The organism is Pseudomonas paralactis (assembly GCF_001439735.1).
In the GTDB taxonomy this organism is placed as follows: domain Bacteria; phylum Pseudomonadota; class Gammaproteobacteria; order Pseudomonadales; family Pseudomonadaceae; genus Aquipseudomonas; species Aquipseudomonas paralactis.
On sequence record NZ_JYLN01000001.1, the window covers coordinates 627277 to 740219 of the forward strand.

A 112943-nucleotide genomic window follows, 5' to 3' on the forward strand; every position below is an offset into this window, starting at 1 on the left:
CGTGGTGATCAGTGCCGACGGGCGCCCGGAGATGGTGGCGCAGGTGCATGGGGCGGGGCTGGATTACCTGGCCAAGCCAGTGAAGCCGGCGGCGTTGCGGGCCCTATTGAGCAGGCATCTGCCTCTGTAGGAGCGAGCTTGCTCGCGAAAGACGTCAACGATAACGCGTGTTTCCTGAATAAACGCGGCGCCTATGGGTTTTTCGCGAGCAAGCTCGCTCCTACAAATCGGGAGCAAGCCCTCTCCCACATTTGGCCCCAAGTCTATTCGGGGAGATGCGCCACGCCATCCGAATCCGTCATTGCTCGCTCCAGCAAATCCGCTGGCAGGCTCTTGCTGGCTCGGGCGCCGAGCAATCTTAACTGCTCGGTACGGCTGACCAGATTCCCACGCCCATCCGTCAGTTTGTTGCGCGCCGCGCTGTAAGCCTTGTCCAACTGCTGCAGTCGGTTGCCCACTTCGTCCAGGTCCTGGATAAACAGCACGAACTTGTCGTACAGCCAACCTGCACGCTCGGCGATTTCCCGTGCATTCTGGCTCTGTCGCTCCTGCTTCCACAGGCTGTCGATCACCCGCAGGGTGGCGAGCAAGGTGGTAGGGCTGACAATCACGATATGCCGGTCGAAGGCTTCCTGGAACAAATTCGGTTCAGCCTGCAAGACCGCGGAAAAAGCGGCCTCGATCGGTACGAACAGCAGGACGAAATCCAGGCTGTGTAAACCTTCCAGGCGCTTGTAGTCCTTGCCGGCCAAGCCTTTGACGTGATTACGCAAGGACAGCACATGCTGCTTCAACGCCGCCTGGCCAATCACTTCGTCATCTGCCGCGACGTATTGTTGATAGGCGGTCAAGCTGACCTTGGAGTCGACCACCACCTGCTTGTCGCCCGGCAACATGATCAGCACGTCCGGCTGGAAGCGCTCGCCATCCGGGCCCTTGAGGCTGACCTGGGTCTGATATTCGCGGCCTTTTTCCAGGCCCGCGTGTTCCAGCACACGCTCAAGAATCAGTTCCCCCCAGTTACCTTGGGTTTTCTGGCCCTTGAGCGCACGGGTCAGGTTGGTGGCTTCGTCCGACAGGCGCAGGTTCAATTGCTGCAGGCGCTCAAGCTCCTTGGCCAGGGAGAACCGCTCACGGGCTTCGTTTTGATAGCTTTCTTCCACACGCTTCTCGAAGGACTGGATGCGCTCCTTGAGCGGATCGAGCAACTGGCCCAAGCGTTCCTGGCTGGTCTCGGCGAAGCGCTGTTCACGCTCGTCAAAAATTTTGCCGGCCAGCTCGGCGAACTGCGCACGCAGCTCATCCCGTGAGCCTTGCAGGTCGGTGAGGCGCTGCTGGTGGCTCTCCTGCTGCTCGCGCAGTTCCGCGCTCAGGGCTGCAGCCAAAGCGTCGAGACGGCGCAGTTCGGTTTCCTTGGCGCTGCGATCGAGGTTCCAGGCATGGGCGGCATCGCGGGCGTTATCGCGGTCGATCTGCAACAGTTCGACTTCGCGGCCCAGTGCCGCCAAGTCGGCTTGCTTGGCGGCATTGGCCTGGCTCAGGTCGCTGATTTCATCACGGCTGGCATCCAGTTGAGCGGCGAGCCCTTCCTGGGCCAGCTGCGCGTTTGCCAAGCGCTCTTCCAGCAGTTCCCAACCGGTGGTGCGCGCGTTCAAGCGTCGCTGAATCTGCCAGCACAGCGCCAATAAAGGTACGGCTGCGCCAACAAGCCCCAAGGCAATACTGGTCCAGTCAAAAACCATAGCCATTTCTGCCATCACCAAAAAAGATCAAGGGTAACCAAGCACAGGGCGCGAAGACAGCTCAGTCTTCGACCTGGCCCAGTTCACGCTGGGCGAGGCGATCGCCGGCGCGAGCGGCCGAGCGTAATAGATCATGGCCAATGCGCCGATCGCGGGCGTTCCCGCATTCACGACACATCAGCTGGCCAAGACGACTCTGCGCGGCTACCACCCCTTCCCGGGCAGGCTGTTTGAGCAAGCGTCCAGCGAAGTGCTTGACGTTGCTGCTCTGGCCCAGGCGCGGGCTGTCGAGCAGCCACAAGGCGACCTTCAAGGAAAAACGCTTGGGTGCGGTAACAGTTGGAGGAGTGTCGGTAACAGAAGGTGATACTGAGCGAAACTTCATAAAGCACTGTGGGACAGAACGGAAGGCGCGCCACTCTACTCTTTTTTTCGTACAGGTAAAGCTGAAAAAAACCTGCACGCCCGTTCTAGAGCAAGCGCTTGGGACAATCCACAGAAGCTGTGGATAACTCAGTGGACAACCCTCCTTGAACTCGCTCAAAGCCCCATGGAACGGGGCCCCCGCTCAAACTGACGATTTTTTCACCAATAAAAAAAAGCCAGATTTTTCATTGACTTAAATTTTGATTACAGGCAAATGGGCGTGCTTCGCGGTCAGCGACAGGAGGGTTACACCCGCCGCAACTAATGTGCACAAGTACCCATTCGAGAGTTATAACGTCAGCGTTTTTTGATTCAACACGCGTTAAACATGTTACTGCCACGACAAATCCAGGGGCTTTTCAAATCTGTCCCGGCTCGCCACACTGCGCCACCGACAACGCAACCCTGTAGGGCCGATGAAAGGAATTCTGCTGTTCGCCATGTTGCTGTTGGCCATCTGCGCGACATCGCTGGGAATCAATGCCGCACTCCCCTCCCCGGATGGCGCGCTGTTCGCCATCGCGATTTTGCTCTTTGCCGCTTTTACCGCTGCAAGCCTGTGCATCGAACTGGGTGACGGCAGGATCAATGATCTGCACGAGGTCATTAAACTGATCGAGACCGGCCAATCCTTGCGCCTTACCCTCGCCGCCTACGGACTGGGGTGCTCCCTGGCTGCCTCTGTGACCGTACTGGTCTATCGTGGATGGCTCGGCGGCTGATTAAATTTTTTATTACCCCCTTCCTTTCCCTGATTCAATCCGTTACTATCCGCGGCGTTAGTACCAAGCTGAAAGTCAATTCTGGTCGAAAAAGTCCCCTGAACCACACGGGATCGACCACCTCGATGGTTTCCAGGTATCGCTTGCGACGACACAGCCTTTGAACAAGCAAAGGGTGTCGCGAAGTTTAAATACTCTGACCGAACCAACCTGCAAATTGATCAGGATCTTCACCCCGGGCCCAGAACCTTTGCCCCTGTTGTGTTGCCTGCCCTCCTAAGTACCTACCTGCCAGCCCAAGCGCGCCTAATTTAATAGCGCTTCAAACTGGCTGCTTTGTTCCAGTCAGGTTCTTCGCTTGATCAATGGTGATCAGCGTTACTGGAACGTTTTAACGTTGCACGGTTCTTATCCGTGTCATTTGTAGGAACACCAATAATATGAACGCTCAAATCCACACTCAGGATGCCATTCGCACCCTCACTAACGCTTTTGCCCCAATGAACTGCCTGATCATGGCCGCTCGCAAAGGCTGCTTCAGCTTCACCCTGGTCAACGAACACGGCATCGCTCGTCACAGCGAACGCCTGTACCCCGATCAATACTCCAGCGCAGAACCGCTGCAGGCCGTGATCGAGCGTACCCGTCAGGCACTGACTGCCTGATCGACCACGTCGCTGAAATCAAAAACCCTGTCTAAAAAACAGGGTTTTTTATTGCCTTAAATTTGGCGCTGGCCTGCATTTACTAAGCACCGATAGATATAAACGTTATAACTGAATAAATAAGATGTTTTAAAAACAGTCCTTTACATCATGAATATGACACTACACTTCAACTCAAGCGGCATCGTCCGCTTGCGACGGGCCTGAGATCCGATTCACCGCTGCCAAGCCCTCCTTCTCAGGCTCGTCGACCTCATTTACGGACTGAGGCTTGTATGGGTATTGCCGCCAGCGAATTGTGTCGTTATGTGATCAGGCCGACCTTGACCTACCTCGGCTGCCATAACCCAACTGCCGAGTCCTTGTTATTGGGCATTGCCGCCAGCCAGTCAGAACTGGGCTCGGCGCTGCATGATCGGCGCGGCCATGGGCTCTATAGCATCACCGAGCCCCGTCACCGCGCCCTCTGGGACGAATACCTGGCGCTGGACCCGGACCGCGCAAGTCTGGTCCGCGGGCTGGCCAGTCAACATGCCTTTCTGAGTGCGCCCCAGTTGGAGCTGACGGTGAACCTGCGTTACGCCACGGCAATTGCCTGGTTGCTGGTAGAACAACATCGCTCGGCGCTGCCCGCCCCGGGTGACGTACTGGGCATGGCGCGTATCTGGAAAGAAATATTTCATCCTCAAGGTCGGCTGCGGGATTTTACCCAAGCCTGGCAAAGCTGCGCGCCCTCCATAAAACAGGCGATCTGCTGACCGGGCAAATTGCAAGATTCGGCAAAAATGCGGAAATCTGGTCGGATTGTCCTACAAAACCGCTCTATCTCCTGCATTACAGCCTATAGCGCAATCGCAAATTTATTGTTACTTTCCGCTGCGGTGATCACCTCGGAGTTCTAATAATGAAAAAAGTAATGCTCAAGACCACACTTAGCCTCGCCGTTGCCATGGCATCCTCCCAACTCTTCGCCAGCGGCTTTGCCCTGAACGAACAGAGCGTCAGCGGGATGGGTACTGGTTTTGCAGGTCGATCTTCTTCTGCCGATGATGCAAGCACTGTGTTCGGTAACCCTGCCGGTATGGCACGCCTGGAAGGTCAACAGATCACCGGCGGCGTTGCTGCCATTGATGCTTCTACCGATATCAGCAACACCGGGGGCAACTCTCGCGGCACCAACAAAGGTGACATGGTTCCTTTCACCGCCGTGCCATTTGGTTTTTATACCAACAAACTCAACGATCAGTGGGCCGTCGGCTTCGGTGTCTATGCTCCGTTCGGGCTGGTAACTGACTACGAAAAAGGCGCACAGGCCTCTGGCTTTGGCAGCAAGAGCGAAGTGAAGGTCATCACCTTCCAACCGACGGTCAGCTACGCGTTCAACGACCGCGTTTCCGTCGGTTTTGGCCCGACCTTCAACCGTATTGCCGGCGTACTGGAATCGGAGAAGACCCTGAACCCGGCGGTTTCCGATACCAATGTTAAAATCAAGGGCGACGATACCGCCTTGGGCTTCAATATCGGCGTATTGGTTCAGGCAACCGATACCACCCGCGTTGGCCTGACCTACCACTCCAAGGTCAAATACAAGCTGGAAGGACACACGACCGTCAGCGGCCCGGCCGCCACTCAGCCCTTCCTGCGTAACAACCGTTACGACGCTTCGCTGAAAATCGACACCCCAGAGTCCTACGATCTGTCGGTCACTCAGGATTTGACAGATGCCTGGAAACTCTACGGTGGTGCAACCTGGACGCGCTGGAGCCGTCTTAAAGAGATCACCGTCAACAACGACGGTGTAACAGCCGCAGGCGGCTTGCTCGCACCTAGTCAGCTCGGCACCATCACCGAAGAACAAAACTGGCATGACACCTGGGCCTACGCTGTAGGTACGTCGTATCAGTTGACCAAGCAGGTGGTGTTGCGCACCGGCCTGACCTTCGACCAGTCACCGACGAACAACACCAACCGTTCGCCACGCATTCCGACTGGTGACCGCACGATCTTCAGCGTGGGCCTGGGTTACAAAGTCATGGATAACATGACAATCGACTTGGCCTACTCGTACCTCAAAGAAGAAGATGTGAAGGTTAATCAAACCGCCGCTGCGCCTTCAACAGCCAGCTACCGGGCCAAATACGAAAACAGTGCCAACGGTTTCGGCCTGGGCATGACCTACACCTTCTAATTCAGACAGGTGTAAAAAAGCCCCGCTCTCCTGTAATGGAGGCGGGGCTTTTCATTGCTCGCGAATCAGGGTTTGGACGCTATGGCCTGCTCCACCGCCTCGATCAACTCCGGGCTATCCGGCTTGGTCAGGCTGGAAAAGCTGGCGACAACATTGCCCTGGCGGTCCACCACGTACTTGTAGAAGTTCCACTTCGGCGCCGCGTCGGCCTGCTCGGCCAGGACCTTAAACAGATGCACCGCATCCGGCCCCCTGACCTTCTGCGGCTCGGTCATGGTGAAAGTCACGCCATAATTAACGTAGCAGACCTTGGCGGTTTCTTCCCCGCTTTTGGCCTCCTGCTTGAAGTCATCGGAAGGCACACCAATCACTTCCAGGCCTTCGCCTTTATAGCGTTGGTATAAGCCTTCCAAACCTTTGAACTGCGGGGCAAAGCCGCAGAAGCTGGCCGTGTTGACGATCACCAAGGGCTTGCCGGCGAATTGCTGGCAAAGGTCAATGGATTCCTTGGCCCGCAGCTTGGGCAGTTGGCCCGCAAGCAGCGGCGGGCAACTGGCAGCCATCGCCATGCTGCCGATAGCCATCAGGACGGGTACAGCGAGCCAGCGCATCTGCATGTCAAAAGTCCTTGAGTCGGTTCAGACCCACAACTTAACAGATCGCCATGCCCAGTTGCATCAACGCCAGGCCGCCCCGCTGCCAGCCCCACCAGGCCAGCAGCAGCAACACCATCCCCACCGCCAACAGCATAAGACGCGCTGTCATGCTCATGCTGCCTCCATCTGCGCCTGAATACGTGCCACCGGCCGCTCACGCACCGGCCAATTCAGCGCGGCAGCGAGCAGGCTGAGCAAAATTGCCACTTGCCAGATCAAATCGTAGTTGCCGGTTCGATCATAAACCACCCCGCCCAGCCAACCACCGAGGAACGAGCCGAGCTGATGGAACAGGAACACAATCCCACCGAGCATTGAGAGGTTGCGTACACCAAACAACGTCGCGACGGTGCCGTTGGTCAGCGGCACGGTGGACAACCACAGAAACCCCATCGCCATGCCAAACAGATAGGCCGTAACTTCAGTGACTGGTGCCCACAGAAACAACACAATCACCACCGCCCGCAGCAGGTACAGGCCGGTCAGCAGGCGCGGCTTGGACATGCGCCCGCCCAGCCAGCCAGCGGTATAAGTGCCGAACACATTGAACAGACCGATCAAGGCCAGCACCGTAGTGCCCACAGTGGCCGGCAGGTGTTGGTCCACCAGGTATGCCGGTAAGTGCACACCGATAAACACCACTTGGAAACCGCACACAAAAAAACCGAAAGACAGTAGCCAGAACCCGGAGTGAGAGCAGGCTTCCTTGAGCGCTTCACGCAGGGTTTGCTGACCGACCGTGACCGGCAACGGTCGATCCTTGAGCATGGCAACCAGCGGCAGGATCAATGCCACCATCAAGCCTAACGCCAGCAGCGCTGCGGACCAGCCCAGCCAACCGATCAAGCCGAGGGTGCCGGGCACCATGGCGAACTGGCCGAAGGACCCGGCGGCGCTGGCAATGCCCATGGCCATGCTGCGTTTTTCCGGCGGTACCGCGCGACCGACCACACCGAGAATCACGGAAAACGAGGTGCCGGACAGGCCGATACCAATCAGCAAGCCTGCGCTCAGGGACAACGACCACGCAGAGTCGGACATGCCCATCAGCACCAGGCCCACGGCGTACAACACGCCGCCGATAAACACCGCTCTGGTTGCGCCGAAACGATCGGCCAAGGCGCCGGTAAACGGCTGCGCCAGGCCCCAGATCAAGTTCTGCAAGGCAATGGCGAAGGCGAAAGTCTCACGCCCCCAACCAAACTCACTGCTCATCGGCGCCAGGAACAGCCCAAAGCCATGCCGTACGCCCAAGGACAACGCCAGGATCAGCGCACTCCCCATAAGGATCCAGCCACTGGTGCGCCACATCGAGGTCATTTTTTATTCTCCGCTCGCGGGTATATACCCGCTTGTAGTCGAACAAACCGCCGTTCAGGCAAGTTCATCCAGCAAGGCCAACAAGGTTTCGCGCTTTTCGGCGCCGAGCTTATCAATCAGTTTCTGTTGCGCCGCCTCCCATGCCGGCAACGCAGCGGCCAATCGTTGCTGACCACTTTCAGTCAACAACACCAGGCGGTTACGCAGGTCATCCCCCTCGACCAATTGCACCAACCCCTCGCCTTCCAGAACACGCAGGTTGCGCCCCAGGGTGCTGCGATCCAGGCCCATGGCTTCGGCCAGACTGGAAATGCTCGGTTGGTCGAGGCGCTGCAGGTTACACAGCAAAGAATACTGGGCGACGTTGATCCCGAAGCCGTCGAGAGCGCCGTCGTAATGCCTGCTGACGCCACGGGCGGCACGTCGCAGGTTGGTGCATAAACATTGGGAGGCAAGCATAGAGCGTGTATATACCCGGAGTTAAGGAATTGCAAGAAATCGTTACAGCGCCAGCACGACCAGAACCGCGACTTCCAGCAGTTCCAACAGCGCGCCCGCCGTGTCGCCCGTGGTGCCGCCAAGGCGCTTGATCATCAAGTGACGCAGCCACACAAAACACAGCGCCGCCAGCAACACCGCGATGCCACCGTTAAAACCACCAATCAGGATGCAGGCCAATCCGCTGAGGATCAGCACCTGCTGACCGACAATCCGTGGCAAGTGGTCCGACAGTGCCTGGCCCAACCCGCCCGCCCGCACATAGCGCGTGGTCAGGAACAGCGCCAGCATCGAAGCCCGCCCGATCAAAGGCGCCAGGATCAGGGCAGCGCCATTGTGCTGTTCGATCAGGGCCACCAACGCGCTGAACTTGAGCAGTAGCACCAAGCCCAGGGTGACTACCGCAATCGGCCCGCTGCGCGGGTCTTTCATGATGCTGAGGGTGCGCTCGCGGTCACCAAAGCCACCTAACCAGGCGTCGGCGCTGTCCGCCAGGCCATCCAGGTGCAGACCACCGCTGAGCAGCACCCAGGCCGTCAACAACAGCGCGGCGTGCAGTAGCAAGGGCGCGCCCACCAAAACCTGGTTCAACCCCCACAGCAACAGGCCGAACAGCAGCCCCACCAGCGGATAAAACAGCAACGAGCGGCCCAGCTCCTGAGGCTGCGGCATACCCGGTAAGCGGATCGGCAGGCAGCTGAGAAATTGCAGGGCGATCCAGAACGGCAGCATCGTTACGCTCCTTCTTTCAGTACGCCATCGGCGCCAACCTGCAGGCTGAACAGCGCGCCGTGGCCGACCTCGACGTTCAGCAGTTGCTCGCGCGGCATCCCACGCGCCTGGGCCAACAGCAGGCGCATCACGCCGCCATGACTGATCAACAGCACACGCTGGCCAGCATAAGCCTGATGCAGGCGTGATACCGCGCCGAGCACCCGCCGGGAAAACTCAATGACGGGCTCGCCCTCTGGCGGCGTAAAGCCATAGGGATCAGCCCAGAACAGCCCCAGCCCTTCGGCATCGGTCTCCATCAGCGCAGCGGCGCTCTGGCCCTCCCAGGCGCCGAAGTGCAGTTCTTGCAACGCCGGCTCAAGGCTGACCGGCAGATCGAGCTGTGCGCCCAGCTCCCGGGCGAACAAGGCGCAGCGTTGCAGCGGTGAGCCGATCAGCCGATCCCACGGCCCTTGCCCCACCACCGCGGCACGCATCTGCGCCCAGCCCCTGGCGGTCAAGGCATCGTCCAGGCTGCCGCGCAGGCCGCCGCCCAGTTCGGTTTCGCCATGGCGCAGCAGGTCCAGGTGCAAGGTCATGCGGGGCGATCCGCCACAGCCGCTTCGGCGAAGGTTGCCATTTGCCCGTGCAACGCACAGGCTAACCGCAACAACGGCACCGCCAGCGCCGCGCCGCTGCCCTCGCCCAGGCGCAAGCCCAGTTCCAGCAGCGGTTCGGCATTGAGGCTCTGCAATACATGGCGATGGCCCGGCTCGGCGCCCCGATGCCCGAACACCAGCCATTCGCGGCACGCCGGGTTCAAGCGCACCGCCACCAGCGCGGCCACGCTGCAGATAAACCCGTCCACCAACACCACGATGCCTGCCTGGGCACAGGCCAGGTAAGCGCCAACCAACGCGGCAATTTCAAAACCACCGAGATTGAACAGCGTTTGCAACGCATCACCGCGTTGCCCGGTATGCAGCGCCAACGCGCGTTCGATGACCGCAACCTTGTGGCTCACGCCTGCAGCATTCAAACCTGTACCCGGGCCGGTCAGGTCGCTCACCTGGCAATCCAGCAAGGCACAGGCCAACGCGCTGGCCGCGGTGGTGTTGCCGATGCCCATCTCGCCGCCGATAAACACATGCGCACCACACTCCAGAGCGCGGTGCGCGCTGTCTCGGCCCGCGTGCAATGCCAGCAGCCCCTGAGCCTGGGTCATCGCCGGGCCATGGACGAAATTGGCGGTGCCCGCGCCGATGTTCAAATGACGCACACCGGGCAAGTCCAGCGAGGGCGTCACCGTGCCAAGATCAACCACTTCCAGTGGCGCATCCAGTTGCCGCGCCAACACGCTGATCGCCGCGCCGCCGCTGACGAAGTTTTGCAGCATCTGCCCGGTGACCGCCTGGGGAAACGCCGATACGCCCTCAGCCACCACACCGTGATCGCCGGCAAAAATCGCGATCCACAGTTGCTCCACCGACGGCTTGACCCGCCCCTGCAAACCCGCCAACTGCACCGCCAGCGCTTCCAGCCGGCCGAGGGAACCGGCAGGCTTGGTTAATTGCTGCTGACGCGCCAGCGCCTGTTCATGGGCCGCAGCATCAATGGCCTTGCAGGGGTTGAGCCACCAGGAGTCCGTCATAACGCAGTACCTTTCAAAGTCAGGGGCAGGCCGGCAACTGTCAACACGACACGCTGACACCGCTCGGCCAAGGCTTGATGCAACCAACCGGCTTCATCCACATAGCGGCGAGTCAATTCGCCCAGCGGCACGACACCCAGACCGGTCTCGTTGCTGACAAAAATGATTTCACCCGGCAGCGAGTCCAGGATTTGCAGCAGTTGATCACGCTCGAAGGCAAGACGCGCCGGGTCTTCGAGCATCAGAAGATTGGTGAGCCATAAGGTCAGGCAATCCACCAGCAGGCAGCGATCAGTGGCGGCGTTTTCGCGCAGCACGCGCGCCAGGTCAATGGGTTCTTCAACCAGCCCCCAGTGGTCGGGGCGACGCTGGCGATGCAAAGCGACGCGCTCGTTCATCTCACCGTCGAGGGGTTGGCTGGTGGCGATATAAGTAACCGGCAAACCGCTGTCGCAGGCGAGCTTTTCAGCCAGGCGACTCTTGCCCGAACGGGCACCACCCAAGATCAGTTGGAGCATGGAATTAGCCCTGTAAAAGTCAAAGGTGGAGCGCAAAACCAGACTGAACGCGGCGCTTTACGTAACCACGATGCGCAGCGAGCCGCTCTTGATTTTGCTTTTGATCTTAGGCGCCCCGTTAAACCACGCTGGCCGAACGCAGGCTTGAGGTGGGGCAAGAGCGTTTTGGTTACTTTTGCGCTTTTCAAAAGTGACCCGCTGTAAGAGCGGAACCATAAGTGGCCGTTACCGCAGCAATGGATATGTACACCCACAGGCCGCCATCGGGAGCAAGCCCCCTCCCACATTTGCATCGCGTACACACTGTTAAATCCCACATAGGTTGCGCAACAAATCGGTGTCCAAATGGTGTTCAACCAGATCCGCCAACCGCTCGATATCACGCTCGCGCAACCCGTGATAATCCACCTCTTGCACCTCCTGCAATCCGGCCCACCGCAGCAAGGCACTGCACGCCGCCGGTGTTTCGAACAGCCCGTGCAGGTAGGTGCCGAGAATCTGCCCGTCAGCACTCAGCGCGCCATCGCTGCGACCATCGTCCAGCAGCACGGCAGCGCTGAGCAGGGCATCGCCTGATGTCACACCCGCATGAATCTCATACCCACTCACTTCAGCATCTTCGAGCACCAGGCGTCCGCGCACATTGCGCAGCTGCTTCTCCTCCTCCAGCGTTGTAGTAAACGCCAGCAGCCCGAGGCCGACACTGGACCCGGCCACACCCTCCAGCCCAAGCGGGTCATGCACCTGCTCACCCAGCATCTGCAAGCCGCCGCAGATCCCCAGCACCTTGCCGCCATAACGCAGATGCCGCGCCACGGCGGTGTCCCAGCCATTGGCACGCAGATAGGCCAAGTCACTGCGCACGCTTTTCGAGCCCGGCAGGATGATCAGGTCAGCAGCCGGTATCGCCTGGCCCGGCCCGACAAACTGCAAATCCACCTGGGGGTGCAAGCGCAACGGGTCGAAATCGGTATGGTTGCTGATACGCGGCAACACCGGCACTACCACCTTGAGCACTTGGGCGGCCTTGTCGATCTGGCGCTGGTCGATGCCGTCTTCCGCCTCCAGGTGCAGGTCCATCACATAAGGCAACACGCCGACAACCGGCTTGCCGGTGCGCGCTTCCAGCCAATCCAGCCCAGGCTGCAACAGCGCGATATCACCGCGAAAACGGTTGATGATGAAGCCCTTGACCCGCGCCTGCTCGCTGGGCGACAGCAGTTCCAGAGTGCCGACCAGGTGGGCAAACACGCCGCCGCGATTGATATCGGCGATCAACAGCACCGGGCAATCCACCGCTTCGGCAAAGCCCATGTTGGCGATGTCATTGGCGCGCAGGTTGATCTCGGCCGGGGAGCCCGCGCCTTCGACCATCACCACTGGGTAGGCCTGGCTCAAACGTGCGTGGGAAGCCAACACCGCCTGCATCGCGATGGCTTTGTAGTCGTGATAGGCCACGGCGTTCATGCTGGTCACGGCACGGCCGTGGATGATCACTTGGGAACCGGTGTCGCTGTTGGGCTTGAGCAGCACCGGGTTCATATCGGTGTGGGGCGCGAGGTTGGCGGCCTGAGCCTGCACCGCCTGGGCGCGGCCGATCTCGCCGCCTTCGGCCGTCACCGCGCTGTTGAGCGCCATATTCTGCGGTTTGAACGGCACCACACCGACACCCTGGCGCACCAGCCAACGGCACAGCGCAGTCACCAGGGTACTTTTGCCGGCGTCGGACGTGGTGCCCTGCACCATCAGCGTACTCATGTGGCTTCCTTGTAAGCGACCAAGGCTTCGTCCAGCCGCAGCCAGTCGGCTTCGGCGTCGGGCAGGCCGAAACGCACGCTACTGTCGTGCACAAACAGGCGCAGCAGGATGCCGCGCTGAGCCATGAATTCGTGCAGGCGCCCGGCATGAGGGGTGATCAACCACTGGAACAATGCACAGCCGCCGTGGGGTTGAAAGCCTCTGCGTTCAAGCAGTTCGAACAAGCGCCGGCCCGCTTCGATGCACCGATCACGCTGGCGGGCGTGCCCATCCGTATCGCGCAGGCACACTTGGCCCAATACCCGCGTGGGCCCGCTGACTGCCCAGGGCCCGACCTGCTCGGCCAGCAACTTGAGCAACTTGCGTTCGGCCAGCACAAAGCCCAGGCGCACACCGGCCAGGCCGAAAAACTTGCCGAACGAGCGCAGTACGATCAAACCGACCTGATCGGTATGGCTCGCCAGGCTTGAATCAGGGGTCACGTCCATGAACGCTTCGTCCACCACCAGCCAGCCACCGCGCTGGACCAGCCGCGCGTGCCAGTCCAGCAAGCGTTGCGGGGGCAAACTAAGGCCCGTGGGGTTGTTGGGGTTGACCACCACCAGCACGTCGAGGCTGTCGAGATAGAAGTCGACCTCCTGCTCCTGCACTTCACGCACCACATAACCGGCGCGGCGCCAGGCTTCGGCGTGCTCGGCATAACAGGGCGAGAGCACGCCGACCTTGCCGGAACGGCGCAGGCGCGGCAGCAACTGGATCGCGGCCTGGGAGCCCGGCACCGGTAACAACTGGGCGGCGCCGTAATACTCACAGGCGGCCCTCTCCAGGCCGTCATCGGTTTCCGGCAGGCGGGCCCAGGCGCGCAGCGGGATCTCGGGAATCGGCCACGGCCAGGGCGCCAGGCCACTGGACAGATCCAGCCAATCCGCTTCGGCAATCCCGTATTCAATCGCGGCTTTTCGCAGCCGACCACCGTGCTCAAGCATAGATTTGCGCCCCCACGCACAAGATCAGCAGCCACAACCATACGCCGCGTTGCACCAGTTGCCAGCCACGGTCAATGGAATCGGCATCGGCCGGCGGGCCTTCACCCAACGGCGGGCGCTGATGCAGCTCGCCGTGATAAATCGCTGCACCGCCGAGTTCGACGCCCAACGCACCGGCACCGGCGGCCATCACCGGACCGGCGTTGGGACTGTCCCATGTCGGGCCCTGGGTACGCCAGCATTTGAGGGCCAGGCGGGTTTTGCCCAATAATGCGTAGGTCAAGGCCACCAAACGCGCAGGAATGTAGTTGAGCACATCGTCGATCTTTGCAGCCGCCCAGCCAAAACGCTCGAAGCGCTCGTTGCGATAGCCCCACATGGCGTCGAGGGTGTTGCTCAGGCGATAGAGCACCACGCCTGGCACGCCCGCCACCACAAACCAGAACAATGCGGCGAATACCGCATCGCTGCCGTTCTCCAGCACCGACTCGGTTGCGGCGCGGGCGACTTCAGTGCGGTCCAGTTCGCTGGTCTGGCGGCTGACCAGGTAACTCACACGTTGGCGTGCCTCATCCAGGTCATCGCTGCGCAGGGCCTGGGCCACCGGGGTCACATGTTCGCCCAGGCTGCGCATACCCAGGGCGCAGTACAACGCCAGGATCTCCAGGAGCCAGCCGATATAAGGCGCCCAGGATAAGGCGGTGGCGAGCAGGGTCAACGGCACCACGGCGATAAACCATGCCGTCACGCCATGGCTGCGCCAGCCGCGCCCACCGCTATTGAAACGCTGCTCGATGCGCCCGGCGAAGTTGCCGAACGCCACCAGCGGATGCCAGCGCCTGGGTTCACCCAGCAGCGCATCCAGCGCCACCGCAGCGACACACAGCAAGGCCACACTCATTGACTCACTCCCCACTTGTTTTCATACAGCATGTCACTTAGCGGCCGTGGCTCGGTCCAGCCTTCGATCTGCAACATCGGTGCCGGGTAGAACTCGGCCACAGGCCCCAGGCACAGTACGGCCAGGGGTTTCGCACCAGGGGGCAAACCCAGCAATTGGGCCAGCGCCCGGGGTTCAAACAGCGACACCCAGCCCATGCCCAAGCCTTCAACACGCGCCGCCAGCCACAGGTTCTGGATCGCGCAGGATAAGGACGCCATGTCCATTTCGGGCAAGGTGCGGCGCCCGAAGATGTGGCGCTCGCGATCATCCATCAGTGCGGCCACCAACACCTCGGCGCAGTCGTTGATGCCTTCGACCTTGAGCTTCATGAATTCATCGGAGCGCTCGCCCAGCGCCTCGGCGGTGCGCACGCGCTCTTCTTCCACCAACTCTTGAATCTGGCTGCGCAACGAGCGGTCGCTGATGCGCAGAAAACGCCACGGCTGCATCAGGCCGACGCTTGGCGCCTGGTGCGCGGCCTGGAGCAGGCGGTGCAGCAGCTCGGGGGCGACGTTGCCGCCGGTGAAGTGGCGCATATCGCGACGTTCGGCGATGGCGCGGTAGACAGCCTGGCGGTCGGCCTCGGGGAAGGCGTTGTCAGTCATGGCCGCATCGGGGGCAAGCCCCCTCTCACATTTGGAATGCATTCCCCTGTGGGAGCTGGCTTGCCTGCGATAGCGGTCTCAAGGTCTGGCGCGAACAACGCGGCCACCGCGCCAGGATTCGACGGAAAATAAAAGTGTACGTAGGAAGCGGTCAGCCGCCCTTGTCGGTAAACCGCTTCAGCCCCGCGCCCACCGTTAGGGCTCAGGCCACGGGCAATCGGCGCCAATGCGGTGCTGGTCAAGGAGTGGTGATAGGTGTGCCCGCGCAACGTGCCTTCCGGCAGTTCGACACTTTGCAAGGCCAGGGCCGCAAGTTTCTTTTGCATCACCGCTTCGCCTGGCAGCAAGCCAACCAGTTCGGCTCGGGCGCCCTCTACATCCATCAGCGAATCGAGCAGGTAGAGCATGCCGCCACATTCGGCGAGCAGAGGCTTGCCGGCGGCATGATGAGCACGGATGGCCTCCAGCATCGAGGTGTTTGCCGACAGGGCCTGATGGTGCAGCTCCGGATACCCGCCAGGCAGGTAAAGGCTGTCCGCCTGCGGCAGCTGGCGATCATGGATAGGCGAGAAGAATGTCAGCTCGGCGCCCATGGCCCGCAGCAAATCCAGGCTGGCGCCGTAGGTAAAGGCAAAGGCTTCGTCACGGGCGACAGCGATACGCACACCAGCCAGTAACGGTTCGGCCTTGATCACTTTGGGCGCGGCAAAGGTCACGGGCGGCGGCAGAGCCACTTCGCAACTGCTGCCCAGCGCCCGGGCGGCGGCATCCAGGCGCACATCCAGGTCATTGAGTTCACTGGCTTGCACCAGGCCCAGGTGGCGACTCGGAAGTTCGATGCCGGTCTCGCGGGATAACGCGCCGTACCAGCGCAAGCCTTCGGTGAGGCTGCCTTCGAGTAACTGCGCATGACGCAGGGTGCCGACCCGGTTGGCCAGCACCCCGGCAAACGGCAGGTCGGGCTGATAGCGCGCCAGGCCCAGGGCCAGGGCACCAAAGGTCTGAGCCATGGCAGTCCCGTCGATCACCCCCAGCACCGGTACGCCGAAGTGCCGCGCCAGGTCGGCGCTGGAGGGGGTGCCGTCGAACAGCCCCATCACGCCTTCGATCAGGATCAGGTCGGCCTCCCCCGCCGCTTCCCACAGCAGACGACGACTTTCCTGCTCGCCCACCATCCACATGTCCAATTGATACACCGGCGCACCGCTGGCGCGCTCGTGGATCATGGGGTCGAGAAAGTCCGGCCCGCATTTGAACACGCGCACCTTGCGCCCCAAATTGCGATGCAAACGGGCCAGCGCGGCGGTGACCGTGGTTTTGCCCTGGCCGGACGCCGGAGCGGCGATCAATACGGCCGGGCATTGGCGGGGCTGATTCAAAGTTCGACGCCCTTCTGTGCCTTGATACCGGCCTGGAACGCGTGCTTGAGCATGCCCATTTCGGTGACGGTGTCGCCCATTTCGATCAATTCAGGCTTGGCGCCCCGGCCAGTGACCACCACATGCTGCATCGGCGGGCGGGCTTGCAGGTCGCTGAGGACCTGATCCAGGTCGAGGTAGCCGTGCTTGAGGGCGATGTTCAGTTCGTCCAGCACCACCAGGCGAATGGACGCGTCATTGAGCATCGCCCGGGACACCGCCCAGGCCGCTTCGGCGGCGGCGATATCACGTTGGCGATCCTGGGTTTCCCAGGTGAAGCCTTCGCCCATGACGTGGAAGCGCACCTGCTCGGGGAAGCGCCGGAAGAACAGCTCTTCGCCCGTGCTGTTGCGGCCCTTGATGAACTGCACCACACCGCACTGCATGCCGTGGCCCATGGCGCGGGCCAACATGCCGAAAGCCGAGCTGCTCTTGCCTTTGCCGTTGCCGGTCAATACCAGCAATAAGCCGCACTCATTCGGCGAATTGGCGATGCGCTCGTCGATCACGGCTTTTTTGCGCAACATGCGCGCCAGGTGGCGTTCGTCGCGGTCGGGGGAATCGGTCATGGCAGCTCTCCGTTGGGGCTGGACAAAAACGGCGGGCAGGAAAAAGAAAAAACAGACAGCCAAGCATCGCCCACCGTGATGCTGTTGAATGTTCAAGGCCGGTCTCCGGACTCATGAGTGGCGCGTCTTATCGAAGCAGCCGAGGGCGCGCCTTCCCATATCGCGGGCGATACAGTGGCAAACAGCACCGTCTTGACTCATTTACCGTTGCGGGGGCAGCGCCGGAATCGCGGCAGCACTGTGTACAAGTGCGCTCACTCACCGGCTTCCCTGTTTCACTCTGTCGACGCACGCGCCACAGAGCACCTGGAACAAGCCGCGAAGGTTAGTGGGTTGGGGGTGGAGCGTCAATTAAAGCTGGCCTTGTACTTGAACCATCCGTACAGCGTGCTTCTCTACCCTTACAGGTATCAAGGAGAAAACCATGCCTAAAACCCGATTGGCCTTACTGATCATGCTCACCGGCAGCCTCGCCGCCTGCGGCGAAAGCTCCACCCTGCAAGTCGCGGATGGCACCGGGCCCTCGCCCAAACTGCCGGAGCCGAACAAGACGCTGATTCCCACCGTCAACATCGCCCCGGCGATCGGTTGGCCTGAAGGCGCCAAGCCAACGGCTGCCGCCGGCACCCAAGTGGCCGCCTTCGCCGAAGGCCTGGATCACCCACGCTGGCTCTACGTGCTGCCCAACGGCGACGTGCTGGTGGCCGAGACCAATGCGCCGCCCAAGCCAGACGACTCCAAAGGCGTGCGCGGCTGGGTGATGGAAAAAGTCATGGGCCGCGCCGGTGCCGGTGTGCCCAGCCCGAACCGCATCACGCTGCTGCGCGATGCCGATCATGACGGCGTGGCCGAAACGCGTACGGTATTTCTGCAAAATCTGAATTCGCCGTTTGGCATGACACTGGTGGGCAACGATCTGTACGTGGCGGACTCGGACAAGTTGCTGCGCTTTCCCTATCAGCCGGGTGAAACCGCAATCACGTCCCAAGGCACCACCGTCGTGGATTTGCCAGGCGGCCCCTTGAACCATCACTGGACCAAAAACGTGGTGGCCAGCAAGGACGGCAGCAAGCTGTATGTGAGCGTCGGCTCAAACAGCAACGTCGGCGAAAACGGCCTGGACGCCGAGCAAGGCCGCGCTGCTATCTGGGAAGTTGATCGCGCGACCGGCCAGCACCGCATTTTCGCCTCCGGCCTGCGCAACCCCAACGGCATGGCCTGGGAGCCACAGAGCGGCAAGCTGTGGACGGCGGTCAACGAGCGCGATGAAATCGGCAGCGACCTGGTGCCGGATTACATCACCTCGGTCAAGGATGGCGGCTTCTACGGCTGGCCTTTCAGTTATTACGGCCAGCATGTGGATGTGCGTGTCACCCCGCAGAACCTGGACATGGTCGCCAAGGCCATCGCTCCCGACTATGCGGTAGGCCCTCATACTGCGTCGCTGGGGCTGACCTTCGCCGAGGGCAGCAAACTCCCTGCCCCTTTCAGTAATGGCGCATTTATCGGCCAGCATGGTTCCTGGAACCGCAAGCCGCACAGTGGCTACAAGGTAATTTTCGTGCCCTTCGAAGGGGGCCAGCCGAAAGGGCAACCGGTGGATGTGCTGACCGGGTTTCTGGATAGCGATGAGAAGGCCATGGGCCGGCCAGTAGGCGTGGTGATAGATCAGCAGGGGGATTTGCTGGTGGCCGATGATGTGGGCAATAAGGTTTGGAGAGTGTCGGCTGTTAAGTAAATCGCCACACACCAATGTGGGGGCGGGCTTGCCCGCGATTACGGTAGCCCAGTCAACTAACGCGTTGACTGACACACTGCATTCGCGGGAAAGCCCGCTCCCACATTTTGGAGTTTTACTGATTCAGGGATTACGCGCCAGGTTCCCAGGCAGTACCCGCTTGGCACTCAGGTAGGCATTCTGCCAATACGCTTTGGAGAGCGTATCCAGCTTCACCGTACCGCCGGTTTGCGGCGCGTGTACGAAGCGGCCCTCCCCCACATAGATGCCCGCATGGCTGACCCGCGAACCGCCACCGGTGGCGAAGAACAACAGGTCGCCGGTTTGCAGGTTTTGTTCGCTGACGTCCTGGCCACGCATCACGATCAATTCACGGGTGGTGCGCGGCAATGAGATGCCGGCTGCGTCGCGGAACACAAAGCCGATCAGGCCACTGCAATCAAACCCCGAGTCCGGTGTGTTGCCGCCCCAGCGATAAGGCGTGCCGACCAGGCCCAGCGCACGGAAGAGCACATCTTCGGCAGCAGGCGAAAAATTCTGGGTGGCGTAGTTGAATACCGGCTTGGGCTTGACCGCTACAGGCGCGGGCGGCGGTGGACGGCTGGCGCAGGCGCTGAGCAGCGCGGCGCAAACAATGAGCATCAGGCGGGCCGAGGTCGACATGTGCAGAACAATCCTGGTCTGGATGCGGCTTTCGCTGCCGAACGTTGAAAACCAGAACGCGCAAGCAAAGCTCGCGCGAACGGATGACAACAATGTCCAGGGATTCTAGCGCTTACACGTCAAACTTCAAGTATCACTTTAACTTTACTTACTAGCGGTAACCGTAGTCGGGGCCATGGCGAGTGCGCGCTTGGCTTCGATGAAGGTTTTGCTCCAGTAGCTGTCACCCAGGTTATCGACCCGAACGCCACCGCTACGGCGGCTGCTGGAGTGGATAAACTGGTTATCGCCCAGGTAGATACCGGCGTGGCTGACACGACCGCGACCACTGGTACTAAAGAAAAGCAGATCGCCCGGCTTAAGGTTGTTGCGTGCGACCAACGGTGCGTCCACGTTGATCATTTCGCGCGTGGAGCGAGGCAGATTCATGCCCGCTTCTTCACGAAACAGATAACCGATAAAACCGCTGCAATCAAAACCGGCTTCAGAAGTGCCGCCAAAACGGTAACGGGTACCGATCAGGGACTTGCCGCGCTCAAGAATGCTGTCGGCCAGAAGGGGCAACTGGTAAGGCTTGCTACCTGAGAAGTCGGCGAGTTCTTTTTCGGTTGCCATCTCTTCTTCATAAACAGAAGCAGACTGTGCAGCAACGAACTTGGCCTGATTTTGAACCTGTGGTTTGGGCTGTTCTGCCACCTGTTGAGGGTGGGAGGCGCAACCAAACAATAGGGTAACGAGTGCGAGAGGCACGAGGGGTGCGAAGCGATTTAGCATGGGCACGACCGTGGCTGATGTGTAAAGAAGCCGAGACTATGCCCTCTATCACATCGATTTGCAAATTCAATCGTGATCTATGTGACTTATTGTTTGGACTATGCCATCTAAGCCGTAATTCCATGAATCGCTGTACTTGCGTGGCCTGCCGGGCTCAAACGCACATTTGCTGACGCCTGAAAATTGCCGAATGGTGGCAAATCAACGCTTTACCAGCCCAACGTTTCTTTGAGGAAAGGGATCGTCAATTTTCTTTGCGCCTGCAAGGACGCCTGGTCGAGTTGCTCAAGCAAATCGAACAGCGCGCTCATGCTGCGGGTGCCACGGGTCAGGATAAAGTGCCCCACTTCGTCGGTCAGGTGCAGGCCACGACGGGAAGCGCGCAGTTGCAGAGCACGCAGCTTGTCCTCATCGGACAACGGGCGCATCTGGAAGATCAGCGCCAGGGTCAGCCGCGACTTGAGGTCGGCCAGCTTAACCGGCAGCTCACGCGGCGAGGTGGAAGCGGCGATCAGCAAGCGCCGACCGCTGTCGCGCAGGCGGTTGAACAGGTGAAACAGCGCTTCTTCCCAATCCGCCTTGCCGGCCACTGCCTGCAAGTCGTCCAGGCACACCAGTTCGTACTGCTCAAGGTTGTCGAAGATACCGACGCCGCGGTCCATCAACTCGGCCAACGGCAGGTATACCGCCGGCTCGCCCATCTGCTCGAAACGCAGGCACGCAGCCTGTAACAGGTGGGTACGCCCCACGCCATGCTTGCCCCACAGATAGATCAGGCTTTCAGTCCACCCGGCGTCGGCTTCGCAAAGCCGCTCCACATAGCCGAGTGCAGCGGCATTGGCGCCTGGGTAGTAATTGATAAAGGTAGCGTCATCACGCAGACGCACACCTAGGGGCAGCTGAATCGGTTTCATGCTGACTGAACGGCTCCCATCGAACCGTTAGTGGCCTCTGTGTAAAGTTTGCAAAGTTTATACCCGTGACGCCGGGCGCACAATGCAGCAGACCACAAGCAAAATCAAAGGTTTGCGTTAACCTCGCGGTTTTACGCGGATTGTTTGACGCCCCCTGCCCCACAAACAACAAACCCGGCCTTGGCCGGGTTTGTGACATTGCGATTACAACTCGGGCTCATCAACGCCCGTATACACGTCCGAATCCTTGTACAAGTCATGAACGTGACGCACCAGCACCATGATCACCGCCGCTACCGGCAGCGCCAGCAGGATGCCGGTAAACCCGAACAGCTCGCCACCGGCCAGGATCGCAAAGATCACCGCCACCGGGTGCAGGCCAATCCGATCGCCCACCAGCAGCGGCGTCAGCACCATGCCTTCCAACGCCTGGCCGACCATGAACACCGCGACGATCCCCAGCATCGGGTAAAGGTCGCCGCCAAACTGGAACAGACCGGCCACCAGCGCCGCACCGATACCAATCACAAAGCCCATATATGGCACGATGGCTGCCAGGCCCGCGATCAAGCCGATCAACAGCCCCAGCTCCAGGCCGATGGCCATCAAGCCGGCGGCATAGATCACTCCCAGCGCCAGCATCACCAGTAGTTGGCCGCGAACAAACGCCCCCAGTACTTCATGGCATTCTGCGGCGAGGGAGACGATGCGCTCTTCGCGGTCACGGGGCAGCAGGCTGCGGATCTTGGCCACCATGATGTCCCAGTCACGCAGCAGGTAAAACGCCACCACCGGGATCAGCACCAGGTTGGTCAACCAGCCGATCAGCGCCAGGCTCGACGCGGTTGCCTGGCTGAGCACCACCGTGACGATATCGGTGGTCTTGTCCATATGCTCGCTGATAGCTGCCTTGACCTTGTCGAACTTCCAGAAGCCATCCGCCAGCCCGAACTTGGACTGGGCCCACGGCATTGCCGTGTGCTGCAACCAGTCGAGCATTTGCGGCGCCAGCTCGTAGAGGCGAAACAGTTGCTTGGCCAACATCGGCACCAATATCAACACCAGCGCCGTGATGATCAACGTGAACAGCGCAAACACCGTGATCACGCCCCAGGTGCGCGACATGCCGACTTTTTCCAGGCGATCCACCACGGGATCGAACAGATAGGCGAGCAGCAGCGCCACCAGGAACGGCGTCAGGATCGAATGCAGCAAGAACACAAAACCGCACAGCAGGACTATCCCGCCAAGCCACACCCAACGACGCGTATCCGCCATAAACCACTCCATCTGTTATTTACGCCCTTCTTCTATATAGAAGAAGGAACACTATTTACCAACGAAAACGCAGTTGCGCCTGGGGCTCCGGTGCAGCAGCCGGTTGCGTGCCATCGACCACGGGTTGCTGGGCCGGGGCTTCGCCTGCAGGGATTTCCTGCAACTTGGCCAGGCTCAATTGGGTACGCAACTGCTCGGCGCTGCCGTTGACGCGATACACAATACGGTTGCCATCCACTAACTGCGGCTGGCCGCCAAAGGGCTCCAGCAACCGGCCCAGGGTGGCGTAGCGCTCTAGGTTCATACCTTGCACTTCAAGCAGTTGCTCGCTGCTCACGCCGGGTTTGACCGCAAAGCGCGGTGCCAGCTTTTGGCTGACCGCCAGCAATACCGCGTCGGCAAGCGCGGCAGTGTCAGCGCCTTGGGCGGTACCCTGCTCGGCCGTATCGCCCAGCCACAGATGCCATTTGGCCTGCCACTGACTGCCTTCCTGGCGCGCATGCACAGCCAGCAACGCATCGGCACCGTAGCGCTCGGAGGCTGCACGCAACGGCGTAGCGTCCGCGCTTTCCAGATTCGGCGCAGTGGCAACCACTTGCTCATCGAGGTCGCCCAGCGGCAGGCGCAATGGCAAACCACGGTGTTGCGCGGCACGGCGCAGTGTCTGGGCAACCGCCTGGCCATCGCCGACCAGGCTGCTGCCTTCGGTAGAATCGTTCAGCCACCAACCGAGAATCGACGGTCGATTACTGCCCCAGATCGACAAGCCGGCATCATGCAAGGCCCGGTCGGTGCTCACCGGATCGAAGTCCACTTGCAGGCTCTCGGGCGGGCCGGCGTCGTAGCCGTATTGGGTGATGATTTGTTGCGGGTCCTTGCGGATTGCCGCCAGGCCCGGGCCATCGGCGGCCTTGGCGTCGCCGGTGAGGCGGATCACCAATGTCTGCACGGCGCGCTGGGTGGCTTGGTCGCGCTCCTGGGGGGACTGGCTGCTGACCGGTTCGAGCACTTGATAGAGGCCATTGAGGGTTTCGGCATGACTCGCCAGACTGACCAAGGACAAACAGCCCACAAAGAAGAATTTACACAGACGCATGGAAGATTCCCGAACGACAAATTTAGCGGCTGGAACAGACCGCGTGAATCGGTTTAGCCAGGCTGTGACCACAGCACCCGGCAAAACATTCACAGGGCCTCGACAAGTTTTTGTACTGTCATAACGATAGCGGGTTCAAGGCTATACCTTAATACGCCGCTTGGCAGAGCGAATCAGCATTTTTAACCGGCTTTTTTAATCTATATGGCCCTGCCCGTCGGCCCGAGGATGGCCGCTGCCCTTCAAGCCTGATAAAATCGCGCGCCTTCGCAGACCGTCAACGGCAGCGGCCTTTTCCAAAAGCGCCCGCCCGCTCGGTCGTTACCCCTGAATCCCCCCCTAAAGGCCTGGATCATGAGCAAGCAACCCTCCCTGAGCTACAAGGACGCCGGTGTAGACATCGACGCCGGTGAAGCATTGGTCGAACGCATCAAGAGCGTCGCCAAGCGCACTGCGCGCCCTGAAGTCATGGGTGGCCTGGGCGGTTTTGGCGCCCTCTGCGAAATCCCGGCCGGCTACAAACAGCCTGTACTGGTATCCGGCACCGACGGCGTGGGCACCAAGCTGCGCCTGGCCCTGAACCTGAACAAGCACGACAGCATCGGCATCGACCTGGTCGCCATGTGCGTCAACGACTTGGTGGTGTGCGGCGCCGAGCCATTGTTCTTCCTCGACTACTACGCCACCGGCAAGCTCAATGTCGAGACCGCAACCCAGGTGGTCACCGGCATCGGCGCCGGCTGCGAACTGTCGGGTTGCTCCCTGGTCGGCGGCGAAACCGCTGAAATGCCAGGCATGTACGAAGGCGAAGACTACGACCTGGCCGGTTTCTGCGTCGGTGTGGTGGAAAAAGCCGAGATCATCGACGGGTCCAAAGTAGCTGCCGGTGACGCCCTGCTCGCCCTGCCATCGTCCGGCCCGCACTCCAACGGTTACTCGCTGATCCGCAAGATCATCGAAGTGTCCGGTGCCGACATCGAAAACATCCAGCTCGACGGCAAGCCGCTGACCGACCTGCTGATGGCCCCGACTCGCATCTACGTCAAGCCACTGCTCAAGCTGATCAAGGACACCGGCGCCGTCAAGGCCATGGCCCACATCACCGGCGGCGGCCTGCTGGATAACATCCCGCGCGTTCTGCCAAAAGGCGCCCAGGCGATTGTCGACGTGGCCAGCTGGCAGCGCCCGGCAGTCTTCGATTGGCTGCAAGAGAAAGGCAACGTCAACGAAACCGAAATGCACCGCGTGCTCAACTGCGGCGTGGGCATGGTCATCTGCGTGGCACAAGAGCACGTTGAAACCGCGCTGAACGTATTGCGTGAAGCCGGCGAGCAACCTTGGGTTATCGGCCAGATCGCCACTGCCGCCGAAGGCGCGGCCCAGGTTGAACTGAAGAACCTTAAGGCGCACTGATGCCTGCAACCTGTGATGTCGTGGTGCTGCTTTCCGGCACCGGCAGTAACTTGCAGGCCCTGATCGATAGCACGCGCAGCGGCGACAGCCCGGTGCGCATCGCTGCGGTGATTTCCAACCGCAGCGACGCCTACGGCCTGCAACGCGCCAGGGACGCGGGTATCGATACCCGCTCGCTGGATCACAAGGCGTTCGAGGGCCGCGAGGCTTTCGACCGCGCCTTGATCGAACTGATCGACGCCTTCAATCCCAAGCTCGTGGTCCTTGCCGGTTTCATGCGCATCCTCAGTGCTGATTTCGTGCGGCACTACGAAGGGCGCCTGCTCAATATCCACCCTTCCCTGCTGCCCAAGTACAAAGGCATGCACACCCATCAGCGCGCTCTCGACGCCGGTGACAGCGAGCATGGCTGCAGCGTGCACTTCGTCACCGAGGAACTCGATGGCGGGCCTCTGGTCGTACAGGCAGTGGTTCCGGTAGAGTCAGGCGACTCGGCGCAGACCCTTGCGCAACGGGTTCATACCCAGGAACACAGGATTTACCCGCTGGCTGTTCGCTGGTTTGCCGAGGGACGGTTGATTCTTGGTGACCAGGGTGCATTATTGGACGGTCAGTTACTCGCGGCCAGCGGCCACTTGATTCGAACCTAGGAGATTTTATGCGTCGCGCCCTGCTCTTCGCTTTTGCGCTGTTCGCTTTGCCTGCCGTACAAGCGGCAGACCTTCATCCCTTCTCCGTCAGCTACACCGCCGACTGGAAGCAACTGCCCATGAGTGGTTCGGCTGAACGCAGCCTGACCAAAAACGGCGACGGCACCTGGACCTTGAACTTCAAGGCCTCAATGATGATTGCCAGCCTGACCGAAACCAGCGTGATCCTGTTCGACAAGGACACCCTGCAACCCAAGAGCTACAGCTTCGAGCGCGGCGGCTTGGGCAAGGCGAAGAAGATCAACCTGGACTTCGACCAGGCGAACAAGAAAATCACCGGTTTTGAAAACAAGGATCCGGTTAACGTCACCCTCGAAAGCGGCATGCTCGACAAGTCCACCTATCAGCTCGCCCTGCAGCGCGACGTGGCTGCCGGCAAAAAAAGCATGAGCTACCGAGTGGCCGAAGGCACTGATGTCGACACCTATGACTTCCGCGTAATTGGCCCGGAAAAGGTCCAGACCAAGGTAGGCTCCATCGACGCGATCAAGGTTGAACGCGTACGTGATCCGTCCCAAAGCAAGCGCATCACGCAGATGTGGTTTGCCAAGGACCAGGGCGGCATTCTGGTTGCCCTGCGTCAGGTTGAGACCGACGGCAAGGAATACAACATCATGCTGCAGGATGGCACCGTTGACGGTAAGGCCGTCAAAGGCAGCTGATTGCTGATGCACCGGAAAAGAGCCTCGCTGAATGCGGGGCTTTTTTTTGCCTGGCATTTTTAGGGCGAGCCACTACCGCTATCGCAGCATAGGTATCTACACAACTTTTGGGCTGTAGCAGCAGACGGTAACCACGATGCGAAGCGAGCCGCTCTTGATCTTGCTCTTGATCTCAGGCGCCCCGTTAAACCACGCTGGCCGAACGCAGGCTTGAATTCGTGGGTAACCCGGCAGGACGCCGGGTTAGCCGCCCCGCGCCATGGATGGCGCGTGGCGGCGGCCCACGGATTCAAGCCTGTGTTCGGGCACACCGAGCCTAAGCGAGGTGCCGAGTGGTGGGGCAAGAGCGTTTTGCTTACTTTTGCGCTTTTCAAAAGTGAGCCGCCGTCAGGCGGAACCCTAAGTGGCCGTTACCGCAGGAATGGATATGTACTCGGTATAACAGTGTCGCCTGTCAGGCCGCCTTCGCAGGCAAGCCAGCTCCCACAGGGGAATGCATTTCAAGGTGGGAGCTGGCTTGCCTGCGATGGCGGTGCCGAGGTCAACCTGGCCGCCCCGAACATGAAACTTTTGTCATAAAGCCTCTGCCATGGCGACGCAATGCCTCGGTTTACGCGGCCTCCAGCATTGTTGCGCTTCCTGCAATGAATTATTGCGCGCAAAATCAGTTTACTTAGCAAGCTAACAAATCATATAACAAAGGCCTGCGACGACTTGCCGCAGACCCACCAGAGATTGGAGCAAGCAGATGACTGTAAAAGTAACTGAACGCGACGATGAACATATGTCCCACGAGGCGGTAGGCCACGGGATTCACATCTGGGATGTCCATCAGCAAGACGTATTGGTCGGTATGTTCCACAACGAGAGCGATGCCCATAATTATAAAAACGAGCTCGAAACTCTCGAATTGCAACGCCAGGCGAAAAGCTCCTGAAGCGCTGAAATCAGCTCGACGCCCGGCCCACGCAGCCGGACCGTCTACAAGAAACCGCGCTTTTGGAGCGCGGTTTTTTTTCAAGAATTCGATATGAATTTATGTAACAAAAGCACACAAAAATAATGATTCTCGATACCATTCGTGCACCTTTCATTCAGGCTCACGATTAGGGAATCCATTTGATGCACGGAAATAGCACGCAGCCAGACATCTCGTTGCTGGAACGCTGGAGCGAGGCACTTGCCACCGCGCAATTTCAAGCCAGTCACATCAGCCTTGACGCCCTGATCAATACGCTGGCACCCGCCGCCGAACGCAGCTTCCAACGCCTGATCCAGGCATTGTTTCGTGAAAGCCTGCTCGACCCCAACACCCTCACTTATGACGAACACGGACATTGCTCACTGACATTGCCTTGCCGGGCCCAACTACGTTTTGAACATTTGCGCCCTGGCCGCATGGCAAGCTGGGACCTGCGTGGCGAAGTCGTTCTGTTGCGCGAAGGCCAGACCGACCAGAAGATCCAATTCCCATCACAGTTGTTGACGCTGCTTAACGCCAGCCTCACCTCACCGGCAGACCTGGAAGTGCTCAACCGCCTCAACGTCGAGATCGACGACAGCTTCATCAACGACACCTTGTGCCTCGCCTTCCATGAGCAATGGACGCTCAAGCTGCATGCGTCCATGGACCCGGTGCATCAAGGCAACTTGCTGAGTCATCTCAAGAACAGTTCAGGCGCTACCAACCCGACATCCGTGCTTGAGCAGTGGGGAACATTGGGTCACCCGTGGCACCCCAATTACAAGACCAAGCTGGGCCTGAATACCGAGCAGGTCATCAATTATTCGCCGGAATTCGAAGCACGCTTCCCGGTACTGCTGTGCGCACTGCATCGCCAATTTGCCCATGTCGAAACGTTGGCCGGGACTGCAGATTACTGGCAGTGGTGGAGCAAGCACTTTCCACAGGCGGCGCAGCAACTAACCGCGACACTTCACGCACAGGGCCTTGAGGCTGGCGATTATCTGCCGTTGCCTTCCCATCCCTGGCAGGCACGCCAGGAGCTGCCTCAGCTGTTCGCCGATGCAATCGGCGACAAGCTGCTGGTGCTGACCGATATCGTCGCGTTTACCGCCCACCCCACCATGTCCTTCAGGACTGTATTGCCTGAAGGCCGCTGCGATGCGCCCATGGTCAAACTGCCCGTGTCGCTGCGCCTGACCAGCGTGCAGCGCACCGTCTCACCGCGTTCGGCGCGCATGGGCCCACGGATCAGCCACCTGCTGCTGACCATCCTGGAGCGCGAGCCTGCGATTGGGAAAATCCTCAGCATCGTTCCCGAGCGTATCGGTGTGCATTTCAAGCCAATACCGGCCAATGACGAGCACTCCCGCCACCTGGCGGTGCTCTATCGCGACAATCCCCACAGCCAGCTTAAGCCCGGGGAAATGGCCGTGCCGGTGGGCAGCCTGTTTGCCATTGATCAACACGGCCAGCCGCTGCTGCGCCAATGGGTGCGCCTGAGCCAAGGCCAGGATGACGCGGCGGCTATGCTCGCGTTTTTCCATGATTACGCGGCGATCAGTGTGCAGGCACTGCTGGGCATGTATTTGCGCTACGGCGTTGCGTTCGAGGCCCATCAGCAGAACTCCTTTATGGTCATGGCCGCAGACGGGCAATTGAGCCGCCTGCTGTTGCGCGATTTCGGCGATATCCGTATCGACCGCAAAACCTTGCATGCCCACGGCCTGGACATTGAACTGCACGACCCGAAGATGACGCTGTACGACGACGCAGGCTTTGTACGGGACAAGCTGCTGCACACCGTATTCATGTGCCACCTGGGGGAGCTGATCCTGCTCGCTGCGCGCCACTTCGACATCCCCCAGGCGCTGCTCTGGAATGAGCTGTCGGCACAAGTCAGCCAGTGTTTCGACGACCTGCGCGCTCAGGTTGAACCGCAACGCTGGGCAGCCGAGCGCGAAGCACTGCTGGAGCAACCGTGGCCGGCCAAATCGTTCATGCGTATGCGCCTGCTGGAGAGTCATGCCGATATCGTCGGGCGCCTGCCCAACCCCTTGAGTGCGGCCGCCAATGCCGACTAACAACACAGCGCTGCGGCTGCTGGTGGTGATTCAGTTGGTGTCGATGGGGGCGATGGAGATGAGCGGACCGTTTTGGCCGCTGCAAATCCAGAAGCTGTTGGGCGTCGCCAATGCCCAGTACACCGGCCTGCTGTCTTCGCTGGTGTATGCCGGGCCGATGATGGCAGCAATGATCCTCACACCCATGTGGGGGAAACTGGGCGACCGTACCGGCCACAAGCCCATGATCATCCGTGCATTGCTGGCACTGGCGGTGTGCCAGGCGCTGGCTGCGATAACGCCTGATCCGTGGTGGCTGGTGGTCATCCGCGTGGTGCAAGGTGCGTTGGCCGGCTTCATTGCAGCTGCCCAAGCCTACGCACTGGCCTGCTGCGGCGAGGGTGGGCGCGGTCACATTCTTGCGCGGCTGCAATCAGCCACCGCCGTAGGCTCCCTGGCCGGGCCGGTATTGGGCGGCTGGCTGATGGACATATCCGGTTTCGCATTGCTGTGCTACAGCGCCACCGCCGTCTGCCTGTTGTGCGCGATAATCAGCACGTTCTTGCCCAGCGATTCACCTCGCTCCAGACCCGCCCGCCCGTCGAAGCCTGTCGCACTGCCCAAAGGCTGGCTTGGCGCGATGTTGGGAATCATCGTATTGATCCAGGCAGCCAGGATGATGCCGCAACCGTTTTACGCTTTATATGTTGCCGAGGTTTTGCAGGCGCCCGCGTGGCTGATCGGCGCCAGCTATGGCGCCAGCGCCTTGACCCTGGCACTGTCTGCGCCGTTATGGGGCCGCCTGTTCGATCGACATCAGCCAGCGCATACGCTGCGCATCATCGAATGGGTCACCTGGGCCTGCGCCCTCACGCTGGCCTGCACGGCGCTGGCCAGTGAATGGTTGGGGTTCATCGCCAGCCGGTTGCTGTGGGGCGTGTGGCAGGGAGCTTTGCTGCCCGTGGCCTACACGCTGATCGCCAATACCGTCGCGTCCAGCCAGCAGGGTTTTGCCCTGGGCATGGGTAACAGCGCCGCCAAAGCAGGTGCGCTGTGCGGCGCCTTGATAGGCGGTATCGGCATGGGGTGGGTGGGCCTGGCGCACAGCTTCTGGCTGGTCGCACTGACCTATGCATTGGCCGCCGTGAGTATCCGCGCTATCCGTTCATATACGCGAGCGCCTGAGACACCCGATTTTTCTGTCAATACTTCTAATAACTCTGAGACAAACCCATGAACAAATCGCAATTGGCCGTTCTGCTGCCGCTTCTCGGCTCGATGAGTGCGCCCGCCTGGGCCGAACAGACAGAGCCGACGCAAGCAGCGCCAACCAGCCTGCAGCTGCAAGCGACCGTGGTGTCGGCCACGCGCAATGAAACCAGCATCGCGCAGATCCCAGGTTCCGTGCAGGTCATCAACGAAGAGCAGATTCGCCAGCAAACCGGCGCAGGGCGTCGGGTCGCGGATATCCTCGGCCAACTGGTGCCTGGCATTGCGCCGTCCAGCGGCGGCATGAGCAACTTCGGCCAGACGCTTCGCGGGCGTAATACCCTGATCCTGATCGATGGCGTTTCACAAAACGCCACGCGTGATAACTTCCGTCAGCTCAACAGCGTGGCACCGGAAAGCATCGAGCGCATCGAAGTGATCTCCGGCGCCAGCAGCGTCTACGGCGCAGGTGCATCGGGTGGCATCATCAACATCATCACCAAACGCAACAACGGTGAGGACCTGGCCTTCAGCAGCAAGATCGGCATGACCGCCGGCAACAACTTCAGCCACAAGGGGTTCGCTTACCAGGCGTTCCAAAGCGCCACCGGGCGCAAGGGCCCGCTGGACTGGTATCTGTCGGGCAACACCGTGCAGCGCAACGACCAGTTCGACGGTAACGGCAAGCGCATTCCCCAGGATACGTCCCAGGGCAGCAACATGGACACCGACACCTACGACCTGCAAGGTCGCTTCGGCTACGAGCTTGATGATGACAAGAAGATCAGCCTGTCGCTGCAAGACTACAAAGACGAACAAGACACCCGCTACACCAAGAACCCTCGCATCACCAGCGACGCAGTCGCCGTAAAAGGCCTGGACCTGAACGATCAACCCTACACCCACAACCAGGCGGTCAACCTCAACTACGCCGACAAGGACTTCTACGGCCAGGGCCTGCAGGTCGAAAGCTACTGGCGGCGGGCCGATGCACTGTTCTTCCCGGACCTGTCCCGAGGCCGGGCAGGCGTGTCCGACAACAACAGCGTGCAGGATGTCTATGGCCTGCGTGCGGCGATCGATACGCAGATGCCGGACATCGGCCCGGCAACCGGCAACCTGGTGTGGGGGGCTGACTATGATCATGAAACCTCACGCCAGCGCGGCGACCAATATCGGGTCAATGGCCTGAACTACAGCAAAACCGGGACCACCTTCGAACTGGGCCCGGACATCGAGACCACCACCAAAGCCATCTTTGGTCAGCTGTCCTACGACATCAATGACTGGACCTTACGCGGTGGTGTACGTCGCGAGTGGATTGAGAGCGAGGTCTCCGACAGCATCGCCTACGGCGAAATCGTCCAGACCGGCAACCGCGCCACACTGCCCGGCGGCACGCTCAAATACGATGACACGCTGTATAACCTTGGGGCGGTGTATCACCTGACCGAAAACCAGGACGTGTTCGTCAACTTCAGCCAGGGCTTTTCCCTGCCGGATATCCAGCGCTTCCTGCGTGACGTGAACAGCAAATACGATATTCAGGACCTCAATGCCCAGGCCCTGAAAGTCGACAGCTATGAGCTGGGCTGGCGTGGCGACTGGGACAAGTGGCAGGCCAGTGTCACCGCGTATGAAAACACCTCGGACGTCACGCAGTTCTACGATGCCAACGACCGTGTATTGCGTCTGATCAACCAGAAAGAACGCGTGCGCGGTGCCGAAACCAGCCTGACCTACAACGTCAACGACCAATGGTCCGTCGGCGGTACTTACGCTTACGCCAAGGGCGAGACCCAGCAGAACGGCAAATGGATCGACCTGCCCGCCACGCGCATCTCCCCCGCCAAGACCACCGCCTTTGTGGGCTATCAGCGTGACGACTACAGCCTGCGCTTGCAGGGAATGCGCCTGGCCGATTATGACGCTGCGGCCAAGGACAACAACGGTCGCGATATCCAGGGCTACACCCTGGTTGATCTGCTGGGCTCGGTACGGCTACCGGTAGGTCGTCTTGAAGGTGCGGTGTACAACCTCACCAACCGCAACTACCAGAACATGTTCGCCCAGGCCAACGCCCGCGCACCGTACCCGAATGCCGAAGGTCGTACCTTCAGCCTGAGTTACGCAGTGGATTGGTAACAGGCTGCACGCTTAAAACACAAACCCCGCCTTTTGGCGGGGTTTGTCGTTTCTAACGGCTTACCACATCAGATCATCAGGGATCTGGTAGGCGGCGTACGGATCGTCCTCATCCGGCACCTGGCTTTCGGTGAGGATGTTGAGCTGCACGATGCGCTCCGGTGCGCGCTCCTGAATCTTCAGCGCCGCCTCCCGCGGGATCACCTCATAACCACCACCGTGGTGCACGATGGCCAGGGAGCCGTTGCTCAGCTTGTTACGCATCAAGGTGTTGACCGACAGGCGCTTGACCTTCTTGTCATCGACGAAGTTGTAGTAGTCCTCGGTGGTCAGCTTGGGCAGACGCGAGGTTTCGATCAGTTGCTTGACCTGGGCGGTACGCGCCTTGGCCTCGGCTTTTTCCTGCTGCTGGCGGTTGAGTTCCTGGTCACGCTTGACCTTCTCGGCGTGTGCCTCAGCGGCCAGGCGTGCCTGGGTATCATCGACTTCGGCCTGGCCCTTGTGGACCAGACGCTGCTGCTTCTGCTTCTCTTTGCCGACCTGTTTGGCCTGCTTTTGGTTGACCAGACCTGCTTTGAGCAACTGGTCGCGAAGGGAAAGGCTCATGGTGCTTACTCACTTAGGCAGCTGCTCAACCGCAGCTGGACACATTCTTTTCCTGGCGTTTGGCTTCGCCCCACAGGGCGTCCAACTCTTCGAGGGTGCAATCTTCTATGGGTTGGTGCGTATCGCGCAATGCCTGTTCGATAAATCGGAAACGGCGTTCGAACTTGGCATTGGCACCGCGCAGTGCAGTTTCCGGGTCAACCTTGAGGTGACGAGCCAGGTTGACGGCGGCAAACAGCAGGTCACCGACTTCATCGGCAATGGCCTGCGGATCGTTATCGGCCATGGCTTCGAGCACTTCATCCAACTCTTCACGCACGTTGTCCACCACCGGCAAGGCGGCCGGCCAGTCGAAACCGACCTGGCTGGCGCGCTTTTGCAATTTGGCCGCGCGGGACAACGAGGGTAAGGCGGTGGGCACATCATCGAGTAGGGAGAGTTGCTCGGGAGCGTCGGACTTTTCTGCGCGCTCCTCAGCTTTGATCTGCTCCCAGCGCTCCTTGACCTGTTCTTCGCTCAACTGCGGGATATCCAGCGGTGCATACAGGTCGCCGGTGGGAAACACATGGGGATGGCGCCGAATCAGCTTGCGCGTGATGCTGTCGATCACCCCGGCAAATTCAAAGCGCCCTTCTTCCCGCGCCAGTTGGCTGTAATACACCACCTGGAACAGCAGGTCGCCCAGCTCGCCTTGCAGATGGTCAAAGTCGCCGCGCTCGATGGCGTCGGCCACTTCATAGGCCTCCTCCAGCGTGTGCGGGACGATGGTCGCGTAGGTTTGCTTGATGTCCCACGGGCAGCCGTACTGCGGGTCGCGCAGGCGGTTCATCAGGTGCAGCAGGTCTTCGAGTGAATACATCGTATCTCTTTCCGCTGAAAATCCAATGTGGGAGCTGGCTTGCCTGCGATGCTTGCGACTCGGTGCTTCAGTTAGACCGAGGTGATGCTATCGCAGGCAAGCCAGCTCCCACAGAAAACAACTCCACATGTCAGTCGGCTGTCATCCTGCTAATCACGGGGTGCGGTTACGCCGGGTCTCGATGATGTTCGGCAACTGGGATATCCGCCCCAGCAAGCGCCCCAGCGCATCCAGCCCCGGAATCTCGATGGTCAGGGACATCAACGCCGTGTTGTCCTCTTTGTTCGATCGGGTATTGACCGCCAGCACGTTGATCCGCTCGTTGAGCAGCACTTGCGAGACGTCACGCAGCAGGCCTGAACGGTCGTAGGCACGGATGATGATGTCCACCGGATACGTGAGCACCGGCACCGGCCCCCAGCTGACCTGGATGATCCGCTCCGGCTCGCGCCCGCCCAGTTGCAGCACCGAGGCGCAGTCCTGGCGGTGAATGCTCACGCCGCGGCCCTGGGTGATATAGCCGACGATGGCGTCGCCCGGCAACGGCTGGCAGCAGCCGGCCATTTGCGTCATCAGGTTGCCCACGCCCTGGATCTGGATATCGCCGCGCTTGCCCGGTTTGTAGCCGGTGGCTTTGCGCGGGATCAGCTCCAGCTGTTCGTTGCCGCGCTCCGGCTCGACCAGTTGCTGGGCCAGGTTGACCAGTTGCGCCAGGCGCAGGTCACCGGCACCAAGGGCGGCGAACATGTCTTCGGCGATCTTCATGTTGGCTTTTTCGGCCAGCTTGTCGAAATCCACCTGAGGCAGGCCCAGGCGCGCCAGTTCGCGTTCGAGCAGGGTCTTGCCGGCGGCAACGTTCTGGTCGCGCGCCTGCAGCTTGAACCAGTGGACGATCTTCGCACGCGCCCGCGAAGTGGTGATGTAGCCCAGATTCGGGTTCAGCCAGTCGCGGCTCGGCGTGCCGTGCTTGCTGGTGATGATCTCGACCTGTTCACCGGTTTGCAGGCTGTAGTTGAGCGGCACGATACGCCCGTTGATCTTGGCGCCGCGGCAGTTATGCCCGATTTCGGTGTGCACGCGGTAGGCAAAGTCCAGCGGCGTGGCGCCTTTGGGCAAGTCGATGGCGTGGCCGTCAGGCGTGAAGATATAGACCCGGTCCGGCTCGATATCCACCCGCAGTTGCTCGGCCAGGCCGCCGATGTCGCCGAGTTCTTCGTGCCATTCCAGCACTTGGCGCAACCAGGAGATCTTCTCTTCGTACTGGTTGGACCCGGCCTTGACGTCGGTGCCCTTGTAGCGCCAGTGCGCACACACCCCCAGCTCGGCTTCTTCGTGCATGGCGTGGGTGCGGATCTGCACTTCCAGCACCTTGCCTTCAGGGCCGATCACGGCGGTGTGCAGCGAGCGGTAGCCGTTTTCCTTGGGGTTGGCGATGTAGTCGTCGAATTCCTTGGGGATGTGGCGCCACAGGGTGTGGACGATGCCCAGCGCGGTGTAGCAATCGCGCATTTCCGGCACCAGCACGCGCACCGCCCGCACGTCGTATATCTGGCTGAAGGCCAGGCCCTTGCGCTGCATTTTGCGCCAGATCGAATAGATGTGCTTGGCGCGGCCGCTGATGTCGGCGTCCACGCCGGTCGCTTGCAGTTCGGAACGCAACTGGCCCATCACGTCGCTGATAAAGCGCTCGCGATCCAGGCGCCGTTCGTGCAGCAACGTGGCGATCTGTTTGTATTGGTCCGGTTCCAGGTAGCGGAAGGACAAATCCTCCAGCTCCCACTTGATGTGGCCGATCCCCAGGCGGTGGGCCAACGGCGCGTAAATGTCGAAAACTTCGCGGGCGACGCGGTTACGCTTTTCGTCATCGGCGGTCTTCACCGCACGGATCGCGCAGGTACGCTCGGCCAGCTTGATCAGGGCAACGCGCACGTCGTCGACCATCGCCACCAGCATCTTGCGCAGGTTTTCCACCTGGCCCTGGGTGCCCAGCACCATGGACTGGCGTGGGCTGAGGCTGGCGCTGATGGCGGCCATGCGCAGCACGCCGTCGATCAGCTTGGCCACCACCGAACCGAAACGCTGACCAACGGTGGCCAACGCAATATGCCCTTCGCGCACGCCGCGATAGAGCACGGCGGCGATCAGCGAATCCTGGTCCAGTTTGAGATCGGCAAGGATCTCGGCGATTTCCAACCCGGTGCGAAAGCTTGAAGTGCCTTCGGCCCACAGGTTCTTGGCCGCATTGTCTTGCTGCTCAGACTCACGAGCGAACTCGCAGGCTGCTTTCAAGGCTTCACGGTCCAGTGCCGGGTCGACACTGACGGCATGATCCAGCCATGCCTCCAGATTGATACTGCCGTCGGTGTTGATCGGCTGGTGTGCTCTCACCTGTACCATCTTGCTTACCTTCCCTACGACGCACCTTCGATGCGCCAAAATCATCGCCGACTTTTACTGCGAGCTCCGTAGCAGTACCAAGGCCTTGGAGAACGCAGGCCAGTCGGATTAAACGGGCATCCTAGCCCGCTTCAAATAACGCCATGGCCTCGACATGCGCAGTCTGCGGAAACATGTCGAGGATCCCGGCACGCTTTAGCCGGTAGCCTTGCTTGACCAACTCAACCGTGTCCCGCGCCAGCGTGGCTGGGTTACAGGACACATACACCAGGCGCTTTGCCCCAAGGGTAGCGAGCTTGCGCACAACCTCTTGGGCACCATCGCGGGGTGGGTCCAAGAGTACCGCAGAAAAGCCCTGTTTGGCCCATTGCGCGTCAGTCAAAGGCGCAGACAGATCGGCCTGAAAGAACTGCACGTTAGACAAATGGTTGCTCGCAGCATTGAGCGCTGCACGGTCCACCATGGTCTGCACACCCTCTACAGCCACCACTTCGCGCACCTGGCGCGCCAGTGGCAAGGCGAAGTTGCCCAGCCCGCAAAACAGGTCCAGCACCCGTTCGTCGGCTTGTGGCGCCAGCCATTCGAGTGCCTGGGCAACCATCGCCTGATTGACCCCGGCGTTGACCTGCACAAAATCTCCCGGCCGGTAAGCCAGCTCCAGATCCCAGGCATCCAGGCGAAAGCCCAGGGCCTGATCGGGCTCGACAGGTTCCGGCTGGCCCTCGCCATGCAGCCACAATTGGGCTTCATGGAAGGTGCAAAATTCTTTCAGGATCAGCAAATCTGCTTCGGACAGCGGTGCCATATGCCGCAGCAACACGGCGATGGACGAACCACTGAACAGCTCCACATGCCCCAGCGCCTGCGGTTTGCTCAGGCGACGCAGCATATTCGGCAAGCGCTGCATGATAGGTTGCAAGGCTTGTACCAGCACCGGGCAGTCATCGATGGCGACAATGTCCTGGCTGGCCACGGCGCGAAAACCCACTTCGAGCTTTTTCGCCTTGGCATCCCAGCGTACGGCCACACGGGCGCGACGCCGGTACCCGAACTCCGGCCCGCTCAACGGCGGCGCCCACTCTTGCGGTTCGACACCTGCCACCCGCGACAGTTGCTCGGCGAGCATGCGCTGTTTCAGGGCAAGTTGCTGGTCATGAGGCAGATGCTGCACGCTGCAGCCGCCACAGCGGCCCACATGAGCGCAGGGCGCAGGGCGCCGCAGCTCACTGGCCTGGAACACCCGCTCGGTACGGGCCTCGACCACTTTGCCATGGGTACCCAACACCCGTGCTTCCACTTCTTCGCCGGCCAGCGCGCCATTCACAAACCAGGTGCGGCCTTCAAAGAACACAATGCCACGGCCATCATTGGCCAGGCGCTCGATGGTCAGGCGTTGTTTCTTGCCCACCGGGATCTGCGGGGCCCGGCTGCCGCCCGTTGGCTGGAAGCGCAAGCCTCTCTCGTGCTTGGCCATCAGTTGGGTTCGTCGAAAATGCCGGTCGACAGGTAACGGTCGCCTCGGTCACAGATGATCGCGACGATCACCGCGTTTTCCACTTCTTTGGACAAGCGCAACATACCGGCCACGGCGCCGCCGGAGGACACGCCGCAGAAGATGCCCTCTTCACGGGCCAGGCGGCGGGTCGTGTCTTCGGCTTCGCGCTGGGCCATGTCGATGATGCGGTCTACCCGCGTCGCGTTGTAGATCTTCGGCAGGTACTCTTCGGGCCAGCGGCGGATACCAGGAATGGCCGCACCTTCCATCGGTTGCAGGCCGACGATCTGGATCGCCGGGTTCTGCTCCTTGAGGTAGCGCGAATTGCCCATGATGGTGCCGGTGGTTCCCATGGAACTGACGAAATGAGTAATGGTGCCCTGGGTCTGGCGCCAGATTTCCGGGCCGGTGCTGGTGTAGTGCGCCTCGGGGTTGTCACCGTTGGCGAACTGATCGAGCACCACACCACGGCCTTCGGCGGCCATACGTTCGGCGAGGTCCCGGGCACCTTCCATACCCTCCTCCTGAGTGACCAGGATCAACTGGGCACCATAGGCAGTCATCGCCGCCTTGCGCTCGGCGCTGCCGTTGTCGGGCATGATCAGCACCATCTTGTAACCCTTGATCGCCGCGGCCATAGCCAGGGCGATCCCGGTGTTACCCGAGGTGGCCTCGATCAGGGTGTCGCCCGGCTTGATCTGCCCGCGCAACTCGGCGCGAGCAATCATCGACAACGCCGGGCGATCCTTGACGGAGCCGGCCGGGTTGTTGCCTTCGAGCTTGAGCAACAGGGTATTACTGGTTTCACCCGCCATGCGTTGCAAGCGGACCAGGGGCGTGTTGCCGACGCAATCGGCGATTGTGGGGTACTGCAAGGTCATGGCGTATTCGCAATCCAGACTGCGGGGGCGGACATCATACCGGGAAAGGACGGCGGGCCATATCACGCAAAGTGTGGTGCTTATGGCTTATAGGAATAAGCCAATAATATGGCGACTGTTGCGACGCCATCGGGGGCAAGCCCCCTCCCACATTCGACTACGTTCTCACGTTGGAACTCGGTCAACTGTGGGAGGGGGTTTGCCCCCGATAAGCATGGGTATCTACACAACTTTTGTAGCCACTGCCAACCGTAACCACGATGCGAAGCGAGCCGCTCTTGATCTGCTTTTGATCTTGATCTTAGGCGCCCCGTTAAACCACGCTGGCCGGAATTCGACAGGGATTTGGGGGGTAAACCGGCAGGGATGCCGGTTTAGCCGCCCCGCGCCATGGATGGCGCGTGGCGGCGGCCCCCCAAATCCATGGCGGATTACGGGCACACCGAGCCTAAGCGAGGTGCCGAGTGGTGGGGCAAGAGCCCTTTGGTTACTTTGGGGCTCTTTTCCAAAGTGACCCGCTGTAAAAGCGGAACCAATAGCAGCCGTGACCCAAATAACGGATATGCACTCGATCAAAGTCCAGCATCCTGGTCGGCCCTGAGGCCGCCATCGGGGGCAAGCCCCCTCCCACAAGTCCGGCGTCGCACCAAAGAGTTGTGTAGATACCTATGCCCCGATAAGCGCGCCTCGATTAACCTGCTATTCCCGCCGCCCGTCGCCATGGTTTTTCTGAAAAACTTCTTCCCCCATCGCCGCAATCTGCCCTTCGATCAGCGCTTCAAAGGGTTTGAGCAGCGGTTCGAACGATACCGGCGCTTCCAGCACCTGCAACGCTTGCACAATAGCTTCCACCGTCGACAGCGCTCCTGGACCAGGGGCCTTGCGCAGTCGATAACGTGAAATGCCGCCATCAGCCAGGGTCACGCGTGGCAGCGCAGCCAGCAACGGGTTGAGGTGAAGCAGCTTGCGCGCTTTGCGCCAGGTGCCATCCGGAACCACCAACAGCAGGGGCTGATCGCCGGGCATATAAGCCTGCAAAGGCTGCGCCTCATCGGCCGGAAACAACAGCCGTGCCTGATACCCAGGCGGGCTCAATAACGTCGCCAGATCATCAAACACCTCCCCTACCACCAACTGCGCATTCTTCAAGCCCAACGCCGCCAACCTCGCGGTATTGAGCGCATGGCCGACCTCGCTGGGGTGCTGCAACAGCAACACGCGAGTGCGGCTGTCGAGGGTCGGGATCAGTGCACAGAGGCAGTGGGTGGTCGGCCGCAAGCAATGCGGGCATTGGGGTCTGGACATGTTTTTTCAGGCCTGGTTGAGCTGGGTCTTGAGCAAGTCGCGGAAGGTCTGGATAAGCGGTTCACGGCTACGACCACGGCGCATGATCATCGAAAACGGCGCCTGGTAGCCGAAGGTCGCCGGCAGCAATACGCGCAGGTCACCCTTGTCGGCCCAGGCCTGGGCGTAGTGTTCGGGCAGGTAGCCGATGTAGGCGCCGGACAATACCAGGATCAACTGCGCTTCCATACTTTCGACGGTCGCGGCGCTGTGCTTGAAGCCGTGGCGCGCCAGCTCGGCCTGGCTCCAGTAGCCACGCCCGACCATACGCTGCTGGGTGATGACCTGCTCGGGAATGCGCCGCTCGCTGAACAGCGGGTGCCGGTTGCTGCAATACAGCCAGTGCTGTTCGCGGTACAGCGGCATATAGATCAGGCCGCTCATGCGGTTGGAGAACGCACCGATGGCCAGGTCCAGGCGGTTATCCTGCACGCCCAGTTGCAGTTCGTAGGGGCTCATCACCGACAGGTTCAAGTGAACCGCGGGATGTTCCAGGCTGTAGGCGCCAATCACCTCAGCGAACGGCAGGGCCTTGTCGCTGACGGTGGAATCAAGTACGCCCAATTTGAGCGTGCCGCGCAACTCGCCTTTGAGCGCAGCGGCGTATTGCTCGAAGCCTTCGAGCTCGCCCAGCAGGCGCAGGGTTTCCTGATGAAACAACTCGCCCTTGCTGGTCAGGCTGAAGCCGCCGCGACCTCGATGGCACAGCACCAGGCCCAGGGCGGATTCGAGTTGGCTCATATACGTACTGATGGCCGACGTCGAAAGGTTCAGCTCGTGCTGGGCGTTGGCGAACCCCTGGTGACGCACGACGCTGACGAAGATGCGCAGGAGTTTGAGGTCGGGCAAGGCGTTGGCCATCAGGTCTCCAAATGCTTGAACTGTAGGAGCGAGCTTGCTCGCGAAAAACCTGAGGACGCCGCGAATATTCTGGATGTCCGCATTATCGTTGACGTTTTTCGCGAGCAAGCTCGCTCCTACAGGATCAGGGAGTTTACCCCGGGCTTTAGTTTAGAAAAATCTGAACTAAGTATTTGCCCCTGCCGATTCTTCCTGCCCCAGGCTTTTCGCAGAATCGGCCATCAATAAACAAAACAACGATGAGGCAATCCCGTGGACAAGATTTTCCACCAACCACTGGGCGGCAACGAAATGCCGCGCTTCGCCGGCATCGCCACCATGATGCGTCTTCCCCACCTGCAAACGGCCAAAGGCCTGGACGCCGCTTTTATCGGCGTACCCCTGGATATCGGCACCTCGCTGCGCGCCGGCACCCGCTTCGGCCCTCGGGAAATCCGCGCCGAGTCGGTGATGATCCGCCCCTACAACATGGCCACCGGCGCTGCCCCGTTCGACTCACTGTCGGTGGCCGATATCGGCGACGTGGCGATCAACACCTTCAACCTGCTCGACGCCGTGCGCATCATCGAAGAGGCCTACGATGAAATCCTTGAGCACGACGTTATCCCCCTGACGCTGGGTGGCGACCACACCATCACCCTGCCGATCCTGCGGGCGATCCACAAGAAACACGGCAAGGTCGGGCTGGTGCACATCGATGCCCACGCCGACGTCAACGACCACATGTTCGGCGAAAAAATTGCCCACGGCACCACCTTCCGCCGCGCCGTGGAAGAAGGTTTGCTCGATTGCGACCGCGTGGTGCAGATCGGCCTGCGTGCCCAGGGCTACACCGCCGAAGACTTCAACTGGAGCCGCAAGCAAGGCTTTCGCGTGGTCCAGGCCGAAGAATGCTGGCACCACTCCCTTGCCCCGTTGATGGCACAAGTGCGAGAAAAAGTCGGCGGCGGCCCGGTGTACCTCAGCTTCGATATCGACGGCATCGACCCCGCCTGGGCGCCCGGCACCGGCACTCCGGAAATCGGTGGGCTGACCACCATCCAGGCCATCGAAATCATCCGTGGCTGCCAAGGCCTGGATCTGATTGGTTGCGACCTGGTAGAAGTTTCGCCGCCTTACGACACCACCGGCAATACCTCGTTGCTCGGCGCCAACTTGCTGTACGAGATGCTCTGCGTATTGCCTGGCGTCGCGCATCGCTGATGCCTTCACACTAACAATCAAGGGGATCATATAGATCCCCGACCCAAGATGTACCTGACCTTCGCTCGCGTGTTGACCGAGCCGGCTGCCGCCTGATCGCCCATAAAAAAGATAATCGGAGAATCACCGTCATGGCTTTGGATTTATTCGTCGTACTCATCTACGCCGCCGGTATGCTCGTGCTCGGCTACTACGGTATGCGCCGCGCCAAGACCCACGAAGACTACCTGGTGGCAGGCCGTAACCTCGGCCCGTCGCTGTACATGGGCACCATGGCCGCCACAGTATTGGGCGGCGCCTCCACCGTCGGCACCGTGCGCCTGGGTTATGTGCACGGCATTTCAGGTTTCTGGCTGTGCGCCGCGCTGGGCGCCGGGATCATTGCGCTGAACCTGTTCCTGGCCAAGCCGCTGCTGAAACTGAAAATCTTCACCGTTACCCAGGTCCTGGAAAAGCGTTACAACCCCATGGCACGTCAGGCCAGCGCGGTGATCATGCTGGCCTATGCCCTGATGCTCGGCGTGACTTCGATCCTGGCCATCGCTACCGTATTGCAAGTGCTGTTCGACTTGCCGTTCTGGCTGTCGGTGCTGGTAGGCGGCGGCGTGGTGGTGGTGTATTCGACCATCGGTGGCATGTGGTCGCTGACCCTGACCGATATCGTGCAATTTGTGATCAAGACCGTCGGCCTGATCTTCATCCTGCTGCCCATCTGCCTGTACCGCGTCGGCGGCTGGGATGAACTGGTGGCCAAGCTGCCGGCGTCGAGCTTCAGCTTTACCGCGATCGGCTGGGACACGATCATCACCTACTTCTTGATCTACTTCTTCGGCATCCTGATTGGCCAGGATATCTGGCAGCGCGTGTTCACCGCTCGTGATGAAAAGGTCGCCCAGTACGCGGGTACTTTCGCCGGTTTCTACTGCATTCTCTACGGTCTGGCCTGCGCCCTGATTGGCATGGCGGCTCACGTGCTGATCCCGGACCTGGATAACGTCAACAATGCCTTTGCCGCCATCGTCAAAGCTTCGTTACCGGACGGCATTCGTGGCCTGGTGATTGCCGCGGCCCTGGCGGCAATGATGTCCACCGCCAGCGCCGCCCTGCTCGCGGCATCCACCGTGTTGACCGAAGACCTGCTGCCACGGCTGCGCGGTGGCAAGCAATCAAGCCTGGGCATCAACCGCTTGTTCACGCTGCTGACCGGGGTTGCCGTACTGGGCATCGCGCTGGTGGTGAATGACGTGATCAGCGCCCTGACCCTGGCCTATAACCTTTTGGTGGGCGGTATGTTGGTACCACTGATTGGCGCGCTATTTTGGAAGCGCGCCACGACGTCGGGTGCAATTACGTCCATGACGCTGGGCTTCGTCACCGCACTGGTGTTTATGTTCAAGGATGGGTTGGACGCAAACACACCGATTTACTACAGCCTGGCGGTAGCACTGGTGAGTTTTGTACTGGTGAGCGTGTTGTCGCGCAGGCCGGATACCGTGGCGGCTCGGGCGGCTTGAGCTATTAGGATAGTTTCTTCAGCGGCTGCGACGTCGGTGTCGCGCCCGTTTTTTTGCCTTGCGCAAAATAAAAGTGGGAGCGGGCTTGCTCGCGAGAGCGGTGCGTCATTCAACCTTTTTTGGCTGATGCACCGTATTCGCGAGCAAGCCCGCTCCCCTATTTGCCGTATTCTTTGGGCCTGACGCTTAGCGGCGACGTGGCCGACGCTGCTCATCATCCGTACGGATCGGCACCGGTTGCAGCGGAGGCTCAATCAAGCCCAGTGCAACGCCCAGATCGTGGAGCCAGTTTTGGATTTTCTCTTTCATGGTTGCCCCCTTTGAGGGTAGTGCTGGTCGGCGTGAGTTTTGTCGCCGTTTCCTACAGAGATAGTAGCCCTAAGTCCTGAGTAATGCTTGAACGAAACCACAACTAACTATTACTGGATTGATCCGAATCCTGACGGATCGTTCAAGCAATGGCGCGTGTATCTGCCAGGCGTGCCGGGCTGCACTCGCGTTGCAGGTCGATCCATGCATTGAGGTTAGCGCCGAGCATACCCTTTCGCCACATCAGCCAGGTGGTCGCAGTGGCAAAAGGCCCGGTCAGCGGATGAACGGACACGCTGTCCTTGCCTGGCAGGCTGTCGAGCATCGATTGCGACATCAACGCCACCCCCGAACCGGCGATCACACACGCAAGCATCCCTTGGTAGGACTCGATCTCGATCGCCCGCCCCATGGCCACATGCTCGTGGGAAAACCAGGTTTCCAGGCGCGTACGGTAGGCGCAACTGCGTCGGAACGTGAACACCGAGCGGCCAGCAACGTCCTGGGGCCCGCGCACCGGCGGGTGATCGGCTTCACAAATCAATACCAGGCGCTCTTCGCACAGCGGTACGCCATCGAGGGTCGCGATGGTCAGCGGGCCGTCGACAAATGCTGCATCCAGCCGCCCGGTAATCAAACCTTCCAGCAACTCCCCGCTGGGCGCCGACTGCACTTGCAGGTTCACCATGGGGTAAGTCCGGTGATAGCGCGCCAGCAGCTTCGGCAGGTGAACCGCGGCGGTGCTGTACATGCTGCCCAACACAAAGTCACCGGCCGGTTGCCCGCCTTGAACGGCGCCGTGGGCTTCGTCGTGCAGCGCCAGTAGCCGGGTGCTGTAGTCCAACAGCACTTTACCCGCAGGAGAAAGCTGCAACCGCTGGCGCTCGCGCACAAATAGCTCCACCCCCAGTTGCTCCTCCATCTGTTTAAGCCGGGTCGACAGGTTCGACGGTACGCGGTGCAAACGTTCAGCAGCGCGGGTGATGGAGCCCTCCTCCGCCACGGCCTGGAAAATCCGCAATTGACTGAACTCCATACCTTTCTCCAAAACTGAACAAGTTAATCACTATTATTCAATTTTACAGAAAGTCAATCGGCCTTAGCCTACAAGCCATTCGTTTTCCTGTAGGAAACTTGAGCATGTCACCGCAGATTCGTTTACTCGCCAGCTTCATCGCCTTAATGATGGCCATGGGGATTGGCCGCTTCGCCCTTACCCCGCAAATGCCGCATTTGCTCAGCGAAGGTCAAGTCGACTTGACGGGCGCCGGGCTGATCGCGGCCGCCAATTACTTGGGCTATTTTGTCGGCGCAGTGGATTCGATCTTTGCTCGCAGCCGTCACCCTGTACGCGGGCGCCTTTATGGTGGGCTGTGGCTCTGCGTACTGCTAACGCTGGCGTCCTACTGGGCCCATGGGTTCTGGGCGCACTTGCTGTTGCGCTTCGCAATCGGCGTGGCCAGCGCCTGGGCCTTGGTGATGATTACCAGCCTGAGCCAGCCGCTGGCGATCGCCGCCGGGCGGCCGCGCCTGGGTGCGCTGGTTTTTGCCGGGCCGGGACTGGGGATTGCGCTGACGGGCTTGCTGGCGCTGGGCTCAAACCTGTTGGGGCAAGGCTCCGCCATGCTGTGGCTGGTCTACGGCGTCGTGGCCCTGGTGATGCTGCTGGCGATCCTGCCTTTTTTGCCCAAGCCAACCCTCACGGCGCCAGCTCAAACCCGGGCAAGCAGTAACGGCAGCATCGCGCATCTGTGCTGGATTTATTTCCTGTACGGCTTGGGCTACATCATCCCGGCGACCTTTCTGGCGCAGATGGCCAGCGCACAGTTCAACGGAGCCTGGCAGGCCGACCTGTTCTGGCCCTGCTTCGGCCTGGCAGCCACTGTGGGTGTGGCGGTGGCAAGCCTGCGAGGCAAGCACCCAGACACCACGCGCCGCTGGCTGATCGTAACCTTGTGGTTGCAAGCGGCCGGGGTCTTCGCCTGTCTGCTCGATAACAGTTGGGGCCTGGCCCTGGGGGTGTTGTTGTGCGGCGCGCCCTTCCTGGCCTGCATGCAACTGGTAATGGCACGCCTTCGCGAGGTTGCGCCCAACGGCTACCAACGCAGCACGGGGCTGCTGACCGCCAGCTTTGCCATCGGCCAACTGAGCGGTCCGCTGCTGGCCTCGGTGAGCAGCCACCTCAGCGGTAGTCTGCACTTGGCGTTGATTGTCGCCGGGGCCGGTTTGTTAGTGGCAGGCTCGATCTTGATCAACCGCCAACTACCGATGCGCACGCCGTGCACACAGGTGGCCGACGGTGCAGCACACAGCGGTTAAACAGGTGCCCCATGCCATGTCCATCACCGCGAGCTCGGCAGACCAGCCCTGAAGCGTGGCCCAGTTGCTCAAATCATAAGTGCCATAGGCCACCAGGCCCAGCAGCCCACCCAACCGCGCAGCACGTTGCCAACTGGCACTGGGCAGGACTACGAACACCACACAACCGACCACATACAGCAGATAGAACAACACCGCAGGCAACAGGCGCGGCTGATCAAGCATCAGCGGGCCGAGCAGGGATTTGTAGGTGGGGCCCATGAGCACGCCAAGCCAGAGGCCGTCGAGGACCAGGAAGGCGAGCAAGGTGCCAAGGTAGGCAAAAACCGTTCTTTTCGACATGACACAACCCTGTAGGAGCGAGCTTGCTCGCGAAAAACGTACATCCGACGCTACGCAGCGCCTGGAATATTTTCGCGAGCAAGCTCGCTCCTACAGGAGAGCAGCGTGTACTCAGCTTAGTTCAATGCGGTCCGCATGAATCACGATCTGGCCCTGTTTGTAGAGCGCACCAATGGCCTTCTTGAAGTTACCCTTGCTGACGCCGAACAAGTTGCTGATCACCGCCGGATCACTTTTGTCGCTGACCGGCAGGGTGCCGTTGTTGTCGCGCAACTTGGCGAGGATCTTGGAGTTGAGGCTGGAGGCCGCTTCCTGGCCGACCGGTTGCAGGCTCAGGCTGATGTTGCCATCGGCGCGGATCTCTTTGATGAAGCCTTTTTCTTCCTTGCCCGGGCGCAGGAACTTGAACACTTCGTTTTTGTGGATCAGGCCCCAGTGCTTGTTGTTGATAATCGCCTTGAAGCCCATGTCCGTGGCTTCAGCCACCAGCAGGTCGACTTCCTGGCCCACCTGGTAGTTGGCCGGCGTTTTGTCCAGGTAACGGTCAAGGCGTGCAGTGGCGGTAATGCGCTTGGTGTGTTTGTCCAGATAGACATGCACCACGCAATATTCACCCGCCGTCAGCTGACGCTTTTCTTCCGAATACGGCAGCAGCAGATCCTTCGGCAAGCCCCAGTCGAGGAACACCCCGATACTGTTGACCTCCACAACTTTCAAACTGGCAAATTCGCCGACTTGAACTTTGGGTTTTTCGGTGGTGGCGATAAGTTTGTCATCGCTGTCCAGATAAATGAAAACATTGAGCCAGTCTTCATCTTCACTGGGAATATCTTTAGGGATATACCGATTAGGCAAGAGGATTTCCCCGTCTTGCGCACCATCAAGGTACAAACCAAAGTTAGTGTGCTTGACCACTTGCAAGCTGTTGTAGCGCCCGACTAAAGCCATTTCCAATACCCTCATTGCGTGGGCGGCATTCTACCCGAGTTGGGCCCTGCACGCGCGCGCGCCTGAAAAATCGCGGGCTGGCATGGCGTTCTACTGGCATTGCCCCGCTCGTCTGATCAATCGGTTGAATTTTTCCACGCCGCCAGCCCGGAGCGCGCCGTTGGTTTCGAGCTAAAACAGTAAGTTAGCGCCTTATTTCAGCATTTAACTTGGGCCATTTTCCAACCCGGTATTTATTCCCGAAGGATATTTGCCAAGCAATTGTCAAGTATTTCCTGTACGATGCCTGGCCAAGTTAATTTTCTACAGGTTAGTGGCCGCCATGCGTGTAAAAGCATCCAACAGCAAAGCAAAGCCAGCTCCCGCCGTTGAAACCAGCGAATCGATCAACAGCCAGATTGCTGCTTTCCTCAAATCCGGCGGCGAAATCCAGCAAATTGCCAAGGGCGTGAGCGGCCAGACTTTCGGCCCGTCCAAGCAGATCAGCCTGGGCAAGAAATAATCGTTCTACCCGCGCACTGCATCTGGTCCCTAAGCGTCTTGCCTTCAAGGCGCTAGGACTAGAGTTCGAAACACCCTCGTACACCCTTCAATATCAAGCTAATCGACGAACGGGCCTCAATGCCTGGCATTCGCCGGTATCCTTGCACACGTCTAGTACGGGCATCTGCTCGAATCCATCGGTTACTGCTCCTCGCTTTTCATGGAGTGAAGCATGCTTAAACGCTGCATTTTCCTGGTCAGCATTCTGATCGCCAGCCCTCTGGCCGAAGCGCAGATTTTTCAGCGTGAACTGGGGGACTTCGACCTGAAATTGGGCACCACTCCCAGCCGCAGCATGGCCCAGGGCCTGGTCAAGCCCACTTCTCCGGGCAGCGACTCGTTCCACGGCGGCCTGGACCTGACCCACGACAGCGGCCTGTACTTCGGCCAGTTTTCCCCGAACATGGGCTTGTCCTCGGCCAGCAACCTCGAAGTCGATTCCTACATGGGCTTCAAACGCCCCTTCGACCAGACCCTGGGTTACGAAGTCGGCTTGATCCATTACAGCTACCCCAAACTCAGCCCCCTCGACAGCCAAGAGTTCTACGGTGGCCTGAACCTGCTGGGCAACCGCTTCGGCGTGTCCTTCAGCAACGACCCGGACCGCCAGGACAGCACCCTGTTCGCCGACCTCGGCGGCACCCAGCCCTTCGGCATCGGCGTCAGCATGAAATACACCACCCATCAATTGGGCACACCGGTGTCAGTGGAAAACGGCGCCATCAGCAGCTTCAGCGATTGGTCGGTACAACTTTCCCGCGCCTGGAAAGGCATTGACCTGGACCTGATCTACAGCGACTCCAGCCTCAGTGGCGGTGACTGCTCGGCCTACTCCGGACACAATTCGCAATGTGACGGCCTGTTGACCTTGAAGGCCGTGCGGTCGTTTTATTGATGGGCTGAACTGTCGCACCCCGCGCAGGTTCACATGCATTAACCCCATCCGTGCAAGGACTCGCCCATGTTGCGCCGGCTCAAACTCCTGATGGTACTGCTGACCCTGAGCCTGGTGCTCGCCGGCTGCAATCGCGTCGGCCTGGCCTACCGCAACCTCGACGTGATCATCCCCTGGAGCCTCAACGACTACCTGGACATGAACGCCGGGCAGAAAAGCTGGTTCAACGACACCCTCAAGGAACACCTGGCCTGGCACTGCACCACGCAATTGCCTGGCTACCTGGACTGGCTGGACCGCCTGCAGCAAATGGTCGACAGCAACCAGGTCACCGACGCCGCGTTGCAAGCCCGTACCGTCGAAGCCAAACAGGCAATTGCCGAGATTGCGCGGGAAGTCACGCCGTCGGCCGTGCAACTGCTGCAAGGCCTGGACGATCAACAGGTCAAGGATATGAACGACGCACTGGCCAAGGACTTGCGCAAACGCCAGGACGAATACCTCAAGCCGCCGCTGGACCAGCAAATCAAGGAACGCGCCGAGCGCATGAGCAAGCGGCTGGACGCCTGGATCGGCCCGTTGAACGTCAGCCAGCAAAATCGCGTGGCGGCCTGGTCGAATGCTTTGGGCGACCAGAACCAGGCGTGGATCGGCAATCGCGCCCATTGGCAGGCGCAGTTTATCGAGGCCGTCGAGCACCGCCACGACGCCGACTTCCCGCAGAAAATGCAACGTTTGCTGGTGGACCGAGAGAGCCTATGGACGCCTGAATACCGCGCTGCCTATGCCCAGACCGAAGCGGCAGCGCGCAGCCTGATCGTGGACCTGATGGCTGAGAGCAGCGTGCAACAGCGTCAGAAACTGAAGCAAAAAATCGACGGCGTACGGAGCGATTTCAAAGCGCTTAAATGCCTCAAGGCCGGCGCAAATCAATAGGAATGGGAGCATGGTTCCCATCCCTATTGGACTCAGGAGTTATATAGCGCCACCGGCAATCGCAGCTTTGGAAGCGACTTGATCGAAGGTCGCTTCATCCAGCGCGTCCTCCTGCTCGTCCATCACTTGACGGGGGTGCTCATGGCCAGGGATCGAACTGTCGATCAACGCCAGCAGACGTGCACCGCGCGCCGTCAGGATGAAGTTCTCACCATTACCGCCCTCTTCTTCCGGACGCGACTCGATAAAGCCGCGCTTGAACAACAGCGCCTCATAGTCGGCGGCGGTTTTTTTCAACGCATCCAGGTTGCCCGTGTCCTCGCCGGCCGTGGCTTTCTCGGCCGCTTCCTGCTCGGCGTATTTGCGCGGGGCGAAGCTGCCTTCGCCGTTCTGCACTTCGTGCAGCAAACGTTCAATCAGATCCCAGTTGTAAGTCGTCATCCTGATTCCTCCTGCAGGCCGATGGAAAATGAGCCCGTCACAGGTAGTGACACGTTCTGGCACGGGCCGTTCACCTGAATGGACGGGCGTCATTTCTCTGAACTTTCCAGACGTTCGCCGCCTCAACTGCACATCACCGCCAAGGAAGCCCGACCATGAAAACCCTGATGAACCTGGCGATTGTCGCCACGCTGTTGAGCGCCCTGCCCGCCTGGGCCTGCACGCCCGAGGAAGCCACAGCCAAGCGCAAAGCGCTGGCCAATGAAGTGACCCGGCTGACGGAGCAGAACCCGACCAAGGCCAAGGAGATGAATGACGAGTTGCAGAAAATGGACCTGGACACCGAAAGCGCCGAGTTTCCCGACAAATGCCAGTTGATCGACGCCCGGCTCAAGGAGCTGAAAGAAGCCGCCTCCAAGGCTAAAAACTGAGGGCAAAAAAAACCGGACACTGTCGTCCGGTTTTTTTCTGCCTGGCTGCTTATTCGGCAGCCGGCGCTTCTGGTTTGCGGCGCTTGAGCGGCGCCATGCCGTCCTTGCTGACGAGCGACAGAATGTCGGTCTTCGGCCGGTTGGCGATCTTGCGCTTGGTCGGTGACTTGGCGCCGGTTTTCTTTTTGTCGCCCTTGGCGTCGGTCTTTTTCTTCTTCACGCCAACGGCCTTGCCCGACGCCTTGACCTTCTTCGGCCCGGTGTAAGTGCCTTTGACTTCCTTGATGGTGCGGCGCTCAAACGACTGCTTGAGGTAGCGCTCGATGCTCGACATCAGGTTCCAGTCGCCGTGGCAGATCAGCGAGATGGCCAGGCCATCGTTACCGGCGCGCCCGGTACGGCCGATACGGTGTACGTATTCGTCGCCGCTGCGGGGCATGTCGAAGTTGATCACCAGGTCCAGGCCATCAACGTCCAGGCCACGGGCAGCCACGTCGGTGGCTACCAGGATCTTCACGCCGCCCGCCTTGAGGCGGTCGATGGCCAGCTTGCGGTCCTTCTGGTCTTTCTCGCCGTGCAGCACGAACGCCTTGTATTCCTGCGCGACCAAACGTCCGTAGATACGGTCGGCGGCGGCACGGGTGTTGGTGAACACGATGGCCTTCTGATAGGTCTCGTTGGCCAGCAACCAGTTCAGAATCTGTTCTTTGTGCACGTTGTGGTCAGCGGTCACGATCTGCTGACGCGTGGTTGCGTTCAGGTCGCTGACGTTGTTGACCTGCAAGTGCTCAGGGTTGTTCAGCACCTTGGCAACCATGTCGCGCAGGGTCGAACCGCCGGTGGTGGCGGAGAACAGCATGGTCTGCTGGCGGTTGACGCATTCAGCAACCAGGCGCTGCACGTCATCGGCAAAGCCCATGTCGAGCATACGGTCGGCTTCGTCGAGCACCAGTACTTCGACTTCCTTGAGGTCGAGGTTGCCGGCGTTGAGTTGCTCGATCATGCGCCCCGGGGTGCCGATCAGAATATCCGGCACCTTGCGCAGCATGGCGGCCTGGACCTTGAAATCTTCGCCGCCGGTAATGATGCCCGACTTGATGAAGGTGAACTGCGAGAAGCGCTCGACTTCCTTGAGGGTCTGCTGGGCCAGCTCGCGGGTCGGCAGCAGGATCAGGGTCTTGATACTGACGCGGACCTTGGCCGGGCCAATCAGACGGTTCAGAACCGGCAAGACGAAAGCAGCGGTCTTGCCGCTGCCGGTTTGCGCCGTCACCCGCAGGTCACGCCCTTGGAGCGCGAGCGGGATGGCCGCTGCTTGCACAGGCGTAGGCTCGACAAATTTAAGCTCGGCCACGGCTTTGAGCAGGCGTTCGTGCAGGGCGAATTGGGAAAACACGGGTGCTACCTCGAAGAAATACAAAATATCAGCTGCATAGGTTACCGGTTTCGGGCGCCCAAACCGAGTTTCTTTACGCGAACGGGACTAATCAGCTGCTTTTTTGTCAGCGATTTTGTCCAGAGCGTCAACTTTGTTGCACTTAAATGCTCTAATCGGCCCGTGTTGTCTTACAGAAGAATCGGTTCACTCATGGATATCAAACAGCTCTGGCTCAACGTCCAAGACCTTTGGGGCGCCCTCGATGAACATCCAGTTCTGCATTCCAGCCTCGGCTTGCTGGTGCTGCTGGTGGTGGCACTGCTGGTTGGACGGGCAGCACGTTACCTCATCCTGCACGCGGTCAAATTGCTTGGCCGGCAACCGGCCCTGCACTGGTTGAACGATCTGCGACATAACAAAGTCTTCCATCGCCTGGCGCAAATGACGCCGTCCCTGGTGATCCAGTTCGGCCTGTACCTGGTACCTGACCTGAGCAAGACCGCCATTCTGTTTATCGGTAACGTGGCGCTGGCGATCACCATTCTGTTCATGGTGTTGGCCTTGAGCGCCCTGCTCAACGCCCTATTGGATATCTACGCACGCACCGAACACGCACGTACCCGCTCGATCAAGGGTTATGTGCAGTTGGCAAAAATGGTGTTGTTCGTGTTTGGCGCAATCATCATCGTCGCCACCCTGATCGACCGTTCGCCGCTGTTGCTGCTGTCTGGCCTGGGTGCGATGTCGGCGGTGATTCTGTTGGTGTACAAGGACACGCTGCTGTCGTTCGTCGCCAGTGTGCAGTTGACCAGCAACGACATGCTGCGGGTTGGCGACTGGATCGAAATGCCCCAGGTGGGTGCCGATGGCGATGTGGTGGACATCACTCTGCATACCGTCAAGGTGCAGAATTTCGACAAGACCATCGTTTCCATCCCGACCTGGCGCTTGATGTCCGAGTCGTTCAAGAACTGGCGCGGTATGCAGGCCTCCGGTGGGCGCCGTATCAAGCGCAGCCTGTACATCGACGCCAGCGGCGTACGCTTCCTGAACGACGAGGAAGAAGTGCGCATGACCCAGGTGCACTTGCTCAGCGGCTATATCAGCCGCAAGCAGGCCGAACTCAAGGCCTGGAACGAGGCCCAGGGCCACAGAGCGCAACTGTCGGCCAACCGTCGGCGCATGACCAACCTCGGCACCTTTCGCGCCTACGCACTGGCATACCTGCAAAGCCACCCGGACATCCAGCCGAACATGACCTGCATGGTGCGCCAGATGCAAACCACCGCCCAGGGCGTGCCACTGGAGATCTACTGCTTTACCCGCACCACGGCGTGGGCAGATTACGAGCGGATCCAGGGGGATATTTTCGATTATCTACTGGCAGTGTTGCCGGAGTTCGGGTTGAGCCTGTATCAGCAGCCGAGTGGTAATGACCTGCGCGCTGGCGTGCTGCCAGCATTGGCCGGGGCCACGCAGGTGCCCGTCGCCGAAACGGCATGAGGTGATGCGAACGGGATTACGGCAGTGACGCCGTAATCTCCTTGCGGCAAACCTCAAGCACTTCATCGGCCAGTGCGGAATCATCCGGGCACGCCCGCGACAGCATGATTGCGCCGATGGCATGGGCCATGCTGTCGAGCATTTTCGCACGCAGGCCTTCTTGCGGCGTCTCATGAGCCGCGTTGTACTTTGCTTCCAGGGCCTGCAGGGTGTTTTCCAAACCCTCGGCAAAGGTCGCCTTCAGCGTGTCCGATTGACGGGCGGCATCGGCACACAACGCCGCCAATGTGCATCCGCCGCCGCGATGGTCGCGGTGCTGCCTGGACAGGTAAACCTCGAAAAACTGCTCCAGCTCCCTCTCCGCGCTGTCGGCCAGTGACTGCGCCAGGCTGTTGGCGGCTGCTTCCGCCATCAAGTCCGCCTTGGAACCGAAGTGCTTGTAAAAGCCGCCTTGGGTAAAACCGGCCGCAGCCATCAACTCGGCCACGCCCACCCCATCGAAACCCCGCTCGCGGAACAACTCGGAAGCTGTCGCGACGATATGGGCCCGATTGCTCTGTGACTGCGCCTTGGTGATCTTCATGTCTGTGGTCCTGACAGCGTGCGAGATAGGCATATTACTATGATGTCGATCATAATCAAAACCGTTGACAGCTTTGATTATGATCGACATCATAAAACCTCCTCGCACTCACAGAGCATCACACCATGAGCACTTCCAACACCGTTCTGATCACTGGCGCTTCGACCGGTATTGGCGCCGCCTACGCCGAACGCTTTGCCGCACGCGGCCACGACCTCGTACTGGTCGCCCGTGACATCGCGCGCCTGGAAGCGCTCGCCGCCAGGCTGCGTGAGCACCACGCCGTCAGCGTTGATATCCTCCCGGCCGACCTGACCCAGAACGCTGACCTGGCCGCAGTTGAAGCGCGCCTGCGTGAGGACGCCAACATTGGCACCCTGGTCAACAATGCAGGCGCCGCGCAGTCCGGCAGTTTTATTGAACAGTCCACCGAAAGCGTCGCGCAGTTGGTCGCCCTCAACACCACGGCGCTGGTACGCCTGGCCAGTGCCATCGCCCCGCGCCTGGCGGCAGCGGGCAACGGCGCTATCATCAACATTGGCTCGGTAGTGGGCCTGGCCCCGGAATTCGGCATGACGGTATACGGCGCGACCAAGGCGTTCGTGCTGTTCCTGTCCCAGGGCATGAGCCTGGAGCTGGCGCCCAAAGGCGTGTACGTGCAAGCCGTGCTGCCCGCCGCCACGCGTACCGAGATCTGGGAGCGTGCGGGCATTGATATCAACACCCTCACGGACGTGATGGAAGTGGGTGATCTGGTGGACGCAGCGCTGGTCGGTTTCGACCGCCGCGAGCCGGTGACCATTCCGCCGTTGCAGGACGGCGCCCGTTGGGACGCGTTGCAGGCTGCGCGGCAAGGCTTGCTGGCGCAGATCAAGCAGTCCCAGGTTGCCGAGCGTTACCTGGCCAACGCCTGATCAACCGGTAGCAGGCGTGCTCCGCGCCTGCCCTTCTCACCGAAGCAACGAGCGTTGAACCATGAAGGCATTTTCCATCGAACGGTACGGCAAGCAGCCCGGCCGCCTCATCGAGACCCCCGCGCCTGTTGTGGGTGAGCATGACGTGCTGGTTCAGGTGCGGGCCAGCAGCGTCAATGTGCTGGATGCAAAGATCGCCAAGGGCGAATTCAAACTGATCCTGCCCTATGCGTTGCCGTTGACACTGGGCAATGACCTGGCCGGCGTGGTGCTCAGCGTCGGCGCTGCGGTACGACGCTTCAAACCGGGGGACGAAGTCTACGCCCGCCCGCCCCAGCAACGTATCGGCACCTTCGCCGAGCGGATTGCCGTGCACGAAGACGCACTGGCGCGCAAACCCGACAACATCACTATGGAGCAAGCCGCGGCCCTGCCCCTGGTCGCGCTCACGGCGTGGCAGGTGCTGGTGGAAACCGCGAAGCTGAAGAAAGGCCAGAAGGTTTTCATTCATGCGGGCTCAGGCGGGGTGGGCAGTATCGCCATCCAGCTGGCCAAGCATTTGGGCGCTTTTGTCGCCACCACCACCAGCACCGCCAATGTGGAGTGGGTCAAGGCGTTGGGCGCGGATGTAGTGATCGACTACAAACAGCAAGCCTTCGAGGCCGTGCTGCGCGATTACGATGTGGTGCTGAACAGCCTGGGCCCGGATGCACTGGCCAAGTCACTGAAGATGCTCAAGCCCGGCGGTCAGCTCATCTCCATCTCCGGGCCGCCGACGCCCGCCTTCGCCCGCGCCCAGAACCTGCCATGGGCATTAGGCCTGGTCATGGGCCTGTTGAGCAGCGGTATCCGCAGGAAAGCACGCAAGCAAGGCGTGAGCTATGAGTTTGTCTTCATGCGTGCCAGTGGCGTACAACTGGATGAAATCACCGCGCTGGTCGAGTCCGGCAGTATCCGGCCGGTTATCGACCGTACCTTTCCTTTCGAATCCACAGCGGCGGCCCTGGACTATGTCGAACAAGGCCGCGCCAAAGGCAAGGTGGTGATCACGATGGAGACGACACCGCCCGACGCACACCCAGCCGGCTGATCCAAACCGCCCCCAGAATCACCAGGCCGCCCAGGGCCAGACGGCCCAGCGGTTCGTGCTGGTTCCAGATCAGCAGGTTCAGCAACAGCCCCACCGGCACATGCAGGTTGTTCATCACCGCCAGGGTGCCGCCGTTGACCAGGCAGGCGCCCTTGTTCCACCAGTACATGCCCAGCGCGGTGCTGACCAAACCAAGGAACACCAGCACACCCCATTGCAGCGGCGCTTGCGGCAAAAAATCGGCCTTGCCGAACAGCAGGAACGCCGGCAACACCACCAACAAGGCGCCCAGGTAGAAATAACCGAAACGCCGGAAGTGCGGCTGGTCACTGGGATAACGTGCCACCAGATGCTTGTACATGACTTGCCCGGCGGCGTAGGTGAAGTTGGCCAATTGCAGCAGCAAGAACCCCATCAGGAAGTGCGGGGTGATCTGATCGAAACGAATCACTGCCGCACCACCCACCGCTACCAGGGCCGCCACCAGCGCCCAGGGATTGAAGCGGCGATTAAGCGCGTCCTCGATCAGGGTCACATGCAACGGTGTGAGGATGGTGAACAGCAGCACTTCCGGCACCGTCAGCACACGAAAGCTCAGGTACAGGCATACGTAGGTCACGCCGAACTGCAATGCACCGATCACCAACATGCCGCGCATGAACGCAGGCTCCACCGAGCGCCAGCGGGTCAGCGGGATAAAGATCAGCCCGGCCAGCACTACCCGCACCAGCACAGCGAAGTAGCTGTCGACGTGACCGGCGAGGTATTCGCCGATCAAGCTGAAGGAAAATGCCTGAATCAGAGTAACAACCAGTAAATAGCCCATGCGCGCCTCGTTTCGAATGGGCGCGACATTAAAGCTTTTCCAGCCTTGAAGAAACTCAAGGCAAAAAAAACCCGACCTCGCTAAAGCGGCAGTCGGGCAGGAGCACTCAGGAGCAACAAGTGCAAAGGGAGGTTCGATACGCGTACTTGAAGGGTTGGCGTGGCGCTATATAAACAGCTCGCGATTATCTGGCGATTAACGGATCACGCCACCTGTGCGAGCAAGGCTTTGGCATGGTTGATGCCTTTTTCCTGGAAGTCGCTGCTCAGGTTCACCCCTTCGGCATGAATGAAAGTCACGTCATGAATGCCGATAAAGGCCATGACCTGGCGCAGGTAGGGTTCCTGATGGTCCGAGGTGGCCCCGGTGTGAATGCCGCCACGGGCGGTCAGCACGATGGCACGCTTGCCGGTCAACAAGCCTTGCGGCCCGGTGGCGGTGTACTTGAACGTGACGCCGGCGCGCAGCACGTGATCCAGCCAGGCTTTGAGGGTGCTGGGAATGGCGAAGTTGTACATCGGTGCAGCCATTACCAACACATCGGCGGCGAGCAGTTCTTCGGTCAATTCGTTGGAGCGGTCCAGAGACACCTGTTCGCTGTCGTTACGCTGCTCTTCAGGTTTCATCCAGCCGCCAAGCAGGTTGGCGTCCAGGTGTGGAACCGGGTTGAGCGCCACGTCGCGCACGGTGATCTGATTGGCCGGGTGGGCAGCCCGCCATTGGCTGATGAACTGTTGGGTGAGCTGGCGAGAGATAGAATCCTGCTGGCGCGCACTGCTTTCGATGATCAGAACGTTGGACATGGCTACGTAGGCTCCATCGGTAAAGGTTGTAAGTCGATGGAGAGAAGATTAACCAGGGCTCATTCGATTAAAAAGCGCAAAAAACTGCTATAACCCATCTATAAATTTGTTTATAAGCGGAGTACGCCTGTGGACATGCTCCGCTATCGCTTTATTTGGGGCTGCAGTTCAAGGCGATGCGCATCTTGATGATGGAGCGGTTGAACCTGACCGTGCTGTTGGTGCTTTTGCCTGCCGGCACGGTGACGGTGCGACGGCGCGGTGATTCCGGGCCGTTGGTGAAGATTACCGAACACACTGCATCCTGGTTGCCGTAGTTGTTTAGCTGAATCGAGCTGATGTCTGCGTCTACGTCGGAGGCGGTGTAATCAATGCTGACGCCATCGATCTTTTTCGTCACGTCGATAGGGTAGGCAAATGCGCTCATCGGCAGCAGCGCCAGCAACACACAACACAATTTTCTCATTCGGCAGTCTCCAATAAGGACCGCCAGCTTAGGACAAGAGGAGCTCATCTTGAAAGCGCCCCGCGTTACCCTCGATCAATGGCGCACGTTGCAGGCCGTGGTTGACCACGGTGGCTTCGCCCAGGCGGCTGAAGCGCTGCACCGTTCGCAATCTTCAGTGAGCTACACCGTGGCCCGTATGCAGGATCAACTCGGCGTGCCGCTGCTGCGTATCGATGGGCGCAAGGCGGTGCTCACCGAGGCCGGCGAAGTGCTGCTGCGCCGCTCCCGCCAACTGGTGAAAAACGCCAGCCAACTGGAAGACCTCGCCCACCACATGGAACAGGGCTGGGAAGCCGAAGTGCGGCTGGTGGTGGATGCGGCCTACCCCAATGCCCGCCTGGTGCGCGCGCTGACAGCGTTTATGCCGCAAAGCCGCGGCTGCCGGGTGCGCTTGCGTGAAGAGGTGTTGTCCGGCGTCGAGGAGCTGCTGATCGAAGGCGTAGCCGACCTCGCGATTTGCGGTTTCAGTATCCCCGGTTACCTGGGCACCGAAATGAGCGATGTGGAGTTCATCGCCGTGGCCCACCCCGAACATGCGTTGCACCGTATGAAACGCGAGCTGAGCTTCCAGGACCTGGAAAGCCAGATGCAAGTGGTCATCCGCGACTCCGGTCGTCAGCAACCGCGCGACGTGGGTTGGTTGGGTGCCGAACAGCGCTGGACCGTCGGCAGCCTGGCCACCGCCGCCGCCTTCGTGGGCAGCGGCCTGGGCTTTGCCTGGCTGCCACGGCACATGATCGAGCGTGAACTGGCCGAAGGCGTACTCAAGCAACTGCCCTTGGAACAGGGCGGCAGCCGTCACCCAACGTTCTATCTTTACTCCAACAAGGACAAACCCCTGGGGCCGGCGACGCAGATTCTTGTGGAGTTGCTGCGCACCTTTGACACCGCCCCCCTGGACGCGCCTTTCGCCGCCCCCCGACAAGCCTGAAACGGAGTTCACCCATGGCCTGGTTCGACCACGAAGGCTGCAGCCTGCACTACGAGGAATACGGCCACGGCGCTCCGCTGATCCTGATTCACGGCCTGGGCTCCAGCAGCCAGGATTGGGAGCTGCAAGTGCCGGTACTGGCCCGGCACTATCGCCTGATCGTGGTCGACGTGCGCGGGCATGGCCGCTCCGATAAGCCCCGCGAGCGTTACAGCATTCAGGGCTTCACGTTCGACCTGTTGGCCCTGATCGAACACCTGGACCTGCCAGCGGCCCACGTGGTGGGTTTATCCATGGGCGGCATGATCGCCTTCCAACTGGCGGTGGATGAACCCCTGCGGGTCAAGAGCCTGTGCATCGTCAACAGCGCGCCTGAGGTCAAGGTGCGCAGTGCCGACGACTATTGGCAGTGGGCCAAACGCTGGACCCTGGCCCGCGTGCTCAGCCTGAGCACCATCGGCAAGGCCCTGGGCGACCGACTGTTCCCCAAACCTGCACAGGCCGACCTGCGCCGCAAGATGGCCGAACGCTGGGCAAGCAACGACAAACGTGCTTATCTCGCCAGCTTCGACGCGATTGTGGGCTGGGGCGTACAGGAACAACTTTCGCGAATTACCTGTCCAACCCTGGTCATCAGCGCCGACCACGACTACACCCCCGTGGCGCAGAAAGAAATCTATGTAAAACTGCTGCCCGATGCGCGACTGGTGGTGATCGAAGATTCCCGCCATGCCACGCCCTTGGATCAACCCGAAGTCTTTAACGCGACCTTGCTCGATTTTCTAAAGACAGTCGAAACCACTACCCAGGATCACTGACCCATGCTGAAAAAAATCGCCTTCTTTGCCGGTTCCGTTTTGTTCGCTGCCAACCTGATGGCGGCCGAACCTGCCAAGGCGCCCCACGTATTGATCTCCACCACCAATGGCGACATTGAAATCGAACTGGACCCGGTCAAGGCGCCGATCAGCACCAAGAACTTCCTCGCCTATGTCGACAAGGGTTTCTACACCAACACGATTTTCCACCGCGTAATCCCGGGTTTCATGGTTCAGGGCGGCGGGTTCACCCAACAAATGTCGCAAAAACCGACTGAAGCACCGATCAAGAACGAGGCCAGCAATGGCCTGCATAACGTGCGCGGCACCCTGTCCATGGCCCGCACCAATGACCCGAACTCGGCCACCAGCCAGTTCTTCATCAACGTAGCCGACAATGCCTTCCTCGACCCGGGCCGCGATGCCGGTTATGCCGTGTTCGCCAAGGTGGTCAAGGGCATGGATGTGGTCGACATCATCGTCAACTCCCAGACCACCACCAAGCAGGGCATGCAGAACGTGCCAATCGATCCTGTGTTGATCAAGTCGGCCAAGCGCATCGACTGAGGTCTGCAGCTAGCTTCGCGTGGTGCCCATACGGCACCGCGCGCATTTGAAAGGAGAGCCCGCCCGGCGGGCGTCAAACCCAATGCTCTATCGTCGCTTTGAACAACTGATCGATATTTTCCGCGACGCTCCCAGCGCGGCCCCTCCCGAAAAAGTCCTGCCCTTCTATCTCTATTACCTGCGCCAGGTGTGGCCCTGCTTCGCCGCACTGCTGGTGGTGGGGCTGGTCGGTGCGCTTATCGAAGTGGCGCTGTTCAGCTACCTGAGCCGCATCATCGACCTGGCCCAGGGCACACCGCCGGCGAATTTCTTCCAGATCCACAGCGCCGAGCTGATCTGGATGGCCGTGGTTGCCCTGCTGCTGCGCCCACTCTTCAACGGCCTGCATGACTTGCTGGTGCACCAGACCATCAACCCCGGCATGACCAGCCTGATTCGCTGGCAGAACCACAGCTACGTGCTCAAGCAGAGCCTGAACTTCTTCCAGAACGATTTCGCCGGGCGCATCGCCCAGCGAATCATGCAAACCGGCAACTCTTTGCGGGATTCGGCAGTGGCGACGGCAGAAGCCATCTGGCACGTGTCGATCTACGCCATCAGTGCCCTGGTGCTGTTTGCCGAGGCTGACTGGCGGCTGATGATCCCGCTGATCACCTGGATCGTCTGCTACAGCCTGGCCCTTCGTTACTTCGTACCACGGGTGAAGGAACGCTCGGTGATCTCCTCCGAGGCGCGCTCCAAATTGATGGGTCGAATCGTCGACGGCTATACCAATATCACCACCTTGAAGCTGTTCGCCCATACGCAGAACGAACAGGAGTACGCCAAGCAAGCGATCATCGAACAGACCGAAAAAACCCAACTGGCCGCCCGCGTGCTCACCAGCATGGACACTGTGATCTGTATCTTGAACGGCCTGCTGATTGTGACCACCACCGGCCTGGCTTTGTGGCTGTGGACCCAGTCGCTGATTTCCGTGGGCGCAATTGCCCTGGCCACCGGCCTGGTGATCCGCATCGTCAACATGTCCGGCTGGATCATGTGGGTGGTCAACGGCATCTTCGAAAATATCGGCATCGTGCAGGACGGCTTGAAAACCATCGCCCAGCCACTGGCCGTGACCGACCGTGAAAACGCCCCGCGCCTGAAAGTCCCCCATGCCCAAGTGCACTTTGAGCAGGTGGATTTTCACTACGGCAAGAAGAGCGGGATCATTGGTGGCCTCAATCTCAACATTAAGGCCGGGGAAAAGATCGGCTTGATCGGCCCGTCCGGCGCAGGCAAGTCGACGCTGGTCAACCTGCTGTTGCGCCTCTATGACCTGCAAGGCGGGCGCATCCTGATCGACGGCCAGAACATCGCCGACGTGGCCCAGGAAAGCCTGCGCGCCCAGATCGGCATGATCACCCAGGACACATCACTGCTGCACCGTTCGATCCGCGACAACCTGCTGTATGGCAAACCCGACGCAACCGACGAAGAGCTCTGGGCTGCTGTGCACAAGGCTCGCGCCGATGAGTTCATCCCGCTGCTGTCGGATTCCGAGGGCCGCACCGGGCTGGACGCCCATGTGGGTGAGCGCGGGGTGAAACTCTCCGGCGGTCAACGTCAACGTATCGCCATCGCCCGTGTGCTGCTCAAGGACGCGCCGATCCTGATCATGGACGAAGCCACCTCGGCATTGGACTCGGAAGTGGAAGCGGCAATCCAGGAGAGCCTGGAAACCCTGATGCAGGGCAAGACGGTGATTGCGATCGCCCACCGGTTGTCGACCATTGCGCGAATGGACCGCCTGGTAGTGCTGGAGAAAGGCCAGATTGCCGAAAGCGGCAGCCATTCCGAGTTGCTGGCGCAGGGCGGGCTTTATTCGCGATTGTGGCAGCACCAGACCGGCGGATTTGTCGGAATAGACTGATTTCATTGGATAGGTGCGTGGGCAATTCCGAACAATTCTGACAGTTTTCTCTATCGAGCTGGTCTTGCGACACAATCCTGCTGTACTGCAATCAGGCCCCAGGAGGGCCCTGATTTAGGCGGCAGGGAAGCCACAAAGACCGTTAATCAGATAGAGCAATCTAAGGAAGTGTTCATGTCACTGTTCAAACGTTCCGTAACGGAAGGGCTGGGTACGTTTTGGCTGGTGTTGGGCGGCTGCGGGAGTGCGGTACTGGCAGCCGCTTTCCCGAATGTGGGAATCGGCCTGCTCGGCGTGGCTCTGGCTTTCGGGCTCACCGTGCTGACCATGGCGTTCGCCATCGGGCATATCAGCGGCTGTCACCTCAACCCGGCCGTTTCGGTGGGGCTGGTAGTGGGCGGAAGATTTCCGGCCAGGGAGTTGCCGGCCTACATCGTGTCTCAGGTGATCGGTGCCACCATCGCCGCCGCGCTGCTGTACTTCATTGCCAGCGGCAAACCCGGCTTTGAACTGGCGAGCGGCCTGGCCTCCAACGGCTATGGCGAACACTCACCCGGTGGTTACTCGATGGCGGCAGGGTTGGTCTGTGAGCTGGTGATGACGGCGATGTTCGTGCTGATCATCCTGGGCGCCACCGACCGCCGCGCCCCCGCAGGCTTCGCGCCCATCGCCATTGGCCTGGGGCTTACGCTGATCCACCTTATCTCCATCCCGGTCACCAACACCTCGGTCAACCCGGCCCGCAGCACGGGGCCTGCGTTGATTGTCGGCGGCTGGGCGCTGCAGCAGTTGTGGTTGTTCTGGCTCGCGCCGATCCTCGGCGCGGTGATCGGCGGCATTACCTACCGATGGTTGGGTGCAGAAAAAACCGCTTGACCCAATCCCTGTAGGAGCGAGCTTGCTCGCGAAAAACGCCAACGATGACGCGGTGCTTACAGCTGTAAACACGCGTCGCCTGTACGTTCTTCGCGAGCAAGCTCGCTCCTACAGTGTGCTTCACGTTCCGTCAGAGTGCCGATAAGGCAGGGCCGCCCTCGCCTCCTCGGCATACGCCAGAACCCCAACGCGTTCTCGCTCAAGAAAGTCCTCCACAGCGCTCTTCAACCCCGGATGGCGCAGGTAGTGCCAGGACCGCGTAATCACCGGCTCAAACCCGCGAATCAATTTGTGCTCGCCCTGGGCGCCCGCATCGAAGCGTTGCAGGCCGTGGGCGATGGCGTAGTCCATGCCCTGATAAAAGCAGGTTTCGAAATGCAGCCGATCGAACTCCGCCAGGCAGCCCCAGTAACGGCCGTAGAAGCTGTCGCCACCGATCAGGCTGAAGGCCATGGCCACCGGGCGCGGGCCTTGCTTGGCCAGCACCACACGGATCGCCTCGGGCATGCGTTCGGCCAACAGGCTGAAAAACGCCCGCGTCAGGTAGGGCGCCTGGCGGCGCACCGCATAGGTGTTGGCGTAGCAGGCGTAAACAAAATCCCATTGGGCTTCGCTCAGTTGGTGGCCTTGCAGCCACTCGAACTCGATGCCCTGCCCCGCCACTTGTTCACGCTCTTTGCGCATCTGCTTGCGCTTGCGGGAACTCAGGGCGTCGAGGAAATCCTGGAAGTCGCGATAGCCACGGTTCTGCCAATGAAACTGACAACCCAGGCGTTGCATCCAGTCAGGCTGCCGGGCCAGGGCATCGTCGGCCAAAGCGTCGGTGAAGTTGATATGGGCGCTGGAGAGCCCTTCGATTTCCAGGTAACCCGGCAAACTTTTGAGCAACTCGAAGCCGTCTTCGGCACTGGCCGCCAATAAGCGCGGCCCGCTGACCGGACTGAACGGCACGGCGGTCAGAAGCTTGGGGTAGTAATCGATGCCGGCGCGCTCGCAGGCGTCGGCCCAGCCATGGTCGAACACGTACTCGCCATAGGAGTGCCATTTGCGGTAACTGGGCAATGCCGCCACCAATCTTGAGCCTTCCCAGTGCAGCAAATGTTCCGGCTGCCAGCCTGACTGCGGGCCCAGGCTTGCACTGTCTTCCAGCGCGCTCAAGAACCCATGCCGCACAAAAGGCTGGGCCTGCGGCACCAGGGCATCCCAGGTGGGCGCAGCGATTGCGGACAGGCTGTCCAGGCGTTGCAGTGGCATCGACATCCTCATTGTTTCTCGGCGTGAAAGCCTGGGCAGTATCGCCTATCGCAGCCTGACGCACATCTGCAAAACGCGCAGACAGAACGGGCAAAGGTTAGTTCCTTCCCGTTACAAGCTGTCATCTACATGAAATCACTTAGCCACTACTCCGTCATAAACGGCCGCGATACTGACGCCAGTTTTTAGAGCGCCCGGGTCTACCGGGCGACATTTTTTCCGTCCGTCATGGGTCGGTTGTGTCCTGGATGGTTTGCCATCCCTCCTCACTTTCGGAGATTGATATGCGTCTTGCTTCCACTAAAACTGCGGCGGTCCTGTGTGGCGGCCTGTTGCTGGCACTGAGCGTTCCGGCCAGCGCTGCAGTCGACGCTAAATTGCTCGACATGCTCAAGGCCAACGGCCAGATCACCGCGTCGCAGTACACCGAACTGCAAGCGGAACTGGCCAAGGACCAGAAAGAACAACAGATCGCACGCCAGGCTCAACAAGAGACCAACGAGCAGATCGCAGCCACTGCGAAAAAAACCAACGAGCTGAGCAGCTTCGACCAAAAATTGGCGTGGGCCGCCAAGACTCAGTTCAAGGGTGACGTGCGCTTCCGTCAGGAAACCATCAAGATCGATGGCGAACCCAACAACGGTGGGCGTGACAAGGACCGTCAACGTATCCGCGCACGCCTGGGTGCCTACACCGAAATCAACCCGCAGGTGGACACCGGCATCCGTATCGCCACCGGCGGCGGTGACGATGCACGCTCTACCAACCAGGATCAGGACGGCTACTTCGATAAAAAATCGATCTGGCTGGACCTCGGTTACATCGACTACCACCCGGACCAGATCAAGAACCTGCACGTAATCGGCGGCAAGATGCTACAGCCATGGGTAAACATGGGTGACGTGATCTGGGATAGCGACATCAACCCTGAAGGCCTGGCCGTCACCTACAAATACCCACTGGGCAGCAGCGCCGAACTGTTCGGCAGCCTGGGTAACTACAACCTCAAGGACAACGTCGACGGCGACGGCGTGCAGTTCCGCCACGACCTGCGCTTGACGTCGGGCCAGTTGGGCACGCGTTTCTCGGTCACCGACAACCTGAAAATGACCCTGGGCGGCAGCGTCTACGCCTACAAGAATGACGAGGACAGCCGCTGCACAACCACCACCACGCCTTGCGCACTGGCGGTCAACGGCAACTCGGCCAACAACGAATTCCGCCTGTATGAAGGTTTTGCCCAGGCGGACGTCGGAGGCCTGGCAGTGCCGCTGTCGTTTTACGGCCAATACGTGAAAAACAACGATGCCGTGACCGATCAGGACACCGCCTGGTTGCTGGGTGCCAAGTCGAAGGTCTTCGGTTTCAACCTGGACTACAACTACCGCGACGTTCAACGTAATGCCGTCGTAGGCGCCTTCACCGATTCGGACTTCGCCAACGGCACCACCGGTTCGCGCGGCCACAAGATGAAGGTCAGCTACGACATCGACAAAAACTTCGCCCTCGGTGCCACCTACTTCCTGACCAAGGCGGACTACGCCAGCCGTACCCAGCGTGACGCCAACACCAATACCTTGCAGCTGGATGCTGAAGCCAAGTTCTAACCGTTACTGTAGGAGCGAGCTTGCTCGCGAAGAGCGCACAGGCAACGCGTTTATCCAGGTTACCCGCGTTACCGTTGACGTTTTTCGCGAGCAAGAACTAGGCGTCCCCCTCGCTCCTACATGATGTCTTTACGCCGCTCGGCCGCCAGTTGTTCAGCCAGCGCATCAACACCCTCCACCGGCTCTTGCGGCATACGCTTGAGCGTCGCCTGCAAGAGGCGCATCTGCCGGATAAACCGTCGGCAGTTCGGGCAGAACATCAAGTGATGACGCACCATCAGACGTTCACGGAAGGTCAATTGACCATCCAGATAGTCACTGGAGCGCGCTACTTGCTCTTTACAGGTCAGCATTCGCCCGTCTCCTCAAAATGCTCCACCGTAGCGAAGACTTTAAGCCGTGCTCGATGCAAGAGCACACGCACGTTGGAGAGCGAAAGGCTCAGAAGATTACAGATCTCTTCCAGCTCCAGACCCTGGCGTTCACGCAACACCAGCACGCTGCTTTGCAATTCGGACAAACTCAGAATCGTATGTTCCAGGCATTTGCGCAGTTCATCTTCGGTCAACAGCGCTTCCGGGGTGTCCTGGTGCCAGGCATACGGGGCGACAGCCCAATGGCCATCATCCGGGCTGAAACGGTCATCACCAATGGTGCCGTGGGGCGAAGGCAAGTCGTCGAGCAGTACCTCTCGACGATTCTGTTTGTAACGCCCCTTGGCGGCGTTGGCGGTAATGGTCAACAGCCACGTCTTGAGGCTTGATCGCCCTTCAAATTTGGCCAGATTACGTACGACCGAAAGCCAGGCGTCTTGCACGATTTCATCGGCGTGGCGCTGACCGACGATGGCATAGGCCACCGCCCGCATTGCGCTCTGGTAGGTGGTGACCAATTCCTTATAGGCCCGCTGCTCACCCTTGAGCAGGCGTTCAAGCAGGTGCGCGTCGTCCGCTGCTGCCATTCAAACCTCTATTTAAAAGTGCACACCCGGTCCTGTGGGAGCTGGCTTGCCTGCGATGCAGACACCTCGGTGTATCAAGCACACCACTGTGATGCCATCGCAGGCAAGCCAGCTCCCACACACTCAGCGTTTGCGCAGGATCACACTGCCAATCGAATACCCGGCGCCAAAGGAGCTGAGTACGGCAACCGAGCCCTTGGGCAGGTCATCCTGATAAGTGTGAAACGCAATCACCGAGCCGGCCGAGCTGGTATTGGCGTAAGTATCGAGGATCACTGGCGCTTCTGCCACCGACGCATCGCGCCCCAGCAGCTTTTTCACGATCAGGTGGTTCATGCTCAGGTTGGCCTGGTGCAGCCAGAAACGCTTCACATCGGTCACACTCAACTGATTTTCCGCCAGGTGCGCGCCAATCAATTCGGCCACCATCGGGCAGACATCGCGAAATACCTTGCGGCCTTCCTGCACGAACAGCTTGTCGGGGGCGCCAACGCCCTCTTCCGCCGTGCGGTTGAGGAAGCCGAAATTGTTACGGATGTTATTGGAAAACTTGGTCAGCAGCTTGGTGCTCACCACGTCGAACTGGTGCTCGGACGTCGCCAGGTCAGCGCGTTCCAGGATCACCGCCGTGGCGGCGTCACCGAAGATGAAGTGGCTGTCGCGATCGCGAAAGTTCAGGTGGCCAGTGCAGACTTCCGGGTTGACCATCAGGATCGCCCGGGCCTGGCCCAACTGGATGCTGTTGGCCGCGTTCTGGATGCCGAAGGTGGCCGAAGAACACGCCACGTTCATGTCGAAACCGAACCCCTGGATGCCCAAAGCTTCCTGAACTTCAATGGCGATCGCCGGGTAAGCGCGTTGCAAGTTGGAGCAGGCGACGATGACGCCGTCGATGTCGGCGGCGGTCTTGCCGGCACGTTGCAGGGCTTGTTCGGCGGCACCGATGGCCATCTGGCAAAGCACCGACCATTCGTCGTTGCTGCGCTCGGGCAACCGTGGGGCCATGCGCTGCGGATCGAGGATGCCGTCCTTGTCCATCACAAAACGGCTCTTGATGCCGGATGCCTTTTCGATGAATGCCGCGCTAGACTCGGTCAGCGCCTGCACCTCGCCACGCTCGATGGCGGCGGCGTTGTCGGCGTTGAACTGTTGTACGTAGGCATTGAAAGACTGCACCAGCTCTTCGTTGGAGATGCTATTGGCCGGGGTATACAGGCCAGTGCCGCTGATGACGACGTTATGCACGGTCGTTCCTCTAAATCTGTCAGGCAGAAGATATTGGTACCGTCGTACCAAACTTTAAGTCGTTTGATTCCGTCCAGCAGGCATCAAACTGGCGACGCTTTATTCACTCTTGTAACCGCGAAGTTTGCCACAACCCCGAGGATTTGGCGCTATAGGCCACACAAACGCCCCATTGTGGGAGGGAGCAAGCCCTAATACCTGTAGGAGCGAGCTCGCTCGCGAAAAACTCACAGGCGCCGCGTTTACTCAGGAAACCCGCGTTATCGTTGACGTTTTTCGCGAGCAAGCTCGCTCCTACAGTTGGGCCCGGAATCAGGGCTCTACCTGGCTCCACTGCTTGCTCAAGCGTTTATCGGAAATCGGTACCTTGGTACCCAACTGCTGAGCAAACAACGACACCCGGTATTCCTCCAGCCACCAGCGGTACAGCTCCAACTGTGGATCACGCTTGCCTTCCTGGGTGTGTTTGTTCAGGCGGTTCTGGTATTGCGCCCACAGGCCGCTGAGCTCGCCACTCCATACCCGATCCTTTTGCACCTGGCTCGGCAGTTTTTCCAGGCGCAGTTCGATAGCCTTGAGGAAACGCGGCAGTTCCTTGAACCACTGGGCCGGGGTTTCCCGCACAAAACCTGGATACACCAGGTTGCTCAGTTGCTGCTTGATATCGTTCAAGGCCACGGCCTGGGCCAGGTCGATCTTGCCTTTGAAGCGCTTTTGCAGGCCGTGCCAGAGTTTCAGCACTTCCAGGGTCAGGCGTGCCAGGCGCTCGGCGTGCTCGGTCCAACTGCCACGCTTGCGCTCGGCCAGGGCAGCCAGACCCGCGCCATCGCGCGGCAGGCTGGCTTCGCCTTCAAGTACACAGGTGTCGAGGCTGGCCAACAGGATGTCTTCCACCAGCGCGTCGATACGCCCCAGTTCGCGATACATCAAGCCCAACTCAGTCAGGCCCGGCAATTTGCCGCGCAGGAATTTTGCCGGCTCCGCCAGTTGCTGCATCAGCAGCCGCTGCAATGCGCGGCGATGCTGAAACTCGGCTTCGGCGGCGGTGGAGAAACGCCCTTCCTTGACCGTGCCGTTCTCTTCCACCAGCGCCGGGTACACCGTCATCGACAGGCCAGCAATGTTTTGCTGGGTCTTTTCGGCCACCGCCGCGAACACCTTGGCCTCTACCGGCTGTTGGCTTTTCGCAGTCTGTGGTACCGCCAACGCAGCCTGGCTGGCCTCGGCAAAACGTGCAGTCAGTTCGGCCAGGTCGCGACCTTCGCCAAGGAACTTACCCTGGCCGTCGACCACTTCCAGGTTCATCTTCAGGTGGCTTTCTACCTGCTGCGCCGCTTCGGCCCAGGCTTCATCGCTGACCCGCGCACCGGTCATGCGCAGCAGTTCGCGTCCCAGCGCCTGGGGCAGCGAGCCCTGGCCGAATTCGATGCGTTGCAGCGCGGCCTTGACGAAGTCCGGCACGGGCACGAAGTTTTTGCGCAACGCCTTGGGCAAGTTGCGCACCAGGGCGATGCACTTGGCCTCGATCAAGCCCGGCACCAGCCACTCCAGGCGCTCGGCCGGCAACGCCGGCAGCAACGGCGCCGGCACCCGCAGGGTCACGCCATCGCGCGGGTGATTGGGTTCGAAGTGGTAACTCAAGGCCAGCGCCAGGTCGCCCAGGTGCAAGGTGTCCGGATAATGCGCAGCGGTGACTTCGCTGGCCTCGCGGGCCAATACGTCTTCTTCGCGCATGATCAACAGTTGCGGGTCTTTCTGGCTGTTGACCTTGTACCAGCTGTCGAACGTCGCGGTCTGATGAATCTCTGCGGGCAGGCGCGCATCGTAAAAGGCGTACAGGGTTTCTTCGTCGGCCAGGATGTCGCGACGGCGAGCCTTGGCTTCCAGCTCGTCGAGTTGCTCCAACAGTTTCTGGTTGGCCGTCAGGCACTTGGCACGGGACTGAATCTCGCCGCGCACCAGGCCCTCACGAATAAACAACTCGCGAGAGACCACCGGGTCAATCGGCCCGTAATGCACCGGGCGGCGACCCACCACAATCAGGCCGAACAGAGTGATCTGCTCAAACGCCACGACCTGGCCGCGCTTCTTCTCCCAATGGGGTTCGAAGTGGTTTTTCTTGATCAGGTGCCCCGCCAGCGGCTCGATCCAGTCGGCATCAATCTTCGCCACCATGCGCGCATAGAGCTTGGTGGTTTCCACCAGTTCGGCGGTCATCAGCCATTGCGGACGCTTCTTGCCGATGCCGGACGAGGGATGGATCCAGAATCGGCGCTGCCGCGCACCGAGGTAGTCGCCGTCTTCGGTCTTCTGGCCGATCTGGCTGAGCAGACCGGACAGCACCGCCTTGTGCAGTTTGGGGAAATCCGCCGGCTCTTTATTGACGGTGAGCTGCATGTCGCGGCAGATCAGGCTCAATTGGCGATGGGAGTCGCGCCACTCGCGCAGACGCAGGTAATTGAGGAAGTTCTTGCGGCACCAGTTACGCAACGGGCTGGCAGTCAGTTCCTGGCGCTGCTCTTCAAACCCGCGCCACAGGTTGACCAACCCGGCGAAGTCCGAATCCGGATCTTTCCACTGTGCGTGGGCCTGGTCGGCGGCCTGTTGGCGCTCCGGCGGCCGCTCGCGCGGGTCCTGGATCGACATGGCGCTGGCAACAATCAGCACTTCCTGCAAGCTGCCCAGCTTGGCCGCTTCGAGCAACATGCGGCCCATACGCGGGTCCACCGGCAGGCGTGCAAGCTGGCGGCCCAACGGCGTGAGCTGGCTGTTACGGTCCACCGCCGAGAGTTCCTGCAGCAGGTTGAACCCGTCGCTGATCGCTTTGCCATCCGGCGGTTCGATAAACGGGAAATCGGTGATCTCACCCAAGCGCAGGTGCAGCATCTGCAGGATCACGGCGGCGAGGTTAGTGCGCAGGATTTCCGGATCGGTGAACTCCGGGCGCCCGATAAAATCCTCTTCGCTGTACAGACGCACGCAAATGCCCGGCTCAACCCGGCCACAACGGCCCTTGCGCTGGTTGGCGCTGGCCTGGGAAATCGCCTCGATCGGCAGGCGCTGCACTTTGGCGCGGTAGCTGTAGCGGCTGATGCGTGCAGTCCCGCTGTCGATCACATAACGAATGCCCGGCACCGTCAGCGAGGTTTCCGCAACGTTGGTCGCCAGCACCACGCGCCGGCCCGGGTGGGATTGGAAAATGCGCTGTTGCTCGGCCGGCGACAGCCGCGCGTACAGCGGCAAAATCTCGGTGTGCTTGAGCTGGGCCTTGCGCAGCATGTCGGCGGCATCGCGGATCTCGCGCTCGCCGGGCAGAAACACCAGCACATCGCCGGGGCTGCGTCGCTCGCTGCGTTCATGGGCGGCGATTTCGTCGAGGGTGGCGAGGATCGCCTGGTCGACGGTCAGGTCGTCCTCGACGCGGTTGCCCTCTTCGTCCTGTTCCAGGGTGAGTGGGCGATACCAGGTGTCCACCGGGAAGGTACGGCCCGACACCTCGACAATCGGCGCATCGTCAAAATGTTTGGAAAAGCGCTCCAGGTCGATGGTCGCCGAGGTGATGATGACTTTCAGGTCGGGGCGCCGCGGCAACAGGGTCTTGAGGTAGCCGAGCAGAAAGTCGATGTTCAGGCTGCGTTCGTGGGCTTCGTCGACGATGATCGTGTCGTAGCGTTCCAGGTAACGGTCGTTCTGGGTTTCGGCCAGCAGGATGCCGTCGGTCATCAGCTTGATCAGGGTGTTGGAGTCACTCTGGTCTTCGAAGCGCACTTGGTAACCGACCAGCGCACCCAATGGCGTGGCCAGCTCTTCAGCGACACGGCTGGCGACACTGCGCGCTGCGATCCGACGTGGCTGGGTGTGGCCGATCAGACCGTACTGGCCGCGACCGATTTCCAGGCAGATTTTCGGCAACTGGGTGGTCTTGCCCGAACCGGTCTCACCGGCAATGATCAGCACCTGGTGCTTGAGCAGCGCGTCCTTGATCTCATCGCGCTTGGCGGCAATCGGCAGGCTGTCGTCGTAGCGGATCACCGGCAGGCTGGCGCGCCGCGCCGTGACCTGGGCACAGGATGCCTGCATCCGCGCCACCCACTGCGCCAGCTTGTCCTCATCGGGCTTCTTGCGCAGCTCAAGCAACTGCCGGCGCAAGCGGTGGCGGTCGGCGAGCATGGCGTGATCGAGGGTTTTGAGCAGTTGGTCGATGGTGGGTGCTTGGTCAGTCATCAGGTGCGTTTGGGTCGTCTATTTATGCAGGGGGCGGATTGTCGCAGAAAACCCTGGACGTGCGCGCGCCTCATTCGTTATCGCGGTCCTTGCGCCGGTATGGGAACACATCAATGACCTTGCCGGCGCGAATCGCATCCTGCAGGCCCTTCCAGTAGTCAGCGTTGTACAACTCGCCATGCAGTTCATCGAACAACCTGCGTTGCCCCGCGTCGGCAAACAGGAACGGAGGGAACTCTTCGGGGAACACATCCAGCGGGCCGATGGAGTACCAGGGCTCGGAGGCCATTTCATCCTCGGGGGTACGCGGCGCAGGAATATGGCGGAAGTTGGCTTCGGTGAGAAAGCAGATTTCATCATAGTCGTAGAACACCACGCGGCCGTGGCGGGTGACACCGAAGTTTTTCAGTAGCATGTCGCCAGGGAAGATATTCGCCGCCGCCAGTTGCTTGATCGCCAGGCCGTAATCCTCCAATGCTTCGCGCACCTGAGCGGGGTTGGCGTTGTCGAGGTAGAGGTTGAGCGGGGTCATCCGCCGTTCGGTCCAGCAGTGGCGGATCAGCACGCTGTCGCCTTCCACTTCAACCGTGCCGGCAGCGACTTCCAGCAGTTCGGCCAGGCACTCGGGCTCGAACTTGCTCAAGGGGAAACGGAAATCGGCGAACTCCTGGGTATCGGCCATGCGCCCTACCCGGTCGACACTTTTAACCAGCCGGTACTTCTCGATCACCGTGGCGCGGTTGACGTTTTTCGACGGTGAAAAACGGTCCTTGATGATCTTGAACACGGTGTTGAACCCCGGCAGCGTGAACACGCTCATGACCATACCGCGCACACCGGGGGCCATGATGAACTGATCGTCAGTGGTGGCCAGGTGATTGATCAGTGCGCGGTAGAACTCGGATTTGCCGTGTTTGTAAAAACCGATGGAGGTGTACAGCTCGGCAATGTGCTTGCCCGGCAGGATGCGTTTGAGAAAACCGATGAATTCGGCGGGCACCGGCACGTCGACCATGAAATAGGAACGGGTGAACGAGAAGATAATCGACACGTCGGCTTCGTCGGTGATCAACGCATCGATCTGGATGCCGCGCCCTTCGCGGTGCAGCAGTGGAATTACCAGTGGCCATTGTTCGTCGCGGGTGTAGATACGCCCCACCAGGTAGGCGCCTTTGTTGCGGTAGAGCACCGAGGAAAACAGCTCGACCTTGAGGTCCGGGTCCTTGCATACCCAATCCGGCAGGTTTTCCCGCAGTTGGGCTTCGAGGCGGCTCAGGTCGGCAGGAAGGTCGGCGTAGGGCTCGCTGAAGCTGTAGTCAGAGAAAATCTGCGCCAGCATGTCTGATATTTTACCGGCCGGCGTGTAAACCCGGGTTTGCGCCGCCCGCGCCCGGCGCAGGCTCGGCCGGGTGGTGTGGATGAACATGCAGCCGTCGCTGATCAGGTCATGACTGAACAGGCCGCAGAAGATCGAGTTGTACCAGGTCTCGGACAACTCATCGTCAAAGCGCAGGTCGATCAGGCCGATATAGGCGCTTTTCACCAGCGGCCACAGCTCGATGTCCTGCAACGCGCCGGCGTCGAAACCGGCGCGCAGGCGGGCAGTGACCTCGGCGACTTTCTCTTCATACAGGTTGATGCGCGCCGCCGACGCCGCCTGCCCCTGCTGCCACTGGGCCTTCTCGAACCGTTCGCGGGCACCATCGGTAATCTGGCGAAAATGCTCACGGTAATCGTCGAAACCGTCGAGGATCATCCGGGCGATAGCGAGGGCGGGCTGCGACATGCGGGAAACCTCGAACGGGTAGCGGGAAGCTCAGAGCTTAGACAGTGAACGCCGGCAGGAGAAGTGGGATTTTTCAGGGGCGGCTGTAGTTAGCGATTGTGTCGGCCTGAGCGCTGGGCAACACTCCCCGCCTGATTGGCGTAGGAGTTTTCCGTGAGACCTGTTGACACCCTCTACTTGCTGGGACTGGCTGCCATCTGGGGCGCGAGTTTCCTGTTTATGCGCATCATCGCGCCGGAAATCGGCACGGTGCCGACCGCATTTTTCCGCGTGTCGATTGCCGCTGCCGGTTTGCTGGTGATCCTGGCAATGATGCGTGTGAGCTGGGATTTCCAGGGTAAGTTCAAGACCGTTTTGCTGTTGGGCGTGATCAACTCCGGGGTTCCGGCAACCATGTATTCGGTGGCGGCGCAGGTATTGCCGGCGGGTTATTCGGCGATTTTCAACGCCACCACACCGCTGATGGGTGTGTTGATTGGCGGGGTGTTTTTCAGCGAGCGTCTGACGCCGTCGAAAATAGCGGGGGTGGCCTTGGGGCTGCTTGGGGTTGCCGTGCTCACCCGCGCGGGGCCGGTGGCATTTGATCTGGAACTGTTAATGGGCGCACTGGCGTGCCTGCTGGCGACCACCTGCTATGGCTTCGCCGGTTTCCTGGCGCGACGCTGGCTGGATCAGCGCGGCGGGTTGGACAGTCGCCTGTCGGCCTTGGGCAGTATGCTGGGTGCAACCTTGTTTTTGCTGCCGTTCTTCGCCTTCAGCGCCCTCACCCAGCCGCCGGCGAGTTGGGGCGGCTGGCAGGTGTGGGTGTCGCTGCTGGGATTGGGGCTGGTATGTACGGCGTTCGCCTACATTCTGTACTTCCGCCTGCTGTCATCCATCGGCCCGGTCAAGTCAATGACCGTGACCTTTATGATTCCGCCGTTCGGCGTGCTGTGGGGCGCATTGCTGCTGGATGAGCCGCTGTCCATGGCTCATCTGTATGGCGGTGTGCTGATTGCCGGGGCCTTGTGGTTGGTGCTGCGCCGGTCCAAATAACTGTAGGAGCGAGCTTGCTCGCGAAAAACCGGAGAGCGCCCTGTTCATTCAGGATGCCCTCGTTATCGTTGACGTTCTTCGCGAGCAAGCTCGCTCCTACAGGGGTGGTTTTTAGTTCTTACGGAACACGAAGACCAAACCGACGATGATCAACGCCATTCCCAGCACGCTCAACAGCGCCAGGCGGTTGCCGAAGATCAGGTAGTCCATCACCGCCGTCACCGCCGGCACCAGATAGAACAAACTGGTGACATTCACCAGGTTGCCCCGTGCAATCAGCCGATACAGCAACAGCGTCGCCAGCACCGACACCACCAAACCCATCCACAGCACCGGCAGGTAAAAGCCTGCACTGTGCTCGAAGTGGAACGGCTGGAACGGCACAAGCACCCCGCACAGCAACAGCCCGGCCAGGTATTGCAACGGCAATGTGCCCAAGGGGTTGTCGGTGATGCGCTTTTGCATGATCGAGCCAAACGTCATGCTCGCCAGCGCCAGCAGCCCGAACAGCATCCCCGCCAGGGACATGCCCGCCAGCCCGATGCGCTGGTACACCACCATGATCAACCCGGCCAAGCCTAACCCCAGGCCGAACAGCCGGCGCCAGGAGCGCTGGCGCTCCATCAGCACCACGGTGAGGATCGGCTGCACGCCCATGATGGTCGCCATCACCCCGGGGGTGACTTTGAGGTCCAGGGCCAACAGATAGAAAATCTGATAAGCCCCCAACAACACCAGGCCCGTCGCCGCCGCATACAGCAGGGGCTTGCCGGCGCGTGGCAGCTTCAACTTGAGGATCGGCACCAGCACCACCAACCCCATCAGAGCGATGGCAAACCGGATCAGCAGAAAAGCAAAGGGCGACGCATGGGCCAGGCCCAGCTTGGAGAAGATCGCCCCGCTGCTCCACAGCAAGACAAACAAGCTCGTCGAGGCCGCCGCGGCCACGGATTGTTTCGAAAGAACAGACATGAGTTACCACCTGTTATCAGGCAAAAAAGCCGACTCAGTAAAAAACTGAAATTTCAGTAGGTTTTTTCAGGCAGGCACGGGGCAACAGCGAATCGCTGATCAGCCCGAAATGCCAACACCCGGCGGTGATACGACTGCGTACACCGGCGTGCTACTGACAGGTGGGGGGTAGTGACTGATCTGCGCAGGCTGCTTGCCACGGCACGGCACGACCACAGCGTTGACCGCTGAATCGACTACCGCTATACGCTGGGAAGCTGGCATGTGCTGATCTTTTTGAAGGGATAAAGAGGCGACGACTATAACCAGCCGCAAACATACTTTGCAATCCTTTCCCCCTTGCCTTGTAGGTGGAGGCGTTTTCATGCCCTAGAACCTGGCCACTCGCTATAATGCCGCCCGGATTTTTCGAAGGATTTCACATGACTGCTTTGCCCTGGCTGTACCTCACCCTACTTTCCATTGGCTATGTCGTGGCTTTGATCTACGGCCAACTGGGCGTACTGGCGGCGGTCTCCATCGCACTGCTGCTGGTGGCCGGGTACGCCGTGCGCCAGCAACGCAACCCCTGGGCACGCTACCTGGGCCATGGTTTGTTTATCGTGCTGGCTCTGGGGCTGGCGATGCACTGGTTGCCGGGTTTCTATAACGGCCGCGGCATTGCGCCCCAGCGTTTTACTCCGGACTCAGTGCCATTCTCGATGTACCTGAACCAGGACAAGCCCCTGATAGGCTTCTGGCTGTTGCTGGCCTGCCCGTGGATTGTGGCGCGACGCTCATTGCGCCTGTCGATCTGCGTCACCGCCCTGGCCCTGACCCTGGCCGCTATCGCCGTATTGGGTGGTGCCGCACTGATGGGAATGATCAGCTGGGCGCCGAAATGGCCGGACCAGGCATGGCTGTGGGTACTCAATAACCTGCTGCTGGTGACGCTGGTGGAAGAAGCGCTGTTTCGTGGCTATGTTCAGGGCGGCCTGAGCCAACGCTTCAAACACTTGCCCTACGGCGAGAACCTTGCGCTGCTGCTGGCCTCGCTGTTATTCGGCCTGATGCATTTCGGTGCGGGTTGGCAATGGGTGATGCTGGCCAGTATTGCCGGGGTCGGTTACGGCCTGGCGTATCGCTTTGGCGGGCTCGGCGCAGCGATTGCCACGCATTTTGGCTTGAATCTGCTGCACTTCGGCTTGTTCACCTACCCAATGCTGGCCAGCTAAGCCTTTCTTCTGTAGGAGCGAGCTTGCTCGCGAAGCACTTCAACGCTAACGCAGGCATCCTGAATGAACGCGTTGCCCTTGGGTGCTTCGCGAGCAAGCTCGCTCCTACAGGGGTAACGTCTGTCCCAGGATTGTTGCAAAAATAAGTTAAATAAATGCCCCACATGGCCGATACCCCCTGAAAGCCTTGCGGATTGAACAATCATGCGTAATAACCAACCCGTTACCCAGCGCGAACGTACCTTCCCCGCTCAGCAACGGTTGATCTCCACCACAGATGCCAAGGGCGTCATTACCTACTGCAACGACGCGTTTGTCGAAATCAGTGGGTTCACCCGCGACGAACTGATCCGTGCTCCGCACAACCTGGTGCGTCACCCGGACGTGCCCTCGGCGGTGTTCGCGCACATGTGGTCCACGCTCAAACAAGGCTTGCCATGGATGGGCATTGTCAAGAATCGCTGCAAGACCGGTGACCACTACTGGGTTAACGCCTATGTGACACCGGTGTTCGACGGCAACCAGGTGATCGGCTACGAATCGGTGCGCATCAAGCCCACCGCCGAGCAGATCCGCCGGGCCGAGGCGCTTTATCAACGCATCAACCAGGGCAAGTCGGCCATTCCCCAGCGCGACAAATGGCTGCCGGTGCTGCAGGACTGGCTGCCGTTTATCCTGGTCAGCCAACTGAGTTTCATGATCGGCGCCACCCTCACCTCCCAGTGGGGTTTTGCCCTGGCTGCGGCGTTGTCGGTCCCGTTGGGCCTGCTGGGCCTGAGCTGGCAGCAACGCGGCCTCAAGCGCCTGCTGCGCCTGGCCGAGCAGACCACCTCCGACCCGCTGATTGCGCAAATGTACACCGACAGCCGTGGCGCACAAGCGCGCCTGGAAATGTCGATCCTCAGCCAGGAAGCGCGTCTGAAGACCTGCCTGACCCGCTTGCAGGACACTGCCGAGCACCTCAACGATCAGGCGGCACAGTCCAACACCCTGGCGCACAGCAGCTCCAGCGGCCTGGAACGTCAGCGTGTGGAAACCGAACAGGTGGCCACCGCCGTCAACCAGATGGCTGCAACCACCCAGGAAGTCGCCAGCCATGTGCAGCGCACCGCCGACGCCACCCAGGAAGCCAACCGCCTGACCGGTCGCGGCCGCGATATCGCCGGGGAAACCCGCGAGGCGATTCAGCGGCTGTCGGTTGCGGTAGGCGAGACCGGTGTGACGGTTACTCAACTGGCCAAGGACAGCGATGAAATTGGCGGCGTCGTCGATGTGATCAAAGGCATCGCCGACCAGACCAACTTGCTGGCGCTCAACGCTGCTATCGAAGCCGCGCGTGCCGGTGAGATGGGTCGTGGTTTTGCGGTGGTCGCCGATGAAGTGCGCCAACTGGCGCAGCGTACGGCCGAATCCACCGGGCAGATCCATGCCCTGATCGCCAAGCTGCAACACACGGCGGCTGCGGCCGTGCAAACCATGGACGCCGGGCATCGCCAGGCTGAAGAGGGTGTAGCGCGTGTGATGGAAGCGGATCAGGCATTGGTGGGCATCAGTGAGGCGGTGGCCAACATCACCGACATGACTACCCAGATTGCCGCCGCCACCGAAGAGCAAAGCGCCGTGGCCGAGGAGATCAGCCGTAACATCAGCACCATCGCGTTGTTGGCAGACCAGACTTCAGAGCAGGCGATGAACTCGGCGCAGTTGAGTGAAGAGCTGACGCATACGGCGAATACTCAGTACTCGCTGGTGGAGCGTTTTAACCGGTAGAACTTCAGGGGCTCACTTTCTCCAACAAGTGAGTCCCTTGCAGATGGCTATCACTCATCATCTTTTTATCACCAAGCATTCTATAAAACTGTCAATTCTCACAGTTAACCTTTGAACGCCTCCCTCCTTATAGTGTGAACCTGTCAAACAGGAGCACATCGCCATGTCCCGACCTGCCGATTCAAATAGCGCCCTGCATCCCTTCCCAAAAACCATGGGACGTGTGCAGTGGGCTGAAAAATCATCGAACAACGAAAGAACATTGGAAGGCTGGGCCCTCCCACTGCACCTATCCGAATACAATAATCAGTATTGGGTCAAGTTAACGCTCCAGTCCCCTGACACTCAACAATCACTGTTACTGAAAATACCTTGCGACTCCATAAGCACATCACCGAACAAATCACTCAAGCAAACCCCGAAAGCCTTCGCCCACGTGTACATTCAAGGTGCAAACAATAACGCACCTGAAACGGAAGAACGTATTAAACCTGTCGGCGACATTGAAGTAACCGTTGACGAAAGCACAGGGAACACAACGCTGAATTTCGAAGGTTCTTTCACTGACACAGCGTCGGAATTATGCGAAATAAAATGCCGCTGTGAGTGGCCTGGAACTACCCTTAACTCACAACGTTCGGTCTTTAAGTGGACAGAAGGACAAACTCAATACAAAACGGAGGGCTGGTTGGCCTACTCCAATTCAAGTAAGGCATGGTATCTGACCGGCGAGGAGGGAGAATGGGGTACGCCTCAATACCGGGAGTGGGCTATTTATATTTACTGCGACGATGAAAATGAACAGATCATCGATGAAACATTTAAAAACGGTGATGAGAAATCGAATTTTTACTATGCTCCCTTCGGCGGTGGCACCTATGAAGACGAATACAATGTAACGCTTACACTGACTCAGCAGCCGTTGCGCTGCGAAGCCACCTTTAAAAATAAAATCCGCGACCGTGTAGAGATGACTAACGGCACGTTTCAGCCTATAAAAGACCCTACCCCCCCATCGTAATAAGGCTCGACAACAGAGGCTTAAAACAAAATAAGTTTCACGTCTCAGGCGAGCGCGACACACTCAAGCTGGCATTTCTGAAAAAATCAGATAGCGCAAACCCCACGGGTAAAAGGTCTCACCATGAACCAAGAAATTATTTTCATCCCCGACTGCTATCTCTCTCAATCAGCAAACAACCATTTTGAATGGACATTTAAAAACTCTCAAACATCAATCACTGCAGAAAGAACAATTTTTGGTCATCGTACACAGACAAATACCTGGATATTTTCAGGGGCCATTGGAGATAAACCTGAAAAGAATTTTTCTTCGTATTATTTTCATATTCCCTACCTAGGAGAAGCGCCGATAGACAATACGTATATACTTGACGGAATTTTACATTATGCTCTTTACATCTCTGGCCCTGGCGACATGCCTGGCACTACAGCAATTCCCGCCAAACACGCAACGCTGACAATAAAGCTCAACCCTGTTGAAGGCACGGCCAATGGCAACTTCGAGGCGTCCTTCGACAGTGAGTATGCTCAATACGACGCGACAGGACACTTCACGCTCATTAGGGACCGCTAGTGTTAAACCTCACGAAAACACTAGCCGAAATATCCCAACATAGAGACCTGCAAAGCGTCAGGCGAGAAAACCTGACGCTTTGATGGCCGCCGCCTCCAAATGCTGCTCATGACTGAACCCCGACGCCTTCAACGGCTTCAAATCATGATCCCCCGCCGCCAGCCACATCACCTCAATGCTCTCTGACAAGTCATAACCCTGCACCGCCGCACGATTGCCCAAGGCATCGCGCTCGCCCTGCACAATCAACGTCGGCGTCTTCAACCCGGCCAAGTGCTCCACCCGAGGCTTTTGCGGCTTGCCCACCGCATAAAACGGATAGCCCAGGCACACCAACCCATCGGCGCCCAGCTCATCGGCCAACAAACTGGCCATGCGCCCGCCCATGGACTTGCCGCCAATCGCCAGTTTCCCAGCGACATGACGTCGCACCTGGGCATACACTTCACGCCACGCCTCCAGCAGTTTCGGCGCCGGATTCGGCGGGCGTTTGCCCCCGTCCAAGCGGCGCTGGGCCATGTACGGGAACTCGAAGCGCAACACGCTCACGCCATGCCCGGCAAGGCGTGCAGCCATGTCGTTCATGAACGCCGAGTCCATCGGTGCGCCAGCGCCGTGGGCCAGGATCAACGTGACCGGCTTATCCGAAGTCGTGCCCGTGGCGACATCCCACAACCAGCCATGTTCCCGTACACACTGCGCCCATTGATCCCCGTCAATACTGGCCTTGTGCTCTTTGCCCATGCTTGCCTCGCTTTTTAGTCTGCCTATAACTCCAGCCCAAGTGCCGCACTTGCTTGGGTTGAACCGTGGATGGGGAACCATGAACACTACTTTAAGTACCGCCTATAACTACAAGGTGGTCCGCCAATTCGCCATTATGACGGTGGTGTGGGGCATCGTCGGCATGGGGCTCGGGGTTTTTCTCGCGGCCCAATTGGTTTGGCCTGCGCTCAACTTCGATTTGCCCTGGACCAGCTTCGGCCGTCTGCGCCCATTGCACACCAATGCGGTGATTTTCGCGTTCGGTGGCTGTGCGCTGTTCGCCAGCTCCTTTTACTCGGTGCAACGCACCTGCCAGACGCAGCTGTTCGCGCCGAAAGTCGCCGCGTTCTGCTTCTGGGGCTGGCAGCTTGTGATCCTGCTGGCGGCAATCAGCCTGCCACTGGGCTACACCAGCTCCAAGGAATACGCCGAGCTGGAATGGCCGATCGACATTCTGATCACCATCGTCTGGGTCGCCTACGCCATCGTGTTCTTCGGCACGATCATGAAGCGCAAGACCAAGCATATCTATGTGGGCAACTGGTTTTTCGGTGCGTTCATCATCACCGTGGCCATCTTGCATATCGTCAATAACCTGGAAATCCCGGTCAGCCTGACCAAGTCCTACTCGCTGTACGGCGGTGCGACGGATGCTATGGTGCAGTGGTGGTATGGGCACAACGCGGTAGGCTTTTTCCTGACTGCGGGCTTTCTGGGGATGATGTACTACTTCGTGCCCAAACAGGCCGAGCGCCCGGTGTATTCCTATCGCTTGTCGATCGTGCACTTCTGGGCGCTGATCACGCTGTACATTTGGGCCGGTCCTCACCACTTGCACTACACCGCCTTGCCGGACTGGGCGCAGTCCTTGGGCATGGTGATGTCGCTGGTGCTGCTGGCGCCAAGCTGGGGCGGCATGATCAACGGCATGATGACCCTCTCGGGTGCCTGGCATAAGTTGCGCAGCGACCCGATCCTGCGCTTCCTCGTTGTCTCCCTGGCCTTCTACGGCATGTCGACCTTCGAAGGCCCGATGATGGCGATCAAGACCGTCAACGCCCTCTCCCACTACACCGACTGGACCATCGGCCACGTACACGCCGGGGCGCTGGGTTGGGTGGCGATGATCTCCATCGGCGCGCTGTACCACATGATCCCGAAAATCTTCGGTCGCGAGCAGATGTACAGCCTCGGCCTGATCAACGCGCATTTCTGGCTGGCCACCATCGGCACCGTGCTCTACATCGCCTCGATGTGGGTCAACGGCATCGCTCAGGGCCTGATGTGGCGTGCGGTCAACGAAGACGGCACCTTGACCTACTCCTTCGTCGAAACCCTGGTGGCCAGCCACCCAGGCTTCATCGTGCGTCTGGTGGGTGGTGCGATCTTCCTCAGCGGCATGTTCCTGATGGCTTACAACACATGGCGCACCGTGCGTTCGGCGCAACCTGCCGAAGTCACCGCTGCCGCGCAGATGGCCTGAGGAGTCGATGATGAAACACGAAACGATTGAAAAGAACGTCGGCCTGTTGATGCTGCTGATGGTGCTCGCCGTGAGCATCGGTGGCCTGACCCAGATCGTCCCGCTGTTCTTCCAGGACGTGACCAACAAGCCGGTCGAAGGCATGAAGCCCTACACCGCGCTGCAACTGGAAGGTCGCGACATTTACATCCGCGAAGGCTGCGTGCAGTGCCACTCGCAGATGATCCGCCCGTTCCGCGCCGAGACCGAGCGCTACGGCCACTACTCGGTAGCCGGCGAAAGCGTGTGGGACCACCCGTTCCTGTGGGGTTCCAAACGTACCGGCCCGGACCTGGCCCGCGTCGGCGCGCGCTACTCGGACGACTGGCACCGCGCGCACTTGTACAACCCGCGCAACGTGGTGCCGGAGTCGAAAATGCCGGCCTATCCGTGGCTGGTCACCGCCGCCGTCGACAGCAGCCACACCGAGACCAAGTTGAAAGTGATGCGCACGCTCGGCGTGCCGTACACCGACGACGACATCAACGGCGCCGTCGCCAGCCTCAAGGGCAAGACCGAGATGGACGCGCTGGTTTCCTACCTGCAAGTGCTCGGCACTGCCATCAAGAGCAAGAGGTGAGCCATGGGATTTGAATTCGATGCGGGCACCATCCGCGGCCTCGGCACGCTGGTGGTCGCCATCGCCTTTATCGGCCTGTCGCTGTGGGTCTTCAACAACCGCCGCAATGCGGAATTCGAGCAGGCCCGCCTGCTGCCGTTTGCCGATGAACCTTCCCCACCCGACGCTCAAGCAGAGCCAGCCACAAGGAGCACTCGGCCATGACTACGTTTTGGAGTACATGGATCTGCGTATTGACCCTGGGCAGCCTGATCGGCCTGACTTGGCTGTTGGTCGGCACCCGCAAGGGCGAAACCAAGGGCAGCGTCGACCAGACCATGGGCCACGCCTTCGACGGGATCGAGGAATACGACAACCCGCTGCCCCAGTGGTGGTTTATGTTGTTCGCCGGCACCCTGGTATTTGCCGTCGGCTACCTGATCCTCTACCCGGGCCTGGGCAACTGGAAAGGCGTGCTGCCGGGCTATGAAGACGGCTGGACCCAGACCAAGGAGTGGGACAAGGAAATGGCCAAGGCCGACGCCAAGTTCGGGCCGATCTTCGCCAAGTTCGCGGCCATGCCGGTGGAAGAAGTGGCCAAGGACCCGCAAGCGTTGAAGATGGGCGGTCGCCTGTTCGCCTCCAACTGCGCGGTATGCCACGGCTCGGACGCCAAGGGCGCCTATGGCTTCCCCAACTTGGCCGACAGCAACTGGCGCTGGGGCGGTTCGGCCGAGGCCATCAAGGCCACCATCCTGAACGGTCGCCACGCGGCGATGCCGGCCTGGGGTGAAGTGCTGGGCGAGGACGGGGTGAAGAACGTCGCCGCCTATGTGCGTCATGACCTGGCCAAGCTGCCGTTGCCCGCCGACAACACCGCCGACCTGGCCGCCGGCCAAGCCGCCTTCAGCACCACTTGCGTGGCGTGTCATGGTCCGCAAGGTCACGGCGTGGAAGCCATGGGTGCGCCCAACCTGACCGAGCCTGCCGGGTTTATCTACGGCACCAGCCTGGCGCAGTTGCAGCAGACCATCCGCCATGGTCGCCAGGGCCAGATGCCGGCCCAGGACGTGCTGCAAGGTAATGACAAGGTGCACCTGCTGGCGGCTTACGTGTACAGCCTGTCCCATAACGCTGATGGTGCAACGCCAGACAGCGTGACCCAGTAGAGCAGCAACCCGTTCCACTGTAGGAGCGAGCTTGCTCGCGAAGAACCTGGGGACGCCGCGTTTATCCAGAATAAACGCGGCGCTCTGAAGTACTTCGCGAGCAAGCTCGCTCCTACAGGGATCCGGTGTTGTTTTCACTTGCGCGACCAAGTGTCGCACCCTCGCGACACCCACCTTTCCCCTCCTCCTATTCGGGTCTACGCTTGTTCCCACAGTGGAGCAATTCTGGCGTAGGCGACGGTATCCGTTGCGCCCCCTAAAATTCCTGTCCACTTGATCAGCTTTCTATTTCGGTCTTTATCCTTACACCAAACATGGAAAGGGCGCAGAATCTGGCGTGGAACGCATTGATACAGGTCAGTCATTGCGTTGCAATGGCCCCTCGGTTTCTACATACTTGCGGCCGATTTTACCTATAAAAAAACCTAAACCGTGGAACCTTAGAATGAGCACAGCAATCAGTCCGACTGCTTATAACTATAAGGTAGTCCGCCAGTTCGCCATCATGACGGTGGTCTGGGGGATCCTTGGCATGGGGCTCGGGGTGTTCATCGCCTCGCAACTGGTCTGGCCGCAATTGAATTTCGACCTGCCATGGACGACCTTCGGTCGTTTGCGCCCGCTGCACACCAACCTGGTGATCTTCGCCTTCGGTGGATGTGCACTGTTTGCCACCTCCTACTATGTGGTGCAGCGCACCTGCCAGACGCGCTTGATCTCGGATGGCCTGGCCGCCTTCACCTTCTGGGGCTGGCAGGCGGTTATCGTCGGCGCCATCATCAGCCTGCCGCTGGGCTACACCACCACCAAGGAATACGCCGAGCTGGAATGGCCGATCGCGATTTTGCTCGCCATCGTCTGGGTGACCTATGCCGTGGTGTTCTTTGGCACCATCGTCAAGCGCAAGACCAAGCACATCTACGTCGGTAACTGGTTCTACGGTGCGTTTATCCTGGTCACGGCGATGCTGCATATCGTCAACCACGCCTCCCTGCCGGTGAACCTGTTCAAATCCTATTCGGCCTATTCCGGCGCGACGGATGCGATGATCCAGTGGTGGTACGGCCACAACGCCGTCGGTTTCTTCCTCACCACCGGTTTCCTGGGCATGATGTATTACTTCGTGCCCAAGCAGGCCGAGCGTCCGATCTACTCTTATCGCCTGTCCATCGTGCACTTCTGGGCGCTGATCACCCTGTACATCTGGGCCGGCCCTCACCACTTGCACTACACCGCCTTGCCGGATTGGGCACAGTCCCTGGGCATGGCGATGTCGATCATCCTGCTGGCGCCAAGCTGGGGCGGCATGATCAACGGCATGATGACCCTCTCGGGCGCCTGGCATAAGCTGCGCACCGACCCGATCCTGCGGTTTCTGGTGGTATCGCTGGCGTTCTACGGCATGTCGACCTTTGAAGGTCCGATGATGGCGATCAAGACCGTCAACTCGCTGTCCCACTACACCGACTGGACCATCGGCCACGTACATGCCGGCGCTCTGGGCTGGGTAGCGATGATCTCCATCGGCGCGCTGTACCACATGATCCCCAAACTGTTCGGCCGCGCGCAGATGCACAGCGTCGGGCTGATCAACGCGCACTTCTGGCTGGCCACTATTGGCACCGTGCTCTACATCGCTTCGATGTGGGTCAACGGCATCACCCAGGGCCTGATGTGGCGTGCGATCAACGATGACGGCACCCTCACCTATTCCTTCGTCGAAGCGCTGCAAGCCAGCCACCCGGGCTTTATCGTGCGTGCCCTGGGCGGTGCGTTCTTTGCCAGCGGCATGTTGTTGATGGCCTACAACGTCTGGCGCACCGTGCGCGCCTCCGACCCGGCGCAAGCTGAAGCCGCCGCCAAGATCGCCGTTGTGGGAGCTCACTGATGAAGCATGAAGTAGTCGAGAAGAATATCGGCCTGCTGGCCTTCTTCATGGTCATCGCCGTGAGCATCGGCGGCCTGACCCAAATCGTCCCGCTGTTTTTCCAGGACGTGACGAACAAGCCGGTCGAAGGCATGAAGCCGCGTACCGCCCTTGAACTGGAAGGCCGTGACGTCTACATCGCCAACGGTTGCGTGGGCTGCCACTCGCAGATGATCCGCCCGTTCCGTGCCGAAACCGAACGCTACGGCCACTATTCGGTGGCCGGTGAAAGCGTGTGGGACCACCCGTTCCTGTGGGGCTCCAAGCGCACCGGCCCGGACCTGGCCCGTGTGGGCGGGCGTTATTCCGATGACTGGCAGCGTGCGCACTTGTACAACCCGCGCAACGTGGTGCCGGAGTCGAAAATGCCGGCGTACCCGTTCCTCGTGGAAAACAAGCTCGACGGCAAGGACACCGCGAAGAAGATGGAAGTCTTGCGCACCCTGGGCGTGCCCTACACCGACGAAGACATCGCCGGTGCAGCCGCAGCCGTGAAGGGCAAGACCGAAATGGACGCATTGGTGGCCTACCTGCAAGGCCTTGGCACCATCATCAAAAGCAAACGGTGACCTACATGGATATCGGGATGATTCGTGGCCTGGGCACCGTTGTGGTGATGGTGGCCTTTGTCGGCCTGGCGTTGTGGGTGTTCAGCCCACGGCGCAAGTCGGAGTTTGACGACGCGACCATGCTGCCCTTCGCAGATGACCCCGAAGCCATCAAGCACGTCGAGCAAGCTTCTAGGAGTAACAAAGAATGACTACGTTCTGGAGTCTGTACGTCACAGTCCTCAGTCTGGGTACCATCTTCGCCCTGACCTGGCTGCTGCTGTCGACCCGCAAGGGCCAGCGCACCGAGCAGACGGATGAGACCGTCGGCCACTCGTTCGACGGCATCGAGGAGTACGACAACCCGCTGCCCAAATGGTGGTTCATGCTGTTTGTCGGCACCATTGTCTTCGCCCTCGGCTATCTGGTGCTCTACCCGGGCCTGGGTAACTGGAAAGGCCTGCTGCCGGGTTACAACTACCTGGACAACGACAAGCAAACCGCGTTTGCCAACGGCCAGACCGGCTGGACCGGCGTACACGAATGGGAAAAGGAAATGGCCAGGTCGGAGGCCAAGTTCGGGCCGATCTTCGCCAAATTCGCATCGATGCCCATTGAAAAAGTGGCCAAGGACCCGCAAGCCTTGAAGATGGGCGGCCGACTGTTTGCCTCCAACTGCTCAGTGTGCCACGGCTCCGACGCCAAGGGCGCCTACGGCTTCCCTAACCTGACCGACGCTGACTGGCGCTGGGGTGGCGAACCCAACACCATCAAGGAAACCATCATGAAAGGCCGCCACGCGGTGATGCCGGGCTGGGCCGAAGTCATCGGCGAGCAAGGCGTAGCTGACGTAGCAGGCTTTGTAGTGACCCAACTCGATGGCCGCAAACTGCCCGAAGGTGCCAAGGCCGACGTGGCCAACGGCGAGAAACTCTTCGCCGCCAACTGCGTGGCCTGCCACGGCCCGGCCGGTAAAGGCACCCCAGCCATGGGCGCGCCGGACCTGACACATCCAGGCGCATTCATCTACGGTTCGAGCTTCGCGCAACTGCAGCAGACCATCCGCTATGGCCGTCAGGGCCAGATGCCTGCGCAGGAGCAACTGCAGGGCAATGACAAGGTGCATTTGCTGGCAGCGTATGTTTACAGCTTATCTCATGCCGACAAGGCTGCCGAAGCTCAGTAACCTGGAAAGCCCCGCACTGTGAGAACCGTGCGGGGCATAGTCCGTATCAGCAATTGCATCATCAAGAACCTGCGTCACGCAGAGAGTCTTGAGAGTGATACTGAGCTGCCTGTTCTCTACGGGAGCAGGTTACAACGGGCCAACGGTAGCCACCACCGCAGGCGTGACCTCTACGAGAGGCGCGACGCCGCTGATGACACTGACTTTGACTTGGCTGTTTTTTCTCAGTTGGGTTAGCTCGGCAATCGTATCCTGAATGCTTTGCGGGCTGATTTTGCCGTCCAGCCACTTGTCACCATCACTATCAAGTTTATCCAAAAGTGATTCACGCTTCAGCAGTTCCTTAGCGAACTGACCGACGTCTGTGCACTCTTTAGAAAGCTCTTCAAGCCGAGACAAGGTGATAAATCCCGGATTTTTCGGATCTTCAAACATTTTGAAGTCGCCCGCCAATTGCTTGGAGAGTCGCAAATCGTTCCAGCCGGAATATTGGTTGTAGAGATTCAACGAAGCGGCAGCTACTATCGAGACCCCGGCTTCAGGGAGCAGTAAGTCATATGGAAGTTTAATCGTCATGCCATTGTTTATATTCATAGTGACTCCTCACATTAATAAGCCACTGTAAGTAGTGGCCTCTCTCTGTGGCTTATCAACTTCAATCAGTTCCATCATAAGACCCTGAGTACCAATAAAGTGGGAACCTTAGTTGTCGTCGACGGCGCGGCCTAGAGTAACTCAATCCTGATTCGCGAGGAGCGCACTGACAGGTCCAACAAGAGCGTTGCGCTGATTGACTCAGGACACAAATGACCCGCTCGCACTCAAAAACCGTCCATACTTCACAAGTCAATTGATCCAGATCACGTACACCATCAATTGATTTCCCCCAACGCGACCAAAGGTCGCACCCTTCACGCACCACCGGGGGCGTATCATTAGGCCACTGCAACACCCCCCATTTGATCGCGGCCGGCACGTACTGGCCGAGGCAAATCTCCACCGCCGTGGGATGCAATGATGAGCAACCAGATACCGGTACATGACGTTACCCCGCCTGCCAAAACCGTCGATCTCTACGCTTCGCGAGAGAAAATTTACACCCGCGCCTTCACCGGCCTGTTCCGCAATTTGCGCATGCTCGGTGGCGCCGGCCTGTTCCTGCTGTACTTCGGCACCGTGTGGCTGAACTGGGGCGGTCACCAGGCGGTGTGGTGGAACCTGCCGGAGCGTAAGTTCTTCATTTTTGGCGCCACCTTCTGGCCCCAGGATTTCATCCTGCTCTCGGGCATTCTCATTGTTGCGGCCTTTGGGCTGTTCTTTATTACCGTGTACGCCGGCCGCGTGTGGTGCGGCTATACCTGCCCGCAAAGCGTGTGGACCTGGATCTTCATGTGGTGCGAAAAGGTCACCGAAGGCGACCGCAACCAGCGCATCAAGCTGGACAAGGCGACCATGGGCGCCAACAAGTTCCTGCGCAAGTTCAGCAAGCACACGCTGTGGCTGCTCATCGGTTTTGTCACTGGCATGACCTTCGTCGGCTATTTTTCACCGATCCGCGAGCTGGTGTTCGACTTCTTCACTGGCCAGGCCGATGGATGGTCGTATTTCTGGGTCGGCTTCTTCACCCTCGCCACCTACGGCAATGCCGGCTGGCTGCGCGAGCAGGTGTGCATCTACATGTGCCCTTACGCGCGTTTCCAGAGCGTGATGTTCGACAAGGACACACTCATTGTTTCCTATGACCCGCGCCGTGGCGAAGTGCGTGGCCCGCGTAAAAAGGGCGTCGACTACAAGGCCCAGGGCCTGGGCGACTGCATCGATTGCACCATGTGCGTGCAGGTGTGCCCCACCGGTATCGATATCCGCGATGGCCTGCAAATCGAGTGCATCGGCTGCGCCGCCTGTATCGACGCCTGCGATAACATCATGGACAAGATGGACTACCCACGCGGCCTGATCAGCTACACCACCGAGCACAATCTGTCCGGGCAGAAGACCCATAAGTTGCGCCCGCGGCTGATCGGCTATGCGCTGGTGTTGCTGGCGATGATCGGCTTGCTGGTCGGCGCATTCTTCATGCGTTCGCTGGTGGGTTTCGATGTCAGCAAGGACCGCGTGCTGTACCGCGAAAACGCCGAGGGGCGCATCGAAAACGTCTACAGCCTGAAGATCATGAACAAGGACCAGCACGACCACACCTACGTGCTCGACGCCACCGGCCTGCCGGACCTCAAGCTGCAGGGGCGACGCGAAATCAAGGTGGCCGCCGGCGATATCGTCAGTATGCCGGTGGAGTTGTCGAGTGCGCCGGAGCAACTGCCGTCGAGCACCAACGAGGTGACTTTCATCCTCAAAGACGCCGACGACACCAGCGTTCATATTGAAGCCAAGAGCCGATTCATCGGCCCACAAGTTCGTTAAACAGGGAACACAAGAATGCCCGCAACCACTGCTGCAAGCCCTTGGTACAAGCACCTCTGGCCGTGGATCATCATCGTGATCCTGGCCTGCTCGGTGACGCTGACCCTGTCCATGGTGACCATCGCGGTCAACAACCCGGACAACCTGGTCAACGACAACTACTACGAGGCCGGCAAAGGCATCAACCGCTCCCTGGACCGCGAACGCCTGGCCCAGACCCTGCAACTGCGTGCCAAGCTGCACCTGGATGAGTTGACTGGCGAAGTCGAGCTGCACCTGACCGGCAACAGCGGCCCTGCGACCCTGGAACTGAACCTGATTTCCCCGACCCAGCCGGAAAAGGATCGCAAGATCGTCCTGACCCGCAGTGACAGCGAGCACGGCCGCTATATCGGCCAGGTCACCGACAAGGTTGAAGGCCGCCGTTTCGTGGAACTGCTTGGCGTGGAAGGCAACAACACCTGGAGGATGTTCGAGGAAGAAGAGGTCAGCCACGATAAGGATCTGCTGCTGGGTGACGAACCGTTGCAGGGTGCCGAAGACCTGAAAAAATAGCAGCGCCCATGACCAGCCCAACACCTTGCTACCACTGCGCCCTGCCCGTCCCCTCCGGCAGCCGGTTCACCGCCCGCATCCTTGGCGAGCGCCGCGAGCTCTGCTGCCCTGGCTGCCAGGCCGTGGCCGAAGCGATTGTGGCCGGTGGGCTGGAAAGCTATTACCAGCACCGCAGCGAAGCCTCGGCCAACCCCGAGGCGCTACCGGTGCAACTGGTGGATGAGCTGGCGCTGTACGACCGCGCCGACGTGCAAAAGCCCTTTGTACGCCATCAGGGCGACTTGGCCGAAACCACCCTGTTGATGGAGGGCATCAGCTGCGCCGCCTGCGGCTGGCTGATCGAGAAACACTTACGCAGCCTGCCCGCGGTGGACGAGGCGCGGCTGAACCTGTCCAACCATCGCCTGCATGTACGCTGGGCCGATGGGCAACTGCCATTGAGCCAACTGCTCAGTGAACTGCGCCATATCGGCTATGCCGCCCACCCCTACCAGGCCGACCGCGCCGCCGAACAACTGGCCTGCGAAAACCGTCTGGCCCTGCGTCAACTGGGGGTCGCCGGCTTGCTGTGGTTCCAGGCGATGATGGCAACCATGGCGACCTGGCCGGAATTCAATATCGACCTGAGCCCGGAGTTGCACGTGATCCTGCGTTGGGTTGCGATGTTTCTCACCACACCCATCGTGTTTTACAGCTGCGCGCCATTCTTCAAAGGCGCCCTGCGTGACCTGCGCACGCGCCACCTGACCATGGACGTATCGGTATCCCTGGCGATTGGCGGTGCGTACCTGGCGGGTATCTGGACCGCGATCACCGGCGTGGGCGAACTGTATTTCGATGCGGTGGGCATGTTTGCGCTGTTCTTGTTGGCCGGGCGTTACCTTGAGCGTCGCGCTCGGGAGCGCACTGCGGCGGCCACTGCTCAACTGGTCAACCTGTTGCCCGCCTCGTGCCTGCGCCTCAAGGGCGATGGCCAAAGCGAACGCATCCTGCTCAGTGAACTGGCATTGGGTGATCGTGTACTGGTGCAGCCCGGCGCGGTGCTGCCGGCGGATGGCGTGATCCTCGACGGCCAATCCAGCGTCGATGAATCCCTGCTGACCGGCGAGTACCTGCCGCAACCGCGACGGGTCGGCGACAGCGTCACGGCCGGCACGCTGAATGTTGAAGGCGCGTTGATCGTCGAAGTGCGCGCCCTGGGCCACGACACACGCCTGTCCGCCATTGTGCGCCTGCTGGAGCGCGCCCAGGCCGAGAAGCCACGCCTGGCGCAAATCGCCGACCGTGCCGCGCAGTGGTTCCTGCTGTGCTCGCTGATCGCCGCCGCGGTGATCGGCCTGCTGTGGTGGGAGCTGGACCCATCCCGCGCATTCTGGATTGTGTTGGCAATGCTGGTGGCGACTTGCCCGTGCGCACTGTCCCTGGCCACGCCGACCGCCCTGACGGCTGCCACCGGCACCTTGCACACCCTGGGGTTGCTGCTGACCCGCGGCCACGTGCTCGAAGGCCTGAACCAGATCGACACGGTGATTTTCGACAAGACCGGCACCCTCACCGAAGGGCGCCTGGCGTTGCGCGCCATTCGCCCCCTGGGCGCATTGGACAGCGACCACTGCCTGGGCCTCGCCGCCGCCCTCGAGAACCGCTCGGAACACCCGATTGCTCGTGCCTTCGGGCGTGCGCCCCTGGCAGCGGATGAAGTGTTGAGCACCCCGGGCCTTGGCCTGGAGGGTCGTGTCGGGGACCGCCTGTTGCGTATCGGCCAACCGGGGTTTGTCTGTGAGCTCAGTGGCTGCGCGATTCCCGCCTCGCCGGACGAAGCGGGGCAATGGCTGCTGTTGGGTGATAAAAGCGGCGCACTCGCCTGGTTCGTACTCGACGACCGCCTGCGCAGCGACGCGCCTGCCCTGCTCGCAGCGTGCAAGGCACGCGGCTGGCGTACGCTGCTGCTCTCAGGCGACAGCTCACCGATGGTGGCCAGTGTCGCCCTCGAACTGGGCATCGACGAAGCCCACGGCGGCCTGCGCCCTGACGACAAGTTGCAGGTGCTGCAAAACCTGCACAAGCAAGGCCGCAAAGTGCTGATGCTGGGCGATGGCGTCAATGATGTGCCGGTGCTGGCCGCCGCCGATATCAGCGTGGCCATGGGCTCGGCCACCGACCTGGCGAAAACCAGCGCCGACGCGGTGCTGTTGTCCAACCGTCTGGAGGCACTGATGCAAGCCTTCAGCCTAGCGCGGCGCACCCGTCGAGTAATCCTTGAGAACCTGCTGTGGGCCGGGCTGTACAATGGCCTGATGCTGCCATTTGCGGCCCTGGGCTGGATCACGCCGATCTGGGCCGCCATTGGCATGTCCCTCAGTTCGTTGACCGTGGTGCTTAACGCATTGCGCCTGACTCGTTTGTCGAGCGCGCAGGCTAAAGGTACCGCCCCAGTAACCCGCCCGCTGCCGGCCTGAGCCGCGCGGGCATGGAGTGCAGATGCCAGCTTTATACGTAATGATTCCGGCGGCGCTGCTGTTAGTGGGTGTGGCCATCTATATCTTCTTCTGGGCCGTGGACAGCGGCCAGTACGAAGATCTCGACGGCCCGGCCCACAGCGTGCTGTTTGACGATCAGGACCCTAACCATTTGGCCGCCATCGACGAAGCCAACGGCCCAGAACAACCGCCCAAGGACCCACCCCATGCTTGAGCTGGCGCCTCTGCTGGTTTCGGCGTTGATTCTGGGCCTGCTTGGCGGCGGCCATTGCCTGGGCATGTGCGGCGGGCTGATGGGCGCGCTGACCCTGGCGATCCCCAGGGAGCAACGCAGCCGCCGCTTTCGCTTGCTGCTGGCGTACAACCTGGGGCGGATCCTCAGCTATGCCACGGCAGGGCTGCTGATCGGCCTGGCCGGCTGGGCGGTGGCCAACAGCCCGGCGGCGATGTTCATGCGCGTGCTTGCCGGGTTACTGCTCATTTGCATGGGCCTTTACCTGGCGGGCTGGTGGAGCGGCCTGACCCGCATCGAAAGCCTCGGGCGCGGCCTGTGGCGGCATATCCAGCCGGTGGCCAATCGTTTGCTGCCGGTGTCGAGCCTGCCTCGGGCCTTGCTGCTGGGCGGGCTATGGGGCTGGTTGCCGTGCGGGTTGGTCTACAGCACCCTGCTGTGGGCAGCAAGCCAGGGCAATGCGCTGGACAGCGCGTTGCTGATGCTGGCGTTCGGCCTGGGCACCTGGCCGGTGCTGCTGGCGACCGGGCTGGCGGCGGAGCGTGTCACCGCACTTTTGCGTAAACGCAGCGTGCGCATGGCCGGCGGCCTGTTGGTGATCCTTTTCGGTATCTGGACCTTGCCGGGCCCGCATCAGCACTGGCTGATGGGTCATTGAAAGCCCCTGTGGCATAGCGCCGCTCCCCGTTGATGCAAATCAACATGCCTTGCCTGCCCTGCCCCTAGACTCGCCAAACTAGCCAATCCGGGGGACCGCCCGCATGCTCGACGCCATTCGTTGGGACACAGATCTGATTCACCGCTACGACTTGGCGGGGCCGCGCTACACGTCCTACCCTACCGCCGTACAATTGGACAGCCAGGTCGGCACCTTCGACCTGCTCCACGCCCTGCGCGAAAGCCGCAAGGCCGTACGACCGTTATCGGTGTATGTGCACGTACCGTTCTGCGCCAACATTTGCTACTACTGCGCCTGCAACAAGGTTGTCACCAAGGACCGTGGTCGCGCCCAGGCCTACTTGCAGCGCCTGGAGCAGGAAATCCAGCTGGTGGCCTGCCATCTCGATCCGAAGCAGCCCGTGGAGCAGTTGCACTTTGGCGGCGGCACCCCGACGTTTCTCAGCCACGATGAACTGCGCCAGGTGATGAATTGCCTGCGCCAGCATTTCAATTTGCTCGATGATGATTCGGGCGACTACGGCATTGAAATCGACCCTCGCGAAGCCGACTGGGCCACCATGGGCCTGTTGCGCGAGTTGGGCTTCAATCGCGTAAGCATCGGCCTGCAAGACCTCGACCCCGAGGTGCAACGGGCGGTCAATCGCCTGCAAAGCCTGGAAGAGACCCGCGCGGTGATCGATGCGGCGCGTACCCTGCAATTTCGCTCGATCAATATCGACTTGATCTACGGTTTGCCCAAGCAATCACCGCTTAACTTTGCGCGCACCGTAGAGGAAGTCATCCGCCTGCAACCGGACCGCCTGTCCGTATTCAACTACGCCCACCTGCCGGAACGCTTCATGCCCCAGCGGCGGATCAATACCGAAGACCTGCCCTCGCCGGCCGAAAAACTGCTGATGCTGCAAACCACCATCGAGCAACTGACCCAGGCCGGCTACCGCTATATCGGCATGGACCACTTTGCCCTGCCGGACGACGAACTGGCTATCGCCCAGGAAGAAGGCAAGCTGCAACGCAACTTTCAGGGTTACACCACCCACGGGCACTGCGATCTGATTGGGTTGGGGGTTTCGGCGATCAGCCAGATTGGCGATTTGTATTGCCAGAACAGCAGCGACCTCACCCAATACCAGAACGCTTTGGCGGGCGCACAACTGGCGACCAGCCGTGGTTTGGTCTGCACAACGGACGACCGTCTGCGAAGGGAGGTGATTCAGCAATTGATCTGCAATTTCAGCCTGGGCTTCGAGGCGATCGAACAGGCGTACAACATCGATTTTCGCGGCTACTTTGCCGAGCTATGGCCGCAACTGGAAACGATGGCCGGCGACGGCCTGATCGAGTTGGACGCCCAGGGCATTCGTGTACTGCCGGCCGGGCGCCTGCTGGTGCGTTCAGTGTGCATGGTGTTCGATGCCTACCTGGAGCACCAGAACCGGCAACGATTTTCCCGGGTCATCTGAACGCACTTACTTCATGGCCAGGGTCGCGGCCTTGGCTGCATCACCGGCGCTCATGTCTTTCATCGCCTTGGTCAGGGACGCCTGAGCGCTGGTCAAGCTGGCTTGCAACGCGCTCAAGGCCGACTGCAGCCCGGAGAGTCGGGCACGGGCCTGCTCAGGGCTGAGACTTCTGTCGGCCATTACCGCAGCCATCTCAGCCTGTTTCTCGGCAATCTGCTTTTTGATCTCACGAATCATCTTGAGCAAATTCTTGACGTTGTCCGCCAGGCCGCTTTCGTCGATGTCACTGTTTGAGGTTTTCTCGGCCTCGGCAGCTTTCATTGCGGCACCGGAAATGGTCACCGAAACGGCAGGTTTGGCCTCGTCCGCCGTCGGGATAACACCCACATCGGATTCGGCAGCCTTTTTGGTTTCGGGCAGTGCCTGGATTTGAGTACGCGAAGCGAGTTGAGTACTGAGGGCTATCATGGTTTGAGCCGCCGTATTTGTAGTCGATGGCAGTACTATCGGCGGTTTTAGCCAAATCTTTATATACCGGCAGGTTTTTTGTACACGCTGGCCTCCGTGCCCCCCAGTGCGTTACCCTTACGTCTTATGTGTGTTTTCCCACAAGGATTTAAGAAATGTCCGAGCCAGTTAAACTGCGCGCTCACAGCCAGGCCCATTGCAAGGATTGCAGCCTGGCTCCCCTCTGCCTGCCACTTTCGTTGAATCTGGAAGACATGGATGCGCTGGACGACATCGTCAAACGCGGCCGCCCATTGAAAAAAGGCGAATTTTTGTTTCGCCAGGGCGACAAGTTTGATTCCGTCTATGCAGTACGTTCGGGCGCGTTGAAAACGTTCAGCCTCAGCGACGGCGGCGAAGAGCAAATCACCGGCTTCCACCTGCCCAGCGAGCTGGTCGGGCTGTCTGGGATGGACACCGAGATTCATCCGGTGTCGGCCCAGGCCCTGGAGACGACGTCGGTGTGCGAAATTCCTTTCGAGCGCCTGGACGAATTGGCCCTGCAACTGCCGCAGTTGCGCCGCCAGTTAATGCGTGTGATGAGCCGCGAAATTCGTGACGATCAGCAAATGATGCTGCTGCTGTCGAAGAAAACCGCCGACGAGCGCATCGCGACGTTTCTGGTCAACCTGTCGGCGCGCTTCCGTGCCCGTGGTTTCTCGGCCAACCAGTTCCGCCTGAGCATGTCGCGTAATGAAATCGGCAACTACCTGGGCCTGGCCGTTGAGACCGTATCCCGCGTGTTTACCCGCTTCCAGCAGAACCAGTTGATTGCCGCCGAGGGCAAGGAAGTGCATATCCTCGACCCGATCCAGCTGTGCGCATTGGCCGGTGGCTCACTGGAGGTCTGATCCAGACACCGCGGCCGCGCCAATCGGCAAGGCCGCAGGTATACTTCGAGTCCGTTTTCCGCCCAGGACTCTGCGACGATGACTTTCGATTCGTTCGACATCAAATCCCTGATTCGCCCTGTCATCGACTTCCCCAAGCCTGGGGTTATCTTTCGTGACATCACCCCGCTGTTCCAATCGCCCCGCGCCCTGCGTCTGGTGGCCGACAGCTTTGCCCAGCGCTATGTCGAAGCCGATTTCACGCATATCGGTGCGATGGATGCCCGCGGCTTCCTGATCGGTTCGATCATCGCCTACCAGCTCAACAAGCCGCTGATCCTGTTTCGCAAACAAGGCAAGCTGCCGGCGGACGTGCTGGCCGAGGGTTACCAGACCGAGTACGGCGAAGCCTTCCTGGAAGTGCACGCCGACAGCCTGTGCGAAGGCGATTCGGTGCTGATATTCGATGACCTGATCGCCACCGGCGGCACCCTGATTGCTGCAGCGAACCTGGTGCGGCGCATGGGCGCACAGATTTTTGAAGCGGCGGCAATTATTGATTTGCCGGAGCTGGGAGGGTCGCAGCGCTTGGAAGACATGGGGATTCCCACGTTTTGCCTGACGCAGTTTGGGCTGACTGAAAGGTAAGGGTCGTCAGTACTGCCGTCATCGCGGGCAAGCCCGGCTCCCACCTTGGAATGCATTCCCCTGTGGGAGCTGGGCTTGCCCGCGATGAGGCCCGAGAGAACACCCCGGTTCACAACCCCATCTGCTTGCTGATGATTTCATTCATCACTTCACGCGTCCCGCCACCAATCGACAGAATCCGGTTATCGCGATACAGCCTTTCCACCAGGCTGCCGCGCATATACCCCTGCCCACCCAGCATCTGCACCGCGTCATAAGTCACCCGATCAGCCGTATCGGTGGCCAGGTTCTTCGCCATGGAGATCTCTTTGATCACGCTCTTGCCGGCGGCCATCTTCGCAGCCTGGCGATAGGTGAACTCGCGGGAGACCTCCACGGCAGTGGCCATTTCCGCCAGGCGATGCTTGAGCACCTGGAACTTGCCGATGGGTTTGCCGAACGCTTCGCGCTGGGCAGCCCACTTGAGGCTTTCCTCCAGGGCCAGTTGCGCGGTCATGTTGGCCATCAGCGCCAGGGCCAGGCGCTCGCTCTGGAAGTTGCCCATGATGCAGGCAAACCCCATGTTTTCAGCGCCGATCAGGTTGCCGACAGGCACGTGGCAATTATCGAAAAACAGCTCGGCCGTATCTGACGCCCACCAGCCCATCTTCTTCAGCGGTTGGCCGACGGTGAAACCGGGGGTGTCTTTCTCAATCAATAACAGGCTGATACCAGCGAAGCCCGGCCCGCCGGTACGCACCGCTACGGTATAGAAATCCGCGCGAATGCCGCTGGTGATAAAGGTCTTGGCACCGCTCACACGGTAATGCTCGCCGTCACGCACGGCGCGGGTGCGCAGGTTGGCAACATCCGAGCCGCCACTCGGCTCGGTGACCGCCAGGGCGATGATCTTCTCGCCGGCCAGCACCTGGGGCGCTATACGCTCACGCACTTCAGGCCGGGCCCATTTGACGATGGGCGGCAGGCCGATATCCAGGGAGCCGAGCCCGGCCACTACACCACCGGAACCGCAACGCATCAGTTCTTCGCTGGCGGCGACCTTGGCGAACAGATCGCCTTCGTGACTGCCACCCAGCGCCTCGGGGTAGCCGATCCCCAGGATGCCCGCCGCTCCGGCCTTGAGGTAAAGCTCACGGGGAAAGCTCTCAGCCTCCTCCCAGTGTTCGATGCACGGCAGCATCTCGCGTTCGACAAACCGGCGCACGCTGTCGCGGACCAATTGGTGGCTGGGGTCGAAGTATTCCTGATAGGCAGACATCGGCAAGCTCCATGGCGAGATGGAGCGAACTTACCAAGCGCTTGCTTGGTTATCAAGCCATACACAGTTATCAAGGACAGGCCTTAATACTGTAGGAGCGAGCTTGCTCGCGAAAAACTCACAGGCGCCGCGTTTATTCAGGAATCACGCGTTATCGTTGACGTCTTTCGCGAGCAAGCTCGCTCCTACAGTATTTAGCCCACATTTGATGCTGTGTTGGCTCTTAGAGGGCGATCGGTTTGCGACCGGCGAACGAGTGCGCCAGGGTGCCGCCGTCCACCAATTCCAGCTCGCCACCCAACGGCACGCCATGGGCGATCCGAGAAGTAATCAACCCTTTATTGGTCAGCAACTGGGCGATGTAATGCGCGGTGGCTTCACCTTCCACGGTCGGGTTGGTCGCCAGGATCACTTCGGTAAAGGTGCCCTGCTCTTCAATGCGCGCGACCAGTTGCGGGATACCAATGGCTTCCGGCCCCAAACCGTCGAGCGGCGACAGGTGGCCCTTGAGCACAAAGTAGCGACCGCGATAACCGGTCTGCTCCACCGCGTACACATCCATTGGCCCTTCCACTACACACAGCAACGTGTCGTCGCGACGAGGATCGGCGCATTGCGGGCACAGTTCTTCTTCGGTAAGGGTGCGGCACTGGCGGCAGTGGCCCACGCCTTCCATGGCCTGGCTCAGCGCCTGGGCCAGGCGGGTGCCGCCGCTGCGATCACGCTCCAGCAGTTGCAGCGCCATGCGCTGGGCAGTTTTCTGGCCGACACCTGGCAATGTGCGAAGGGCGTCGATCAGTTGGCGAATCAGGGGGCTGAAGCTCATGGGCGAAGGGTCCGACAAAACAACGAGACGCGGTTTATACCCGCGCCCCGGATTAGCGTCAAATACTCAATCCTGCGCGACACGCACCACCAACTTGCCGAAGTTGCGCCCCTCCAGCAAGCCGATAAAGGCTTCAGGCGCCTGCTCCAGGCCATCGACCACATCCTCGCGGAACTTGATCTTGCCATCGCGCACCCACGGCGCCATGGCGCTGAGGAATTCCGGCTGGCGGTCGCCATAGTCGTCGAACACGATAAAGCCCTGGATACGCATCCGCTTGGTCAGCAGGGTGCGTTGAAGTGCCGGCAGGCGATCCGGACCGCTGGGCGCTTCATTGGCGTTATAGCTGGCGATCAACCCGCACAGCGGCACGCGCGCCCTGGGATTGAGCAGCGGTAACACTGCATCGAAGACCTTGCCGCCGACGTTTTCAAAATAAATGTCCACGCCCTTGAAACAGGCCAGGGCCAGCTCATGGGCGAAGTCATCACTTTTGTGGTCGATACAGGCGTCAAAGCCCAGCTCATCCACCACATAGCGGCACTTGTCGGCACCACCGGCAATCCCCACCACACGTAAGCCCTTGAGCTTGGCCACCTGGCCGACCACAGAGCCCACCGCGCCGGACGCAGCCGCCACCACCAGGGTTTCCCCGGCCTTCGGCTGACCGATATCCATCAGGCCCATGTAGGCGGTCATGCCTGGCATACCCAACACACCCAGGGCCATCGACGGGCTCGCAAGGCCCTTGGGCAATGGCATCAGGCTCTTGCCGTCGCAGATGCTGTGGCTCTGCCAGCCGGTGGCGCCGACCACCAGATCACCCACTTCGAATTTCGGATTGCGCGATTGCTCGACACGGCTGACGGCGCCACCGGTCATCACTTCGCCGATTTCCACCGGCGCGGCGTAGGACGGCGCGTCACTCATGCGCCCACGCATGTAGGGGTCCAAAGACAGATACAGCGTCTTGAGCAGCACCTGACCGTCTGCCAGGTCCGGCAGGCTTACCCGCTCCAGGCGGAAGTTTTCCGGCGTGGGTGCGCCTTGAGGGCGTGAGACCAGAACGATGCGTTGGTTGAGCGTCATTTCTTGAGGCATCAGCGGGGCTCCTTTATCGGTGAGTGGTTTCAACGGTATAGGGTGCAGACCATCGGTGAAGGCCTGGGGTTCGATGTTTCGACCGGCCAAAAAAAATGCCAGGCGCGATGCCTGGCATTTGAGTCTAGCTAAAACCTGTATCAGAACGGCAGTTTCATGCCCGGCGGCAGTTGCATGCCAGCGGTCACGCCGGACATTTTGTCCTGGCTGTTGGCTTCGATCTTGCGCACAGCGTCATTGACGGCTGCAGCGAATAACGCTTCGAGCATTTCCAGGTCATCTTCACCCACGCCAGGCAACACGCTAGGGTCGATGCTGACACGCTTGATGTCGTGACGACCGGTCATCACCACGCTGACCATATCGCCACCGGCTTTACCGGTGACTTCGGCGTTGGCCAGTTCTTCCTGCATCTTGGCCATTTTTTCCTGCATCTGCTGTGCCTGCTTCATCAGGCCGGCCATGCCACCTTTCATCATGGGAATCACCTCAAAAGTACGTGGATCAATAAATAGCCCGGTGTCATGACGCTTGGGTCACCGGGGCTTCGACAGGTTCAATAGTATCGTGGCGCACGACCGCACCGAACTGTTGCATCATTTGTTGGATAAGCGGATCAGCGTGGATCGAATCCTCAGCCTCGCGCTGGCGATTAAGGCGCCGACGGGTCGCGGCCTGGGCCGGCGTTTCCTGCTCGGGCTTGATCAGTTCGATGGCGATGGTCAGCGTGCGCCCATGGTACTGGTTGAGCGCATCGTTGAGCCGGCGCTGCTGGGTGGCGTTGAACAAGGCACTGTGGGCCGGGTCCAGGTGCAGCAGCCAATGATCACCCTCGATGGATATCAGTGTGCAGTTGGCGGCGATACTCCCGGTCATGCCGGAGATCGGCAGTTTCGGAAACAATTCCAGCCATTGCAGGGCCAGGCCGGTAGCCGGGGCCGCAGCGGGTTCAGCCTCGGGCTCGGGCGCTGGCTCGGCGGTGTGCTCGCTGGCCAATTCGTCCAGGTAGCTGTAGGCCGAATCCATGTCCGGCTCGATGTAGTCTTCGTCCAGCGGCGGTTCGTCGTCCAGGTCAATGCCTGGGGTGGCCGCCTCAACCTGGGCGACGGTCGGCTCGGGAACCGGCGCCGATACCCACTCAGGGGCGTCCGGTACCACGCTGTCCGGGGTCGGCGCCGGCATCGGCGTCAGCTCGGGCTGCTCACCGGTGGTTTCAAGTACCGGTTCTACGGCGGGCTGTTGCTCCGGTTCGGGGTCGGGCTCGGATTGCGTTTGAACCGGATCGTTCCAGGGCAAGTCGACTACGGGCGCGGGCTCGACAACCGGCTCGGGTTCAACCACAGGCGCAGCTGCCACCGGCGCTGGTTCGGGCTCAGGTGCCGGCGCAATCGGCGCAGGGGCAATCGGCGCAGGCGCAGCAGCTACTGGCGCGACAATGGCGGCGCCAGCCACTGGTTTGGCGGGATCAACTGTGGCCTGGCTGATCCCCACTGGCTTTAGCGGCTGTCTCGGCGCATCTGCCGAATCCGCCGGCCGGAACGCCAGCATCCGCAGCAGCACCATTTCAAAGCCACCTCGCGGGTCCGGTGCCAGGGGCAGGTCGCGGCGGCCGATCAGGCCCATCTGGTAGTAGAACTGCACATCCTCGGCCGGCAAGGCCTGGGCCAGGGCCAACACGCGGTCACGATCACCATGGCCGTTATCCACGCCTTCCGGCAGGGCCTGGGCGATGGCGACACGGTGCAGCACATTGAGGATTTCGGAGAGCACGCCATTCCAGTCCGGGCCTTGCTCCGACAGGTGGCGCACAGCCTCAAGCAATGCCTTGGCGTCGCCCTCGATCAGCGCGTGCAGCACGTCGAACACCTGGCCGTGGTCCAGGGTACCGAGCATGGCGCGCACATCGGCGGCCATGACCTTGCCTTCACCAAACGCGATGGCCTGGTCGGTGAGGCTCATGGCATCGCGCATCGAACCGTCGGCGGCGCGGCCCAGCAACCACAGTGCGTCGTCTTCGAACGGTACGTTCTCGACGCCCAGCACATGGGTCAAATGCTCGACCACGCGCTCAGGCGTCATGTTTTTCAGCGAGAACTGCAGGCACCGCGACAAAATGGTTGCAGGAAGTTTCTGCGGGTCGGTGGTGGCCAGGATGAATTTGACGTAGGGCGGCGGCTCTTCCAGGGTTTTCAACAGTGCGTTGAAGGAGTGGCTGGACAGCATGTGCACTTCGTCGATCAGGTAGACCTTGAAGCGCCCACGGCTCGGCGCGTACTGCACGTTGTCGAGCAGCTCGCGGGTGTCTTCGACCTTGGTGCGGCTTGCGGCGTCGATCTCGATCAGGTCGACGAAACGCCCTTCGTCGATCTCGCGGCAGACCGAACAGGTACCGCAAGGCGTTGACGTGATACCGGTCTCACAGTTCAGGCACTTGGCGATAATGCGCGCGATGGTGGTCTTGCCCACCCCGCGAGTGCCGGTGAACAGGTAGGCGTGGTGCAGCCGCTGGCTGTCCAAGGCATTGATCAGAGCCTTGAGCACATGGGTCTGGCCGACCATTTCGCGGAACGAGCGCGGACGCCATTTACGTGCAAGAACCTGATAACTCATCGAAAACCGTCGCAACTGGGAAGCGGAAGCCGGTAATGCTAGCGGAGCAGGGGGGAAATTGCATCCGGCACGCTCGTCTAATCTGACGAAGCTGGCTTGATTGGCCCTCCAGAGGGCGCCTGCGGGTGTTCTGGCTGCACGATTGAACGCCAACGCCCTTCCAGGCTGATAGCGGCAACGCTGGTCAGCACAATCACCGCGCCGAACATTACCTGCAGGGTCACCTGTTCACCGAGCAGCGTGGCGGCCATCACCATAGCGACTGGCGGAATCAGGTACATCGCCACCGAGGCACGGCTGACTTCGACATGCTTGAGCACATAACCCCAGGCCAGATAGGCCAGCGCGCTGGGGAAAATCCCCAACACCAGCACGGCGAGGTTTTCCGGTAGCGGCGCCTGCATAACGGCGGCGGGCAGGCCCGGCAGGTTCACGCAGAGCATCAGGGTGCCGGACCAGACCATGTAGCACGCCATGGTCAGCGGGCTGTAGCGATGGGCGTAATGGCGCTGGATGGCGAAATACACGCTCCATGAGCACGCCGCCAGCAGGATCAGCAAGCCGTGGGGCTCAATAGCGCCTACGCCACGGTCGCCCCCGATCACCACCAGCACGCCCGCCAACCCCAACAGCACACAGCTCCAACGCCAGAGGCTGACGCGCTCCTGCAAACAGAAAAACGCGATCAACACACTGAACAGCGGCGCCGACTGCGCCAACACACTCGACGCCGCCGCCGTCACCCATTGCTGGCCGTGATTAAGGCTGGTGTGATGCAGGAACACCCCGAAAAAACCCAGCACCAACAACCACGGCAGGTCACGTACCTGGGGCCGCCCTATGCCGACTACCCAGGCCACACCAGCCATGAACAGCGACGCAATCAAAAACCGCAACAACGCCAATTGACCGGGGCTGTAGCTGTGCAGCCCCATGTGCACACCTATGGGTGAATAAGCCCAACAAAGGATGACGCCGGCAATGACTAGCGTAAGCTTTAGCGGTGAAGGGGTATTCATCGACGGTATCCGCAGAAAAGGAATACCCCCAGTCTTGGCCCGGGCCAGGCGTAGGACAATTAAGCGTTTCTGACTTCTGAAATCATTGGAACTGAGCAATGGAACTGGCCCAACTGAAAATGGTGCGAGCCGTGGCGCAAACCGGCAGCGTGGCCCAGGCCGCCCTGCAACTGCACTGTGTACCGTCCAATATCACCACCCGCATCAAGCAGCTGGAAAGCGAGTTGGGCACACCCTTGTTTATCCGCGCCGGTCGCGGGCTGGCGATCAGCGCTGCGGGTGAGATTTTTCTGGATTACTGCGAGCGCATCCTGGGGTTGGTGGATGAGTCCAAGCGTGCGGTGGATGCCGGCGCGATTCCCCGTGGCACCTTGCGCATCGGCGCGGTGGAATCCAGCGCCAGCGGCCGCCTGCCACCGCTGTTGGCGGAGTATCACCGGCGTTATCCCGAGGTCAGCCTGGAGTTGGTGACCGGCGCCTGGGCGCAACTGCTGGATGACCTGCAACACCATCGTCTGGATGTGGCGCTGGTGGCCGCCAGTGGCAAACACCCGAAGCTGGAACACAGCGTGGTCTACAGCGAACGCCTGGTGCTGATCGCCAACGCGTCCAGCGCTCCCATCCACAGCGCCGCAGACCTGGCCGGCCGCACGCTGCTGGTATGGCCCCCGGGCTGCCCCTACCGCGCAGCGCTGGAGAACTGGCTCAAGCCCCAGGACTTCAAGCCGGCGGTTGCCAGCTATACCAGTTGGGGCACGATCATCGGTTGCGTCAGCGCGGGGATTGGCGTGGCTTTGGCGCCGGAGGGCATCCTGGCGCGTTATGAGCAGGCCAATCAGCTGGCGTCGTATCGCTTTGAAGCGCTGGCGCCCGTGGACAACCTGTTGTTCTGGCACAAGGACACCCAGCGGCACCTGGCGCGAGATGCATTCGCCGAACTCTTGCGCGAGACCCTCGGCTGACTTGCCCTAATGTAGGAGCGAGCTTGCTCGCGAAAAACGTCAACGATAACGCGTGCTTCCTGAATGAACGCGGCGCCTGTGAGTTCTTCGCGAGCAAGCTCGCTCCTACAAAATTGAGCCTCCTGCGACATTTTCTAGGGCTTCGGTGCAGCCAACCGCGCGTATTGGTCTTGGCTGATCCAGCCCTTAAAGGAACGGTCGTCCACATTGATAAACTCCACCTGCGCCCAGCCGTCCTTGAACGCCAGCACACCCACTACATCCCCCTTGACGATATAGGGACGCTTGGCCGCCTTCGCCCCCGGAGTTTTCAGCAAGTAAGCCTTGTCGGCAGATACGGTCACCAGCCCGATCCATTTTTTACTGGCGCTCTGGGTCAGGTCCAGGCCCGTGGCGATTTCCGGCATCAACACGTTGATGCAGCCGGGATGTTGACGGCCCTGCTCCACCGTCAGCGTCACACCGTCGGACACTACTGCCACACTGCCAGGGTAGGCAGCATCCAGCCAAGTGGTGAGTGCTTCTGGCTTGCCTTGCAGGTAGAAGGTACAACGGCGGCTCACGCCCTCGCCCATCGCTTCGGAATAAAAGCCTTCAACCTGATTCCCGGGCGTCACCGCCAGCATCAAGCCTTCATATTTGCCCGAATGCAAAGCGGCCGAGCCCGCAAATGCGCAGGCCACGGCGCTCAACGACAACACACCTATCGCCAGAAAACGAATCATCTTATTTCTTCCCTTCAAAGGCTTCGTAGGCTTGCTTCATCAGCACGTCATAGTTGCCGTAGTCATCGCCGTTATAGTTACGGGCCATGGCCGTGAAATCCTTGTTTTTCATCGCACTCATCAACGCCGTACTCTTGCTGCAAAAACTGAGGTAGGCCTTGAGTTGATTACCGGCGTTTACTTTTAACGCCGCTGCAAACTCGAACACCGTCTTGAACCCGCAGGATGCGAAGTTGAACCCCATGATCTGAAACATGCCCCAGGACGCCGACATCAGTGCCGCTTCCTGGTCGAGAGCAAACGCGGTGGCCATGGTTTCCCAGGCCTTGACCTGGTCCTTGTTGTTGGTCTGCCACTGCGGCCCGGCTTTTTTCTTGTAGATGTACGATAGCAGCGGGTGCGACTGGTCGTAGATGTGCTTGGTGTACTTGCGAAAGTGATGACCTTCAAAGGCAATGATCGGCAGCCTGGCCGGCCCGAACCCCACCTTCCCGCCCGACTCGATGGTGGCGAACGCCTTGACCACATTCACCGAGATGCCGTTGCCCAATTGCTTGGCAGCATTCTGGAAGTCCGTATCGCTCAGCGTCGTGCCGCCGTCGCAGGTGGCCTGCAGCATTAGTTGGCGGTTGCGCCGCTCGGCCTCGATCACCGCACGCACCTGGTTCAGGTAGACATTGACCGTGGCTTGCACCGCATCGACGTTGTTATTGCCCAATGCGTTGAGAAAGCTGGGAATACGCAAGGTCGGGAAAGCTCGCACCGGGACTTTCACCGCTTCCTCGATCAAGCTGTTGAACGTACGCCCCGTGGGGTCGATCACTCCGTCGGGATGAGCATATTTGAGATGGCGGAACTGATACTGGCTGATGCACTGCACCAACTGGCCGTCGCACTCGCCGTTTTCCTGCAAGGCAAAGCCCATCCTGGGAATGATCAGATTGAATAAGTACTGGATACACTGCACATCGGCGGGCAAGTTGCGGGCTTTGCCGGGCGCGCCGACTGAAGCACTGATAAGTCGAGGCAACCCTTGCAGGCTTTTCATGACAGACATCCTTGTAGGTAGAGAAGCGATAGCACTTCAATATCAATCCATGCCCTTGTCATAGTTTGAAACAAGTGGCTGGCGCAAGCTAACAAGGCGTTCTGGGGATTGTCTAGAGGGCTGTTTAAAAGTTGTGAAACAGCTGGATTAAATCCGTCAGTAACCGTGTAATTCGCGGGTTTTCTGGTAGTTGTGATAGTCGAGCCACTCGACCACATCGTAGGGCAGATAGAGTTGGCGGGTTGCTCGGGAGATTGCGATATACACCGCACACAGCCGCTGGTCGAACGCGTAGGCGTCCTGGAACTTCACGTTGGTCAACAACGCCGGCGTGAGCAACACCCGGTTGAACTCCATGCCACCGGCGTCTTGCGCCAACATCAATAGGCAGCGCTCATCCGGATGGCCGCTTTGCCTGTTCAAACGCGTGACATCCGCCAGATTAAAACCTTTTTGCAGCTCGGCTTCGACCCAGAGAAATGCCTCATCGAACTGACAGGCCTCGCGTACTTGTTGCCAATCGGCCATATCGCTGAAAAACGGATGGGGGCCGCTGTCATTGAACTCGCTGCTGTAGAACTCAGGCTTGAACAACGCGATGACCGTTTCCATAAAGTACTTGAGCGATTGCTGCGCCTCTTTACTGGCCAGGCCGAAGGCACAACGAACCTCGCTCAGCTGTATGGCCCATTTCATCGTGTCCCAAAGGGACGCGGTCAACACCACGCAGCCTTGCGGCGGTACGAAGCCCAACGGATAAAACTCGATACCGACATCGGCATCCCGTGCCCCCTCGAAAAGCACTTTGCTCTTATCCGAATGCTGGCTGATCAAGGGATTGACCAGGCGCTCGACGTTGCGCCCGGAGCGCACGGAATAACACACGTCCGTGTGGCGCACCTCACGGGCGCGCCTGACCATGACCCCACTGGCCTGCTGATACTCGTCCCCCAGGGTGATCAGTACTTGCCGACCCCGCTCGATGATTTGCAGCAGCGGCGCGGGAATGTCCTGGCTTTCGTCGATAAGGACGTGGGTATAACGCTCGGGCACCACACAGCCGGCGAGGCTGGCGCGTTTGATCATCAACAAGGCTTCAAACCCGGTCTGGCCGCCCCAGGCCGGATTCGCTTCGAGATAGCTCCATAACCGGCTGGCATATTCGAGCAGTGCCCTGGCATCAACGCTGGATAGCGGCTGTTTGAAATGCGGCAGATGCTTGGCTGACAGGCTGTACTCCCAGGAGCGGCAGTAGGCTTGCAGCACGTTGAGGCAAACGTCGACCACGGCTTGCCCTTGCAGGCCACGAAAGCCGAAGATATTCAGCTCCTGAGCCAGTGCCTGCTTGCTCTGCGCCCTTACCTGCGCAGTCAGCGGCTTGGGCCTGGGGCCATGCAACAAGGCGTGGGCAAATGCATGGAAGGTATGCCCGGCCTTGCGCTCGCGCACGCCCACCATACGGGCCCGCAGGGTTTCCAGTTTTGCCGGGGTACGTGCCAGCAACAAGGTCTTTTCCGGGCGCAAGTGCTCCATCAAGGCCACCAAAAGATGGCTCTTGCCGATACCGGCATAACCCTGAACATGCAGGTCTTCGTTCAAGTTGGCGCGGAAGGTTCTGACCAACTTGTCTTGCTCGGCACTCAACCAGCGCTCGCGATGCCTGGGCGTGACCATCTGCTTACTGAAGGGATCATTGGCCTTGAGATGGCGAACCTTGTACTCCACGTCCCACTTGCCGCTGGGCAACAGATAGTCGCGTGCCTGCACTTCCTCCGCTAACAGGAAACGCAACTGCAGGCTCTTGACCACATTGAGGCCGAAGTAGAGTTTCCTTTGATCGAACAGCCGCTGCGCCTCAGAGAGTAGAGAAACGCTTGCCGAATGGCTGGCCTCTACCGCCCAGTCAATCAACTTGGCCAGTACTTTTTCAGCGCCATTGGCGCTCAGGTCGCTTTCGGGCACCTGGGCCAGGTTCTGAATCACCAGCACCGCCGCCAACTCCGGCTCACTCAGGGCTACAAGCGCTTGCGCACCGCCGGTTTCCAACAACCCCACACAGGCTTGTTCGGTAATCGGCAAGAACACAGGGCTGGATAAATCAAAATGTTCCGAGTGCATACAGCCTCGTAGCCAGGGGAAAGAGACGTTTGGGAGTATGCCACTAGTCGTGAAGTGGCCGTCATGCACTGTGCGATAAGCGTCACAGATGACTGGCTGACTAAAGGAATTGGAAACGGGTAAAACAGAAGGGAGCGTTATGGAGGCAACCCCACCAGCCACACCCCGGCACACAATGTTCCCGCTGTGGCTGCTGCCTTCCGGCTCTGACCAGGTTCACGGGTAATCGTTGCGGGGGGACCGATGGGGTCACCATAACGACGCTGGCCTCTCGGCAAGCCGCGCCATTGTACCGATCTGATCGGAAGTTACAACCGTAAAAAATGAGAAGCTTCAAGTACTTGCCATGGCGCTGAGCAATCGGGCGCGGCCCCCTGCGAAATTTTTCATCATTGTGCCTGCAGAACCTCGTCCGCCCTGCCGCCCTCTTCCTGGATGACCAGGTGGATAAAGTGCAACTTGGCTATCACCGCCGGCGGCAGCACAAAGGGGTAGAAATCCGGCTGGCCCATGGCGCGGGACAGTTCGTTGAGCATACCGGCCAGCTCGATCCAGGCATTGACGAACGAGAGGAACGCCGGGCCGCCGGGGTGTGCGGGGTCATACAGGGTTGTCAGCGGGAACGGCTGGTAGTCCAGGTCCAGCTCGCGGGCGCTCATGCCAAAGCCCAGCGCAGTGTCCACCGCGTCCATCATATGCAGGTAATGGGCCCAGGTTTCGGCCCAGTCTTCCCAGGGGTGCATGGTGGCGTAGGCGCTGACGCAGGTTTGCTGCCAGTCCGGGCGCGGGCCGTTCTGATAGTGCTGATCGAGGGCGTCGGCGTAACTGGCGCGCTCATCACCGAACACGGTGCGAAAGGCTTCAAGCCAGTGGCTGTTGGCAATCAGCCGATCCCAGTAATAGTGGCCAACTTCATGGCGAAAATGACCGAGCAAGGTGCGGTAAGGCTCACGCATCTGTATGCGGACTTTTTCGCGATGAGCATCGTCGGCTTCCTTGATATCGAGGGTGATCAGGCCATTGGCATGGCCGGTGGTTGGCGCATTGCCTGCCAGGTCAGTCCCGATGAAGTCGAAGGCCAGGCCAGTGTCTTCGTCGACGCTTTTGGGCACCACTTGCAGGCCCAGGCTGATCAGTTGTGCCACCAAGCGGCGCTTGGCGGTTTCGACCTTGCGCCAGCGTTCAGGGTTTTCCGGGACGGATAGATCAGGAATGGTGCGATTCAGGCTACAGGCCACGCACAGCGACGCAGTGCTGTGGGCGGGGATCAGCCAGTTGCACGCGGCGGGTGAATCGAGGTTTGCACAGCGCCGGAAAGCGCCGGCATCGAGATTGTCATCGGCCAGCCACGTACCGACCACCGGCCCAGGTTGCAAGGACGATAGGCAGCTCTGCTGCGGCTGGTAACCCAACGCCGCCTGGCAGGACAGGCATTGGCTGTTGCGAAAAAACAGCGGCTGGCCACACCGGCATTGCCACACCTTGCTATTGCGCGAGGTTTGGGCCATGAACGGAGCGGCGATGCGCGTGCTGAGTTGCTCGAAGTAGCGGAACATGGCGATCTCTCCCTGGGTGACAGAGACTAGATCATTTCTCTGGAGAGATCGTTCAACACACGCAGGAGATACGTCTGCTCCCTGTAGGAGCGAGCTTGCTCGCGAAGATCGTTAACGATAACGCGGGGCGCCTGGTTCACGGCGGCGTCCTCCGGTTCTTCGCGAGCAAGCTCGCTCCTACAGTATTCAAAAGCCTGTCAAACGGTGATGTTGTGCTTGGCCAGGAAGGCGACGAAGGCTTCTTCATCCAGCACTTTGAGGCCCAGCTCGCTGGCCTTGGCCAGTTTCGAACCGGCGCCCGGCCCGGCCACCACGCAGTGGGTTTTCGCCGAGACGGAACCGGCCACCTTGGCCCCCAGGCTTTCGAGCTTGTCCTTGGCGACGTCGCGGCTCATCAGCTCCAGAGAGCCGGTGAGTACCCAGGTGTGCCCGGCCTCAGGCAAGCCTTCAACAACCTTTTTCTCGCTCTGCCAGTGCATACCGAAGTCCTTGAGCTGCTGCTCGATGGCCAGGGCACGATT

109 protein-coding genes, 1 other RNA gene and 1 riboswitch (2 of these 111 only partly in view) are annotated in these 112943 nt (G+C 60.2%); of the genes, 51 read left to right on the forward strand and 59 right to left on the reverse strand.

The genetic code is table 11. The annotated features are described in order from the left end of the window. Window positions 1-130: the final stretch of a hybrid sensor histidine kinase/response regulator gene (locus TX23_RS02920; RefSeq protein WP_057700935.1), read on the forward strand. The gene continues 3341 nt to the left of window position 1, outside the view; the window shows 130 of its 3471 coding nt (coding positions 3342-3471); the start codon falls outside the window, past its left edge; the stop codon is at window positions 128-130. Between the two features lie 133 nt (window positions 131-263). On the opposite strand, the gene rmuC is transcribed toward TX23_RS02920, so the two are convergent. Then, window positions 264-1628 carry a DNA recombination protein RmuC gene (gene rmuC / locus TX23_RS02925; protein WP_209445909.1) on the reverse strand — a complete coding sequence of 455 codons (1365 nt, stop codon included), beginning with the start codon at window positions 1626-1628 and terminating at the stop codon, window positions 264-266. 175 nt (window positions 1629-1803) lie between these two features. Further along, window positions 1804-2127, reverse strand: coding sequence for an SEL1-like repeat protein (locus TX23_RS02930; protein ID WP_057700936.1), 324 nt, complete (start codon window positions 2125-2127; stop codon window positions 1804-1806). 457 nt (window positions 2128-2584) lie between these two features. Between TX23_RS02930 and TX23_RS02935 the strand changes: the two genes are divergently transcribed. The 4 genes from TX23_RS02935 (at window position 2585) to TX23_RS02950 (ending at window position 5743) form a co-directional block, all read left to right on the forward strand. Further along, window positions 2585-2890, forward strand: a complete 306-nt coding sequence (locus TX23_RS02935; RefSeq protein ID WP_057700937.1) for a hypothetical protein — start codon at window positions 2585-2587, stop codon at window positions 2888-2890. A 440-nt stretch (window positions 2891-3330) separates the two neighbouring features. Then, window positions 3331-3555, forward strand: a complete 225-nt coding sequence (locus TX23_RS02940; RefSeq protein WP_005790139.1) for a hypothetical protein — start codon at window positions 3331-3333, stop codon at window positions 3553-3555. A gap of 275 nt (window positions 3556-3830) precedes the next feature. Beyond that, window positions 3831-4313, forward strand: coding sequence for a hypothetical protein (locus TX23_RS02945; RefSeq protein ID WP_057700938.1), 483 nt, complete (start codon window positions 3831-3833; stop codon window positions 4311-4313). 146 nt (window positions 4314-4459) lie between these two features. After that, a complete protein-coding gene (locus TX23_RS02950) occupies window positions 4460-5743 on the forward strand; it encodes an OmpP1/FadL family transporter (protein ID WP_057700939.1) in 1284 nt (427 codons plus the stop codon). A 65-nt stretch (window positions 5744-5808) separates the two neighbouring features. On the opposite strand, the gene TX23_RS02955 is transcribed toward TX23_RS02950, so the two are convergent. From TX23_RS02955 to cobO, 13 genes are all read right to left on the reverse strand, one after another. Then, window positions 5809-6360, reverse strand: a complete 552-nt coding sequence (locus TX23_RS02955; RefSeq protein ID WP_057700940.1) for a glutathione peroxidase — start codon at window positions 6358-6360, stop codon at window positions 5809-5811. A gap of 150 nt (window positions 6361-6510) precedes the next feature. Then, window positions 6511-7710, reverse strand: coding sequence for an MFS transporter (locus TX23_RS02960; RefSeq protein ID WP_167346918.1), 1200 nt, complete (start codon window positions 7708-7710; stop codon window positions 6511-6513). A gap of 63 nt (window positions 7711-7773) precedes the next feature. Beyond that, a complete protein-coding gene (locus TX23_RS02965) occupies window positions 7774-8178 on the reverse strand; it encodes a MarR family winged helix-turn-helix transcriptional regulator (protein WP_005790150.1) in 405 nt (134 codons plus the stop codon). 42 nt (window positions 8179-8220) lie between these two features. Beyond that, window positions 8221-8949, reverse strand: a complete 729-nt coding sequence (locus TX23_RS02970; RefSeq protein ID WP_057700942.1) for an adenosylcobinamide-GDP ribazoletransferase — start codon at window positions 8947-8949, stop codon at window positions 8221-8223. A 2-nt stretch (window positions 8950-8951) separates the two neighbouring features. Beyond that, entirely contained in the window at window positions 8952-9527 is a 576-nt protein-coding gene (gene cobC / locus TX23_RS02975) for an alpha-ribazole phosphatase family protein (protein ID WP_057700943.1), read from the reverse strand. Then, window positions 9524-10579, reverse strand: coding sequence for a nicotinate-nucleotide--dimethylbenzimidazole phosphoribosyltransferase (gene cobT, locus TX23_RS02980; protein WP_057700944.1), 1056 nt, complete (start codon window positions 10577-10579; stop codon window positions 9524-9526). The genes cobC and cobT overlap by 4 nt, the downstream gene beginning before the upstream one ends. Next, window positions 10576-11097 (reverse strand): bifunctional adenosylcobinamide kinase/adenosylcobinamide-phosphate guanylyltransferase, encoded by a 522-nt coding sequence (gene cobU, locus TX23_RS02985; protein ID WP_057700945.1) that lies wholly within the window; start codon window positions 11095-11097, stop codon window positions 10576-10578. Before cobU ends, cobT begins: the two co-directional genes overlap by 4 nt. A gap of 306 nt (window positions 11098-11403) precedes the next feature. Next, on the reverse strand, window positions 11404-12855 hold the full coding sequence (locus TX23_RS02990; protein WP_057700946.1) for a cobyric acid synthase: 1452 nt from the start codon (window positions 12853-12855) through the stop codon (window positions 11404-11406). Then, window positions 12852-13841: a threonine-phosphate decarboxylase CobD gene (gene cobD / locus TX23_RS02995; protein WP_057700947.1), complete on the reverse strand. Its 990-nt coding sequence runs from the start codon at window positions 13839-13841 to the stop codon at window positions 12852-12854. Before cobD ends, TX23_RS02990 begins: the two co-directional genes overlap by 4 nt. Beyond that, a complete protein-coding gene (gene cbiB / locus TX23_RS03000) occupies window positions 13834-14742 on the reverse strand; it encodes an adenosylcobinamide-phosphate synthase CbiB (RefSeq protein WP_057700948.1) in 909 nt (302 codons plus the stop codon). Before cbiB ends, cobD begins: the two co-directional genes overlap by 8 nt. Next, entirely contained in the window at window positions 14739-15389 is a 651-nt protein-coding gene (bluB, locus tag TX23_RS03005) for a 5,6-dimethylbenzimidazole synthase (RefSeq protein WP_057700949.1), read from the reverse strand. The genes cbiB and bluB overlap by 4 nt, the downstream gene beginning before the upstream one ends. Continuing rightward, entirely contained in the window at window positions 15386-16768 is a 1383-nt protein-coding gene (locus tag TX23_RS03010; protein ID WP_057700950.1) for a cobyrinate a,c-diamide synthase, read from the reverse strand. The genes bluB and TX23_RS03010 overlap by 4 nt, the downstream gene beginning before the upstream one ends. Continuing rightward, window positions 16765-17376, reverse strand: coding sequence for a cob(I)yrinic acid a,c-diamide adenosyltransferase (gene cobO / locus TX23_RS03015; RefSeq protein WP_057700951.1), 612 nt, complete (start codon window positions 17374-17376; stop codon window positions 16765-16767). The genes TX23_RS03010 and cobO overlap by 4 nt, the downstream gene beginning before the upstream one ends. Before the next feature lie 79 nt (window positions 17377-17455). Continuing rightward, window positions 17456-17701, reverse strand: a riboswitch (cobalamin riboswitch). A gap of 99 nt (window positions 17702-17800) precedes the next feature. Between cobO and TX23_RS03020 the strand changes: the two genes are divergently transcribed. Beyond that, entirely contained in the window at window positions 17801-19114 is a 1314-nt protein-coding gene (locus TX23_RS03020) for a PQQ-dependent sugar dehydrogenase (RefSeq protein WP_057700952.1), read from the forward strand. A gap of 123 nt (window positions 19115-19237) precedes the next feature. On the opposite strand, the gene TX23_RS03025 is transcribed toward TX23_RS03020, so the two are convergent. The 5 genes from TX23_RS03025 to TX23_RS03045 all read right to left on the reverse strand — a co-directional run bounded on the left by TX23_RS03025 (window position 19238) and on the right by TX23_RS03045 (window position 23839). Beyond that, a complete protein-coding gene (locus tag TX23_RS03025) occupies window positions 19238-19777 on the reverse strand; it encodes a C40 family peptidase (protein ID WP_005790173.1) in 540 nt (179 codons plus the stop codon). Window positions 19778-19921: 144 nt separating this feature from the next. Further along, window positions 19922-20551, reverse strand: coding sequence for a C40 family peptidase (locus TX23_RS03030; protein WP_057700953.1), 630 nt, complete (start codon window positions 20549-20551; stop codon window positions 19922-19924). Between the two features lie 209 nt (window positions 20552-20760). Continuing rightward, complete coding sequence (gene hda, locus TX23_RS03035) at window positions 20761-21465, reverse strand: DnaA regulatory inactivator Hda (protein WP_005790177.1); 705 nt, start codon at window positions 21463-21465, stop codon at window positions 20761-20763. Window positions 21466-21669: 204 nt separating this feature from the next. Continuing rightward, window positions 21670-22743, reverse strand: a complete 1074-nt coding sequence (locus TX23_RS03040) for an AI-2E family transporter (RefSeq protein WP_057700954.1) — start codon at window positions 22741-22743, stop codon at window positions 21670-21672. Window positions 22744-22798: 55 nt separating this feature from the next. Continuing rightward, a complete protein-coding gene (locus tag TX23_RS03045) occupies window positions 22799-23839 on the reverse strand; it encodes a DUF2066 domain-containing protein (protein WP_057700955.1) in 1041 nt (346 codons plus the stop codon). A 354-nt stretch (window positions 23840-24193) separates the two neighbouring features. Between TX23_RS03045 and purM the strand changes: the two genes are divergently transcribed. From purM to TX23_RS03080, 7 genes are all read left to right on the forward strand, one after another. Further along, a complete protein-coding gene (gene purM / locus TX23_RS03050) occupies window positions 24194-25252 on the forward strand; it encodes a phosphoribosylformylglycinamidine cyclo-ligase (RefSeq protein WP_014719398.1) in 1059 nt (352 codons plus the stop codon). After that, window positions 25252-25902, forward strand: coding sequence for a phosphoribosylglycinamide formyltransferase (gene purN, locus TX23_RS03055; protein WP_057700956.1), 651 nt, complete (start codon window positions 25252-25254; stop codon window positions 25900-25902). Before purM ends, purN begins: the two co-directional genes overlap by 1 nt. Window positions 25903-25910: 8 nt before the next feature. Next, the gene (locus tag TX23_RS03060) at window positions 25911-26624 is read left to right on the forward strand and encodes a DUF3108 domain-containing protein (RefSeq protein WP_032880017.1); all 714 of its coding nucleotides are present in this window, start codon (window positions 25911-25913) and stop codon (window positions 26622-26624) included. A gap of 748 nt (window positions 26625-27372) precedes the next feature. Then, on the forward strand, window positions 27373-27561 hold the full coding sequence (locus tag TX23_RS03065) for a hypothetical protein (RefSeq protein WP_003193064.1): 189 nt from the start codon (window positions 27373-27375) through the stop codon (window positions 27559-27561). Between the two features lie 185 nt (window positions 27562-27746). Then, complete coding sequence (locus tag TX23_RS03070) at window positions 27747-29672, forward strand: IucA/IucC family protein (protein ID WP_057700957.1); 1926 nt, start codon at window positions 27747-27749, stop codon at window positions 29670-29672. After that, entirely contained in the window at window positions 29662-30888 is a 1227-nt protein-coding gene (locus TX23_RS03075; RefSeq protein ID WP_057700958.1) for an MFS transporter, read from the forward strand. Before TX23_RS03070 ends, TX23_RS03075 begins: the two co-directional genes overlap by 11 nt. After that, window positions 30885-33005, forward strand: a complete 2121-nt coding sequence (locus TX23_RS03080; protein WP_057700959.1) for a TonB-dependent receptor — start codon at window positions 30885-30887, stop codon at window positions 33003-33005. Before TX23_RS03075 ends, TX23_RS03080 begins: the two co-directional genes overlap by 4 nt. A gap of 60 nt (window positions 33006-33065) precedes the next feature. Here the strand turns inward: TX23_RS03080 and TX23_RS03085 are convergent, their stop codons facing one another. From TX23_RS03085 to TX23_RS03115, 7 genes are all read right to left on the reverse strand, one after another. Continuing rightward, a complete protein-coding gene (locus TX23_RS03085; protein WP_014719402.1) occupies window positions 33066-33611 on the reverse strand; it encodes a DUF2058 domain-containing protein in 546 nt (181 codons plus the stop codon). A 25-nt stretch (window positions 33612-33636) separates the two neighbouring features. Next, window positions 33637-34470: a nucleoside triphosphate pyrophosphohydrolase gene (gene mazG / locus TX23_RS03090; RefSeq protein WP_032880011.1), complete on the reverse strand. Its 834-nt coding sequence runs from the start codon at window positions 34468-34470 to the stop codon at window positions 33637-33639. Window positions 34471-34623: 153 nt separating this feature from the next. Then, window positions 34624-36867, reverse strand: coding sequence for a GTP diphosphokinase (gene relA / locus TX23_RS03095; protein ID WP_057700960.1), 2244 nt, complete (start codon window positions 36865-36867; stop codon window positions 34624-34626). A gap of 121 nt (window positions 36868-36988) precedes the next feature. Next, window positions 36989-38341, reverse strand: coding sequence for a 23S rRNA (uracil(1939)-C(5))-methyltransferase RlmD (gene rlmD / locus TX23_RS03100; RefSeq protein WP_057700961.1), 1353 nt, complete (start codon window positions 38339-38341; stop codon window positions 36989-36991). Continuing rightward, the gene (gene cysM / locus TX23_RS03105; protein ID WP_003193080.1) at window positions 38341-39243 is read right to left on the reverse strand and encodes a cysteine synthase CysM; all 903 of its coding nucleotides are present in this window, start codon (window positions 39241-39243) and stop codon (window positions 38341-38343) included. Before cysM ends, rlmD begins: the two co-directional genes overlap by 1 nt. Window positions 39244-39942: 699 nt before the next feature. After that, the gene (locus TX23_RS03110) at window positions 39943-40548 is read right to left on the reverse strand and encodes a tRNA-uridine aminocarboxypropyltransferase (RefSeq protein WP_057700962.1); all 606 of its coding nucleotides are present in this window, start codon (window positions 40546-40548) and stop codon (window positions 39943-39945) included. 6 nt (window positions 40549-40554) lie between these two features. Beyond that, on the reverse strand, window positions 40555-41448 hold the full coding sequence (locus TX23_RS03115) for a LysR family transcriptional regulator (RefSeq protein WP_005790200.1): 894 nt from the start codon (window positions 41446-41448) through the stop codon (window positions 40555-40557). Between the two features lie 252 nt (window positions 41449-41700). Here TX23_RS03115 and speB point away from each other — a divergent pair, with 252 nt between their 5' ends. Both speB and TX23_RS03125 read left to right on the forward strand, forming a co-directional pair. Further along, a complete protein-coding gene (speB, locus tag TX23_RS03120) occupies window positions 41701-42651 on the forward strand; it encodes an agmatinase (RefSeq protein ID WP_032880005.1) in 951 nt (316 codons plus the stop codon). 131 nt (window positions 42652-42782) lie between these two features. After that, entirely contained in the window at window positions 42783-44165 is a 1383-nt protein-coding gene (locus tag TX23_RS03125) for a sodium:solute symporter (RefSeq protein ID WP_057700963.1), read from the forward strand. Between the two features lie 186 nt (window positions 44166-44351). Here TX23_RS03125 and TX23_RS28655 read toward each other — a convergent pair whose 3' ends face one another. Together TX23_RS28655 and ptrR are read right to left on the reverse strand one after the other, a co-directional pair. Then, window positions 44352-44474 carry a PA1414 family protein gene (locus TX23_RS28655; protein WP_003193089.1) on the reverse strand — a complete coding sequence of 41 codons (123 nt, stop codon included), beginning with the start codon at window positions 44472-44474 and terminating at the stop codon, window positions 44352-44354. 142 nt (window positions 44475-44616) lie between these two features. Beyond that, complete coding sequence (gene ptrR, locus TX23_RS03130) at window positions 44617-45510, reverse strand: putrescine utilization regulator PtrR (protein WP_057700964.1); 894 nt, start codon at window positions 45508-45510, stop codon at window positions 44617-44619. Window positions 45511-45614: 104 nt separating this feature from the next. Between ptrR and TX23_RS03135 the strand changes: the two genes are divergently transcribed. Then, a complete protein-coding gene (locus TX23_RS03135) occupies window positions 45615-46793 on the forward strand; it encodes an MFS transporter (protein WP_057700965.1) in 1179 nt (392 codons plus the stop codon). Here the strand turns inward: TX23_RS03135 and TX23_RS03140 are convergent. Beyond that, a complete protein-coding gene (locus TX23_RS03140; RefSeq protein ID WP_057700966.1) occupies window positions 46737-47135 on the reverse strand; it encodes a DUF2177 family protein in 399 nt (132 codons plus the stop codon). The two genes, TX23_RS03135 and TX23_RS03140, sit on opposite strands and share 57 nt — an antisense overlap. Before the next feature lie 111 nt (window positions 47136-47246). After that, window positions 47247-48083 (reverse strand): CvfB family protein, encoded by an 837-nt coding sequence (locus TX23_RS03145; RefSeq protein ID WP_019820451.1) that lies wholly within the window; start codon window positions 48081-48083, stop codon window positions 47247-47249. Window positions 48084-48405: 322 nt separating this feature from the next. On the opposite strand from TX23_RS03145, the gene TX23_RS03150 reads away from it, so the two are divergent. From TX23_RS03150 to TX23_RS03160, 3 genes are all read left to right on the forward strand, one after another. Beyond that, window positions 48406-48585, forward strand: coding sequence for a hypothetical protein (locus TX23_RS03150; protein WP_003193095.1), 180 nt, complete (start codon window positions 48406-48408; stop codon window positions 48583-48585). Window positions 48586-48798: 213 nt separating this feature from the next. Beyond that, entirely contained in the window at window positions 48799-49521 is a 723-nt protein-coding gene (locus TX23_RS03155) for a TorF family putative porin (protein ID WP_057700967.1), read from the forward strand. Window positions 49522-49587: 66 nt separating this feature from the next. Continuing rightward, entirely contained in the window at window positions 49588-50457 is an 870-nt protein-coding gene (locus TX23_RS03160; RefSeq protein ID WP_057700968.1) for a DUF6279 family lipoprotein, read from the forward strand. Between the two features lie 39 nt (window positions 50458-50496). Here the strand turns inward: TX23_RS03160 and TX23_RS03165 are convergent, their stop codons facing one another. Then, window positions 50497-50898 (reverse strand): hypothetical protein, encoded by a 402-nt coding sequence (locus TX23_RS03165; protein WP_057700969.1) that lies wholly within the window; start codon window positions 50896-50898, stop codon window positions 50497-50499. A gap of 155 nt (window positions 50899-51053) precedes the next feature. On the opposite strand from TX23_RS03165, the gene TX23_RS03170 reads away from it, so the two are divergent. Next, window positions 51054-51329 carry a hypothetical protein gene (locus tag TX23_RS03170; RefSeq protein WP_057700970.1) on the forward strand — a complete coding sequence of 92 codons (276 nt, stop codon included), beginning with the start codon at window positions 51054-51056 and terminating at the stop codon, window positions 51327-51329. 49 nt (window positions 51330-51378) lie between these two features. Here the strand turns inward: TX23_RS03170 and TX23_RS03175 are convergent, their stop codons facing one another. Continuing rightward, a complete protein-coding gene (locus TX23_RS03175; protein ID WP_057700971.1) occupies window positions 51379-52725 on the reverse strand; it encodes a DEAD/DEAH box helicase in 1347 nt (448 codons plus the stop codon). A 192-nt stretch (window positions 52726-52917) separates the two neighbouring features. Between TX23_RS03175 and TX23_RS03180 the strand changes: the two genes are divergently transcribed. Next, complete coding sequence (locus TX23_RS03180; protein WP_057700972.1) at window positions 52918-54210, forward strand: mechanosensitive ion channel family protein; 1293 nt, start codon at window positions 52918-52920, stop codon at window positions 54208-54210. Between the two features lie 16 nt (window positions 54211-54226). Here the strand turns inward: TX23_RS03180 and TX23_RS03185 are convergent, their stop codons facing one another. After that, the gene (locus TX23_RS03185) at window positions 54227-54793 is read right to left on the reverse strand and encodes a TetR/AcrR family transcriptional regulator (RefSeq protein ID WP_057700973.1); all 567 of its coding nucleotides are present in this window, start codon (window positions 54791-54793) and stop codon (window positions 54227-54229) included. Between the two features lie 125 nt (window positions 54794-54918). Here TX23_RS03185 and TX23_RS03190 point away from each other — a divergent pair, with 125 nt between their 5' ends. Both TX23_RS03190 and TX23_RS03195 read left to right on the forward strand, forming a co-directional pair. Continuing rightward, window positions 54919-55707: an SDR family NAD(P)-dependent oxidoreductase gene (locus tag TX23_RS03190; protein ID WP_057700974.1), complete on the forward strand. Its 789-nt coding sequence runs from the start codon at window positions 54919-54921 to the stop codon at window positions 55705-55707. Between the two features lie 61 nt (window positions 55708-55768). After that, window positions 55769-56797, forward strand: coding sequence for an NADP-dependent oxidoreductase (locus TX23_RS03195; RefSeq protein ID WP_057700975.1), 1029 nt, complete (start codon window positions 55769-55771; stop codon window positions 56795-56797). On the opposite strand, the gene TX23_RS03200 is transcribed toward TX23_RS03195, so the two are convergent. The 3 genes from TX23_RS03200 to TX23_RS03210 all read right to left on the reverse strand — a co-directional run bounded on the left by TX23_RS03200 (window position 56754) and on the right by TX23_RS03210 (window position 58892). Then, window positions 56754-57623, reverse strand: coding sequence for a carboxylate/amino acid/amine transporter (locus TX23_RS03200; protein WP_034128297.1), 870 nt, complete (start codon window positions 57621-57623; stop codon window positions 56754-56756). The genes TX23_RS03195 and TX23_RS03200 overlap by 44 nt on opposite strands. Window positions 57624-57826: 203 nt before the next feature. After that, a complete protein-coding gene (locus tag TX23_RS03205; RefSeq protein ID WP_057700976.1) occupies window positions 57827-58426 on the reverse strand; it encodes an FMN-dependent NADH-azoreductase in 600 nt (199 codons plus the stop codon). Between the two features lie 151 nt (window positions 58427-58577). Further along, on the reverse strand, window positions 58578-58892 hold the full coding sequence (locus TX23_RS03210; RefSeq protein ID WP_057700977.1) for a hypothetical protein: 315 nt from the start codon (window positions 58890-58892) through the stop codon (window positions 58578-58580). A 49-nt stretch (window positions 58893-58941) separates the two neighbouring features. Between TX23_RS03210 and TX23_RS03215 the strand changes: the two genes are divergently transcribed. The 5 genes from TX23_RS03215 (at window position 58942) to aqpZ (ending at window position 64041) form a co-directional block, all read left to right on the forward strand. Continuing rightward, complete coding sequence (locus tag TX23_RS03215) at window positions 58942-59865, forward strand: LysR family transcriptional regulator (RefSeq protein ID WP_057700978.1); 924 nt, start codon at window positions 58942-58944, stop codon at window positions 59863-59865. A gap of 14 nt (window positions 59866-59879) precedes the next feature. Next, window positions 59880-60683: an alpha/beta fold hydrolase gene (locus TX23_RS03220; protein WP_057700979.1), complete on the forward strand. Its 804-nt coding sequence runs from the start codon at window positions 59880-59882 to the stop codon at window positions 60681-60683. A 3-nt stretch (window positions 60684-60686) separates the two neighbouring features. Beyond that, window positions 60687-61250, forward strand: coding sequence for a peptidylprolyl isomerase (locus tag TX23_RS03225; protein WP_032879982.1), 564 nt, complete (start codon window positions 60687-60689; stop codon window positions 61248-61250). A gap of 82 nt (window positions 61251-61332) precedes the next feature. Continuing rightward, entirely contained in the window at window positions 61333-63165 is a 1833-nt protein-coding gene (locus TX23_RS03230; protein ID WP_057700980.1) for an ABC transporter ATP-binding protein, read from the forward strand. Window positions 63166-63339: 174 nt separating this feature from the next. Next, window positions 63340-64041, forward strand: coding sequence for an aquaporin Z (gene aqpZ, locus TX23_RS03235; RefSeq protein ID WP_057700981.1), 702 nt, complete (start codon window positions 63340-63342; stop codon window positions 64039-64041). A 120-nt stretch (window positions 64042-64161) separates the two neighbouring features. On the opposite strand, the gene TX23_RS03240 is transcribed toward aqpZ, so the two are convergent. Then, on the reverse strand, window positions 64162-65295 hold the full coding sequence (locus TX23_RS03240; RefSeq protein WP_057700982.1) for a GNAT family N-acetyltransferase: 1134 nt from the start codon (window positions 65293-65295) through the stop codon (window positions 64162-64164). A 284-nt stretch (window positions 65296-65579) separates the two neighbouring features. Here TX23_RS03240 and TX23_RS03245 point away from each other — a divergent pair, with 284 nt between their 5' ends. Continuing rightward, window positions 65580-66902 (forward strand): putative porin, encoded by a 1323-nt coding sequence (locus tag TX23_RS03245; protein WP_057700983.1) that lies wholly within the window; start codon window positions 65580-65582, stop codon window positions 66900-66902. A gap of 116 nt (window positions 66903-67018) precedes the next feature. Here TX23_RS03245 and TX23_RS03250 read toward each other — a convergent pair whose 3' ends face one another. The 5 genes from TX23_RS03250 to aceK all read right to left on the reverse strand — a co-directional run bounded on the left by TX23_RS03250 (window position 67019) and on the right by aceK (window position 75118). Then, entirely contained in the window at window positions 67019-67255 is a 237-nt protein-coding gene (locus TX23_RS03250) for an anti-sigma factor family protein (RefSeq protein WP_057700984.1), read from the reverse strand. Beyond that, entirely contained in the window at window positions 67249-67863 is a 615-nt protein-coding gene (locus tag TX23_RS03255; protein ID WP_057700985.1) for an RNA polymerase sigma factor, read from the reverse strand. Before TX23_RS03255 ends, TX23_RS03250 begins: the two co-directional genes overlap by 7 nt. 123 nt (window positions 67864-67986) lie before the next feature. After that, window positions 67987-69108: a beta-ketoacyl-ACP synthase III gene (locus TX23_RS03260; protein WP_057700986.1), complete on the reverse strand. Its 1122-nt coding sequence runs from the start codon at window positions 69106-69108 to the stop codon at window positions 67987-67989. 312 nt (window positions 69109-69420) lie between these two features. Then, the gene (hrpA, locus tag TX23_RS03265) at window positions 69421-73332 is read right to left on the reverse strand and encodes an ATP-dependent RNA helicase HrpA (RefSeq protein WP_057700987.1); all 3912 of its coding nucleotides are present in this window, start codon (window positions 73330-73332) and stop codon (window positions 69421-69423) included. Window positions 73333-73402: 70 nt separating this feature from the next. Next, on the reverse strand, window positions 73403-75118 hold the full coding sequence (gene aceK / locus TX23_RS03270; RefSeq protein ID WP_057700988.1) for a bifunctional isocitrate dehydrogenase kinase/phosphatase: 1716 nt from the start codon (window positions 75116-75118) through the stop codon (window positions 73403-73405). Between the two features lie 153 nt (window positions 75119-75271). Between aceK and TX23_RS03275 the strand changes: the two genes are divergently transcribed. Next, on the forward strand, window positions 75272-76153 hold the full coding sequence (locus TX23_RS03275) for a DMT family transporter (protein WP_057700989.1): 882 nt from the start codon (window positions 75272-75274) through the stop codon (window positions 76151-76153). A gap of 111 nt (window positions 76154-76264) precedes the next feature. Here the strand turns inward: TX23_RS03275 and TX23_RS03280 are convergent, their stop codons facing one another. Continuing rightward, window positions 76265-77125 carry a DMT family transporter gene (locus TX23_RS03280; RefSeq protein WP_057700990.1) on the reverse strand — a complete coding sequence of 287 codons (861 nt, stop codon included), beginning with the start codon at window positions 77123-77125 and terminating at the stop codon, window positions 76265-76267. Between the two features lie 422 nt (window positions 77126-77547). On the opposite strand from TX23_RS03280, the gene TX23_RS03285 reads away from it, so the two are divergent. The 4 genes from TX23_RS03285 (at window position 77548) to TX23_RS27960 (ending at window position 81706) form a co-directional block, all read left to right on the forward strand. Further along, window positions 77548-78339: a CPBP family intramembrane glutamic endopeptidase gene (locus TX23_RS03285; RefSeq protein ID WP_057700991.1), complete on the forward strand. Its 792-nt coding sequence runs from the start codon at window positions 77548-77550 to the stop codon at window positions 78337-78339. Window positions 78340-78543: 204 nt separating this feature from the next. After that, a complete protein-coding gene (locus TX23_RS03290) occupies window positions 78544-80109 on the forward strand; it encodes a methyl-accepting chemotaxis protein (RefSeq protein WP_057700992.1) in 1566 nt (521 codons plus the stop codon). Between the two features lie 163 nt (window positions 80110-80272). After that, window positions 80273-81130, forward strand: a complete 858-nt coding sequence (locus TX23_RS03295; RefSeq protein ID WP_057700993.1) for a hypothetical protein — start codon at window positions 80273-80275, stop codon at window positions 81128-81130. 123 nt (window positions 81131-81253) lie between these two features. Then, complete coding sequence (locus TX23_RS27960) at window positions 81254-81706, forward strand: hypothetical protein (protein WP_157243898.1); 453 nt, start codon at window positions 81254-81256, stop codon at window positions 81704-81706. A gap of 57 nt (window positions 81707-81763) precedes the next feature. On the opposite strand, the gene TX23_RS03300 is transcribed toward TX23_RS27960, so the two are convergent. Then, window positions 81764-82450, reverse strand: a complete 687-nt coding sequence (locus tag TX23_RS03300; RefSeq protein ID WP_057700994.1) for an alpha/beta family hydrolase — start codon at window positions 82448-82450, stop codon at window positions 81764-81766. A gap of 79 nt (window positions 82451-82529) precedes the next feature. Here TX23_RS03300 and ccoN (TX23_RS03305) point away from each other — a divergent pair, with 79 nt between their 5' ends. From ccoN (TX23_RS03305) to ccoP (TX23_RS03340), 8 genes are all read left to right on the forward strand, one after another. Next, the gene (gene ccoN / locus TX23_RS03305; RefSeq protein WP_003193158.1) at window positions 82530-83954 is read left to right on the forward strand and encodes a cytochrome-c oxidase, cbb3-type subunit I; all 1425 of its coding nucleotides are present in this window, start codon (window positions 82530-82532) and stop codon (window positions 83952-83954) included. A 10-nt stretch (window positions 83955-83964) separates the two neighbouring features. Continuing rightward, window positions 83965-84573, forward strand: a complete 609-nt coding sequence (gene ccoO, locus TX23_RS03310) for a cytochrome-c oxidase, cbb3-type subunit II (protein WP_003193159.1) — start codon at window positions 83965-83967, stop codon at window positions 84571-84573. Between the two features lie 3 nt (window positions 84574-84576). Beyond that, the gene (locus TX23_RS03315; protein WP_003193161.1) at window positions 84577-84777 is read left to right on the forward strand and encodes a cbb3-type cytochrome oxidase subunit 3; all 201 of its coding nucleotides are present in this window, start codon (window positions 84577-84579) and stop codon (window positions 84775-84777) included. Next, window positions 84774-85721: a cytochrome-c oxidase, cbb3-type subunit III gene (gene ccoP, locus TX23_RS03320; protein WP_057700995.1), complete on the forward strand. Its 948-nt coding sequence runs from the start codon at window positions 84774-84776 to the stop codon at window positions 85719-85721. The genes TX23_RS03315 and ccoP (TX23_RS03320) overlap by 4 nt, the downstream gene beginning before the upstream one ends. Before the next feature lie 445 nt (window positions 85722-86166). Next, window positions 86167-87609, forward strand: a complete 1443-nt coding sequence (gene ccoN / locus TX23_RS03325; RefSeq protein ID WP_057700996.1) for a cytochrome-c oxidase, cbb3-type subunit I — start codon at window positions 86167-86169, stop codon at window positions 87607-87609. Beyond that, window positions 87609-88217: a cytochrome-c oxidase, cbb3-type subunit II gene (ccoO, locus tag TX23_RS03330; protein WP_003193167.1), complete on the forward strand. Its 609-nt coding sequence runs from the start codon at window positions 87609-87611 to the stop codon at window positions 88215-88217. Before ccoN (TX23_RS03325) ends, ccoO (TX23_RS03330) begins: the two co-directional genes overlap by 1 nt. Window positions 88218-88222: 5 nt before the next feature. Continuing rightward, a complete protein-coding gene (locus TX23_RS03335) occupies window positions 88223-88408 on the forward strand; it encodes a CcoQ/FixQ family Cbb3-type cytochrome c oxidase assembly chaperone (RefSeq protein ID WP_005790274.1) in 186 nt (61 codons plus the stop codon). After that, window positions 88405-89382: a cytochrome-c oxidase, cbb3-type subunit III gene (gene ccoP, locus TX23_RS03340; protein WP_057700997.1), complete on the forward strand. Its 978-nt coding sequence runs from the start codon at window positions 88405-88407 to the stop codon at window positions 89380-89382. The genes TX23_RS03335 and ccoP (TX23_RS03340) overlap by 4 nt, the downstream gene beginning before the upstream one ends. Before the next feature lie 129 nt (window positions 89383-89511). Here ccoP (TX23_RS03340) and TX23_RS03345 read toward each other — a convergent pair whose 3' ends face one another. After that, on the reverse strand, window positions 89512-89976 hold the full coding sequence (locus TX23_RS03345) for a hypothetical protein (protein WP_057700998.1): 465 nt from the start codon (window positions 89974-89976) through the stop codon (window positions 89512-89514). A 423-nt stretch (window positions 89977-90399) separates the two neighbouring features. Between TX23_RS03345 and ccoG the strand changes: the two genes are divergently transcribed. The 6 genes from ccoG (at window position 90400) to hemN (ending at window position 97214) form a co-directional block, all read left to right on the forward strand. Continuing rightward, window positions 90400-91803: a cytochrome c oxidase accessory protein CcoG gene (gene ccoG / locus TX23_RS03350; protein ID WP_057700999.1), complete on the forward strand. Its 1404-nt coding sequence runs from the start codon at window positions 90400-90402 to the stop codon at window positions 91801-91803. A gap of 15 nt (window positions 91804-91818) precedes the next feature. Continuing rightward, window positions 91819-92358: a FixH family protein gene (locus TX23_RS03355; protein WP_057701000.1), complete on the forward strand. Its 540-nt coding sequence runs from the start codon at window positions 91819-91821 to the stop codon at window positions 92356-92358. An 8-nt stretch (window positions 92359-92366) separates the two neighbouring features. Continuing rightward, window positions 92367-94817 carry a heavy metal translocating P-type ATPase gene (locus tag TX23_RS03360; RefSeq protein ID WP_057701001.1) on the forward strand — a complete coding sequence of 817 codons (2451 nt, stop codon included), beginning with the start codon at window positions 92367-92369 and terminating at the stop codon, window positions 94815-94817. Between the two features lie 22 nt (window positions 94818-94839). Further along, window positions 94840-95052, forward strand: a complete 213-nt coding sequence (gene ccoS, locus TX23_RS03365) for a cbb3-type cytochrome oxidase assembly protein CcoS (protein ID WP_005790284.1) — start codon at window positions 94840-94842, stop codon at window positions 95050-95052. Continuing rightward, window positions 95045-95728 (forward strand): sulfite exporter TauE/SafE family protein, encoded by a 684-nt coding sequence (locus TX23_RS03370; RefSeq protein ID WP_057701002.1) that lies wholly within the window; start codon window positions 95045-95047, stop codon window positions 95726-95728. The genes ccoS and TX23_RS03370 overlap by 8 nt, the downstream gene beginning before the upstream one ends. Before the next feature lie 103 nt (window positions 95729-95831). Continuing rightward, on the forward strand, window positions 95832-97214 hold the full coding sequence (gene hemN / locus TX23_RS03375; protein ID WP_057701003.1) for an oxygen-independent coproporphyrinogen III oxidase: 1383 nt from the start codon (window positions 95832-95834) through the stop codon (window positions 97212-97214). Between the two features lie 6 nt (window positions 97215-97220). Here hemN and TX23_RS03380 read toward each other — a convergent pair whose 3' ends face one another. Further along, window positions 97221-97682 (reverse strand): hypothetical protein, encoded by a 462-nt coding sequence (locus tag TX23_RS03380; RefSeq protein WP_057701004.1) that lies wholly within the window; start codon window positions 97680-97682, stop codon window positions 97221-97223. Window positions 97683-97837: 155 nt separating this feature from the next. On the opposite strand from TX23_RS03380, the gene fnr reads away from it, so the two are divergent. Both fnr and TX23_RS03390 read left to right on the forward strand, forming a co-directional pair. Continuing rightward, a complete protein-coding gene (gene fnr, locus TX23_RS03385) occupies window positions 97838-98572 on the forward strand; it encodes a fumarate/nitrate reduction transcriptional regulator Fnr (RefSeq protein WP_005790290.1) in 735 nt (244 codons plus the stop codon). A 78-nt stretch (window positions 98573-98650) separates the two neighbouring features. Next, window positions 98651-99199, forward strand: a complete 549-nt coding sequence (locus tag TX23_RS03390; RefSeq protein WP_005790291.1) for an adenine phosphoribosyltransferase — start codon at window positions 98651-98653, stop codon at window positions 99197-99199. A gap of 109 nt (window positions 99200-99308) precedes the next feature. Here TX23_RS03390 and TX23_RS03395 read toward each other — a convergent pair whose 3' ends face one another. From TX23_RS03395 to TX23_RS03420, 6 genes are all read right to left on the reverse strand, one after another. Then, window positions 99309-100457: an acyl-CoA dehydrogenase family protein gene (locus tag TX23_RS03395; RefSeq protein ID WP_057701005.1), complete on the reverse strand. Its 1149-nt coding sequence runs from the start codon at window positions 100455-100457 to the stop codon at window positions 99309-99311. Between the two features lie 223 nt (window positions 100458-100680). Beyond that, the gene (gene recR, locus TX23_RS03400) at window positions 100681-101283 is read right to left on the reverse strand and encodes a recombination mediator RecR (protein WP_014719453.1); all 603 of its coding nucleotides are present in this window, start codon (window positions 101281-101283) and stop codon (window positions 100681-100683) included. A 66-nt stretch (window positions 101284-101349) separates the two neighbouring features. Then, window positions 101350-102384 (reverse strand): NADP-dependent oxidoreductase, encoded by a 1035-nt coding sequence (locus TX23_RS03405; protein WP_057701006.1) that lies wholly within the window; start codon window positions 102382-102384, stop codon window positions 101350-101352. A 140-nt stretch (window positions 102385-102524) separates the two neighbouring features. After that, the gene (locus TX23_RS03410) at window positions 102525-102863 is read right to left on the reverse strand and encodes a YbaB/EbfC family nucleoid-associated protein (RefSeq protein ID WP_003193199.1); all 339 of its coding nucleotides are present in this window, start codon (window positions 102861-102863) and stop codon (window positions 102525-102527) included. 43 nt (window positions 102864-102906) lie between these two features. Next, window positions 102907-104994: a DNA polymerase III subunit gamma/tau gene (gene dnaX / locus TX23_RS03415; RefSeq protein ID WP_057701007.1), complete on the reverse strand. Its 2088-nt coding sequence runs from the start codon at window positions 104992-104994 to the stop codon at window positions 102907-102909. 77 nt (window positions 104995-105071) lie between these two features. Continuing rightward, entirely contained in the window at window positions 105072-106013 is a 942-nt protein-coding gene (locus TX23_RS03420; protein ID WP_057701008.1) for a DMT family transporter, read from the reverse strand. A gap of 98 nt (window positions 106014-106111) precedes the next feature. Between TX23_RS03420 and TX23_RS03425 the strand changes: the two genes are divergently transcribed. Continuing rightward, on the forward strand, window positions 106112-106975 hold the full coding sequence (locus TX23_RS03425; RefSeq protein ID WP_057701009.1) for a LysR family transcriptional regulator: 864 nt from the start codon (window positions 106112-106114) through the stop codon (window positions 106973-106975). Window positions 106976-107109: 134 nt separating this feature from the next. On the opposite strand, the gene TX23_RS03430 is transcribed toward TX23_RS03425, so the two are convergent. The 6 genes from TX23_RS03430 to ligA all read right to left on the reverse strand — a co-directional run. Then, complete coding sequence (locus TX23_RS03430) at window positions 107110-107700, reverse strand: hypothetical protein (RefSeq protein WP_057701010.1); 591 nt, start codon at window positions 107698-107700, stop codon at window positions 107110-107112. 1 nt (window position 107701) lies between these two features. Next, entirely contained in the window at window positions 107702-108748 is a 1047-nt protein-coding gene (locus tag TX23_RS03435) for an N-acetylmuramidase family protein (RefSeq protein WP_057701011.1), read from the reverse strand. Window positions 108749-108904: 156 nt separating this feature from the next. After that, on the reverse strand, window positions 108905-110866 hold the full coding sequence (locus TX23_RS03440; RefSeq protein WP_057701012.1) for an AAA family ATPase: 1962 nt from the start codon (window positions 110864-110866) through the stop codon (window positions 108905-108907). A gap of 149 nt (window positions 110867-111015) precedes the next feature. After that, an RNA gene (ffs, locus tag TX23_RS26820) (signal recognition particle sRNA small type) lies at window positions 111016-111112 on the reverse strand. Window positions 111113-111255: 143 nt separating this feature from the next. Next, window positions 111256-112422, reverse strand: a complete 1167-nt coding sequence (locus TX23_RS03445; protein WP_057701013.1) for a zinc-binding metallopeptidase family protein — start codon at window positions 112420-112422, stop codon at window positions 111256-111258. 197 nt (window positions 112423-112619) lie between these two features. Further along, window positions 112620-112943, reverse strand: the final stretch of a protein-coding gene (gene ligA / locus TX23_RS03450; RefSeq protein WP_057701014.1) for an NAD-dependent DNA ligase LigA. It continues 2043 nt past the right edge of the window; 324 of the gene's 2367 nt are visible here — the last part of the coding sequence; the start codon falls outside the window, past its right edge — the gene reads right to left on this strand; its stop codon occupies window positions 112620-112622.

Bases quoted from the DNA above. Each gene is read 5' to 3' on its own strand.
- TX23_RS02930 (WP_057700936.1), bottom strand. From the start codon at position 2,127: ATGAAGTTTCGCTCAGTATCACCTTCTGTTACCGACACTCCTCCAACT.
- TX23_RS02935 (WP_057700937.1), top strand. From the start codon at position 2,585: ATGAAAGGAATTCTGCTGTTCGCCATGTTGCTGTTGGCCATCTGCGCG.
- TX23_RS02940 (WP_005790139.1), top strand. From the start codon at position 3,331: ATGAACGCTCAAATCCACACTCAGGATGCCATTCGCACCCTCACTAAC.
- TX23_RS02945 (WP_057700938.1), top strand. From the start codon at position 3,831: ATGGGTATTGCCGCCAGCGAATTGTGTCGTTATGTGATCAGGCCGACC.
- TX23_RS02950 (WP_057700939.1), top strand. From the start codon at position 4,460: ATGAAAAAAGTAATGCTCAAGACCACACTTAGCCTCGCCGTTGCCATG.
- TX23_RS02955 (WP_057700940.1), bottom strand. From the start codon at position 6,360: ATGCAGATGCGCTGGCTCGCTGTACCCGTCCTGATGGCTATCGGCAGC.
- TX23_RS02960 (WP_167346918.1), bottom strand. From the start codon at position 7,710: ATGTGGCGCACCAGTGGCTGGATCCTTATGGGGAGTGCGCTGATCCTG.
- TX23_RS02965 (WP_005790150.1), bottom strand. From the start codon at position 8,178: ATGCTTGCCTCCCAATGTTTATGCACCAACCTGCGACGTGCCGCCCGT.
- TX23_RS02970 (WP_057700942.1), bottom strand. From the start codon at position 8,949: ATGCTGCCGTTCTGGATCGCCCTGCAATTTCTCAGCTGCCTGCCGATC.
- cobC (WP_057700943.1), bottom strand. From the start codon at position 9,527: ATGACCTTGCACCTGGACCTGCTGCGCCATGGCGAAACCGAACTGGGC.
- cobT (WP_057700944.1), bottom strand. From the start codon at position 10,579: ATGACGGACTCCTGGTGGCTCAACCCCTGCAAGGCCATTGATGCTGCG.
- cobU (WP_057700945.1), bottom strand. From the start codon at position 11,097: ATGCTCCAACTGATCTTGGGTGGTGCCCGTTCGGGCAAGAGTCGCCTG.
- TX23_RS02990 (WP_057700946.1), bottom strand. From the start codon at position 12,855: ATGAGTACGCTGATGGTGCAGGGCACCACGTCCGACGCCGGCAAAAGT.
- cobD (WP_057700947.1), bottom strand. From the start codon at position 13,841: ATGCTTGAGCACGGTGGTCGGCTGCGAAAAGCCGCGATTGAATACGGG.
- cbiB (WP_057700948.1), bottom strand. From the start codon at position 14,742: ATGAGTGTGGCCTTGCTGTGTGTCGCTGCGGTGGCGCTGGATGCGCTG.
- bluB (WP_057700949.1), bottom strand. From the start codon at position 15,389: ATGACTGACAACGCCTTCCCCGAGGCCGACCGCCAGGCTGTCTACCGC.
- cobO (WP_057700951.1), bottom strand. From the start codon at position 17,376: ATGACCGATTCCCCCGACCGCGACGAACGCCACCTGGCGCGCATGTTG.
- TX23_RS03020 (WP_057700952.1), top strand. From the start codon at position 17,801: ATGCCTAAAACCCGATTGGCCTTACTGATCATGCTCACCGGCAGCCTC.
- TX23_RS03025 (WP_005790173.1), bottom strand. From the start codon at position 19,777: ATGTCGACCTCGGCCCGCCTGATGCTCATTGTTTGCGCCGCGCTGCTC.
- TX23_RS03030 (WP_057700953.1), bottom strand. From the start codon at position 20,551: ATGCTAAATCGCTTCGCACCCCTCGTGCCTCTCGCACTCGTTACCCTA.
- hda (WP_005790177.1), bottom strand. From the start codon at position 21,465: ATGAAACCGATTCAGCTGCCCCTAGGTGTGCGTCTGCGTGATGACGCT.
- TX23_RS03040 (WP_057700954.1), bottom strand. From the start codon at position 22,743: ATGGCGGATACGCGTCGTTGGGTGTGGCTTGGCGGGATAGTCCTGCTG.
- TX23_RS03045 (WP_057700955.1), bottom strand. From the start codon at position 23,839: ATGCGTCTGTGTAAATTCTTCTTTGTGGGCTGTTTGTCCTTGGTCAGT.
- purM (WP_014719398.1), top strand. From the start codon at position 24,194: ATGAGCAAGCAACCCTCCCTGAGCTACAAGGACGCCGGTGTAGACATC.
- purN (WP_057700956.1), top strand. From the start codon at position 25,252: ATGCCTGCAACCTGTGATGTCGTGGTGCTGCTTTCCGGCACCGGCAGT.
- TX23_RS03060 (WP_032880017.1), top strand. From the start codon at position 25,911: ATGCGTCGCGCCCTGCTCTTCGCTTTTGCGCTGTTCGCTTTGCCTGCC.
- TX23_RS03065 (WP_003193064.1), top strand. From the start codon at position 27,373: ATGACTGTAAAAGTAACTGAACGCGACGATGAACATATGTCCCACGAG.
- TX23_RS03070 (WP_057700957.1), top strand. From the start codon at position 27,747: ATGCACGGAAATAGCACGCAGCCAGACATCTCGTTGCTGGAACGCTGG.
- TX23_RS03075 (WP_057700958.1), top strand. From the start codon at position 29,662: ATGCCGACTAACAACACAGCGCTGCGGCTGCTGGTGGTGATTCAGTTG.
- TX23_RS03080 (WP_057700959.1), top strand. From the start codon at position 30,885: ATGAACAAATCGCAATTGGCCGTTCTGCTGCCGCTTCTCGGCTCGATG.
- TX23_RS03085 (WP_014719402.1), bottom strand. From the start codon at position 33,611: ATGAGCCTTTCCCTTCGCGACCAGTTGCTCAAAGCAGGTCTGGTCAAC.
- mazG (WP_032880011.1), bottom strand. From the start codon at position 34,470: ATGTATTCACTCGAAGACCTGCTGCACCTGATGAACCGCCTGCGCGAC.
- relA (WP_057700960.1), bottom strand. From the start codon at position 36,867: ATGGTACAGGTGAGAGCACACCAGCCGATCAACACCGACGGCAGTATC.
- rlmD (WP_057700961.1), bottom strand. From the start codon at position 38,341: ATGGCCAAGCACGAGAGAGGCTTGCGCTTCCAGCCAACGGGCGGCAGC.
- cysM (WP_003193080.1), bottom strand. From the start codon at position 39,243: ATGACCTTGCAGTACCCCACAATCGCCGATTGCGTCGGCAACACGCCC.
- TX23_RS03110 (WP_057700962.1), bottom strand. From the start codon at position 40,548: ATGTCCAGACCCCAATGCCCGCATTGCTTGCGGCCGACCACCCACTGC.
- TX23_RS03115 (WP_005790200.1), bottom strand. From the start codon at position 41,448: ATGGCCAACGCCTTGCCCGACCTCAAACTCCTGCGCATCTTCGTCAGC.
- TX23_RS03125 (WP_057700963.1), top strand. From the start codon at position 42,783: ATGGCTTTGGATTTATTCGTCGTACTCATCTACGCCGCCGGTATGCTC.
- TX23_RS28655 (WP_003193089.1), bottom strand. From the start codon at position 44,474: ATGAAAGAGAAAATCCAAAACTGGCTCCACGATCTGGGCGTTGCACTG.
- ptrR (WP_057700964.1), bottom strand. From the start codon at position 45,510: ATGGAGTTCAGTCAATTGCGGATTTTCCAGGCCGTGGCGGAGGAGGGC.
- TX23_RS03135 (WP_057700965.1), top strand. From the start codon at position 45,615: ATGTCACCGCAGATTCGTTTACTCGCCAGCTTCATCGCCTTAATGATG.
- TX23_RS03140 (WP_057700966.1), bottom strand. From the start codon at position 47,135: ATGTCGAAAAGAACGGTTTTTGCCTACCTTGGCACCTTGCTCGCCTTC.
- TX23_RS03145 (WP_019820451.1), bottom strand. From the start codon at position 48,083: ATGGCTTTAGTCGGGCGCTACAACAGCTTGCAAGTGGTCAAGCACACT.
- TX23_RS03150 (WP_003193095.1), top strand. From the start codon at position 48,406: ATGCGTGTAAAAGCATCCAACAGCAAAGCAAAGCCAGCTCCCGCCGTT.
- TX23_RS03155 (WP_057700967.1), top strand. From the start codon at position 48,799: ATGCTTAAACGCTGCATTTTCCTGGTCAGCATTCTGATCGCCAGCCCT.
- TX23_RS03160 (WP_057700968.1), top strand. From the start codon at position 49,588: ATGTTGCGCCGGCTCAAACTCCTGATGGTACTGCTGACCCTGAGCCTG.
- TX23_RS03165 (WP_057700969.1), bottom strand. From the start codon at position 50,898: ATGACGACTTACAACTGGGATCTGATTGAACGTTTGCTGCACGAAGTG.
- TX23_RS03170 (WP_057700970.1), top strand. From the start codon at position 51,054: ATGAAAACCCTGATGAACCTGGCGATTGTCGCCACGCTGTTGAGCGCC.
- TX23_RS03180 (WP_057700972.1), top strand. From the start codon at position 52,918: ATGGATATCAAACAGCTCTGGCTCAACGTCCAAGACCTTTGGGGCGCC.
- TX23_RS03185 (WP_057700973.1), bottom strand. From the start codon at position 54,793: ATGAAGATCACCAAGGCGCAGTCACAGAGCAATCGGGCCCATATCGTC.
- TX23_RS03190 (WP_057700974.1), top strand. From the start codon at position 54,919: ATGAGCACTTCCAACACCGTTCTGATCACTGGCGCTTCGACCGGTATT.
- TX23_RS03195 (WP_057700975.1), top strand. From the start codon at position 55,769: ATGAAGGCATTTTCCATCGAACGGTACGGCAAGCAGCCCGGCCGCCTC.
- TX23_RS03200 (WP_034128297.1), bottom strand. From the start codon at position 57,623: ATGGGCTATTTACTGGTTGTTACTCTGATTCAGGCATTTTCCTTCAGC.
- TX23_RS03205 (WP_057700976.1), bottom strand. From the start codon at position 58,426: ATGTCCAACGTTCTGATCATCGAAAGCAGTGCGCGCCAGCAGGATTCT.
- TX23_RS03210 (WP_057700977.1), bottom strand. From the start codon at position 58,892: ATGAGAAAATTGTGTTGTGTGTTGCTGGCGCTGCTGCCGATGAGCGCA.
- TX23_RS03220 (WP_057700979.1), top strand. From the start codon at position 59,880: ATGGCCTGGTTCGACCACGAAGGCTGCAGCCTGCACTACGAGGAATAC.
- TX23_RS03225 (WP_032879982.1), top strand. From the start codon at position 60,687: ATGCTGAAAAAAATCGCCTTCTTTGCCGGTTCCGTTTTGTTCGCTGCC.
- TX23_RS03230 (WP_057700980.1), top strand. From the start codon at position 61,333: ATGCTCTATCGTCGCTTTGAACAACTGATCGATATTTTCCGCGACGCT.
- aqpZ (WP_057700981.1), top strand. From the start codon at position 63,340: ATGTCACTGTTCAAACGTTCCGTAACGGAAGGGCTGGGTACGTTTTGG.
- TX23_RS03240 (WP_057700982.1), bottom strand. From the start codon at position 65,295: ATGCCACTGCAACGCCTGGACAGCCTGTCCGCAATCGCTGCGCCCACC.
- TX23_RS03245 (WP_057700983.1), top strand. From the start codon at position 65,580: ATGCGTCTTGCTTCCACTAAAACTGCGGCGGTCCTGTGTGGCGGCCTG.
- TX23_RS03250 (WP_057700984.1), bottom strand. From the start codon at position 67,255: ATGCTGACCTGTAAAGAGCAAGTAGCGCGCTCCAGTGACTATCTGGAT.
- TX23_RS03255 (WP_057700985.1), bottom strand. From the start codon at position 67,863: ATGGCAGCAGCGGACGACGCGCACCTGCTTGAACGCCTGCTCAAGGGT.
- hrpA (WP_057700987.1), bottom strand. From the start codon at position 73,332: ATGACTGACCAAGCACCCACCATCGACCAACTGCTCAAAACCCTCGAT.
- aceK (WP_057700988.1), bottom strand. From the start codon at position 75,118: ATGTCGCAGCCCGCCCTCGCTATCGCCCGGATGATCCTCGACGGTTTC.
- TX23_RS03280 (WP_057700990.1), bottom strand. From the start codon at position 77,125: ATGTCTGTTCTTTCGAAACAATCCGTGGCCGCGGCGGCCTCGACGAGC.
- TX23_RS03285 (WP_057700991.1), top strand. From the start codon at position 77,548: ATGACTGCTTTGCCCTGGCTGTACCTCACCCTACTTTCCATTGGCTAT.
- TX23_RS03290 (WP_057700992.1), top strand. From the start codon at position 78,544: ATGCGTAATAACCAACCCGTTACCCAGCGCGAACGTACCTTCCCCGCT.
- TX23_RS03295 (WP_057700993.1), top strand. From the start codon at position 80,273: ATGTCCCGACCTGCCGATTCAAATAGCGCCCTGCATCCCTTCCCAAAA.
- TX23_RS27960 (WP_157243898.1), top strand. From the start codon at position 81,254: ATGAACCAAGAAATTATTTTCATCCCCGACTGCTATCTCTCTCAATCA.
- TX23_RS03300 (WP_057700994.1), bottom strand. From the start codon at position 82,450: ATGGGCAAAGAGCACAAGGCCAGTATTGACGGGGATCAATGGGCGCAG.
- ccoN (WP_003193158.1), top strand. From the start codon at position 82,530: ATGAACACTACTTTAAGTACCGCCTATAACTACAAGGTGGTCCGCCAA.
- ccoO (WP_003193159.1), top strand. From the start codon at position 83,965: ATGAAACACGAAACGATTGAAAAGAACGTCGGCCTGTTGATGCTGCTG.
- TX23_RS03315 (WP_003193161.1), top strand. From the start codon at position 84,577: ATGGGATTTGAATTCGATGCGGGCACCATCCGCGGCCTCGGCACGCTG.
- ccoP (WP_057700995.1), top strand. From the start codon at position 84,774: ATGACTACGTTTTGGAGTACATGGATCTGCGTATTGACCCTGGGCAGC.
- ccoN (WP_057700996.1), top strand. From the start codon at position 86,167: ATGAGCACAGCAATCAGTCCGACTGCTTATAACTATAAGGTAGTCCGC.
- ccoO (WP_003193167.1), top strand. From the start codon at position 87,609: ATGAAGCATGAAGTAGTCGAGAAGAATATCGGCCTGCTGGCCTTCTTC.
- TX23_RS03335 (WP_005790274.1), top strand. From the start codon at position 88,223: ATGGATATCGGGATGATTCGTGGCCTGGGCACCGTTGTGGTGATGGTG.
- ccoP (WP_057700997.1), top strand. From the start codon at position 88,405: ATGACTACGTTCTGGAGTCTGTACGTCACAGTCCTCAGTCTGGGTACC.
- TX23_RS03345 (WP_057700998.1), bottom strand. From the start codon at position 89,976: ATGAATATAAACAATGGCATGACGATTAAACTTCCATATGACTTACTG.
- ccoG (WP_057700999.1), top strand. From the start codon at position 90,400: ATGAGCAACCAGATACCGGTACATGACGTTACCCCGCCTGCCAAAACC.
- TX23_RS03355 (WP_057701000.1), top strand. From the start codon at position 91,819: ATGCCCGCAACCACTGCTGCAAGCCCTTGGTACAAGCACCTCTGGCCG.
- TX23_RS03360 (WP_057701001.1), top strand. From the start codon at position 92,367: ATGACCAGCCCAACACCTTGCTACCACTGCGCCCTGCCCGTCCCCTCC.
- ccoS (WP_005790284.1), top strand. From the start codon at position 94,840: ATGCCAGCTTTATACGTAATGATTCCGGCGGCGCTGCTGTTAGTGGGT.
- TX23_RS03370 (WP_057701002.1), top strand. From the start codon at position 95,045: ATGCTTGAGCTGGCGCCTCTGCTGGTTTCGGCGTTGATTCTGGGCCTG.
- hemN (WP_057701003.1), top strand. From the start codon at position 95,832: ATGCTCGACGCCATTCGTTGGGACACAGATCTGATTCACCGCTACGAC.
- TX23_RS03380 (WP_057701004.1), bottom strand. From the start codon at position 97,682: ATGATAGCCCTCAGTACTCAACTCGCTTCGCGTACTCAAATCCAGGCA.
- fnr (WP_005790290.1), top strand. From the start codon at position 97,838: ATGTCCGAGCCAGTTAAACTGCGCGCTCACAGCCAGGCCCATTGCAAG.
- TX23_RS03390 (WP_005790291.1), top strand. From the start codon at position 98,651: ATGACTTTCGATTCGTTCGACATCAAATCCCTGATTCGCCCTGTCATC.
- TX23_RS03395 (WP_057701005.1), bottom strand. From the start codon at position 100,457: ATGTCTGCCTATCAGGAATACTTCGACCCCAGCCACCAATTGGTCCGC.
- recR (WP_014719453.1), bottom strand. From the start codon at position 101,283: ATGAGCTTCAGCCCCCTGATTCGCCAACTGATCGACGCCCTTCGCACA.
- TX23_RS03405 (WP_057701006.1), bottom strand. From the start codon at position 102,384: ATGCCTCAAGAAATGACGCTCAACCAACGCATCGTTCTGGTCTCACGC.
- TX23_RS03410 (WP_003193199.1), bottom strand. From the start codon at position 102,863: ATGATGAAAGGTGGCATGGCCGGCCTGATGAAGCAGGCACAGCAGATG.
- dnaX (WP_057701007.1), bottom strand. From the start codon at position 104,994: ATGAGTTATCAGGTTCTTGCACGTAAATGGCGTCCGCGCTCGTTCCGC.
- TX23_RS03420 (WP_057701008.1), bottom strand. From the start codon at position 106,013: ATGAATACCCCTTCACCGCTAAAGCTTACGCTAGTCATTGCCGGCGTC.
- TX23_RS03425 (WP_057701009.1), top strand. From the start codon at position 106,112: ATGGAACTGGCCCAACTGAAAATGGTGCGAGCCGTGGCGCAAACCGGC.
- TX23_RS03430 (WP_057701010.1), bottom strand. From the start codon at position 107,700: ATGATTCGTTTTCTGGCGATAGGTGTGTTGTCGTTGAGCGCCGTGGCC.
- TX23_RS03435 (WP_057701011.1), bottom strand. From the start codon at position 108,748: ATGAAAAGCCTGCAAGGGTTGCCTCGACTTATCAGTGCTTCAGTCGGC.
- TX23_RS03440 (WP_057701012.1), bottom strand. From the start codon at position 110,866: ATGCACTCGGAACATTTTGATTTATCCAGCCCTGTGTTCTTGCCGATT.
- TX23_RS03445 (WP_057701013.1), bottom strand. From the start codon at position 112,422: ATGTTCCGCTACTTCGAGCAACTCAGCACGCGCATCGCCGCTCCGTTC.